The organism is Dermacoccus sp. Tok2021, assembly GCF_019895135.1.
Taxonomy (GTDB): Bacteria; Actinomycetota; Actinomycetes; order Actinomycetales; family Dermatophilaceae; genus Dermacoccus; species Dermacoccus abyssi.
Genome location: NZ_JAGTHU010000009.1, coordinates 1 through 110,557 on the forward strand (window position 1 = coordinate 1; position 110,557 = coordinate 110,557).

General features: G+C 69.3%; 96 protein-coding genes, 1 tRNA gene and 1 riboswitch. Of the genes, 75 read left to right on the forward strand and 22 right to left on the reverse strand.

What is annotated here, in order from left to right; translation table 11 throughout:
- Positions 1-249: 249 nt before the first annotated feature.
- The 25 genes from pyrR (at position 250) to K9D12_RS06855 (ending at position 26,549) form a co-directional block, all read left to right on the forward strand.
- On the forward strand, positions 250-885 hold the full coding sequence (gene pyrR, locus K9D12_RS06735; protein WP_082128920.1) for a bifunctional pyr operon transcriptional regulator/uracil phosphoribosyltransferase PyrR: 636 nt from the start codon (positions 250-252) through the stop codon (positions 883-885).
- On the forward strand, positions 882-1,817 hold the full coding sequence (locus K9D12_RS06740; protein WP_223059755.1) for an aspartate carbamoyltransferase catalytic subunit: 936 nt from the start codon (positions 882-884) through the stop codon (positions 1,815-1,817). The genes pyrR and K9D12_RS06740 overlap by 4 nt, the downstream gene beginning before the upstream one ends.
- Positions 1,817-3,121 (forward strand): dihydroorotase, encoded by a 1,305-nt coding sequence (locus tag K9D12_RS06745; RefSeq protein ID WP_223059756.1) that lies wholly within the window; start codon positions 1,817-1,819, stop codon positions 3,119-3,121. Before K9D12_RS06740 ends, K9D12_RS06745 begins: the two co-directional genes overlap by 1 nt.
- On the forward strand, positions 3,118-4,308 hold the full coding sequence (carA, locus tag K9D12_RS06750; RefSeq protein ID WP_223059757.1) for a glutamine-hydrolyzing carbamoyl-phosphate synthase small subunit: 1,191 nt from the start codon (positions 3,118-3,120) through the stop codon (positions 4,306-4,308). Before K9D12_RS06745 ends, carA begins: the two co-directional genes overlap by 4 nt.
- The gene (gene carB, locus K9D12_RS06755) at positions 4,308-7,613 is read left to right on the forward strand and encodes a carbamoyl-phosphate synthase large subunit (protein ID WP_223059758.1); all 3,306 of its coding nucleotides are present in this window, start codon (positions 4,308-4,310) and stop codon (positions 7,611-7,613) included. The genes carA and carB overlap by 1 nt, the downstream gene beginning before the upstream one ends.
- A gap of 176 nt (positions 7,614-7,789) precedes the next feature.
- Complete coding sequence (locus K9D12_RS06760; protein ID WP_231579608.1) at positions 7,790-8,503, forward strand: hypothetical protein; 714 nt, start codon at positions 7,790-7,792, stop codon at positions 8,501-8,503.
- Positions 8,500-9,489 carry a nitronate monooxygenase gene (locus K9D12_RS06765; protein ID WP_223059759.1) on the forward strand — a complete coding sequence of 330 codons (990 nt, stop codon included), beginning with the start codon at positions 8,500-8,502 and terminating at the stop codon, positions 9,487-9,489. The genes K9D12_RS06760 and K9D12_RS06765 overlap by 4 nt, the downstream gene beginning before the upstream one ends.
- 28 nt (positions 9,490-9,517) lie before the next feature.
- Positions 9,518-10,387 (forward strand): orotidine-5'-phosphate decarboxylase, encoded by an 870-nt coding sequence (pyrF, locus tag K9D12_RS06770; protein WP_047312696.1) that lies wholly within the window; start codon positions 9,518-9,520, stop codon positions 10,385-10,387.
- Positions 10,388-10,495: 108 nt separating this feature from the next.
- Positions 10,496-11,056, forward strand: a complete 561-nt coding sequence (gene gmk, locus K9D12_RS06775) for a guanylate kinase (protein WP_047312697.1) — start codon at positions 10,496-10,498, stop codon at positions 11,054-11,056.
- 17 nt (positions 11,057-11,073) lie between these two features.
- On the forward strand, positions 11,074-11,337 hold the full coding sequence (rpoZ, locus tag K9D12_RS06780) for a DNA-directed RNA polymerase subunit omega (RefSeq protein ID WP_047312698.1): 264 nt from the start codon (positions 11,074-11,076) through the stop codon (positions 11,335-11,337).
- Positions 11,338-11,347: 10 nt separating this feature from the next.
- A complete protein-coding gene (coaBC, locus tag K9D12_RS06785) occupies positions 11,348-12,622 on the forward strand; it encodes a bifunctional phosphopantothenoylcysteine decarboxylase/phosphopantothenate--cysteine ligase CoaBC (RefSeq protein WP_223059760.1) in 1,275 nt (424 codons plus the stop codon).
- 62 nt (positions 12,623-12,684) lie between these two features.
- Complete coding sequence (gene metK / locus K9D12_RS06790) at positions 12,685-13,902, forward strand: methionine adenosyltransferase (RefSeq protein WP_223059761.1); 1,218 nt, start codon at positions 12,685-12,687, stop codon at positions 13,900-13,902.
- A gap of 116 nt (positions 13,903-14,018) precedes the next feature.
- Entirely contained in the window at positions 14,019-16,286 is a 2,268-nt protein-coding gene (locus K9D12_RS06795) for a primosome assembly protein PriA (RefSeq protein ID WP_223059762.1), read from the forward strand.
- A 25-nt stretch (positions 16,287-16,311) separates the two neighbouring features.
- Positions 16,312-17,046, forward strand: a complete 735-nt coding sequence (locus K9D12_RS06800; protein WP_223059763.1) for an HAD-IA family hydrolase — start codon at positions 16,312-16,314, stop codon at positions 17,044-17,046.
- Positions 17,047-17,125: 79 nt separating this feature from the next.
- Entirely contained in the window at positions 17,126-18,064 is a 939-nt protein-coding gene (fmt, locus tag K9D12_RS06805; protein WP_187034865.1) for a methionyl-tRNA formyltransferase, read from the forward strand.
- Positions 18,057-19,706, forward strand: coding sequence for an RsmB/NOP family class I SAM-dependent RNA methyltransferase (locus K9D12_RS06810; RefSeq protein WP_370633468.1), 1,650 nt, complete (start codon positions 18,057-18,059; stop codon positions 19,704-19,706). Before fmt ends, K9D12_RS06810 begins: the two co-directional genes overlap by 8 nt.
- 48 nt (positions 19,707-19,754) lie before the next feature.
- On the forward strand, positions 19,755-20,411 hold the full coding sequence (rpe, locus tag K9D12_RS06815) for a ribulose-phosphate 3-epimerase (RefSeq protein WP_047312871.1): 657 nt from the start codon (positions 19,755-19,757) through the stop codon (positions 20,409-20,411).
- Positions 20,412-20,468: 57 nt separating this feature from the next.
- A riboswitch (FMN riboswitch) is annotated at positions 20,469-20,598 on the forward strand.
- Positions 20,599-20,736: 138 nt separating this feature from the next.
- Entirely contained in the window at positions 20,737-21,804 is a 1,068-nt protein-coding gene (gene ribD, locus K9D12_RS06820) for a bifunctional diaminohydroxyphosphoribosylaminopyrimidine deaminase/5-amino-6-(5-phosphoribosylamino)uracil reductase RibD (protein WP_223059764.1), read from the forward strand.
- A 5-nt stretch (positions 21,805-21,809) separates the two neighbouring features.
- A complete protein-coding gene (locus tag K9D12_RS06825; protein ID WP_223059765.1) occupies positions 21,810-22,442 on the forward strand; it encodes a riboflavin synthase in 633 nt (210 codons plus the stop codon).
- A complete protein-coding gene (locus K9D12_RS06830) occupies positions 22,439-23,131 on the forward strand; it encodes a nicotinamide mononucleotide transporter family protein (RefSeq protein ID WP_223059766.1) in 693 nt (230 codons plus the stop codon). Before K9D12_RS06825 ends, K9D12_RS06830 begins: the two co-directional genes overlap by 4 nt.
- Positions 23,131-24,384, forward strand: a complete 1,254-nt coding sequence (gene ribB, locus K9D12_RS06835; protein WP_223059767.1) for a 3,4-dihydroxy-2-butanone-4-phosphate synthase — start codon at positions 23,131-23,133, stop codon at positions 24,382-24,384. The genes K9D12_RS06830 and ribB overlap by 1 nt, the downstream gene beginning before the upstream one ends.
- Positions 24,381-24,857 (forward strand): 6,7-dimethyl-8-ribityllumazine synthase, encoded by a 477-nt coding sequence (ribH, locus tag K9D12_RS06840; RefSeq protein ID WP_047312705.1) that lies wholly within the window; start codon positions 24,381-24,383, stop codon positions 24,855-24,857. The genes ribB and ribH overlap by 4 nt, the downstream gene beginning before the upstream one ends.
- Positions 24,858-24,924: 67 nt before the next feature.
- Positions 24,925-25,188, forward strand: a complete 264-nt coding sequence (locus K9D12_RS06845) for a phosphoribosyl-ATP diphosphatase (RefSeq protein ID WP_047312873.1) — start codon at positions 24,925-24,927, stop codon at positions 25,186-25,188.
- Between the two features lie 14 nt (positions 25,189-25,202).
- On the forward strand, positions 25,203-26,048 hold the full coding sequence (gene hisG / locus K9D12_RS06850; protein ID WP_223059768.1) for an ATP phosphoribosyltransferase: 846 nt from the start codon (positions 25,203-25,205) through the stop codon (positions 26,046-26,048).
- A gap of 39 nt (positions 26,049-26,087) precedes the next feature.
- Positions 26,088-26,549: a PH domain-containing protein gene (locus tag K9D12_RS06855; RefSeq protein WP_047312707.1), complete on the forward strand. Its 462-nt coding sequence runs from the start codon at positions 26,088-26,090 to the stop codon at positions 26,547-26,549.
- A gap of 34 nt (positions 26,550-26,583) precedes the next feature.
- Here the strand turns inward: K9D12_RS06855 and K9D12_RS06860 are convergent, their stop codons facing one another.
- A complete protein-coding gene (locus K9D12_RS06860; protein ID WP_187034875.1) occupies positions 26,584-27,195 on the reverse strand; it encodes a hypothetical protein in 612 nt (203 codons plus the stop codon).
- A gap of 51 nt (positions 27,196-27,246) precedes the next feature.
- On the opposite strand from K9D12_RS06860, the gene hisF reads away from it, so the two are divergent.
- The gene (gene hisF, locus K9D12_RS06865) at positions 27,247-27,999 is read left to right on the forward strand and encodes an imidazole glycerol phosphate synthase subunit HisF (protein ID WP_223059769.1); all 753 of its coding nucleotides are present in this window, start codon (positions 27,247-27,249) and stop codon (positions 27,997-27,999) included.
- 80 nt (positions 28,000-28,079) lie between these two features.
- Here hisF and K9D12_RS06870 read toward each other — a convergent pair whose 3' ends face one another.
- Positions 28,080-28,724 carry a TIGR03085 family metal-binding protein gene (locus K9D12_RS06870; RefSeq protein WP_129663327.1) on the reverse strand — a complete coding sequence of 215 codons (645 nt, stop codon included), beginning with the start codon at positions 28,722-28,724 and terminating at the stop codon, positions 28,080-28,082.
- Positions 28,725-28,772: 48 nt separating this feature from the next.
- Between K9D12_RS06870 and K9D12_RS06875 the strand changes: the two genes are divergently transcribed.
- Both K9D12_RS06875 and K9D12_RS06880 read left to right on the forward strand, forming a co-directional pair.
- Positions 28,773-30,629, forward strand: coding sequence for an ABC transporter ATP-binding protein (locus tag K9D12_RS06875; RefSeq protein ID WP_223059770.1), 1,857 nt, complete (start codon positions 28,773-28,775; stop codon positions 30,627-30,629).
- Positions 30,626-32,401: an ABC transporter ATP-binding protein gene (locus K9D12_RS06880; protein WP_223059771.1), complete on the forward strand. Its 1,776-nt coding sequence runs from the start codon at positions 30,626-30,628 to the stop codon at positions 32,399-32,401. Before K9D12_RS06875 ends, K9D12_RS06880 begins: the two co-directional genes overlap by 4 nt.
- 4 nt (positions 32,402-32,405) lie before the next feature.
- Here K9D12_RS06880 and K9D12_RS06885 read toward each other — a convergent pair whose 3' ends face one another.
- The gene (locus tag K9D12_RS06885) at positions 32,406-33,017 is read right to left on the reverse strand and encodes a CoA pyrophosphatase (protein WP_223059772.1); all 612 of its coding nucleotides are present in this window, start codon (positions 33,015-33,017) and stop codon (positions 32,406-32,408) included.
- Between the two features lie 269 nt (positions 33,018-33,286).
- Here K9D12_RS06885 and K9D12_RS06890 point away from each other — a divergent pair, with 269 nt between their 5' ends.
- The 18 genes from K9D12_RS06890 (at position 33,287) to K9D12_RS06975 (ending at position 52,687) form a co-directional block, all read left to right on the forward strand.
- The gene (locus K9D12_RS06890) at positions 33,287-34,321 is read left to right on the forward strand and encodes an HNH endonuclease signature motif containing protein (RefSeq protein WP_223059773.1); all 1,035 of its coding nucleotides are present in this window, start codon (positions 33,287-33,289) and stop codon (positions 34,319-34,321) included.
- A gap of 175 nt (positions 34,322-34,496) precedes the next feature.
- Complete coding sequence (gene hisI / locus K9D12_RS06895) at positions 34,497-34,961, forward strand: phosphoribosyl-AMP cyclohydrolase (RefSeq protein WP_129663338.1); 465 nt, start codon at positions 34,497-34,499, stop codon at positions 34,959-34,961.
- Complete coding sequence (locus tag K9D12_RS06900) at positions 34,958-36,505, forward strand: anthranilate synthase component I (RefSeq protein WP_223059774.1); 1,548 nt, start codon at positions 34,958-34,960, stop codon at positions 36,503-36,505. The genes hisI and K9D12_RS06900 overlap by 4 nt, the downstream gene beginning before the upstream one ends.
- On the forward strand, positions 36,502-37,077 hold the full coding sequence (locus K9D12_RS06905; RefSeq protein WP_047312716.1) for a Trp biosynthesis-associated membrane protein: 576 nt from the start codon (positions 36,502-36,504) through the stop codon (positions 37,075-37,077). Before K9D12_RS06900 ends, K9D12_RS06905 begins: the two co-directional genes overlap by 4 nt.
- A 135-nt stretch (positions 37,078-37,212) precedes the next feature.
- Positions 37,213-37,437, forward strand: coding sequence for an HGxxPAAW family protein (locus tag K9D12_RS06910; RefSeq protein WP_047312717.1), 225 nt, complete (start codon positions 37,213-37,215; stop codon positions 37,435-37,437).
- A 55-nt stretch (positions 37,438-37,492) separates the two neighbouring features.
- Positions 37,493-38,302, forward strand: a complete 810-nt coding sequence (trpC, locus tag K9D12_RS06915; RefSeq protein WP_223059775.1) for an indole-3-glycerol phosphate synthase TrpC — start codon at positions 37,493-37,495, stop codon at positions 38,300-38,302.
- The gene (trpB, locus tag K9D12_RS06920; protein WP_223059776.1) at positions 38,299-39,570 is read left to right on the forward strand and encodes a tryptophan synthase subunit beta; all 1,272 of its coding nucleotides are present in this window, start codon (positions 38,299-38,301) and stop codon (positions 39,568-39,570) included. Before trpC ends, trpB begins: the two co-directional genes overlap by 4 nt.
- Complete coding sequence (gene trpA / locus K9D12_RS06925) at positions 39,567-40,358, forward strand: tryptophan synthase subunit alpha (protein WP_223059777.1); 792 nt, start codon at positions 39,567-39,569, stop codon at positions 40,356-40,358. The genes trpB and trpA overlap by 4 nt, the downstream gene beginning before the upstream one ends.
- 29 nt (positions 40,359-40,387) lie before the next feature.
- Positions 40,388-40,834 carry a MauE/DoxX family redox-associated membrane protein gene (locus K9D12_RS06930; protein ID WP_225911026.1) on the forward strand — a complete coding sequence of 149 codons (447 nt, stop codon included), beginning with the start codon at positions 40,388-40,390 and terminating at the stop codon, positions 40,832-40,834.
- Between the two features lie 37 nt (positions 40,835-40,871).
- Positions 40,872-41,630 carry a thioredoxin domain-containing protein gene (locus K9D12_RS06935; RefSeq protein ID WP_187034900.1) on the forward strand — a complete coding sequence of 253 codons (759 nt, stop codon included), beginning with the start codon at positions 40,872-40,874 and terminating at the stop codon, positions 41,628-41,630.
- Entirely contained in the window at positions 41,630-42,583 is a 954-nt protein-coding gene (gene lgt / locus K9D12_RS06940) for a prolipoprotein diacylglyceryl transferase (RefSeq protein WP_223059779.1), read from the forward strand. Before K9D12_RS06935 ends, lgt begins: the two co-directional genes overlap by 1 nt.
- Positions 42,584-42,782: 199 nt before the next feature.
- Positions 42,783-47,318, forward strand: coding sequence for a glutamate synthase large subunit (gene gltB / locus K9D12_RS06945; protein ID WP_223059780.1), 4,536 nt, complete (start codon positions 42,783-42,785; stop codon positions 47,316-47,318).
- Position 47,319: 1 nt separating this feature from the next.
- Positions 47,320-48,777, forward strand: a complete 1,458-nt coding sequence (locus K9D12_RS06950) for a glutamate synthase subunit beta (RefSeq protein WP_223059781.1) — start codon at positions 47,320-47,322, stop codon at positions 48,775-48,777.
- A gap of 144 nt (positions 48,778-48,921) precedes the next feature.
- On the forward strand, positions 48,922-50,379 hold the full coding sequence (gene pyk, locus K9D12_RS06955) for a pyruvate kinase (protein ID WP_223059782.1): 1,458 nt from the start codon (positions 48,922-48,924) through the stop codon (positions 50,377-50,379).
- Between the two features lie 135 nt (positions 50,380-50,514).
- Positions 50,515-50,595, forward strand: a tRNA-Leu gene (locus K9D12_RS06960).
- An 86-nt stretch (positions 50,596-50,681) separates the two neighbouring features.
- Positions 50,682-51,041, forward strand: a complete 360-nt coding sequence (locus K9D12_RS06965; protein WP_223059783.1) for a hypothetical protein — start codon at positions 50,682-50,684, stop codon at positions 51,039-51,041.
- 182 nt (positions 51,042-51,223) lie between these two features.
- Positions 51,224-52,036, forward strand: a complete 813-nt coding sequence (locus tag K9D12_RS06970) for a shikimate 5-dehydrogenase (protein WP_223059784.1) — start codon at positions 51,224-51,226, stop codon at positions 52,034-52,036.
- 48 nt (positions 52,037-52,084) lie between these two features.
- Positions 52,085-52,687 (forward strand): response regulator, encoded by a 603-nt coding sequence (locus K9D12_RS06975; RefSeq protein WP_322612261.1) that lies wholly within the window; start codon positions 52,085-52,087, stop codon positions 52,685-52,687.
- Positions 52,688-52,700: 13 nt separating this feature from the next.
- Here the strand turns inward: K9D12_RS06975 and K9D12_RS06980 are convergent, their stop codons facing one another.
- On the reverse strand, positions 52,701-53,150 hold the full coding sequence (locus K9D12_RS06980) for a PaaI family thioesterase (RefSeq protein WP_129663361.1): 450 nt from the start codon (positions 53,148-53,150) through the stop codon (positions 52,701-52,703).
- A gap of 47 nt (positions 53,151-53,197) precedes the next feature.
- Here K9D12_RS06980 and polA point away from each other — a divergent pair, with 47 nt between their 5' ends.
- On the forward strand, positions 53,198-55,867 hold the full coding sequence (gene polA, locus K9D12_RS06985; protein ID WP_223059786.1) for a DNA polymerase I: 2,670 nt from the start codon (positions 53,198-53,200) through the stop codon (positions 55,865-55,867).
- 30 nt (positions 55,868-55,897) lie between these two features.
- Here polA and K9D12_RS06990 read toward each other — a convergent pair whose 3' ends face one another.
- Together K9D12_RS06990 and K9D12_RS15250 are read right to left on the reverse strand one after the other, a co-directional pair.
- Positions 55,898-56,908, reverse strand: a complete 1,011-nt coding sequence (locus K9D12_RS06990) for an NDP-sugar synthase (RefSeq protein WP_223059787.1) — start codon at positions 56,906-56,908, stop codon at positions 55,898-55,900.
- A complete protein-coding gene (locus K9D12_RS15250) occupies positions 56,869-58,788 on the reverse strand; it encodes an acyltransferase (RefSeq protein WP_223059788.1) in 1,920 nt (639 codons plus the stop codon). Before K9D12_RS15250 ends, K9D12_RS06990 begins: the two co-directional genes overlap by 40 nt.
- 94 nt (positions 58,789-58,882) lie before the next feature.
- On the opposite strand from K9D12_RS15250, the gene K9D12_RS07000 reads away from it, so the two are divergent.
- The 4 genes from K9D12_RS07000 to K9D12_RS07015 all read left to right on the forward strand — a co-directional run bounded on the left by K9D12_RS07000 (position 58,883) and on the right by K9D12_RS07015 (position 64,494).
- Complete coding sequence (locus tag K9D12_RS07000; RefSeq protein WP_129663369.1) at positions 58,883-59,467, forward strand: hypothetical protein; 585 nt, start codon at positions 58,883-58,885, stop codon at positions 59,465-59,467.
- Positions 59,468-59,566: 99 nt separating this feature from the next.
- On the forward strand, positions 59,567-61,570 hold the full coding sequence (locus tag K9D12_RS07005) for an acyltransferase family protein (RefSeq protein ID WP_223059789.1): 2,004 nt from the start codon (positions 59,567-59,569) through the stop codon (positions 61,568-61,570).
- Complete coding sequence (locus K9D12_RS07010) at positions 61,567-63,555, forward strand: acyltransferase family protein (RefSeq protein ID WP_223059790.1); 1,989 nt, start codon at positions 61,567-61,569, stop codon at positions 63,553-63,555. Before K9D12_RS07005 ends, K9D12_RS07010 begins: the two co-directional genes overlap by 4 nt.
- Before the next feature lie 93 nt (positions 63,556-63,648).
- The gene (locus K9D12_RS07015) at positions 63,649-64,494 is read left to right on the forward strand and encodes a class I SAM-dependent methyltransferase (protein WP_223059791.1); all 846 of its coding nucleotides are present in this window, start codon (positions 63,649-63,651) and stop codon (positions 64,492-64,494) included.
- Positions 64,495-64,549: 55 nt separating this feature from the next.
- On the opposite strand, the gene K9D12_RS07020 is transcribed toward K9D12_RS07015, so the two are convergent.
- Complete coding sequence (locus K9D12_RS07020; RefSeq protein WP_223059792.1) at positions 64,550-65,836, reverse strand: lipopolysaccharide biosynthesis protein; 1,287 nt, start codon at positions 65,834-65,836, stop codon at positions 64,550-64,552.
- A gap of 147 nt (positions 65,837-65,983) precedes the next feature.
- Here K9D12_RS07020 and K9D12_RS07025 point away from each other — a divergent pair, with 147 nt between their 5' ends.
- The 5 genes from K9D12_RS07025 (at position 65,984) to K9D12_RS07045 (ending at position 74,305) form a co-directional block, all read left to right on the forward strand.
- Entirely contained in the window at positions 65,984-70,270 is a 4,287-nt protein-coding gene (locus K9D12_RS07025; protein WP_223059793.1) for an alpha-(1->3)-arabinofuranosyltransferase family protein, read from the forward strand.
- The gene (locus K9D12_RS07030; protein WP_223059794.1) at positions 70,263-71,150 is read left to right on the forward strand and encodes a glycosyltransferase family 2 protein; all 888 of its coding nucleotides are present in this window, start codon (positions 70,263-70,265) and stop codon (positions 71,148-71,150) included. Before K9D12_RS07025 ends, K9D12_RS07030 begins: the two co-directional genes overlap by 8 nt.
- Positions 71,147-72,238: a glycosyltransferase family 4 protein gene (locus tag K9D12_RS07035; RefSeq protein WP_047312735.1), complete on the forward strand. Its 1,092-nt coding sequence runs from the start codon at positions 71,147-71,149 to the stop codon at positions 72,236-72,238. Before K9D12_RS07030 ends, K9D12_RS07035 begins: the two co-directional genes overlap by 4 nt.
- Before the next feature lie 73 nt (positions 72,239-72,311).
- The gene (locus K9D12_RS07040) at positions 72,312-74,042 is read left to right on the forward strand and encodes a hypothetical protein (RefSeq protein ID WP_223059795.1); all 1,731 of its coding nucleotides are present in this window, start codon (positions 72,312-72,314) and stop codon (positions 74,040-74,042) included.
- A 110-nt stretch (positions 74,043-74,152) separates the two neighbouring features.
- The gene (locus K9D12_RS07045; RefSeq protein WP_165357853.1) at positions 74,153-74,305 is read left to right on the forward strand and encodes a hypothetical protein; all 153 of its coding nucleotides are present in this window, start codon (positions 74,153-74,155) and stop codon (positions 74,303-74,305) included.
- A gap of 120 nt (positions 74,306-74,425) precedes the next feature.
- On the opposite strand, the gene K9D12_RS07050 is transcribed toward K9D12_RS07045, so the two are convergent.
- Positions 74,426-75,673, reverse strand: coding sequence for a glycosyltransferase family 4 protein (locus tag K9D12_RS07050; protein ID WP_225911029.1), 1,248 nt, complete (start codon positions 75,671-75,673; stop codon positions 74,426-74,428).
- A gap of 121 nt (positions 75,674-75,794) precedes the next feature.
- Between K9D12_RS07050 and K9D12_RS07055 the strand changes: the two genes are divergently transcribed.
- From K9D12_RS07055 to K9D12_RS07065, 3 genes are read left to right on the forward strand one after another with little or no spacing between them, the layout of a single operon-like run.
- Positions 75,795-76,616, forward strand: a complete 822-nt coding sequence (locus tag K9D12_RS07055; protein WP_223059796.1) for a class I SAM-dependent methyltransferase — start codon at positions 75,795-75,797, stop codon at positions 76,614-76,616.
- The gene (locus tag K9D12_RS07060; RefSeq protein ID WP_047312738.1) at positions 76,613-77,329 is read left to right on the forward strand and encodes a class I SAM-dependent methyltransferase; all 717 of its coding nucleotides are present in this window, start codon (positions 76,613-76,615) and stop codon (positions 77,327-77,329) included. The genes K9D12_RS07055 and K9D12_RS07060 overlap by 4 nt, the downstream gene beginning before the upstream one ends.
- The gene (locus K9D12_RS07065) at positions 77,326-80,883 is read left to right on the forward strand and encodes an alpha-(1->3)-arabinofuranosyltransferase family protein (protein ID WP_223059797.1); all 3,558 of its coding nucleotides are present in this window, start codon (positions 77,326-77,328) and stop codon (positions 80,881-80,883) included. The genes K9D12_RS07060 and K9D12_RS07065 overlap by 4 nt, the downstream gene beginning before the upstream one ends.
- On the opposite strand, the gene K9D12_RS07070 is transcribed toward K9D12_RS07065, so the two are convergent.
- Complete coding sequence (locus tag K9D12_RS07070; RefSeq protein WP_223059798.1) at positions 80,792-81,871, reverse strand: acyltransferase; 1,080 nt, start codon at positions 81,869-81,871, stop codon at positions 80,792-80,794. The two genes, K9D12_RS07065 and K9D12_RS07070, sit on opposite strands and share 92 nt — an antisense overlap.
- Positions 81,872-81,944: 73 nt before the next feature.
- On the opposite strand from K9D12_RS07070, the gene K9D12_RS07075 reads away from it, so the two are divergent.
- The 5 genes from K9D12_RS07075 (at position 81,945) to K9D12_RS07095 (ending at position 86,355) form a co-directional block, all read left to right on the forward strand.
- On the forward strand, positions 81,945-83,048 hold the full coding sequence (locus tag K9D12_RS07075) for a GHMP kinase (RefSeq protein WP_223059799.1): 1,104 nt from the start codon (positions 81,945-81,947) through the stop codon (positions 83,046-83,048).
- The gene (locus tag K9D12_RS07080; protein WP_223059800.1) at positions 83,048-83,671 is read left to right on the forward strand and encodes an SIS domain-containing protein; all 624 of its coding nucleotides are present in this window, start codon (positions 83,048-83,050) and stop codon (positions 83,669-83,671) included. Before K9D12_RS07075 ends, K9D12_RS07080 begins: the two co-directional genes overlap by 1 nt.
- A gap of 2 nt (positions 83,672-83,673) precedes the next feature.
- Positions 83,674-84,252 carry an HAD-IIIA family hydrolase gene (locus K9D12_RS07085; RefSeq protein WP_223059801.1) on the forward strand — a complete coding sequence of 193 codons (579 nt, stop codon included), beginning with the start codon at positions 83,674-83,676 and terminating at the stop codon, positions 84,250-84,252.
- Positions 84,253-84,322: 70 nt separating this feature from the next.
- Positions 84,323-85,366, forward strand: coding sequence for a DUF3068 domain-containing protein (locus tag K9D12_RS07090; protein WP_223059802.1), 1,044 nt, complete (start codon positions 84,323-84,325; stop codon positions 85,364-85,366).
- Positions 85,367-85,368: 2 nt separating this feature from the next.
- The gene (locus K9D12_RS07095) at positions 85,369-86,355 is read left to right on the forward strand and encodes a UDP-glucuronic acid decarboxylase family protein (protein WP_047312742.1); all 987 of its coding nucleotides are present in this window, start codon (positions 85,369-85,371) and stop codon (positions 86,353-86,355) included.
- A 113-nt stretch (positions 86,356-86,468) separates the two neighbouring features.
- Here K9D12_RS07095 and K9D12_RS07100 read toward each other — a convergent pair whose 3' ends face one another.
- Positions 86,469-87,305 (reverse strand): class I SAM-dependent methyltransferase, encoded by an 837-nt coding sequence (locus K9D12_RS07100; protein ID WP_223059803.1) that lies wholly within the window; start codon positions 87,303-87,305, stop codon positions 86,469-86,471.
- A gap of 391 nt (positions 87,306-87,696) precedes the next feature.
- Between K9D12_RS07100 and rpsA the strand changes: the two genes are divergently transcribed.
- Both rpsA and K9D12_RS07110 read left to right on the forward strand, forming a co-directional pair.
- Positions 87,697-89,196: a 30S ribosomal protein S1 gene (rpsA, locus tag K9D12_RS07105; RefSeq protein ID WP_047312744.1), complete on the forward strand. Its 1,500-nt coding sequence runs from the start codon at positions 87,697-87,699 to the stop codon at positions 89,194-89,196.
- Positions 89,197-89,306: 110 nt separating this feature from the next.
- Positions 89,307-90,044, forward strand: a complete 738-nt coding sequence (locus tag K9D12_RS07110; protein WP_223059804.1) for a cobalt-precorrin-6A reductase — start codon at positions 89,307-89,309, stop codon at positions 90,042-90,044.
- 25 nt (positions 90,045-90,069) lie between these two features.
- On the opposite strand, the gene cbiB is transcribed toward K9D12_RS07110, so the two are convergent.
- The 7 genes from cbiB to K9D12_RS07145 are packed head-to-tail and all read right to left on the reverse strand — an operon-like array spanning position 90,070 to position 96,968.
- Entirely contained in the window at positions 90,070-91,008 is a 939-nt protein-coding gene (cbiB, locus tag K9D12_RS07115) for an adenosylcobinamide-phosphate synthase CbiB (RefSeq protein WP_223059805.1), read from the reverse strand.
- Positions 91,005-91,538, reverse strand: a complete 534-nt coding sequence (locus tag K9D12_RS07120) for a bifunctional adenosylcobinamide kinase/adenosylcobinamide-phosphate guanylyltransferase (RefSeq protein ID WP_223059818.1) — start codon at positions 91,536-91,538, stop codon at positions 91,005-91,007. The genes cbiB and K9D12_RS07120 overlap by 4 nt, the downstream gene beginning before the upstream one ends.
- Positions 91,535-92,299 (reverse strand): adenosylcobinamide-GDP ribazoletransferase, encoded by a 765-nt coding sequence (locus tag K9D12_RS07125; protein WP_225911030.1) that lies wholly within the window; start codon positions 92,297-92,299, stop codon positions 91,535-91,537. The genes K9D12_RS07120 and K9D12_RS07125 overlap by 4 nt, the downstream gene beginning before the upstream one ends.
- Entirely contained in the window at positions 92,292-93,281 is a 990-nt protein-coding gene (cobA, locus tag K9D12_RS07130; RefSeq protein WP_223059806.1) for a uroporphyrinogen-III C-methyltransferase, read from the reverse strand. Before cobA ends, K9D12_RS07125 begins: the two co-directional genes overlap by 8 nt.
- Entirely contained in the window at positions 93,278-95,740 is a 2,463-nt protein-coding gene (locus tag K9D12_RS07135) for a cobyrinate a,c-diamide synthase (RefSeq protein ID WP_370633470.1), read from the reverse strand. Before K9D12_RS07135 ends, cobA begins: the two co-directional genes overlap by 4 nt.
- A gap of 26 nt (positions 95,741-95,766) precedes the next feature.
- Complete coding sequence (gene cobO / locus K9D12_RS07140; protein ID WP_223059808.1) at positions 95,767-96,381, reverse strand: cob(I)yrinic acid a,c-diamide adenosyltransferase; 615 nt, start codon at positions 96,379-96,381, stop codon at positions 95,767-95,769.
- On the reverse strand, positions 96,381-96,968 hold the full coding sequence (locus K9D12_RS07145; protein WP_225911031.1) for a VWA domain-containing protein: 588 nt from the start codon (positions 96,966-96,968) through the stop codon (positions 96,381-96,383). The genes cobO and K9D12_RS07145 overlap by 1 nt, the downstream gene beginning before the upstream one ends.
- Before the next feature lie 9 nt (positions 96,969-96,977).
- On the opposite strand from K9D12_RS07145, the gene K9D12_RS14840 reads away from it, so the two are divergent.
- Positions 96,978-97,316, forward strand: a complete 339-nt coding sequence (locus K9D12_RS14840; RefSeq protein WP_225911032.1) for a hypothetical protein — start codon at positions 96,978-96,980, stop codon at positions 97,314-97,316.
- A 312-nt stretch (positions 97,317-97,628) separates the two neighbouring features.
- Here the strand turns inward: K9D12_RS14840 and K9D12_RS07150 are convergent, their stop codons facing one another.
- Positions 97,629-98,750, reverse strand: a complete 1,122-nt coding sequence (locus K9D12_RS07150) for a DMT family transporter (protein WP_223059809.1) — start codon at positions 98,748-98,750, stop codon at positions 97,629-97,631.
- An 81-nt stretch (positions 98,751-98,831) separates the two neighbouring features.
- Here K9D12_RS07150 and K9D12_RS07155 point away from each other — a divergent pair, with 81 nt between their 5' ends.
- Complete coding sequence (locus tag K9D12_RS07155) at positions 98,832-99,377, forward strand: CGNR zinc finger domain-containing protein (protein ID WP_223059810.1); 546 nt, start codon at positions 98,832-98,834, stop codon at positions 99,375-99,377.
- Positions 99,378-99,390: 13 nt separating this feature from the next.
- Here the strand turns inward: K9D12_RS07155 and K9D12_RS07160 are convergent, their stop codons facing one another.
- Positions 99,391-100,425, reverse strand: a complete 1,035-nt coding sequence (locus tag K9D12_RS07160; RefSeq protein WP_322613349.1) for an SAM-dependent methyltransferase — start codon at positions 100,423-100,425, stop codon at positions 99,391-99,393.
- Between the two features lie 78 nt (positions 100,426-100,503).
- Between K9D12_RS07160 and K9D12_RS07165 the strand changes: the two genes are divergently transcribed.
- The 5 genes from K9D12_RS07165 to K9D12_RS07185 all read left to right on the forward strand — a co-directional run bounded on the left by K9D12_RS07165 (position 100,504) and on the right by K9D12_RS07185 (position 103,709).
- Positions 100,504-101,067 (forward strand): AAA family ATPase, encoded by a 564-nt coding sequence (locus K9D12_RS07165; protein WP_223059812.1) that lies wholly within the window; start codon positions 100,504-100,506, stop codon positions 101,065-101,067.
- A gap of 88 nt (positions 101,068-101,155) precedes the next feature.
- Positions 101,156-102,094 (forward strand): Rossmann-like and DUF2520 domain-containing protein, encoded by a 939-nt coding sequence (locus K9D12_RS07170; protein WP_082128884.1) that lies wholly within the window; start codon positions 101,156-101,158, stop codon positions 102,092-102,094.
- Complete coding sequence (gene panC, locus K9D12_RS07175) at positions 102,091-102,945, forward strand: pantoate--beta-alanine ligase (protein WP_129664964.1); 855 nt, start codon at positions 102,091-102,093, stop codon at positions 102,943-102,945. Before K9D12_RS07170 ends, panC begins: the two co-directional genes overlap by 4 nt.
- An 83-nt stretch (positions 102,946-103,028) precedes the next feature.
- Positions 103,029-103,292 (forward strand): hypothetical protein, encoded by a 264-nt coding sequence (locus K9D12_RS07180; RefSeq protein ID WP_047312459.1) that lies wholly within the window; start codon positions 103,029-103,031, stop codon positions 103,290-103,292.
- Between the two features lie 96 nt (positions 103,293-103,388).
- Complete coding sequence (locus tag K9D12_RS07185) at positions 103,389-103,709, forward strand: Lsr2 family protein (protein WP_047312620.1); 321 nt, start codon at positions 103,389-103,391, stop codon at positions 103,707-103,709.
- A 65-nt stretch (positions 103,710-103,774) separates the two neighbouring features.
- On the opposite strand, the gene ligD (K9D12_RS07190) is transcribed toward K9D12_RS07185, so the two are convergent.
- Both ligD (K9D12_RS07190) and ligD (K9D12_RS07195) read right to left on the reverse strand, forming a co-directional pair.
- Positions 103,775-104,656: a non-homologous end-joining DNA ligase gene (ligD, locus tag K9D12_RS07190; protein ID WP_129664966.1), complete on the reverse strand. Its 882-nt coding sequence runs from the start codon at positions 104,654-104,656 to the stop codon at positions 103,775-103,777.
- A complete protein-coding gene (gene ligD / locus K9D12_RS07195) occupies positions 104,649-105,596 on the reverse strand; it encodes a non-homologous end-joining DNA ligase (protein WP_223059813.1) in 948 nt (315 codons plus the stop codon). The genes ligD (K9D12_RS07190) and ligD (K9D12_RS07195) overlap by 8 nt, the downstream gene beginning before the upstream one ends.
- 56 nt (positions 105,597-105,652) lie before the next feature.
- On the opposite strand from ligD (K9D12_RS07195), the gene K9D12_RS07200 reads away from it, so the two are divergent.
- A complete protein-coding gene (locus K9D12_RS07200) occupies positions 105,653-106,444 on the forward strand; it encodes a Ku protein (protein WP_223059814.1) in 792 nt (263 codons plus the stop codon).
- A gap of 27 nt (positions 106,445-106,471) precedes the next feature.
- Here K9D12_RS07200 and K9D12_RS07205 read toward each other — a convergent pair whose 3' ends face one another.
- Entirely contained in the window at positions 106,472-107,644 is a 1,173-nt protein-coding gene (locus K9D12_RS07205; protein ID WP_223059815.1) for a hypothetical protein, read from the reverse strand.
- A gap of 242 nt (positions 107,645-107,886) precedes the next feature.
- On the opposite strand from K9D12_RS07205, the gene K9D12_RS07210 reads away from it, so the two are divergent.
- Positions 107,887-110,508, forward strand: coding sequence for an ATP-dependent Clp protease ATP-binding subunit (locus K9D12_RS07210; RefSeq protein WP_047312456.1), 2,622 nt, complete (start codon positions 107,887-107,889; stop codon positions 110,506-110,508).
- Positions 110,509-110,557: the final 49 nt, after the last annotated feature.

Here is a 110,557-nt window from a genome sequence, read left to right on the forward strand (position 1 = left end):
GCAGCAGGGCGCGGTCGACGGCCGGCATGCGCTCGAGCGACCAGCCCTTGGAGGGGTTGCGGGCGCTTCGACGTCCGATCAGCTCGCGACCTGCTGGAGGAGGCGAGCGCCGCTACGTTCGAGCCTGCGGGCTGGGGTGTCGCTCGGGTCGGTCACGGGCGTCATCCTGCCAGAGGAAGGGCATGTAAACTCGGGCGCGGAATCATCCTTTAACGATCCGTCCCGCGAGGCGGCGAAGGAGGCCTGCGCATGACGCGCGACGACATGGGCGTACCCGGGAACGGGCACCCCGCCGACACCGAATCGGGCCGCGAGGCGGCCGGTTCACCGCCCGATGTGGGGAGGGTGGTGCTGTCGGCTCCCGAGATCGCGCGAGCTCTGCGCCGCATCTCCCACGAGATCCTCGAACGCAACAAGGGCGCCGACGATCTCGTCCTCCTCGGCATCCCGACGCGCGGAGCGCACCTCGCCCGCCGCCTCGGTGACGCCCTCAAGGCCGTCGAAGGCGTCGACATCCCCGTCGGGACGCTCGACGTCACGATGTACCGCGACGATCTGCGCAAGAACCCGGCTCGCGTAGCCCACCACAGCGACATCCCCGCCAGTGGCATCGACGAGCGCACCGTCGTCCTCGTCGACGACGTGCTCTTCTCCGGACGCACGGTCCGCGCCGCTCTCGACGCCCTCGGCGATCTGGGCCGTCCGAAGGCCGTGCGCCTCGCCGTCCTCGTCGACCGCGGGCACCGCGAACTTCCGATCCGTGCCGACCACGTGGGCAAGAACCTGCCGACCGCCACGAGCGAGCACGTGCGGGTTTCCATCACCGAGATCGACGGCGCCGACGAGGTTCGCATCTCGGGTTCCGCCGCAAGGAGCGACGCATGAAGCACCTTCTCTCGGCGGCCGACCTGAGCCGTGACATGGCCGGGCAGATCCTCGAGACCGCAGGTGCGATGCACGACGTGCAGAACCGCGAGGTCAAGAAGCTGCCCGCCCTGCGCGGACGCACCGTCGTCAATCTCTTCTTCGAGGACTCGACCCGCACCCGCAGTTCCTTCGAGATCGCGGGCAAGTGGCTCTCGGCCGACGTCATCAACGTCAGCGCCAAGGGCTCGAGCGTGAGCAAGGGCGAGTCGCTGCGCGACACCGTGCTCACGGTCGCCGCCATGGGCGTCGACGGTCTCGTCATCCGCCACATGCGCTCCGGCGCTTCGCTGCAGGTGAGCCAGTGGGTCGACTGCATGGTGGTCAACGCCGGTGACGGTACCCACGAGCACCCCACACAAGCCTTGCTCGACGCCTACACGATGCAGGCGCAGCTCGGCACGCTCCAGGGCAAGCACGTCGTCATCGTCGGCGATCTGACGCACAGCCGTGTCGTGCGTTCGAACCTCATCCTGCTCAAGACGCTCGGCGCGCACGTCACGCTCGTCGCGCCGCCGACGCTCATGCCCAGCGGTATCGCCGCGTGGGCTGGGGCCGACGGATTCGAGACGAGCTACGACCTCGACGCCGTGCTCCCGCACGCCGACGCCGTCATGATGCTGCGCGTGCAGCGTGAGCGGATGTCGGGCGGTTACTTCCCGACGCCCCGCGAGTACACGGTCGGCTACGGACTCACGCGCGACCGCCTCGGCCTCCTTCCGGCGCACGCCGTCATCTGCCATCCGGGGCCCATGAACCGCGGCCTCGAGATCAGCCCCGACGCCGCCGACGAAGCGCGTTCCAAGGTGCTCGACCAGGTCAGCGCCGGTGTCGCCGTGCGCATGAGCGTTCTCTACCACCTGCTCGCCTCGAACGAAGGAGCCGGCGCCTGATGGCCAGCACGACCGACTACCTCATCACCGGCGCCGACGTCGTCGGCAGCGGGGCCGTCGACATCCTCGTGCGCGACGGGCGTATCGCCGAGATCGGTAGGGGTCTCGATGTTCCGTCCGGCATCGAGCGCGTCGACGCCGACGGCCTCGTCGCTCTTCCCGGCCTCGTCGACCTGCACACGCACCTGCGGGAGCCGGGTCGTGAGGACGCCGAGACGATCCGCACCGGATCGGCCGCCGCCGCAGCCGGCGGCTTCACGGCCGTCTTCGCGATGGCCAACACGAACCCCGTCACCGACACCGCGGAGGCCGCCGAGCGGATCGCCGAACTGGGGGAGCGCGTCGGTCTCGTCGACGTCCACCCCGTCGGTGCCGTGACGAAGGGCCTCGCCGGTGAGGAGCTCGCCGAGCTCGGTCTCATGGCGCGCAGCCGCGCCCAGGTGCGCGTGTTCTCCGACGACGGCAAGTGCGTCCACGACGCCCGCCTCATGCGCCGCGCCCTCGAGTACGTCAAGGCGTTCGACGGCGTCGTCAGCCAGCACGCCCAGGATCCGTTGCTCGCCGACGGCTCCGCGTGCTGCCACGAGGGCGAGGTCTCCGGGCGCCTCGGGTTGCCCGGCTGGCCGGGTGTCGCCGAGGAAGTCATCGTCGCGCGCGACGTGATGCTGGCCCGTCACACGGGCAGCCGCGTGCACATCGCGCACGCCTCCACCGCGGGCACCGTCGAGGTGCTGCGCTGGGCCAAGTCGCTCGGTATCGACGTCACCGCGGAGGTCACGCCGCACCACCTCATGCTCGAGACCGACCTGCTCGCCGGGTACGACCCGGTGTTCAAGGTCAACCCGCCGCTGCGTCCCGCGGAGGACATCGAGGCCGTGCGCGAGGCGCTCGCCGACGGCACGATCGACGCCGTCGCCACCGACCACGCCCCGCACGCCCGCCACGACAAGGAGCATGCCTTCGCCGACGCCGCGTTCGGCATGCTCGGGCTCGAGCAGGCGCTCGCGGTGCTCCACACGACTATGGTCGAACCGGGCCGCATGACGTGGGCGCAGGTTGCCGAGGCCACCTCAGCGCGGCCGGCGCGCATCGCCCGCCTGACGTCGCAGGGCGGCGGCCTCGTGGCCGGTGCCCCCGCGAACATCACCCTCTTCGATCCCGCGGTGACGAACGTCGTCGACCGCGAGGAATCGAAGTCGCTTTCCCGCAACAACCCCTGGCACGGACACACGCTCAAGGGCGCCGTCGCCGCGACGTTCCTGCGCGGACGCCGCACCTTCGCCAACGGAGAGGTTCACCAGTGAACACGAACGATCAGACCGGCGTTCTCGCCCGGCGTTCCGACGCCGTGCTCGTCCTCGAGGACGGGCGCGTCTTCCGCGGTCGCAGCTACGGCGCCGAGGGTACGACGTTCGGTGAGGCCGTCTTCTCAACCGGGATGTCCGGCTACCAGGAGACGCTGACCGACCCGAGCTATCACAAGCAGGTCGTCGTCATGACGGCGCCGCACGTCGGCAACACCGGCATGAACAACGAGGACGAGGAGTCGCGCCGCATCTGGGTGGCCGGTTACGTCGTGCGCGACCCCGCCATCCGCCCGTCGAACTGGCGCAGCGTGCGCACGCTCGAGGACGACCTCGTCGAGCAGGGCATCGTCGGGATCTGCGAGATCGACACGCGCGCCCTCACGCGTCACCTGCGCGAGCGCGGCGCCATGCGTGTTGGCGTCTTCTCCGGCGCGGACGCGGACAAGCTGGACTCCGAACTCCTCGCGGCCGTGAAGAACGCGCCGACGATGGAGGGCAGCGAGCTCGCCTCCGAGGTCGCGACGAAGGAGACCTACGTCGTCCCGGCCCAGGGCGAGAAGAAGTTCACCGTGGCCGCGGTCGACCTCGGCATCAAGTCGAACACCCCGCGCATGATGAGCGAGCGCGGCATCGAGGTGCACGTCATGCCGGCCACGGCGACGCTCGAGGAGGTGCAGGCGATCAACCCCGACGGTGTGTTCTTCTCGAACGGCCCGGGCGACCCGGCCACCGCGCCTCAGGTCGGCCTCCTGCGTGACGTACTCGGCGCCGGCATTCCGTACTTCGGCATCTGCTTCGGCAACCAGCTGCTCGGACGCGCCCTCGGCTTCGGCACGTACAAGCTGAAGTACGGCCACCGCGGCATCAACGTGCCCGTGCTCGACAAGGAGAGCGGCACCGTCGAGATCACCGCCCAGAACCACGGCTTCGCCGTCGACGCACCCATCGAGGGGCACACCAACGCCCCTGCGGACGCCGAGCACGGCACGAACTTCGGGCGCGTCGAGGTCTCGCACGTGTGCCTCAACGACGACGTCGTCGAGGGGCTTCGCTGCCTCGACATCCCCGCCTTCTCGGTGCAGTACCACCCGGAGGCCGCAGCCGGGCCGCACGACGCGGCCTACCTGTTCGACCGCTTCGTCGCCATGATGAGCGACCACAACGACGCGAAGGTGAGCGCCTGATGCCCAAGAACACCGACATCAAGAGCGTCCTCGTCATCGGCTCCGGCCCGATCGTCATCGGCCAGGCCGCGGAGTTCGACTACTCGGGTACGCAGGCCTGCCGCGTGCTGCGAGAGGAGGGCCTTCGCGTCATCCTCGTCAACTCCAACCCGGCGACGATCATGACCGACCCGGAGACCGCAGACGTCACCTACGTCGAGCCGATCACGCCCGAGATCGTCGCCTCCATCATCGAGAAGGAGCGCCCGGACGCCGTCCTCGCCACCCTCGGTGGTCAGACGGCGCTCAACACGGCCATCGCGCTGCACAAGGACGGCGTGCTCGAGAAGTACGGCTGCCCGCTCATCGGCGCCAACGTCGAAGCCATCGAGCTCGGCGAGGACCGCGAGAAGTTCAAGGGCGTTGTCGAGCGCTGTGGCGCCGAGTCGGCCCGTTCCTACATCTGCCACTCCATGGACGACGTGCTCGCCGGCGCCGAGGAGCTCGGCTACCCGGTCGTCGTGCGTCCCTCGTTCACCATGGGCGGCCTCGGCTCCGGCTTCGCTTACGACGAGACCGACCTGCGCCGCATGGCCGGCGCGGGCCTGCAGGCCAGCCCGACCACCGAGGTGCTCCTCGAGGAGTCGATCCTCGGGTGGAAGGAGTACGAGCTCGAGGTGATGAGGGACAACGTCGACAATGTCGTTGTTGTCTGTTCCATCGAGAACTTCGACCCCATGGGTGTTCACACCGGTGACTCCATCACCGTGGCCCCGTCGCTGACGCTCACCGACCGCGAGTACCAGCGCATGCGTGACGTCGGCATCGCCGTCATCCGCGAGGTCGGCGTCGACACCGGCGGCTGCAACATCCAGTTCGCCATCAACCCGGCCGACGGCCGCATGATCGTCATCGAGATGAACCCGCGCGTCTCGCGTTCGTCGGCGCTCGCGTCGAAGGCCACCGGCTTCCCGATCGCCAAGATCGCGGCGAAGATGGCCATCGGCTACACCCTCGACGAGGTGCCGAACGACATCACGGGTGAGACGCCGGCGAGCTTCGAGCCGACGCTCGACTACATCGTCGTCAAGGTGCCGCGCTTCGCGTTCGAGAAGTTCCCGGCCGCCGACCCGACCCTCACGACGACGATGAAGTCGGTCGGCGAGGCCATGGCGCTGGGCCGCAACTTCACCGAGGCGCTGCAGAAGGCGCTGCGTTCCATCGAGCGCAAGGAGGCGCAGTTCCACTGGCGCGCCGACGACCTGCCGACGCCCGAGATGGCGCGCGAGCTGCTCGAGCAGGCCAAGCGCCCGACCGACGGCCGCATCCTGCTCGTCCAGCAGGCGCTGCGTGGCGGCCTCAGCGTCGAAGAGGTGCACGAGGCCACGAAGATCGACCCGTGGTTCCTCGACCAGCTGCAGCTCATCAACGAGGTGGCCGAGGAGATCTCGCGCGCACCCCAGCTGACGCCGGAACTGCTGCGCCTGGCGAAGAAGCACGGCTTCTCCGACGCCCAGCTCGCACAGCTGACGGACATGAAGGAGGACGTCGTGCGCGGCGTCCGCCACGCGCTCGGTGTGCGCCCGGTCTACAAGACGGTCGACACCTGTGCAGCCGAGTTCGCTGCTCAGACGCCGTACTACTACTCCTCCTACGACGAGGAGAGCGAGGTGCTGCCGCGCGAGAAGCCCGCCGTCATCATCCTCGGCTCGGGCCCCAACCGCATCGGTCAGGGCATCGAGTTCGACTACTCGTGCGTGCACGCCTCGTTCGCGCTGCGTGACGCCGGCTTCGACACCGTCATGGTCAACTGCAACCCCGAGACGGTCTCCACCGACTACGACACGAGCTCGCGCCTCTACTTCGAGCCGCTGACGCTCGAGGACGTGCTCGAGGTCGTCCACGCCGAGCGTGAGGCCGGTCCGCTCGCGGGCGTCATCGTCCAGCTCGGCGGCCAGACGCCGCTCGGCCTGGCGCGCGCCCTCAAGGCCGAGGGCGTGCCGATCGTCGGCACGTCTCCCGAGGCCATCGACCTGGCCGAGGACCGCGGAGCATTCGGCCGCGTGCTCGCCGAGGCGAACCTGCCCGCGCCGCGCCACGGCATCGCCTACTCGGCCGACGAGGCCGTCGAGGTGGCCCGTGAGATCGGCTTCCCGGTGCTCGTGCGCCCGAGCTACGTGCTCGGTGGCCGCGGCATGGAGATCGTCTACGACGACGACACGCTGCGTGGGTACGTCACGCGTGCGACGACGGCGTCGCCCGAGCACCCCGTGCTCGTCGACCGCTTCCTCGACGAAGCCATCGAGATCGACGTCGACTGCCTCTACGACGGCAAGGAGATGTACCTCGGCGGCATCATGGAGCACGTCGAGGAGGCCGGCATCCACTCCGGTGACTCGGCCTGCGTCCTGCCGCCGGCAACGCTCGGCACCGAGGAGCTCGACCGCGTTCGCGCCTCGACGCTCGCTCTCGCCGAGGGCATCGGTGTGCGCGGCCTCATGAACGTGCAGTTCGCGCTCGCTCAGGACGTGCTCTACGTTCTCGAGGCCAACCCGCGCGCTAGCCGTACGGTGCCGTTCGTCGCCAAGGCAACGTCCGTGCCGCTCGCCAAGGCCGCCGCCCGCGTCATGCTCGGCTCCTCGATCGCCGACCTGCGCGCCGAGGGCATGCTGCCGCCCACCGGGGACGGTTCGCACCTGCCCCTCGACGCTCCGGTCTCGGTCAAGGAGGCCGTGCTGCCGTTCCAGCGCTTTCGCACCGCCGAGGGAGAGGTCGTCGACTCACTCCTCGGCCCGGAGATGCGCTCCACCGGTGAGGTCATGGGCATCGACGCCGACTTCGCCACCTCGTTCGCCAAGGCGATGCTCGGTTCGGGCCAGGGGCTGCCGCGCTCGGGCAACATCTTCGTTTCGTGCGCCAACCGCGACAAGCGCGCCATGTTGTTCCCCGTCAAGCGCCTCGTCGACCTCGGCTTCACGGTGCTCGCGACGAGCGGAACGTCGGACGTGCTGCGCCGCAACGGCATCGCCTCGACCACGGTGCGCAAGCACTCGCAGGGTCAGGGCGAGGACGGCGAGAAGACAATCGTTCAGCGCATCCTCGACGGCGAGGTCGGCATGATCGTCAACACGCCGTCCGGCCAGGACGCGCGCGCCGACGGTTACGCGATCCGCGCGGCGGGAACGTCGATGAACGCGCCCGTCATCACGACGGTTCAGGAGCTCGCCGCAGCCGTGCAGGCCATCGAGGCCGGCATGCAGGGCGAGTTCTCGGTGAAGTCGCTGCAGGAGCACGCGGCCGACCTCAACCTGTTCGCGGCGCGCTGAGGCCCGCCCTGAACGCACGCACGACACCGGACGCGCAGGCGTCGCCGTCGAACGCCGACGGCGTCGTCTCCGTCACGGGTGAACTCATCGCGACGCGACGCGTCGGTGCCTTCGTCGCGCACACCTTCGTCGCGCCCGGCATCGCCGAGGCGGCGCGGCCGGGACAGCTCGTTTCGGTGGCGATCGGTGACGAGGCGTCGGCGATCATCACCCGACGCGCGCTGCCGCTGCGGGCCGTCACTCCCACGGGAACGTTCGGCGGCACCGTCGAGGTCGTCATCGACCCCGACGCCGACGAGGCCAGTGCCTGGCTCGCCGGGCGACGCCTCCACGACGAGGTGAGCATCCTCGGCCCGCTCGGGCGTGGCTTCCCGCTGCCGTCGCAGCCGGTGCGTGCGGTCGTCGCGGGCGTCGGTGCCAGCGCGGCGTCGCTCGTGTGGCTCATCACCGAACTGCGTCGAGCGGGGAGCCAGGTGCCGCGCGTCGTCATCGGCGGTCGCGACGACCGTCACCTGCTCGGTGTCATCGAAGCACGCCGTCTCGTGGGTGACGTCGTCACCGTGGTGCCGGAAGCGGGGGGCGTGACGTCGCTCGAATACCTCGTGCAGGTCGCGCTCGATGCCGCGCTCCGAGTAAGTGACGCACCGGTGGTGTACGCCGCCGGCGACGTGTCGGCTCTTGCGGCGATGACGGCGGCCTCCCAGGGTCGAGGGGCAGTGCTGCAGGGTGCGTTCGACGTGCCCATGCCGTGCGGCACCGGCCTGTGCGGTGCGTGCATCGTGCCGGTCGCCGGGGCGTCCGGCGACGTTCGCAGTGTTCGATGCTGCAGCGAGGGCCCGGTGCTGCCCGGTGACCGCGTCGTCTGGCACGACCTGTTGGAGCAGCGATGAGTCCGCAGACGCCGAAGGGCGCTGAGCCGCAGACGAACACGCCTCCCGAGGACATCGACGTGTCGGTCACGCTCGGCAACCACCGCCTCGCCTCGCCGCTTCTCGCGGCGTCCGGCTGTGGCGGGTTCGGGCACGAACTCGTGCGCTGGGGTGGACTCGGCGGGTTCGGGGCCCTCGTCACGCCGACGCTGACGAGTGAAGCCCGCGAGAGTAGCGAACGTCGCGTCATCGTCGAGACACCCTCGGGAGTCGTGCACCCACACGACGTGCCGAACATCGGTGCCAACGCCTTGAGCGCCACGCGGCTGCCGTGGGAGATCTGCGGCGAGACGCCGGTCGTCGCGTCGATCGCGGGGGACACGAGCGGCGACTTCGCCGAGGCTGCTGCGGCCGTGCGTCGTCGCACCGCAGCGCGCGGTCTGCTCGGTGTCGAGATGAACCTGTCCGTGCCGAACGAGGCGAACAGCGGGCGCCCCTTCGCGCGTGACGAGTACGCCGTGACGAAGGTCGTCGCCCGTGTGCGCGAACACCTCCCACGCAACCTGCTCCTCTTCGCCAAGCTCACGGTGGGCACGGATGTCGTCGAGTTGGCCCGCGCCGCACTGAAGTCGGGTGTCGACGTCATCGTCGTCGGTCACCCGCCGGCAGCGACGAGCATCGACCCGACGACGCTGAGACCCCGCACGCGCGGCGCGGCGACGATGGCCGGGCCGGCACTGCTGCCCATGACGCTCGGCGCCGTCTTCGAACTCAAGGCCGCGATGATCGCCGGCCGACTCCCGAGCGCGCCGATCGTGGCCGGGGGCGGCATCGCGCGGGCTGAGGACGTCGTCGCAGCCCTCGCAGCGGGAGCGAGCGCGGTGCAGATGGGAACCGCGCTCATCCGCGACCCACGCGCCGGCGTCACGACCCTCGACGCACTGCGCCGCCACTGCTCAGAGCTCTCCATGCCCCCGTCTGCCATGACCGCCGTCGCGCACCGCTGACGCCGACCGTTCGACCAGGAGAACCGCCATGACCACCACGTCACCCGAAGCCGGTTTCGGTGCTCGACTGAAGGCCGCGCACGAGCGCTTCGGCCCGGCCTGTGTCGGCATCGACCCCCACCGTGGCCTCGTCGAGGGGTGGGGGCTGCCCTACAGCTACGAGGGTGTCGAGCGGTTCGCGCTGACGTGCGTCGAGGCGTTCGGCGGACGCGTCGCCTCCGTCAAGCCGCAGTCAGCCTTCTTCGAGGTGTTCGGCTCGCGCGGTGTGGCACTGCTCGAGCGCGTGACGAAGGAACTGCGCGAAGCAGGCACGCTTGTCGTGCTCGACGTGAAGCGCGGCGACATCGGCACGACGATGACGGCCTACGGGGAGGCGTTTCTCGGCAAGGACGCGCCCGAGCCGGCCGACGCGATCACGCTCAGCCCGTACCTCGGGTACGAGTCGCTGCGCCCGGCGCTCGACCTCGCGCGGGACACCGGACGCGGCGTGTTCGTGCTCGCGCTCACCTCGAACGCGGAGGGCGCAGGCGTCCAGCACGCGAGTACGCCCGGCGGCAGCGTCGCGGGCGACATCGTCGCTGCGGCAACCCGCGACAACGCCGAGGCTGCCGGCCGGGGGGAGTGGGGCCACGTCGGCTTCGTCATGGGCGCCACGATCGGCTCGGCGCTCGACGACCTCGGCCTGCGCGACGCGCTCGCTGCGTCGAACGCGCCGGTCCTCGCGCCGGGCTTCGGCGCGCAGGGCGGCACGGTCGAGACGATCAAGGAAGTCTTCGGCGCCTCCGTCGAGCGCGTCATCCCGACGACGTCGCGCGACGTGCTCAAGGCCGGCCCGGACGTCAGCTCGCTCATCGAGGCTGTGGAGCGCACGCGCGAGAGTGTGGCTCGCTTGGCGTGAGTCGCTCGGCCTGAACAAGGGCCGGGCGGCCAACTGTCGGCCTGTGAAAGGATGAGCGACACGCCCTCGCGGGCGTCTCGCACCAGTTCGCCGTGGAAGGAATCCTCGATGAGTGGACGCCTCGTCGTCCTGGCCGGCCCCACCGCGGTCGGCAAGGGCACCGTCGCCGCCTACATCCGCGAGCACTACCCGGAGGTGTGGCTCTCGGTCTCCGCGACGACGCGCCCGCCACGCCCGGGTGAGATCGACGGAGTCCACTACCGCTTCCTCAGCGACGAGGAGTTCGCCCGGACGGCGCGCGAGGACGGCTTCCTCGAACACGCCATCGTCCACGGTCGTGCCTCGTACGGCACGCCGAAGGCCCCCGTCGAGGAGGCGATGGCCGAGGGCAAGCTGCCGCTGCTCGAGATCGACCTCCAGGGTGCGCGCCAGGTCAAGCAGAACGCGCCCGACGCGTTCTTCGTCTTCCTCGAGCCTCCGAGCTGGGACGAGCTGGTGCGCCGGCTCGTCGGGCGCGGCACCGAGACCGAGGAGGAACGCGAGCGACGCCTCCAGACCGCGAAGGTCGAACTGGCCGCGAAATCCGAGTTCGACCACGTCATCGTCAACGACGACGTTCGGCGTGCAGCCGAAGAACTCGTATCATTGATGAGAACCCCCGAAAACTGACGACGAAACGAGTGATTGTGTCCGGCACCAAGGCCGAGCCCATCGGCATCACGAACCCGCCCATCGACGACCTCCTCGAGATCGCGGACAGCAAGTACGCGCTCGTGACGTACGCCTCGAAGCGCGCGCGTCAGATCAACGGCTACTACAGCCAGCTCGCTGACGGCCTGCTCGACAACGTCGGTCCGCTCGTCGAGGCCCAGCCCAACGACAAGCCGCTGTCCATCGCGCTGCGCGAGATGAACGAGGGTCTGCTCTCGATCGAGAAGCTCGAAGCCTGAGTCTCGCCAGATGCGCATCGTTCTCGGTGTGACGGGGGGCATCGCCGGCTACAAAGCGGCGTTGCTCCTTCGTCTTTTCACGGAGAGTGGGCACGACGTCACGGTCGTGCCCACTTCTGCTGCACTCGAATTCGTCGGCGCTCCCACGTGGGAGGCGCTCTCGGGCAAGCCGGTGCAGACGGGTGTCTTCGAGAACGTGCACGCGGTGCCGCACGTCAAGCTCGGCCAGAGCGCCGATCTCGTCGTCGTGGCACCGGCAACGGCAGACCTGCTCGCCAAGGCCGCATGTGGCATGGCGAACGACCTGCTGACGAACACGCTGCTCACGGCGCGCTGCCCGGTTGTCATGGCTCCGGCCATGCACACCGAGATGTGGCTTCACCCGGCCACGCAGGCCAACGTCGCCACGCTGCGTGAGCGCGGCGTGACGATCGTCGAGCCCGCGTCGGGTCGACTCACGGGCGCCGACACCGGCCCCGGCCGTCTGCCCGACCCCGACGTCATCTACGAAGCCGCTTTGGCTGCGGCCGCGAGCGGTACACGCCGTGACGGTGCCGAGAAGGTTCCTGTCGCCCGCGAACAGGGGCCCTTGGCCGGGCGCACCGTGCTGGTCACCGCCGGCGGCACGCGTGAGGCCATCGACCCCGTGCGCTACCTCGGCAACCGCAGCAGCGGGAAGATGGGCTTCGCCATCGCAGCAGCTGCCGCCGACCTGGGCGCCAAGGTCACCCTCGTCACGACGGTCACGCCGCCCGCTGACGTTGCGTCCCGCGTCGACGTCGTCATGGTCGAGGGTGCCCGGGCCATGCGCGAGAAGGTGCTCGAGGCCGAGCCCGACCTGCTCGTCATGGCGGCCGCCGTGGCCGATTTCCGCCCGAGTGAGGTGGCCACGTCGAAGATCAAGAAGACGCACGGCGCGGGCGACGACTCGGCGCCCGTCATCACACTCGTGCGCAACCCCGACATCCTCGCCGAAGCCGTCGCGCAGCGTGACGCGAAGGCCGACTCGGAGGCGCGTCGTCGCGTCATCGTCGGGTTCGCCGCCGAGACGGGCGACGCCGACGGCGACGTCCTGTTCCACGCCCGCGCCAAGCTCGCTCGCAAGGGGTGCGACGTTCTCGTGGCCAACGAGGTCGGCGACGGCGTCACGTTCGGTCAGGACGAGTCGACCGCCCACCTGCTGCGTGCCGACTCCGACGAGGTCGTCACCGTCGGGCCCGCCCCAAAGTCTCACATCGCGGCAGCGGTCGTCGACCTCGCCGCGTCTATCTTCACTACTCAGTAACATGCTGTGACGGGGTGGTTCGCGCCCCAGTCAGCAGCCGCTGCCCACGTCAGGAGTCCGCTTTGACCCGTCTGTTCACCTCCGAGTCCGTCACCGAAGGTCACCCCGACAAGATCTGTGACCAGATCAGTGACGCGATCCTCGACGACATGCTCAAGAAGGACCCGAAGTCGCGCGTCGCGGTCGAGACGATGGTGACGACGGGCCTCGTGCACGTGGCGGGAGAGGTGCGCACCGAGGGCTACACCGACATCGCGACGCTCGTGCGCAACGTCATCACCGAGGTCGGCTACGACTCCTCGCTCAAGGGCTTCGACGGGCACAGCTGCGGCATTTCCGTCTCGATCGGCCAGCAGTCGGTCGACATCGCGCAGGGCGTCGACCAGGCGCACGAACACCGCGTCGACGGTGGCGTCGACCCGCTCGATCTGCAGGGCGCCGGCGACCAGGGCCTCATGTTCGGTTACGCCTGCGACGACACCCCCGAACTCATGCCGCTGCCGATCTTCCTCGCGCACCGCCTCTCCGAGCGCCTCACCCGCGTGCGCAAGGACGGCACGCTCGAGTACCTGCGCCCGGACGGCAAGACCCAGGTCACCATCGCGTACGACGGTGACAAGGCTGTCGGCCTCGAGACCGTCGTGCTCTCGACCCAGCACGACGAAGGCATCGACCTGGGCGGTCAGCTCGCGCCCGACATCGAGCGCCACGTCATCGACCCGGTCATCGCCGAACTCGCGGCCAGCGGCGTCGCGCTCGACACCACGAACGTGCGCCAGCTCATCAACCCCACGGGCAAGTTCGTCATCGGCGGCCCCATGGGTGACGCCGGCCTCACCGGGCGCAAGATCATCGTCGACACCTACGGCGGCATGGCCCGCCACGGCGGCGGCGCCTTCTCCGGCAAGGACCCGTCGAAGGTCGACCGCTCGGCCGCCTACGCCATGCGCTGGGTGGCCAAGAACGTCGTCGCCGCCGGCCTCGCGAAGCGCTGCGAGGTGCAGGTCGCGTACGCCATCGGCAAGGCACAGCCGGTCGGCCTTTACGTCGAGTGCTTCGGCACCGAGACCAAGCCGCTCGACGTCATCCAGAAGGCCATCGACACGACGTTCGACCTGCGCCCGGCCGCGCTCGTCGAGCAGCTCGATCTCCTGCGCCCGATCTACCAGCCCACCGCGGCCTACGGTCACTTCGGTCGCACCGAGGCGGCCGGTCTGGAGAACGGGTTCACGTGGGAGCGCACCAACCGCGTCGAGGAACTGCAGCGCGCTGCCGGCTGATCACCGACCTCACAGAGCGAAGGGCGCCGCCTGTCCACACCGGACGTGGCGGCGCCCTTCGGCGTCCACGCGGGGAGGTTCGACGGTTGTCGGAGGTGTGCCGTATACATGGGGCCATGAGCGAGCCGCACGCACCGACCAGCGAACAGCTGGCCCTGCTGCGTGAGGCCGCGCGTCCTCAGCGCAAGGAGCCGGGAGACGCCAGGGCGGACGCCGCCGACGCAGCGTCCGCATCGTCCGGGTCGAAACCCGACCTGGTCGCCGTCGTCTGGCCCATGCTCGAAGTGCCTCACCTCGACCGCGAGTTCGAGTACACGGTGCCCGAGGAGATGCGTGACGACATCGCAGTCGGTGTCGCCGTCAAGGTGAGGTTCAAGGCGCAACAGATCACCGGCTACGTCGTGGCTCTGCGCGAGCAGGCCGAGTTCTCGGGCACCCTGCGGCCCATCCAACGCGTCATCTCGTCCCAGGTCGTGCTCACGCCGCACGTGTGGGAGCTGGCTCGCGCCGTGGCCGCTCGTGACGCGGGGAACGTCAGCGACGTCCTGCGCCTGGCCATCCCGCCCCGGCACGCCCGCGCCGAGGCGGCGCTCGACGCTCGGGAGGAGAAGGCCGCGGCGTCAGAAAGGGTGGATGTCGACGCCGCCGGGGAGACCGCTGACGCATCGGACACGACGGCGGCGGACGGATCGCCGGGTGCGCCGAGCGACGGCGAGCGGGCCGAGAGCGAGCCGACCGAGCCTGCCGGGGTAGCGGTCGACGAAGCATCGAGCGCCTGGCGCTTCTACGGCGGCGGGTTGTCGCTCCTCAAGCACATCGCCGACGGCGAAGGGCCACGCGCGTCGTGGAACGTGGCACCCGGGCTGTTCGGTGACGACGCCTGGCCGGCGGCAGTCGCAGAGCTCGCCGACGCGGCTCGACGTTCGAAGCGGGGGAGCCTCGTCGTCGTGCCGGACGCGCGCGACGTCGAGCGCGTGCTCGAGGCGTGCACCGCACTGCTCGGGCGAGACAAGGTCGTGCGCCTCAGTGCCGATCAAGGGCCGCAGGCGCGCTACACCTCGTTCCTCAAGACGGTGCGCGGTGAGGCCGACGTCGTCGTCGGCACGAGGGCGGCGATGTTCGCCCCAGTGAAGGACCTGGGGCTCGTCGTGTGGTGGGACGACACGGACTCGCTGCACGTCGACCCCCACGCTCCCTACCCGCACGTGCGCGACGTCCTGCGCGAGCGAGCCCGCCTCAGTGGTGCGTCGCTCGTCTCAGCCGGACCCACGCGATCGGCGGCGGTCGAGGCCTGGGTGGAGAGCGGGGATCTCGTCGCCGTCGATGCCGTGGCTCGTACCGGGCCGGCCGTCGTCGTGACGGGTGATGACCGGGCGGTCGAACGTCACGGACCGGCCGCCCGCGCGCGTATTCCTGCTCAGGCCTGGCGCGGCGCGACAGATGCGCTCGCACACGGCCCCGTCCTCGTCCAAGTGCCGCGGCGCGGCTACGTTCCGGCGCTCGCCTGTGCGCGCTGCCGCACGAAGGCTGCGTGCCCCGTCTGCCACGGGCCCCTGGGGTTGGCCGATGAGGGGGCCACACCCACGTGCCGCTGGTGTGGTCACGCCGCCCACGTCATCACGTGCCCGGAATGCGGTGCGCACGAACTGAGGTCGCTCGTCGTTGGCGCCGGCCGAACCGCGGAGGAACTGGGGCGTGCCTTCCCCGGCGTGCCGGTGCGCCGATCGGGTGCACCGGACGTTCTGGCCACGGTGCCCGACACCCCCGCGCTCGTCATCGCAACGCCCGGTGCAGAGCCGGTCGCCGAAAACGGCTACAGCGCAGCCATCCTGCTCGACGCGTGGGCACTGCTCGATCGCGCCGGGCTCGACTCGTCCGAGCGGGCGCTCACGCATTGGTCGACCGCCGCGGGCCTCGTGCGGGGCGCCGCTGACGGGGGAGCGGTCTACCTGTGCGGCGTGCCGCGCCACGTGCCGTTCCCGAGCGTGGAGGCGCTCGTGCGTGCGGCGCCGCGGTGGTTCGCCGAGCGCGAGCTGGCCGAACGCGCCGAGGTCGGTCTACCCCCGGTCGTCCGGATGGCCGCGCTCGAGGGGCCGAGACGTGCGGCGCAGGACGTGGCCGACGAGGTCTCGCGCCGCGCGAACGACGACGGCGTGCCGCTCGACGTGCTCGGACCACTGCCGTTGGGACGACGCCACATGTTCGATCGCGCGACGGGCCGCTCGAACGACGACGACCCGAAGGTGCGCTACCTCGTGCGCTGGAACGACCCCGGTGCGCCCGAGCCCCCGAAGCTGCTGCGTGGCGTGCAGGCCGCCCGCTCGGCGGCACGCGAACCGGTCGTCACGCTGCGGCTCGACCCGATGCTCGACGGCCTGGCATGAGAACCATTCCGTTACGGTGGGCGCCATGACTTCGACGCCTGACCTGAGCAGACTCGACGACATCGACGGCCCCGATCTCGAGGAACTCGGGGGCTTCACGGACGACACGGCCCCCAACCCGGTCGACTTCGTCGTCTTCGACATCGGCAACGTGCTCATCCGCTGGGAGCCGTTGCTCGCCCTCGAACCCGTCGTCGGGCGCGAGCGCGCCGATGCCTTTCTCGCCGAGGCCGCCATCGACTTCCACGGGCGCAACTTGCGCGCGGACGGGGGCACGCCGTGGTCCGAGATCGTCGCCGAACTCACCGAACACGACGCAGCCGTCGGAGAGGTGGGCCAGGCCTACGTCGACCACTACGCCGACGCCATCCGCGAGCCCATCGACGGCACCGTCGCCATCCTGCGGGAACTACACGAAGCGCAGGTGCCGCTGTTCGCCGTGACGAACTTCTCGGCCGAGCTCTTCCCGATCGCCCGAGAACTGCACGACTTCCTCGAGCTGTTCGAGGAGATCATCGTCTCCGGCGAGGAGGGCGTGACGAAGCCCGATCCGGAGATGTGGGAGATCCTCGAGGAGGTGACCCGTCACATCGGGGGCCTCGAGGACGCGGTGTTCATCGACGACTCGAGCGCCAACGTCATGAGCGCCGAGCAGGCGGGGCTCGACGCGTTGCTGTTCACCGACCCGGACACGCTGCGCGACGAACTGCTCCTGAGGGGTCTGCCGTTGGCGCCGATCGTGCGTGACTGTCGGCGCTAGCGCGCCCACTAGACTTGGCCGGACGTCGGCCGAGGCCGATACCCCGACCCCGCTCCACTCGACGAAGGGACGTGCTCCCATGCGCGTTGTGTTCGCCGGCACTCCCGAGGCCGCGGTTCCCTCGCTGAGCGCACTGCTCGACTCGGCCCACGACGTCGTGGGTGTCATCACCCGCCCCGACGCCCGCTCTGGGCGCGGTCGCAAGACGTCCGCTTCGCCGGTGCGTCGCGTCGCCGAGGACGCCGGCGTCGAGGTACTCACGCCGACCAAGCCGTCCGACCCCGAGTTCGTCGCACGTCTGCGCGAACTGGCACCCGATGCCTGCCCCGTCGTCGCCTATGGCGCGCTCATCCCACGTGACGTCCTCGACGTGCCTCGTCTGGGCTGGATCAATCTGCACTTCTCGCTCCTGCCCGCGTGGCGTGGCGCTGCGCCCGTGCAGCACGCCCTCATGGCCGGCGACGATGTCACGGGTGCCTCGACCTTCCTCCTCGAGGAGGGCCTCGACACCGGGCCAGTCTTCGGCACGATGACAGAGGCCGTCCGCGCCACGGACACGGCCGGCGACCTGCTGGGACGCCTCGCCGAGGGCGGAGCGTCGCTGCTCGTCAAGACCCTCGATGCCCTTGAAGCGGGAGAGGTCACGCCCGTCGCCCAGTCGGGCGACGGTGTCTCCCTCGCGCCGAAGATCCTCGTCGAGGACGTGCAGATCGACTGGAAGTCGCCCGCCTTCGCTGTCGACCGCCGCATTCGCGGCGCGTCCCCGGCGCCAGGGGCCTGGACGACGTTCCGTGGTGAGCGCCTCAAGGTGCTGCGCAGCACCCTCGCGGTGACCGATGAGGCGAACCCGCCCCTGGCGGCCGGTGCGCTGCGCGCGACGAAGAAGCAGGTTTTCGTGGGCGCCGTCGGAGGCACCCTGGAATTGCTCGAGGTGCAGCCTCAGGGCAAGAAGAGCATGGTCGCGGCCGATTGGGCACGCGGCGTACGAATCGACGAAGGAGAACGCCTCGGTGGCTGACGCGCGCGAAGGATCGGGTGGCTACGGCCGCGGCTCGAACCCCCGACGGGACGACCGCGGTGACGGTCGCGGCTCTCGCGGTGGGCACGACGCCTCGCGTCGTGACGCCAAGGGCCGAGAGCGATCGGATGCCCGGCTGCGCAGTGCGGGCCACCGCAGCGCGGCCGCCCCGTCCGAGCGACGCCGCAGCGGCGACCCGGCGCGTACCGCGGCTCTTGCCGTTCTGCGCGCGGTAGACGACGGCGCGTACGCCAACCTCGAGATGCCCAAGGTGTTGCGTCGCCACGACCTCAGCGGTCGCGACGCGGCCTTCGCCACCGAACTGGCCCTCGGCACCATCCGGCGTCAGGGCCTCTACGACCGGGTCATCGAGGTCGGAGCAGGCCGCGCGCCGGCCGACATCGACCCGATCGTGCTCGACATCCTGCGCCTCGGGGTTCACCAACTGCTCTCGATGCGCGTGCCCACGCATGCGGCGACGTCCGAGACCGTCGCGCTCGCTCGTGAGCATGCGGGCGCCGGTGCGTCCGGCTTCGTCAACGCCGTTCTGCGCCGCGCTGGGGAACGTGACCGCGACACCTGGATCGCCGCCCTCACCCGTGGCGTCGAGGACGCCGACGACGTGCGCGCCATCGCGACGTCGCACCCGGCCTGGGTCGTCTCGGCCCTGCGTCAGGCACTGCGCGGTCACGAAGCGGCCGGCGGTGAAGGTCAGCCGAGCCTCGACGACGCGCTCGACGCGTTGCTCGCCGCGGACAACGAGGCACCCCGCGTCGCGCTCGTGGCACGTCCGGGCCTCGCGGACGTCGACGAACTCGTCGAGGCCGGTGCCGAACTCAGCGATCTGTCGCCCATCGCGGCTACCCTGCCGTTCGGCGACCCGGCGAACATCCCGGCCGTCCGCGAGACGCGCGCTGCTGTGCAGGACGAAGGCTCTCAGTTGCTCGCCATCGCCCTGGCCGAAGCGCCCGTCGAGCCTGCGAAGCCGATCGAGGCCGACAACGAGATGGCCGAGGCCTCGGCCCGCCCCAAGACCGGCGAGCAGTGGCTCGACATGTGCGCCGGCCCGGGTGGCAAGGCGGCGGTACTCGGTTCCATCGCGCACCTGCGCGGACACGTCCTGTTCTGCAACGAGTCGAGCGAGCACCGCACCGAGCTCGTTCGCCGCACGCTGCGCGCTCTGCTCGACGACGGCGCCGAGATCTACGTCGGCACCGGTGACGGCCGTGAGCTCGGCGCCGAGGAACCCGCGACGTACGAGCGCGTCCTGCTCGACGCTCCCTGCACCGGCCTCGGTGCGATGCGTCGCCGACCCGAGTCGCGCTGGCGCCGGCGTCCCTTCGACGTCGCAGAGCTCGCCGCCCTGCAGGTGGAACTGCTCAACTCCGCGCTCGACGCCACGCGTCCGGGCGGCATCGTCGGCTACGCGACGTGCTCGCCGCACCCGGCCGAGACGCTCGCTGTCGTCGGTGAGGTGCTCGGTGCGCGCGACGACGTCGTGCAGGAGGACGCTTGGCCGTACTTCCTCGACGCCTACGACGAGCCGCTCGAGCGCATCGGCACCCTGCCGTCGGTCCAGCTGTGGCCGCACCTTCACGGCACCGACGCCATGTTCTTCGCCCTCCTGCGCAAGACGCGCTGACCACCGGAAAGGCCCGAGATGACCGACACCACCCGCGTCGAACCCAGCATGCGCATCGCGCCGAGCATCCTCTCGGCCGACTTCGCCAACCTGCAGAGCGAACTCGACGCGATCAAGAATGCCGACTGGGCACACGTCGACGTCATGGACAACCACTTCGTGCCCAACCTGACGCTCGGGCTTCCCGTCGTCGAGTCGCTGCTCAAGGTGGCACCCATGCCGCTCGATGCGCACCTCATGATCGACGACCCCGACCGCTGGGCCCCGCAGTACGCGGAAGCGGGCTGCAAGAGCGTCACCTTCCACGTCGAGGCCGCCGCCGACCCGAAGAAGATCGCGCGTGACATCCGCGCTGCCGGTGCCCGCGCGTCGATGGCCATCAAGCCCGGCACCCCGTGGGAGCCGTACGAGGAACTGCTGCCAGAACTCGACATGGTGCTCGTCATGACGGTCGAGCCCGGATTCGGTGGGCAGTCCTTCATGGCCGAGCAGATGCCGAAGGTGCGCGCTGTGCGCGAGAGCGTGAAGAAGCACGGCGGTGACATTTGGATCCAGGTGGACGGCGGCGTCTCCGCGAAGACGATCGAGCAGTGCGCCGAAGCCGGTGCGGACACGTTCGTCGCCGGTTCCGCCGTGTACGGCGCGGCCTCGGCGGCCGACGCCGTCGAGGATCTGCGACGTCTCGCAGCCGGCCACGCTCACTGACGGACCGATCGTTGACACCCGGGGTCGCACGCGCGCACCCCGGGTGTACCATGAGCGGCGTGCTCCGGGGTAGGTGAAATTCCTAGCCGGCGGTTAAAGTCCGCGACCCGGCCCGCTTCGTCAGGGGTCGGTTGACTCGGTGAAATTCCGAGACCGACGGTTAAAGTCCGGATGGGAGGCAGCATGAGGGCGGTCGCGTGAGCGAGCGCCGGTGTTCGGCATCGCCCAAGATGCCGTGCACTGCTCGTCGTGTGACGAGCCTGCATTTCGTGCGATCTCGCGCCACCCCGGTGAACGGTGATGTTCCGAACCGGAGGTGACAACGATGAATCTCGACCGCTCAGGCGCTGAGCGTCGTGCCGTCGCGCTCGCGGCTCTTTCGCCGCTTCCGGACGCGAACCCGCGCGTCGGCTGCGTCATCGTCTCGACCGACGGCTCGGTGCTCGCCGAGGGCTACCACCGAGGCGCCGGAACGCCGCACGCCGAAGCGGCGGCCATCGCCCAGGCGAACGCCGATGGCGTTGACCTGCGTGGAGCCACCGCTTACGTCACCCTCGAACCCTGTGCCCACCAGGGCCGTACGCCGTCCTGCGCCCGCGCGCTCGTCGCAGCCGGTGTGGGCCGCGTGGTCTACGGCCAGAGCGACCCGAACGGCGCAGCCGCCGGGGGAGCGGGCATCCTCGCCGACGCGGGCATCGCCGTCGAGCAGGACGCCGAGCTTGCGCGCCAGGGGGGCGCACTCAACGAGGACTGGACGTTCTCCGTGACCCACGCTCGGCCCGTCGTCCGGTGGAAGTTCGCCGCCACGCTCGACGGATTCAGCGCCGCCGCCGACGGCACCTCCCGATGGATCACCGGTTCCACGGCCCGCGCGGACGTCCACCGGCTGCGTGCGCAGCACGGCGCCGTCGTCGTCGGCACGGGGACGGCGCTCGCCGACGACCCGCAGCTCACCGTCCGCGACACCGACGGCACGAACCTCCCGACGCAGCCCCTGCGCGTCGTCGTCGGTGACCGCGACCTGCCCGCCGACGCTCGCGTCCTCGACGACGCCGCCGAGACCCTCCAGCTGCGCACCCACGACGTCGACGCCGTTCTCGAGGTGCTGCACGAGCGCGGCATCCACGCGGTGTGGCTCGAGGGCGGGCCGACGCTCGCCGCCGCCTTCCTCGCGGCCGAGCGCGTCGACGAGGTACTCGCCTACGTCGCCCCCGCGATGCTCGGCGCCGGCAGGCCCGCAGCGGCAGACTTCGGCGCGGCGTCCATGACCGACCTGCGGCGTTTCGACCTCGTCGACGTGACGAGCCTCGTCACGCCCGCTGATGCCACCACCCCAGCGCAGACCGACCTGCGCCTGACCCTGCGCCCGCTTGCGACGCGTGAGGAGAGCTGAACACCGTGTTCACCGGAATCGTCGAAGCCAAAGGCCGGGTTGCCTCGATCGAGCACACCGCCGACGCCGTCGTCCTGGCCGTCGAAGGGGCCGAGGTGCTCACGGACGCGCACCACGGCGACAGCATCGCGGTCAACGGCGTCTGCCTCACGGTGACGACGTTCGACACCCTCACCTTCACGCTCGACGTCATGAAGGAAACCCTCGACCGCACGAGCCTCGGTGCTCTGCAGCCCGGATCGCCGGTCAACCTGGAACGCGCCATGCGGGCGGACGCCCGGTTCGGCGGCCACGTCGTGCAGGGTCACGTCGATGGCACGACGCGCATCGTCGCCATCGAGCCGGGGGAGCGCTGGAGCGTCGTGCGCTTCGACCTGCCGGTCGAGCTCGCGCCCTACGTGGTGGAGAAGGGTTCGATCACGCTCAACGGCGTCTCGCTCACGGTGGCCTCACGCGAGGCCGACACCTTCACCGTCAGCCTCATTCCGACGACGCTCGACCTCACGACGTTCGGTGACGCGAGCGTCGGCGACGCCGTCAACGTCGAGGTCGATGTGCTCGCCAAGTACGTCGAGCACCTCGTCGGCCCGCGCCTTGCGGCCCTCGAGGAACGCCTTGCGAAGGCGGAGAGCGCATGAGCGTCTGGGAGCAGATCTACACGGCGCACCTCACGATCGGCGGCTCGCAGATCACGTGGCGCGAGATCATCGGCAACGGCTTCGGCATGGCCTCGGCGATCGGCGGCATGCGCCGCAAGGTGTGGGCATGGCCTGTCGGCATCGTCGGTAACGTGCTGCTCTTCACCGTGTTCGCGGGCCTCGTCTTCGGCATGGACGACCGGGCGCCGATGCTCGGGCAGGCCGGGCGTCAGATCTTCTTCATCGTTACCTCGCTCTACGGCTGGTACGTGTGGCGCGAGAGCAAGAACAAGGGCAGCACCGGCGAGGCCGTCATCCCGCACTGGGCGAGCGCGAAACAGCGTCTCGGCTACGTCATCGCCTGGGGCGCGGGCGTCGTCGTCATGCACTGGGTGTTCGAGATCATCGGTGCCGGGTGGCCCGCCCCTTGGTGGTACTTCTGGTGCGACGCCTGGATCTTCGTCGGCTCGCTACTCGCGACGTACGCCATGGCCCGGGGCTGGAACGACTTCTGGCTCATGTGGCTGGCCGTCGACCTCGTCGGCGTGCCTGAACTCATCTATTCCAAGTACTACCCGAGTGCTGCGCTCTATGCGCTGTACGCCCTGCTCGTCGCCTACGGCTTCATCCAGTGGCTGCGTGCCTCACGCAGCCGGGACGTGGCGGCCCGTGAGATGGAGGCATCGTGATGACCACCCCGAACGCATCCGAGGAGGCACTGCGGCTGTCGAGCGTCGAGGACGCCCTCGCGCAGCTGCGTGCCGGACGCCCCGTGCTCGTTGCCGACGACGAGAACCGCGAGAACGAGGCCGACATCGTCATGGCCGGCGAGACGATGACCGCCGAATGGATGGCGTGGGCGATCCGTCACAGCTCGGGCGTCATCTGCTCACCGATGCCGGACGACGTGGCCGACCGGCTCCTCCTTCCGCCGATGGTCTCGCGCAACGAAGACCCGAAGGGCACCGCGTACACGATCTCCGTTGATGCGAAGGACGGCGTGCACACCGGCATCTCGGCCGCCGACCGCGCACTGACGCTGCGTCTGCTCGCCGACCCGACGACGCCTCCCGCGGCGCTGACGCGCCCCGGTCACGTCTTCCCGCTGCGCGCCCGACCGGGCGGCGTGCTCGAGCGTGACGGCCACACCGAGGCGTCGGTCGACCTGTGCCGACTCGCGGGCCTCTCCCCGGTCGCGATGATCGTCGAACTCGTCCACGACGACGGCGCGATGATGCGCCTGCCGGGTGCCGTGGAGCTCGCCGAGGCCGAGGGGCTCGCCGTGATCACGATCGAGCAGCTCATCGAGTGGCGCCGGCGCCACGACCGCGTCGAGCACATCGCCTCCGCCAACCTGCCGACGGAGTACGGCACGTTCACGGCGTGGGGTTTCGAGGACCGCGAGAGCGGCGCCGAGCACCTGGCGCTCGTGAGCGAGCTCGAGCCGGGGGAGGTACCGCTCGTGCGCCTGCACTCCGAGTGCCTCACCGGTGACGCACTCGGTTCGCTGCGCTGCGACTGCGGCCCGCAGCTGCGGGAGGCGCAGCGCCTCGTCTCGCGCGAGGGCGGCGTCGTGCTGTACCTGCGCGGCCAGGAGGGGCGCGGCGTCGGGCTGCTCAACAAGATGCGCGCGTACGGCCTGCAGGACGCGGGCTTCGACACCGTCGACGCTCAGGTCGAGCTCGGGCTGCCCATCGACGCACGCGAGTACGGTGCGGCGGCCGCCATGTTGCGCGCGCTCGGTCACACCCGCGTGCGGCTGCTGACGAACAACCCCGACAAGGCAGCGCAGCTCGCGCGCTTCGGCATCGAGGTCGTCGAGCGGGTTCCGCTCGTGGCCGGTATGGGCCCGGACAATGCGACGTACGTGCGCACCAAGATCGAACGTCTCGGTCACACCTTCGACCGTAGCGACGAACCTCAGGTAGGAGAAGCATCATGAGTGGACACGGTTCCCCCGATCTCAACGTCGACGGCTCGGGTCTGCGCGTCGCGATCGTCGCGGCCAGCTGGCACGACGTCGTGATGAACGGCCTCATCGACGGCGCTCGCCGCGGCCTGGCCGACGCCGGCGTCGCCGAGTCCGACGTCACGCTCGTGCGCGTGCCCGGCACCTTCGAACTGACAGCGGCCTGCGCGCGTCTTGCGCAGAAGTTCGACGTCCTCGTCGCGCTCGGCGTCGTCATCCGTGGCGGAACGCCGCACTTCGACTACGTCTGCAGCGCTGCCACGGACGGCCTCACCCAGATCGGCGTCACGACGGGCAAGGCCATCGGCTTCGGTGTGCTCACGTGCGACAACGACGAGCAGGCGCTCGACCGTGCAGGCCTGGAGAACTCCTCGGAGGACAAGGGCCACGAGGCCGCGACCGCGGCCGTCGCCACCGAGGTGACGCTGCGCGCGCTCGGTGCATGAACGTCGTCCGGCTTCCATGCCGGACGGCGCGCGGGCCGAGGGCGTGCGACCGGTAACCTTGCACCCTGTGAAGACGTTCGAAGAGCTGTGGGCCGAACTCAATGAGAAGGCGCAGACGCGCCCAGAGGGTTCCGGCACCGTCGCCGAACTCGACCGGGGCGTGCACTTCATCGGCAAGAAGATCGTCGAGGAGGCCGCCGAGGTGTGGATGGCCGCCGAGCACGAGGGCAACGCCGCCGCGGCCGAGGAGATCAGTCAACTCCTGTACCACCTGCAGGTGCTCATGATCGAGCGCGGTATCACGCTCGACGACGTCTACTCCCACCTCTGAGCCGGAAGGACACCATGCTGCGCGTCGCAGTCCCCAACAAGGGCGCCCTTTCCGAATCCGCCGCCTCGATGCTCAAGGAGGCCGGCTACCGCGGGCGCCGCGACTCCAAGGAACTCGTCGTCGTGGACGCCGACAACGAGGTCGAGTTCTTCTTCCTGCGCCCCAAGGACATCGCCGTCTACGTCGGCTCGGGAACCCTCGACCTGGGTATCACCGGGCGCGACCTCATGCTCGACTCCGGTTCGAAGGCCGTCGAGCACCTGCAGCTCGGCTTCGGGGCGTCCACGTTCCGCTACGCCGGGCGTCCGGGCGTCGCGTCGAGCGTTGCCGAACTCGAAGGTCGACGCATCGCGACGTCGTTCGCCGGCCTCGTCAGGGCCGACCTCGAGAAGAACGGTGTGAACGCTGAGGTCGTTCGCCTCGACGGTGCGGTCGAGACGGCTGTGACGCTCGGCGTCGCCGACGTCATCGCCGACGTCGTCGAGACCGGCACGACCCTGCGCAACGCCGGACTCGAGGTCTTCGGTGACCCGATCCTCACGAGCGAGGCCCTGCTCATCCGTCCCTCCGACCGCGAGCTGTCCGGTCAGGCCGCGACGCTCGTGCGCCGTCTCGAGGGCGTTCTGACCGCGCGCCACTACGTCATGATGGATTACGACATCGACGCCGCACTCGTCGAGGAGGCTGCCGCGCTCACGCCGGGCAGCGAGTCGCCCACCGTGTCGCCGCTTCACGACCCGAACCAGGTCGCCGTGCGCGTCATGGTGCACCGCCGTTCGCTCAACCGCGTCATGGACGAGTTGTACGACCTCGGGGCGCGCGCCATCCTCGTCACCGACATCGCCGCCTGCCGGCTCTGATCCACGCCTCGCGCCCGAGCACCCGAGAGGAGTCATCACATGGCCAAGAACGAGGACGCCTATCGTCCGTTCATTCCGCGTCGCGGCCGAGCGGTGGCCTTCGCAGCCGCCGTGGCGATGGTCGTGACCTTCGGTGTCGTTGCCTTCGTCGTCCTGCCCACCGGCGGGGCTACCGGTTGGACGATGCTCGACAAGTGGGCCGTGTTCTTCTTCGGCTGTTTCCTCAGCTGGGGTCTGAGCCGGTGGGGTCTCGTCAAGGCCGAGCCGTCGCCCGAGGGCATCACGGTGCGCAACCTGCTGACGAAGCGCTTCGTGCCGTGGGCCGAGATCGTCGGCGTGCAGTTCGGCGGCGGGCGCCCGTGGTGCCTGCTCGACCTGGCCGACACCGAGCAGCTCGCCGTCATGGCGATCCAGCGCGCGGACGGCCCGTCCGCCGAGGCGGAGGCCTCACGGCTGGCCGCTCTCGTCCACGTCAATCAGGGCGAGATCCCGAACGACTGAACGGTCACGTTCTGGTTGAGGCAGGTCGGCGGCCTCAGTGCGCAGCGGAGCGTTCTTCGTCCGTGAGGTCGCTCGCGTCGACGACGACGTCCGCCCGGGGCGGATGCGCGGTGAACCAGGACCGTTCCTGCGCCTCCCAGCTCACCCAGTACGGCGCGAACATCTCGCCGTCGCGACGCAGTGCACGGATGCGCCGCTGCTCGCGCGAGGCCTCCAGCCACGCCGAGCCCTCCGCGATGTTCTGTCCCACCCATCCGGCGCCGACGCCCTCGACGATGAGAGAGCGGGTGGCGTGGATGGGCTCGCGCTCGCGCGGTGGCATACCGGCCCACTGCGTCGGCTTGTAGCTCGGGGAGCGGCCGGCGCGCCAGTGTTCGACGAGCTGGCGGGCGCGCAACACGCCGCTGGGCAGGCTGTCCCAATCGCGGTAGAGGTCGTCGAGGTGAAGCACCTGGGCGTGCGGGTAGTGCTGAGCGAGGCGGTCCGAGAGCTGGGTCTTACCTGCTCCGGAGCGCCCGTCGAGGGTGAACAGCCAGCGCTCGTTCAGGGACGCGCGGGTGTCGAACCACGCGAGCACGGCGTCCGGTGACAACGTCGGCGCCGCGGCGAGACCGGGCGATCGGACGGCGATGGGCGGCGTGTTCACGGAGCAAACGTACCGGCCGGGCGCGCGGCCTGAGGGCTTAGGCTCGGTGCCATGTCGGTTGCGGTACGTGTCATTCCCTGTCTCGACGTCGACGCAGGACGCGTCGTTAAGGGCGTCAACTTCGAGAATCTTCGTGACGCGGGCGACCCCGTCGAACTTGCGGCACGCTACGAGCGTCAGGGCGCTGACGAACTCACCTTCCTCGACGTCACCGCGAGCTCGGCGGACCGATCGACGACGTACGACCTCGTCGCGCGCACGGCCGAGCAGGTCTTCATTCCCCTCACCGTCGGGGGAGGCGTGCGCACTGTCGGCGACGTCGACCGTCTGTTGCGTTCGGGCGCGGACAAGGTGGGTATCAACACCGGTGCCATCGCCCGCCCCGAGGTCATCGCCGAGATCGCCGACCGCTTCGGCGCCCAGGTTCTCGTGCTGTCCGCGGACGTGCGGCGCATCGACGGGCGCTACGAGGTGACGACGCACGGTGGCCGCGCGAGCTCCGGCCTGGAGGCCGTCGAGTGGTGTGCGCGCGCGGAGGAGTTGGGGGCAGGGGAGATCCTGCTCAACTCGATGGACGCCGACGGCACGAAGCGCGGATTCGACCTCGAACTCATCGAGGCAGTGCGCCGCGAGGTCACCGTGCCTCTCATCGCGAGTGGTGGCGCGGGCGCCGTCGAGCACTTCCCGGACGCGGTCGAAGCCGGCGCCGACGCCGTGCTCGCAGCCTCCGTCTTCCACTACGGCGAGATGACGATCGGCGACGTCAAGCAGGCCCTGGCAGCCACCGGTGCGCCGGTGCGCTGACCGCGCCACTCGATTTCGGGCCTCATCTTCAACTCGAAGGTGGGGCCCGAATTCGTTGAACTAGCAAGGAAGGACGCTGGTCAGATGCCCTTCGGCGCCGACGCGAAGCGGTTGATGTCGTCCGGCTCGCCCGCGAACTGAACGAAGCTCATGCGGCCCGCCAGGTGGAGGAGAACCTCGCTGGGCAGGCCCTCGATGACCACTTCACCGAGCGGCTCGTCGGGGCTGGTGAGGGCAACCGGCGTGCGTCCCGGGCAGAGGGCTGCAACGCGCATCCGCGAGTGGCGCAGCATCATCGTGCCGGCGGCCGGCAGGGCGGCGTAGAGCGAGTTCTGCAGGCGCTCACCGACGGTGCGCACCTGCGACTCGTCGGCGTAAGGCAGCTGCGCGCGCAGGATGTCCTCGTGGTGGATGAAGTACTCCTGCAGGTTCGCGCGCGCGTCGACCGCGGGGATGCGGAAGGGCGAGAACTCGTGCGGGCCGCGGCGCACCATGTCGACGAGGTCCTCGAAGGGACGCAGCGCGTAGCGCGCGCGGGTACGCTCGGCGAGGTCGCGTGCCTGGGGCAGAAGGATGCCGACGGCCTCCGGGCGACGCTCACGCATCGCGAGGTGGGCCAGGAGGTCCTTCACGGTCCAGCCGTCGCAGAGCGTCGGAGCGTCCGGTCCGATCCGTAGTGCGGTGTCGCAGAGAGCCTGGCGTTCGGCTTGGGCATAGTTCGGCATGTCGCAATGTTGTCACCCCCGCGACCGAGCGAGCAAAGGAACCCCCGCGTGAGTGCAGCCGACCTGGCCCCCGACGCGTCACCCGTTCGCGTCACCCTGGCAGGGTGCCGTGAGGAGTGGCGCTGGTTCGTCTTCTCCGTCCTCGGGGCGACCGGTTACGGCGTGCTCACCGTGCTCACCGCGTCCGTTATCGGCGGGCTCGTGGCGGACGTCGTCACGCCTGCCGTGCGCGAGGGCGAACTCACCGGCGCGATGGCCTGGCAGGTGGCCTGGCAACTCGGCGGCGTCGTGTTCCTCAACGTCATCGCCGTCATCGTGCGACGTATCGCCGCCGGCATCACGTACAACAACCTCATCGCCTCGACGCGGCGTCGGGTGACGCGCGCCTACCAGGACCTGCCGATGCGTTGGCACCAGGTACATCCCTCGGGACGTCTGCTCTCGCACGCGAACTCGGACGTCGAGACGATCTGGAACATCTTCCAGCCACTGCCCATGGCGCTCGGCGTCGCCATCATGCTGCTCTTCGGCTTCGTCTCGATCTTCCTCGTCGACGTCGTCCTGGGCTTCGTCGCGCTCGTCGTGTTCCCGCTGCTCATCGTCATCAACTACTGGTTCCAGATCGTCATGCGCCGTCGTGTCGAAGCATCGCAGGCGGCCCGCGCGCAGGTGAGCACCGTGGCCGACGAGAGCTTCGACGGCGCGCTCGTCGTCAAGGCGCTCGGTCGCGCCGACTCGGAGACCGCGCGACTCACGCGCTCGGCCGAGGAACTGCGTGATGCCAACATCCGTCTGGGACGGACCGAGGGCATCTTCGACCCGATGACGAATGCGTTGCCGACGCTCGGGTCGCTCGCCGTCGTCGTGGTCGGTGCCGAACGCGTGGCCTCGGGCTCGATCACGGCCGCTGACGTCGTTCAGGTCGCCTACCTCTTCAGCCTGCTCGCGTGGCCGGTGCGCGCCTTCGGTTGGATCCTGTTCAGCCTCCCACAGGTGGCCATCGGGTGGAAGCGCGTCAAGCCGATCCTCGACGACGCAGCCGATCTGCCGCCGCGCCGCCGGGAGGCGTCCCTGCCCGAAGGGCCGTTGGAGCTGCGGGCGCGCGGTGTCTCGTTCACGTACGAGGACGCCGACGCTCCCGCGCTCACCGGCGTCGACCTCGAGGTTCCCACCGGCGGCTCGCTCGCCGTCGTCGGTGCGACGGGCTCGGGCAAGAGCACGCTCGCTCAGGTGCTTGTCGGGCTCACCCCGCCGACGGCCGGCGTCGTCGAGGTGGGTGGTCACGACATCGGTGGCGTGGCGAACCGTGAGGAGCGGGTGGCGCTCGCGACGCAGGACGCGTTCGTGTTCAACGAGTCGAGCGAGGAGAACGTGGCGCTGGGGCGCTCGGATCTCGGTCGCGGCGAGGTCGATCACGCACTCGACGTCGCGCACGCGGCGACGTTCGTCGAGGCCCTGCCGCACGGTCGGGACGAGGCGCTCGGTGAGCGTGGTTCGCGCCTGTCGGGCGGTCAGCGTCAGCGCATCGCGCTCGCACGAGTGATCGCCGGTAAGCCCGGTCTCGTCGTGCTCGATGACTCGACGAGCGCGATCGACCCCGCCGTCGAAGGCGACATCCTCACGTCGCTGCGTTCTGCGACCGAGGGCAGCACCACCGTCATCGTCGCGCACCGCCGCTCAAGCATCCTGCTCGCGGACCGCGTCGTGTACCTCGAGAACGGACGGGTGGCCGCCAGCGGCCGTCACGACGAACTCATGGCCGGCCACCCCGGGTACGCGGCGCTGCTCAGCGCGTACGAGGTGGAGGAAGCCGAGGGTGCTGCCCCTGATGCCGCGGACGTCAATGACGGTGACGGGGACGATGCCGACGCATCCCACGCCGAGGTTGAAGGGGGCCGGGCATGAGCGCCGGTGCAACCAAGGTGACGAGCGACCGCGGCACCCTGCGGCGCGGGCTCTCGCTCGCTCCGGAGATGACGAAGGGCTTCGGCTGGACGCTGTTGCTCGCGCTCGTGGCCACGTCGAGCCAGGTCATCGTGCCGTTGACGCTGCAGCGCGCCATCGACCACGGCATCCTCGCGCCGGGCGGGGTCGATCTCGGCGTCGTGCGGTGGACGTGTGCCCTCGCGGCCCTCGGCGTCGTCGTGGCGGGTGTCTGCTCCTACGTCATGAACGTCAGGCTCTTCCGCGCCTCGGAGCGGGGGCTGGCGACGTTGCGCCGCAAGGCGTTCGCCCACGTGCACGCCCTGTCGACGCTGACGCTCAACGCGTCCCGCCGCGGTTCGATGGTTTCGCGCGTGACGAGCGACGTCGACCAGATCTCGATGTTCGTCCAGCGCGGCGGCATGATGCTCATTGTCTCCATCGGGCAACTGCTCGTCGCGACGATCCTCATGCTCTGGTACTCGTGGCCGCTCGCCATCTTCGTGTGGATCTGCTTCCTGCCGCTGTTCTTCCTCCTGCGCTACTTCCAGCGGCTCGTGGGGCGCGCGTACGCCGTCGTCCGCGAGCGGGTGGCCGACATGCTGAGCACGATCTCGGAGTCCGTGGCCGGGGCAGCGACCGTCCGCCTGTTCGGTATTCAGCCGCGCACCCAGGAGCGCATGGACGATGCGATCGAGGCGCAGCGCAAGGCCGCCATCGGGGCGCAGATCCGTGCCGTGGGTGCGTTCGTGTCGGGCCAGGGCGTCTCCGGCGCCGCGCTCATCCTCGTCATCATCGCGGGTGCGTGGATGGGCGCCAACGGACACATGACGATCGGTGAGATCACCGCCTTCGTGTTCCTCACCAACCTCTTCACGCAGCCCGTTCAGACGGCCACCGAGGTCCTCAACGACCTGCAGAACGCTCTCGCGGGCTGGCGGCGTGTCATCGAGTTGCTCGACACGCCCCTCGAGGTCGTGCCGCCGGCGAAACCGCAGTCGTTGAGTGCCGGCGCCAAGTCGGTGCAGCTCGACCACGTCGACTTCGCCTACTCACCCGACGCCGACCTTGTGCTGCGCGACGTCGACGCGACGATCGCGCCGGGTACGAGCGTCGCCGTCGTCGGTGAGACGGGCTCGGGCAAGAGCACGCTCGCGAAACTACTGACGCGCCTGGTTGACCCCACGTCGGGTGTCGTGCGCGTCGGTGGACTCGACTTGCGCGACGTCGATGATGCGTCGCTGCGCGAGGCCGTGGCGTACCTGCCGCAGGAGGGTTTCCTCTTCACCGGCACGATCGCCGACAACGTGCGCTTCGCGCGCCCGGACCTCGACGACGCGGGCGTCGAGCGCGCCTTCGTCGGGATCGGGTGTGAGGACTGGCTCGCTCGTCAGCCCGAGGGCGTGCGCACTGAGGTGGGAGCTCGTGGATCGCGGCTCAGCGCGGGGGAGCGGCAGATCGTCGCGCTCGCGCGCACGTACGTGACGGACCCGGACGTGCTCATCCTCGACGAGGCCACCTCGAGTGTCGACCCGTCGACCGATGTTGCCGTCGGCCGGGCACTCGACGAGCTAATGCGCGGCCGGACGAGCGTCGTCATCGCCCACCGCCTCGCGACGGCCGAGAAGGCCGACGAGATCTGGGTCATGGACGCCGGACGGCTCGTCCAGCGCGGCTCGCACGTTGAACTCGTCGGCGCTGACGGACCCTACCGGCGGCTGCACGAAGGCTGGGTGGCCTCCCACGCGGAGTAGCGCGCTACTTCCAGGCGAACTTGGGCTGCTCGAAGTGGGCCACGCGCGTGCTGCGGCCGTGGAGAACGACTTCCCGGAACTGATGGAGGATCGCCGCCGTCGGCGCGTGGATCCAGTAGTCCTCGAAGGGCCACTGGAACACCGGCTCGCCCAGCCCACGCTGCTCGACGAACCGCGGTTCCGCGTCCAGTTGGGGGAGCGTGATCTCGTGGAGCACCGCAACCTCGGCCGGGTTGAGCACCACGTCGTCGAGTACATCGCCGGCCCAGACGACGAACGGGCGGATGAGATAGCCCGAGCGGGTCGCGAAGTCGTCGAGCCTGCCCAAGACTGCGTCGGCCGAAGCCGCGATGCCGAGTTCCTCGTGCAGTTCGCGGAGGGCAGCTTCCTGGGGCGTTTCGCCCGCGTCGATCCGGCCGCCCGGTAGGGCGAACTGACCGGCGTGGGCGCGGAGGCTGGGTGCTCGCTTCTCCATGAGAACGACCGGCTCGTCCGCCCTGTGGGCGATGACGACGCAAACCGCGGCCTCGCGCAGGGGGTTACCGGTGGCTTCACGAGGCTCGAAGTGGGAGAGCTGCTGCGCAATGTGCTGACGCAGGTCGTCGTCACGGGGCATGCGGGCGGCTCCTCTTCGGGTGACTCTGCTGGGTTCGGGCAGAACCCATCGTGGCGCATCGGGCGCTGGTTCGGGGCGCGCCATCGCCAGTGCGTCAGACACGCGCTTGGCCACTCCGGGAAACCGTGCACTAGTCCGCGGAACAGCGAGGCTCTGCGGCTAAGGGATGGGCGCTTGCGGGCGGTGATCCTGTAGTCAGCGGCACGTGGGTCAGGGCATTGGGTGCGCACGGACCTGACATGATTCGAACAAGTGTGCGATAATAGAGCATGGATCTGAGGTCGGTGACCGGTCGAGCGCGCTTCGCGACGGCCACGGTCATCTCGGACGAACTCGACCACATCGTCGAACCGGAAGCCCTGGCCCGCGTCACTGACCTGGTGGAGAAGTTCGGTGCGCACCGCATGGGCGGCAGTGCCGCGCGGCGGCACGTGCGGAAGCTCCTGCGTGCCCTGGGGCTCGATCGGGAGGCTGACGAAGTGCTGGCCGACCGCGAGAAGGGTGTGTGGTTCGAACCGCACCTCGACATCGACTCACTCACCGAGATGCGTGTCGTCCTCGACACGGGCGACGCGCTGGCGCTGCACGCCGTCATCGAGGCCCGCGCCGAACACCTGCGCGCCGGCTGGGGCGGAGGAGGGCTGCCGCCGTCGCGGGGTCGCTGTCGTGTCGATGCGCTGGTCGACCTGATGGTCAAGAACAGTTCGGTGCATGCTGCTTTCACGCTGCAAGTGCCGTTGGCCGCTGACTCGCCGCCCACTCAGTCCCTCCGGCGCGAGCAGTGCTCCACCATGCGTTTCGTCAGAGCGCTGCGTTCCTCACCAGGGGAGAGCTCTGCCTTCGCTGACGTCGACGTGCCAGGAATGGGTGCCGTGACAGGTGAGGCGCTCGCTCGGCTAGCCGCATCGATCGGAACGACGTTCGCGGTTCGCCTCACCCGCGATCTGGCTAACGGTCGCGTCGTGACAACCGGCACGCTGTCGCAGACGTACCGACCGCACGCCACAATGGCGGCCCTCGTCACCGATCGCGACGAGGTGTGCCGCTTCCCGTACTGCACGCGGCCCGGGGCATCTGCAGACCTCGACCACGTCATCCCGTTCGCCGAGGGCGGCGCAACCAGCGGGTCGAACCTCCAGAGCCTGTGCCGTCATCACCACCGCGCCAAGACGTTCGGCGGATACGCGGTGAGCATGGATGCCGAAGCCACATGCGAGTGGGAGTCGCCCACCGGCCGCCGCTGGCTGACCCGCCCCGGCGGAGCCACGGTGCCGCTGGAACCGCGCGCGGGCCGCGTCGCCTGAGCGTCGCTGTGGCGCAGCTGACGCAGTTCGGTTCACCTGACGCGTTTTGCGCCTGCTCAGACTGCGTCACGTGAACTAAATCGCATCATCTGCCCGCGTCGGCGCGGCGCCCTCACGCCCGCCCGGTGCCGCCAAGCACAGACGGGTTCTCGCTCCGGCACGTGCGGTTGGCACAATGGCACCCATGACTTCGACGCCCCTGCCCACCGAGATCGCCAAGCGGCTCAAGCGCGACGACTCGGGTCTCGTGGCCGCCATCGTCCAGGATGAGGCGAGTGGCGAGGTGCTCATGCTGGGCTGGATGGACGACGAGGCGCTGCGGCGCACGCTGAACGACGGGCGCGTCACCTTCTGGTCGCGCAGCCGTGGTGAGTACTGGCGCAAGGGCGACACGTCGGGGCATGCGCAGTACGTGAAGTCCGTCGCGCTCGACTGCGACGGTGACGCACTCCTCGTCCGCGTGGAGCAGATCGGTGCCGCCTGCCACACCGGCGCGCGCACCTGCTTCTTCACCGATCTGGACGCCACCGTCGGAGCTCCGACACACGCCACTGGCCCCGCCGCGGGCGCGATGTCGGAGATCGACCAGCACGACCTCAAGCCGACCCACGAGCAGCACCCCACGGAGGATCCCGCATGACGACGACGCCCAGCCTGGCCGCCGACCTCACCTGGGGCGCCACGTGGCCGAGCGCCGACGTCTTCACTCACCTCGCAACGGAACGCCGCGTCATTCCCGTCGTCCGACGCCTGCTCGCCGACGCCGAAACCCCGATCGGCGTCTACCGCAAGCTCGCGCGCGACGAGCCCGGCACGTTCCTCCTCGAATCCGCCGAGCACGGCGGCGTGTGGTCGCGCTACTCGTTCATCGGCGCCGCCAGCCGCGCCACGCTCACCGAGCGTGACGGCGAAGTCGTCTGGCTCGGCGACGTGCCCACCGGCCTTCCGACGAGCGGCCTCGCCGTCGACGCCCTGCGCGAGAGCCTCGAACTGCTCCACACCGAACGCATCCCCGGCTTGCCGCCCCTGACGAGTGGCCTCGTGGGCGCCATCGGCTACGACGCCGTGCGCCGCTGGGAGAGAATCGGCGACGATGCCGAGGACGCGCTGGGCATCCCCGAGGTGACGATGCTGCTCGCCACCGACCTGGCCGTCATGGACCACCAGGACGGCTCGCTCCTGCTCATCGCCAACGCGGTCAACTTCGACGGCCTCGACACCGGCGTCGAGGGCGCCTACGCGGACGCCGTTGCGCGCCTCGACGCCATGCAGCAGCGCCTCGGCGGCTCGGCACCCTCCACGGTCGCCGTGCCGCACACGCCCGAGCAGGACGTGCGCAGCACGCACACGCGCGAGCAGTTCCACGACATGGTCGAGGCCTGCAAGGAGGACATCCGCGCCGGCGAGGCGTTCCAGATCGTCGTCTCCCAGCGCTTCAGCGTCGACACCGACGCCGACGCGCTCGACGTCTACCGCGCCCTGCGTGCGAGCAACCCCAGCCCATACATGTACCTGCTGCGCCTGCCCCTGCCCGACGGCGGCGTCTACGACGTCGTCGGCTCGTCGCCCGAGGCTCTCGTCAAGGTGACTGGCGAGCGGGTCATCACCCACCCCATCGCCGGCTCGCGCCCGCGCGGCAAGACGCCGGAACACGACCGGGAGCTGGGCGACGACCTGCTGAACGACCCGAAGGAACGCAGCGAGCACCTCATGCTCGTCGACCTCTCGCGCAACGACCTGCAACGCGTCTGCGGCGCCGGAACCGTGGAGACGGTCGAGTTCATGAACATCCGCAACTACAGCCACGTCATCCACCTCGAGTCCACCGTCGTCGGCACGAAGCGCGAGGACGCCAGCGCGTACGACGTGCTCGAGGCCACCTTCCCGGCCGGGACGCTCTCGGGTGCCCCGAAGCCGCGCGCCATGCAGATCATCGAGTCGCGCGAAGGCTCACGCCGCGGCGTGTACGGGGGAGTGATCGGCTACTTCGACTTCGCCGGTGACGCGGACGCGGCCATCGCCATCCGCACGGCGGTGCTCAAGGACGGCGTGGCCCACGTTCAGGCGGGAGCCGGCGTCGTGGCCGACTCGGTGCCCGAGAGCGAATACCAAGAGACGATCAACAAGGCGGCGGCCGCCCTGCGAGCAGTTGCGACCGCCACCGGGATGGAGCCCATCCGATGAGGGACATCTCCTCGAAGCGCAGCGTCATCCTCCTGTCGCTCATCGCGGGCGTCCTCGCGCTCATCGCCTCCGGACGCGCGTGGATCAACGGCACCCTTAACGACGGGGTCCTCTCGACGAACGCGGTCGACGTGACGGGCAACCAGGCGATCCCGGGGTACTTCGGAATCGCCCTCGTCGCGTGCGCGGGCCTGCTGGCCGCCGCGACCGCCGGTCGCATTGCGCGCTGGCCCGCCGGCGTCATCTCCTTGCTCGGTTCGATTGCCATGGTCGCTTTGACGCTGCGGACACTGCTCGACCCTGCCTCGGCCGTGAAGAGCCGCATGTCCTCCGTCACCGGCCACACCGGTGAAGCGGTGGCCCGCGGCGAATTCACCGTCTGGTTCTGGGTGGCCGTGTTCGCGGCGCTCCTCGCGCTGTTGTCCTCGGTGCTCGGCCTGCTCGGTCTGCGCCGCTGGCACGGTCTGTCGAGTCGTTACGAGGCGCCCGTCGACGGTGAGGCGCCCAAGCGCTCCGAGGAGAGCGACTGGGATCTCATGTCGCGCGGCGTCGACCCGACCGATCGCACCTGAGCGACACGCGCCACACCCCGGGCTCGCACGAGCCGTGTGAGCCTGACAGAATGACCTGGAACACCTCGCCGCGCCCGTCGGATCCGGTACGAATCGGAACGAATGTGCGCGCCCTCATCAAGGAGAAGCCTGACGATGTCCGGAGACAGCCCCTACCTCGACCACGGTCACAGCGTCGCCGCGTGGACGGGCGTCACCATCTGCCTGATCGCCTCGCTCATCATCGCGGCCGGCGTCTTTTTCGGTAACGACATGCTTGCCATCGTCGGTGGCATCGTCTTCATCGCCGGCGGCCTCGTCGGCTGGGCCATGGGCAAGGCGAACAAGGGCAAGAAGAAGGGCCAGGCGAGCCACGCCTGACCCGTCCCGTGGACAACCCGTGAGGCCGTGGGCCTCACGATGATTGGATAAGACAGTGACCACTGTTCTCGACTCGATCATCGCCGGGGTCCGCGAAGATCTCGCTGAGCGCGTCCGCGTCAGGTCCCTCGCCAGCGTCGAAGCCGACGCTCGTGCGCAGGCACCGGCACGTGACGCGCTCGCGGCCTTTCGCGCCTCCAGCGAGCAAGGCCGCATCGGCGTCATCTCCGAGGTGAAGCGCTCCAGCCCGAGCAAGGGCGCGCTCGCCGAGATCCCGGACCCGGCGCACCTCGCGAGCGCATACGCCGACGGTGGCGCGACGGCCATCTCCGTTCTCACCGAGCAGCGGCGCTTCGGTGGGAGCCTCGCCGACCTCGACGCCGTTCGTGCGGCGGTCGACATCCCGGTTCTGCGCAAGGACTTCATGGTCGAGCCGTACCAGTTCTTCGAGGCCCGGGCGCACGGCGCCGACCTCGTCCTGCTCATCGTGGCCGCGCTTGAAGACGCCCAGCTGCGCGACTTCCACGACATCACGCGCGAGCTCGGCATGACCGCCCTCGTCGAGGTCCACGACCCCGACGAGGCCGAGCGGGCTCTCGCGCTCGACGCGAAGCTCATCGGCGTCAACGCGCGCAACCTCAAGACGCTGGAGGTTCACCCCGAGGTCTTCGGCCCCATCGCGAAGACGCTGCCGTCGGACGTCGTCAAGGTCGCCGAATCCGGCATCTCCGGCCCGGACGACGCCCGTCGCTACGCCGAGGAGGGCGCCCAGGCGCTCCTCATCGGCGAGGCGCTCGTCAAGAACGGCACCCCGCGTGAGGGGCTGGCCGACATCATCCGCGCCTGCGAAGGAGCCCTGGCATGAGCGAGAAGCAGGTTCGCCCCTCCGGTGAAGGGCTGGTCCCGGCGGGCCTCGGCCGTTTCGGCGCCTACGGCGGCCGCTACGTTCCCGAAGCGCTCGTCGCGGCGCTCGAGGAACTCGACGAGCACCGCCTCGCCGCGATGCAGGACGAGGCGTTCACCGCCGAACTCGCCGAACTGCAGCGCAGCTACACGGGCCGTCCCAGCATCCTCACCGAGGTGCCGCGGTTCGCCGAGCACTGTGGCGGTGCGCGGATCTTCCTCAAGCGTGAGGACCTCAACCACACGGGCTCGCACAAGATCAACAACGTCCTCGGCCAGACGCTGCTCGCCAAGCGCATGGGCAAGACGCGCGTCATCGCCGAGACGGGGGCGGGCCAGCACGGCGTCGCGACGGCCACGGCCGCGGCTCTCATGGGGCTCGAGTGCGTCGTCTACATGGGCAAGGTCGACACGGAGCGCCAGGCGCTCAACGTCGCGCGCATGCAGTTGCTCGGCGCCAAGGTCGTGCCTGTCGAACACGGCAGTCAGACGCTCAAGGACGCCGTCAACGAGGCGTTCCGCGACTGGGTGGCGAACGTCGAGCACACCCACTACGTGCTCGGTACGGTGACGGGCCCGTACCCGTTCCCCGAGATGGTGCGTGACTTCCACAAGGTCATCGGCGAGGAAGCCCGTGAGCAGATCCTCGCGGAGACCGGACGCCTGCCCGACGCCATCTGCGCGTGCGTCGGCGGCGGCTCGAACGCCATGGGCATCTTCCACCGCTTCATCGGCGACGAGGACGTGCGCCTCATCGGCCTCGAGGGCGGCGGCGAGGGCGTCGAGACGGGCAAGCACGCCTCGCGTTTCACCGGCGAGGGGTCGCCCGGCGTGCTCCACGGCGCCTACACCTACGTCATCCAGGACGACGAGGGTCAGACCATCGAGACGTACTCGGTCTCGGCCGGTCTCGACTACCCGAGCGTCGGCCCGGAGCACAGCTACCTCAAGGATTCTGGCCGGGCGGAGTACCACCCCATCACCGACGCCGAGGCGATGGAGGCCTTCAAGCTCCTGTCGCAGACCGAGGGCATCCTCCCGGCCATCGAGTCGGCGCACGCCCTCGCCGGCGCGATGAAGGTCGGTCGCGAACTCGGCCCGGACGGGCTCGTGCTCGTCAGCCTGTCCGGGCGCGGTGACAAGGACGTCCACACCGCCGGACGCTGGTTCGGCCTCATCGACGAGGACGAGGTCGTCGTCGCGGGCGACGAAGAGGAGACGCAGGTATGACGAAGCTGGACGAGGTTCTCGCGGCGACGCGCAGCGAGGGCCGTGCGGCCCTCGTGGGGTACCTGCCCGCCGGATTCCCGTCGCGCGAGGGCTGCCTGCGGGCCGTGCGCACGATGGTCGAGGCGGGCTGCGACATCGTCGAGGTCGGCCTTCCCTACACCGACCCGCTCATGGACGGTCCGGTCATCCAGACGGCTGCCACGCAGGCGCTCGAGCAGGGCGTGCACGTGCCCGACGTCTTCGCCGCGGTGCGCGAGGTCTCGGACGCCGGGGGAGCGGCCGTCGTCATGACGTACTGGAACCCCGTGCTGCGTCACGGCGTGCGCGAGTTCGCCCAGGACCTCGCCGCCGCAGGCGGTAGCGGTCTCATCACGCCCGACCTCGTGCCCGACGAGGGCGCCGATTGGATCGAGGTCGCCGACGAACTCGGCCTGGCCAAGATCTTCCTCGTGGCGCCGAGTTCGACGCCCGCTCGCATCGCAGCGACGACGAACGTCACCTCCGGCTTCGTGTACGCCGCGTCCGTCATGGGTGTGACAGGTGCTCGCACGTCGGTGGGCGAGGCCGCCAAGGGCCTCGTCGAGAAGGTGCGCGCCACCACCGATCTGCCCGTGTGCGTCGGCCTCGGTGTCTCCAGCGGCGAGCAGGCCCGCGAGATCGGCCAGTACGCGGACGGCGTCATCGTCGGCTCGGCCCTCGTCAAGTGCCTGCTCGACGTCGACCTCGACGAAGGTCTCGAGCGACTTGCGGAGACAACGCGCGAACTCGCGGCGGGCGTCCGCGGATGACGGACAGGGCGCGTCTCGAGGGCACCCGCATGCCGTGGGTGTCGCTCGTGCTCCGCCTCGCACTGGCCGCGGTGTTCCTCTTCGCCGGTGTGCCGAAGCTGACGAACTTCCCCGCATCGCGCCGTTCGGTGCGCGCCTACGAACTGTTCTCCTACGACGTGTCGAACCTCATCGGCACCCTGTTGCCCATGGTGGAGGTCGCCCTCGGCGTGCTCCTGCTCGTGGGGCTCTTCACCCGCTTCTCGGCTCTTCTCGCAGCGCTTCTTCTCGTCGTCTTCATCGGCGGAATCGCCTCCGCGTGGGCCCGGGGACTCTCCATCGACTGCGGCTGCTTCAGCGAAGGTGGACCAGTCTCCGAGAACGCCACGAAGTATCCGCTCGAGATCGCCCGCGACCTCGTTTTCCTCGTTATGGCGGGGGCACTCAGCCTGCGCCCACGCAGCCGGTTTAGTGTGGATCAGGCCCTCTGGGGCTGAACGACACACTCAGGTCTTCTTCGAAAGGTTCGTGCGCATGCGTCCCGACGCTTCCGACAAGTTGGCCTCCGTCGGCCCCAGGAAGGGGCCGAGCAAGGCCGTCATCGCGTCGGTGGTGGGGCTCGTGGCCGTCCTCGCGATCGGCCTCGTCGCCTTCATGAGCCTTCGCAAGGACGAGACGCCCCAGGCGACAAGTGCCAAGTCGCTGCCACAGGGCGCCATGGCGGGCGGCAAGGGCATGCCGGTCTTCGCCGACAAGGCCAAGGACAGCGCGAAGACCGTGGACGTCTACCTCGACTTCCAGTGCCCGTTCTGCGGGAAGTTCGAAACGGCGCAGGGGGAGAAGCTCACCGAACTGGCCAAGTCCGGTGACATCAAGCTGAACTACCACGTCAAGACGTTCCTCGACGAGAACATCCCGGGTGACAACTCGGCCCGCGCCGCCAACGCCGCGTTCTGCTCGGCCAACGCCGGCAAATTCGCCGAGTTCACGCGCGAGACGTTCGAGAACCAGCCGGAGGAGGGCAAGGGCTACACGCAGGACGACCTGCTCGAGTTCGGCAAGAACGTGGGCATCAGCGACGGTGCCGAGTCCGCCTTCGCCTCCTGCGTGAAGAACAACACGTACGGCTCCTACGTCGAGCAGACCGAGGAGCAGACGAACAAGGACGGCGTGAACTCCACCCCTGTCGTCAAGATCAACGGCAAGGACGTCGAGAACGCCGACATGGCCGGAATGATGAACATCGAGGGTTCCACCCCGACGACGATCGACAAGGTTCTGGCGAAGTCCTGATGCTCGCAACGATCCCTTCGCCCACCGAGGGCGTCCTGTGGCTGGGGCCGATCCCGCTGCGCGGTTACGCCCTGTGCATCCTCGCGGGCGTCGTTGTGGCCACGATCATCGCCGGTCGTCGCCTCGAGGCCCGCGGGTACGCGCGTGACGCCGCCGTAGGCGTCGTGCTGTGGATCGTTCCGTTCGGCATCGTCGGCGGCAGGCTGTATCACGTCATCACGACACCGCAGCCGTACTTCGGCGAGAACGGCAACCCCGTAGACGCACTCAAGGTGTGGCAGGGCGGCCTCGGTATTTGGGGCGCGGTCGCCCTCGGTGCTTTGGGCGCGTGGATCGGCGCACGCCGTGAGGGCGTGCCCTTCGCCGTTCTGGCCGATGCCATCGCCCCCGGCCTGCCGCTCGCCCAGGCCATCGGCCGCGTCGGCAACTACTTTAACAACGAGCTCTACGGCCGCCGCACCGACGTGCCGTGGGCCCTGGAGATCCACCAGTGGGACAGTGGAGCCGGCAAGGCCGTCGTCGACTCCACGGGTCAGCCGGTCGTGCTCGGCACGTTCCACCCGACGTTCCTCTACGAGGCGCTGTGGTGCCTGCTCATCGCGTTCGTCATCTGGCGTATCTCGGACAGCGGACGTCTGCGTCGCGGACAGGCCTTCGGCCTCTACGTCATGCTCTACCCGATGGGCCGCATCATCGTGGAGCTCATGCGAAGCGACTTCGCCAACCGCATCCTCGGGCTGCGGGTGAACGTCTGGGTCTCGATCCTCGTCTTCATCCTGGGCCTGGGAGTCTTCCTGGCGCGCAGGAAGGCCGATCCGGATGTGCGGCTGGCACGGGCTGACGACGACAGCGACCGGGGCGCCGACGACGGCGTGTCCACTGCGTCGTCGGACACGTCCGAGACCGCCACCTCCGACGAGGCGACCTCCACGACGAAGGACTCCACGGACTGAGACGCCGTTCGCACGATGACGCCCTCATTTCATTCAGTGAGATGAGGGTGTCCGCTTTCTGAGCGAAAACGCCCGACAGGCGATAGTCTTCTCGGGCCCGCAGGCCAACGCCGTCCCGCGGTTTGTTCCGAACACTGCTCGACGCACGTGCCGTCTCACGACGATGCGTGCGTCCCGACGACGAACAGGACGGTGAGCCATGTCAGCGCATGCTTTCTCCGCCCAACCATCCGCCCAGGGGCTGTACGACCCCACCTTCGAGCACGACGCCTGCGGTGTCGCTCTCGTCGCGACGATGCGCGGCCACGGCGGCCACGACATCGTCGATGCAGCCCTTCTGGCCCTGACGAACCTCGACCACCGCGGCGCCACCGGCGCCGACCCGCTCGTCGGTGACGGCGCCGGCATCCTCACCCAGATTCCCGACGAGTTCCTGCGCGCCGTCGTCGACTTCGACCTGCCGGCCAAGGGCGAGTACGCCGTCGGTATCGCGTTCCTGCCGCAGGATGCGGACGGTCAGTGGGCCGTCGGCGAGAAGTTCGACGCCATCGCCGAGGAGGAGGGCCTCACGGTTCTCGGCTGGCGCGACGTTCCGGTCGACCCGAGCGTCGTCGGTGAGTCGGCCCGCGAGACGATGCCCGTCTTCCGCCAGGTCTTCCTCGCGGCTGCCGACGGGAGCGTCAGCGGCCTCGAACTCGATCGTCGTGCCTTCTGCGCCCGCAAGCGTGCCGAGCACGACCTCGACGTGTACTTCGCGTCCCTGTCGGCGCGCACCATGGTCTACAAGGGCATGCTCACCACCGCGCAGCTGGAGCAGTTCTACCCGGACCTGTCCGACGAGCGTTTCGCGACGGCCCTCGCCCTCGTGCACAGCCGCTTCTCGACGAACACATTCCCGAGCTGGCCGCTGGCGCACCCGTTCCGCTTCATCGCGCACAACGGTGAGATCAACACCGTCCGCGGTAACCGCAACTGGATGAGCGCGCGTGAGTCGCAGCTCGAGAGCGACGTCCTGCCGGGCGACATCTCGCGTCTGCTGCCGATCTGCACGCCGGACGCCTCCGACTCGGCCACGTTCGACGAGACGCTCGAACTGCTCCACCTGTCGGGCCGCAGCCTGCCGCACGCCGTGCTCATGATGATCCCCGAGGCGTGGGAGAACCACGCCGAGATGGACGCCGCTCGCCGCGCGTTCTACGAGTACCACGCAGCGTTCATGGAGCCGTGGGACGGCCCTGCGTGCGTCACGTTCACCGACGGCAGCCTCATCGGTGCCGTTCTCGACCGCAACGGCCTTCGCCCCGGCCGCTACTCGGTGACCAAGGACGGCCTCGTCGTCCTCGCCTCCGAGGCCGGCGTGCTCGACCTGCCGCCCGAGGACGTCGTCGAACGCGGCCGCTTGCAGCCGGGCCGCATGTTCCTCATCGACACCGAGGCCGGGCGCATCGTTCCCGACGACGAGATCAAGTCCCAGCTCGCCGCGGAGCGCCCGTACCAGCAGTGGCTCGACGAGGGCATCGTCAAGGTCGGCGACCTGCCGGATCGTGAGCACATCACCCACTCGCTCAGCTCGGTCACGCGCCGTCAGCAGACGTTCGGCTACACGAACGAGGAGCTGAAGATCCTGCTGACGCCGATGGCATCGACGGGCGCCGAGGCGCTCGGTTCGATGGGCACCGACACACCCGTCGCCGTCCTCAGCTCGCGCCCGCGCCTGCTGTTCGACTACTTCACGCAGCTGTTCGCGCAGGTGACGAACCCGCCGCTCGACGCGATCCGCGAGGAGCTCGTCACGAGCCTCGGCACGACGATGGGTCCGGAGGGCAACCTGCTCACCGACGGCCCCGAGCACGTCAAGCAGGTCGAGTTCGGCTTCCCCGTCATCGACAACGACGAGCTCGCCAAGATCGTCCACATCAACGCCGACGGCGACCGCGCCGGCTTCGCGGCGTACGTCATCCGCGGCACGTACCGCGTCGACGGTGGTGCGAGCGCGCTCAAGGCACGCCTGCAGGGCATCTTCGCCGAGGTCGACCAGGCGATCGCCGACGGTCACCGCTTCGTCGTCCTGTCCGATCGTGACTCGAACGCCGAGTTCGCGCCGATCCCGTCGCTGCTGCTGACGGCGGCGGTGCACCACCACCTCATCCGTCAGAAGACGCGTCTGCAGGTCGGGCTCGTCGTCGAGGCCGGCGACGTGCGCGAGGTCCACCACGTCGCGCTGCTCGTCGGCTACGGTGCGGCGCTCGTCAACCCGTACCTCGCGATGGAGTCCGTCGAGCAGCTCGCCCACGAGGGTGCGCTCGGTGACACGACGCCCGAGCAGGCCGTCAAGAACCTCATCAAGGCGCTCGGCAAGGGCCTGCTCAAGGTCATGTCGAAGATGGGCATCTCGACCGTCGCCTCCTACCGCGGCGCCCAGGTGTTCGAGGCGCTCGGCCTCAGCCAGGAGGTCATCGACGAGTACTTCACCGCGACGACGTCGCGTCTCGGCGGCATCGGTCTCGACGTCATCGCGGCTGAGGTCGCGGCGCGTCACGCGAAGGCCTACCCGAGCGACGGCCAGGGCCCCGCGCACCGCGAGCTCGAGGTCGGTGGCGAGTACAAGTGGCGCCGCGAGGGAGCACCGCACCTGTTCAACCCGACGACGGTGTTCCGCCTGCAGCACTCGACGCGCGCACGTCGTTACGACATCTTCAAGCAGTACACGCAGGCCGTCGACGACCAGTCGGCGGAGCTCATGACGCTGCGCGGGCTGTTCAAGTTCGCCTCCGACCGTCCGTCGATCTCGATAGACGAGGTGGAGCCGGCGAGCGCCATCGTCAAGCGCTTCTCGACGGGTGCGATGTCGTACGGCTCGATCTCGAAGGAGGCGCACGAGACGCTCGCGATCGCGATGAACCGTCTCGGCGCGAAGTCGAACACCGGAGAGGGCGGCGAGGACGTCGATCGCCTGCTCGACCCGAAGCGTCGTTCGGCGATCAAGCAGGTCGCCTCGGGTCGCTTCGGCGTGACGTCGCTGTACCTCACGGAGGCCGACGACATCCAGATCAAGATGGCGCAGGGCGCGAAGCCCGGCGAGGGCGGTCAGCTGCCCGGGCCGAAGGTGTACCCGTGGGTGGCGCGAACGCGTCATGCGACGCCCGGCGTGGGTCTCATCTCGCCGCCGCCGCACCACGACATCTACTCGATCGAGGATCTCGCGCAGCTCATCCACGACCTGAAGAACGCGAACCCGAGCGCGCGCATCCACGTCAAACTCGTCTCCGAGGTCGGCGTCGGCACCGTCGCCGCCGGTGTCTCGAAGGCCCACGCGGACGTCGTGCTCATCTCCGGCCACGACGGCGGCACGGGTGCCTCACCCCTGACGTCGCTCAAGCACGCCGGTGGGCCGTGGGAGCTCGGCCTCGCCGAAGCGCAGCAGACGCTGCTGCTCAACGGCCTGCGCGACCGCATCGTCGTGCAGACCGACGGCCAGCTCAAGACGGGCCGTGACGTCGTCATCGCCGCGCTGCTCGGCGCGGAGGAGTTCGGTTTCGCAACCGCGCCCCTCGTCGTCAGCGGCTGCATCATGATGCGCGTGTGTCACCTCGACACCTGCCCGGTCGGCATCGCGACGCAGAACCCGGAGCTGCGCGAGCGTTTCAGCGGCAAGCCGGAGTTCGTCGAGACGTTCTTCGAGTACATCGCCGAGGAGGTGCGCGAGATCCTCGCCGAGCTCGGTTTCCGTTCGATCGAGGAGGCCGTCGGGCACGTCGAGGCGCTCGACACCGACGAGGCCGTGGAGCACTGGAAGGCCAGTGGTCTCGACCTCGCGCCGATCTTCGCGAAGGCGGAGATGCCGTTCGGCGGTGAGCTGTTCAACACCCAGGGTCAGGATCACCACCTCGACGCTGCGCTCGACAACGAACTCATCGCGAAGGCGAAGGACGCCATCGAGCACAAGACGCCGGTCGCGTTCGAGACGAAGGTGTCGAACGTCAACCGCACCGTCGGCACGATGCTCGGCCACGAGTTGACCAAGCGCTACCTCGATGAATTGCTCCACGACGACTTCGTCGACATCACGCTGCGCGGTGCGGGCGGGCAGAGCTTCGGCGCCTTCATCCCGAAGGGCCTGACGCTGCGGCTCGTCGGCGAGGGCAACGACTACGTGGGCAAGGGCCTGTCGGGTGGGCGCATCATCATCCGTCCCGATACCGAGACGGCCCTCCTCGCCGAGGAGAACGCCATCGCGGGCAACGTCATCGGTTATGGCGCGACCAGCGGTGAGATCTTCCTGCGCGGCAAGGTCGGCGAACGCTTCTGCGTCCGCAACTCGGGAGCGACGGCCGTCGTCGAGGGCGTGGGCGACCACGGCTGCGAGTACATGACCGGTGGTCGCGTGCTCATCCTCGGCGCGACTGGACGAAACTTCGCGGCCGGCATGTCGGGCGGTGAGGCGTACGTCCTCGATCTCGACGCCGACCTCGTCAACCGCGAGCTCGTCGAGGTCACCGGTCTGCGCGCCGAGGACGAGGACGTCGTCAAGGAGCTGCTGACGAAGCACGCCGCCGAGACGGGTTCGTCCGTCGCCGAGTCGTTGCTGAACGACTGGCCTGCGAGCCTCGTCCGTTTCTCGCTCGTCACGCCGCGTGAGTACCAGCGCGTGCTGAGCATCCGCAAGGACGCCGAAGGCATGGGCGTCGACCCCGACAGCGCCCAGGTGTGGGACAAGATCATGGAGGTGAGTTGACGTGGCTGACCCCCGCGGATTCCTCAAGACCCGGGAGCGCGAGCTGCCCGAACGTCGCCCCGTTCCCGTTCGCATCCGCGACTGGAAGGAGGTGTACGAGGAGCAGCAGCTCGGCACCCTGCAGCGTCAGGCCGGCCGATGCATGGACTGCGGCATCCCGTTCTGTCACTCGGGCTGCCCCCTCGGCAACCTCATCCCCGAGTGGAACGACCTGTCGTGGAAGGGTGAGTGGGAGGAGGCCATCGAGCGCCTCCACGCCACGAACAACTTCCCCGAGTTCACCGGACGCCTGTGCCCCGCGCCGTGCGAGACGGCGTGCGTGCTCGGCATCAGCCAGCCCGCCGTCACGATCAAGCAGGTCGAGAAGACGGTCGTCGAGGAGGGCTTCGAGCGTGGTTACGTCACGCCGCAGGTGCCGACTCGCCTGACGGGCAAGACGGTCGCCGTCGTCGGTTCGGGGCCCGCGGGCCTCGCCGCCGCGCAGCAGCTGACGCGCGCCGGGCACACCGTCGCCGTGTTCGAGCGCGACGACGCCCCCGGTGGCCTGATGCGCTACGGCATCCCCGAGTTCAAGATGGAGAAGGGCATACTTGATCGTCGCATCGAGCAGATGAAGGCCGAGGGCACCCGTTTCCGCTGCAACACCGAGATCGGCGTGACGCTGACGGCGGAGCAGCTGCGCTCGCGCTACGACGCCGTCGTCCTCGCGATGGGCGCGACGGTGCGTCGCGACCTGCCGGTGCCGGGGCGTGAGCACACGGGCACGTACCAGGCGATGGAGTACCTGCCCCAGGCCAACCGCGTCGCACTCGGCGGCGAGGTCGAGGGTCAGATCCTCGCGACCGGCAAGGACGTCGTCGTCATCGGTGGTGGCGACACCGGAGCCGACTGCATCGGTACGGCGCTGCGTCAGGGCGCGAAGTCGGTGACGAGCCTCGAGATCATGCCGCAGCCCGGCGAGGAGCGTCCGGCCAACCAGCCGTGGCCGACCTACCCGATGATCTTCCGTGTCGCCTCGGCGCACGAGGAGGGCGGCGAGCGTGTCTACTCGGCGTCGACGAAGGAGATCATGGGCGACGCCGACGGCAACGTCACAGGCCTCAAAATCGTCGAGGTGACGTTCGAGAACGGAAAGTTCAACGAGGTCGAGGGCAGCGAGCGGGTCATCCCTGCGCAGCTGGTACTCCTCGCCATGGGCTTCCTCGGCCCGCAGGGCGAAGGTCTGCTCGAGCAGCTCGGCGTCGAGAAGGACGAGCGCAGCAACGTCAGCCGTGACGCGAACTTCATGTCGAGCGTGCCCGGCGTGTTCGTTGCAGGTGACTGCGGCCGAGGTCAGTCGCTCATTGTGTGGGCCATCGCCGAGGGCCGTTCGGCGGCCCACGGCGTGGACACCTGGCTCATGGGCGACTCGACGCTCCCGGCGCCGATCGCGCCCACGGATCGTCCGCTGACGGTCTGATCGCAGCCTCGAAGGCCCTCGTTCGCAGCACGCGGACGGGGGCCTTCGGCGTCCCCGAGCAGGTACTCACCAGTAGGGCAATTCCGGGGTCTCAGCGCGCGATACCGCGTGATGTGTGCCTTCGACGGGGGCTAGGGTTGAGGCATGCGTCGCGCAAAGATCGTAGGAACTCTAGGTCCCGCATCCGAAACCCCCGAACGTATCCGTGAACTCGTCGAGGCCGGCCTCGACGTGGCCCGCTTCAACCTTTCGCACGGCTCGTACGACGAGCACCAGACGCGACTCGACAACGTCCGCGCTGCCGCCGAGGCAACCGGTCGCGCTGTCGGCGTCCTGGCCGACCTGCAGGGCCCGAAGATCCGCACGGCTCGTTTCTCGGGTGGCCCGGTCGAACTCGCCAAGGGCGACCGCTTCACCATCACGATCGAGGACGTCGACGGCAACGCCGAGCGCGTCGGTACGACGTACAAGGGCCTGCCGGGTGACGTGAAGGTCGGCGACGACCTGCTCGTCGACGACGGCAAGGTCGCACTGCGTGCCGTCGAGGTGACCGACACCGACGTCATCACCGAGGTCGTCGTGCCAGGCACGGTGTCGAACAACAAGGGCATCAACCTGCCCGGCGTTGCAGTCAGCGTGCCGGCCCTGTCCGAGAAGGACGAGGCCGACCTGCGCTGGGCGCTCAAGGCCGGTGCGGACCTCATCGCCCTGTCGTTCGTTCGTGACGCCGCCGACATCGTGCGTTGCCACGAGATCATGGACGAGGAGGGCATTCGTCGTCCCGTCATCGCCAAGGTCGAGAAGCCGCAGGCCGTCGACAACCTCGAGGAGATCGTCGAGGCGTTCGACGGCATCATGGTGGCCCGCGGTGACCTCGGTGTGGAGCTCCCGCTCGAAGACGTCCCGCTCGTGCAGAAGCGGGCCGTCGAGCTCGCCCGTCGTGCGGCGAAACCCGTCATCGTCGCCACGCAGGTGCTCGAGTCGATGATCGAGAACCCGCGCCCGACGCGCGCCGAGGCCTCCGACTGCGCCAACGCGGTGCTCGACGGCGCCGACGCCGTCATGCTCTCCGGGGAGACCTCGGTCGGCGCGTGGCCGGTCGAGACGGTCCGCACGATGGCGCGCATCATCGCCTCCACCGAGGATCACGGTCTCGACCGCGTTCCGGTGCTCGGCACGAAGCCGAACACCAAGGGCGGCGTCGTGACGAAGGCAGCCGTCGTCGTGGCCACCGAGCTCGACTGCAAGTACCTCATCAACTTCACGACCACCGGTGACTCCGCGCAGCGCATGTCGCGTCTGCGCCCGAGCACGCCGATCGTCGCGTTCACGCCCGACCCGGTCGTGCGCGCCCAGTTGGCGCTCGTGTGGGGCATCGAGACGATCTGCCGCCCGAAGGTGCGTCACACCGACGAGATGGCGCAGCAGGTCGACGAGATCTTCCTCGGCGACGGTCGCGTGTCCGAGGGCGACCTCGTCGTCATCGTGGCCGGCTCTCCGCCCGGAATCCCCGGCTCGACGAATGCACTCCGCGTCCACAAGATGGGTGACGCGAAGAACCGGGTGGCTCCTGCGTACAACGCGGTGGGCACCGAGGCCTGATCGGCCGACCGGTCTCGAAACACCCCTGACAAGCCCACGTTTCCGTGCGCTGTCGGGGGTGTTTCGCGTCTGTGGCCATGGGCTGTCCCGATGACGGCGACGGGCCCGGCGTCGGCTAGCATGTCCGGGTCACGCGCCGACGTGGTGGAACGGCAGACACGGAGCACTCAAAATGCTTTGCCTTCGGGCGTGGGGGTTCGAATCCCCCCGTCGGCACACAGGAGGTCCGTCAGGAATGGCGGGCCCGCAAGGCCCTCGTCCGGCACCGGACGAGGGCCTTCGTCCTCTCACTGGAGAAATGAATGACCGAACTCGACTCGCACCTCGGTTTCCAGGACGTACCGCGCGAGTTGGAGGCGATCGCGTTCGCTCTCGGCTCCTCCGGGTGGACGGACTGCTCCCTCACGGCGAGCGACGGTTTCACGCTGACGGTTCGGGCGAGCTACGTCTCGGACGTGCTGGCCGACTTCCTCGATGCTGCCTGGACCCTGGCGACGGAGTCGTCGCGCGCTGCGAGCTTCGTTCTTCACCGCGAACCTGACGCGACGATCGTCGGATGCCTCGCTACCGAGAACCACATCCTGCTGTTGATCACCTCGAGCGACGACCGTCGTGCGTATCGCTTCACGTCGACGTCCGAGCTTGGCGCGGTTGATCTATGACGGCGTCGCAGCCGTCGATCGGGGCGCGTACCTTGACACCTGGTCGACGCATCCGTTCCCCGAAGAGCGGCTCAGCAACCTCGGTGAGCTCTTGGGCGCTCAGCAGGGTGTGTCGCCCAGTGGGCCGCGTACCCGTAGAGCGCCGGGGTGAAGCCCTCGCGGCGCCTCAGTAGGGTTGAGCCATGCTCTCGAAGGACACTCAGCTGTGCATCTCGATGTCGGGCAACCCGAGCAACATCGGCACGCGCTTCCACAACCGCCTCTACGACGAACTCGGGCTCGACTACGTCTACAAGGCGTTCTCGCCCACTGACCTCGAGCAGGCCGTGGCGGGCATCAGGGGCCTTCCGATCCGTGGCGCCGCGGTGAGCATGCCGTTCAAGGAGCAGGTCATCCCGATGCTCGACCGCCTCGACGAGTCGGCGAAGGCCATCGATTCGGTCAACACGATCGTCAACGACGTCGGAGTCCTCACCGGGTACAACACCGACTACTCGGCCGTCGCCTCACTCCTGGCGAGCCACGGCGTGCCGACCGACCTGACGATCGCCGTGCGGGGGAGCGGCGGCATGGGCAAGGCCGTCGTCGCAGCCTGTCGGGACACGGGATTCACCCACGGAACCGTCGTCGCGCGCAACGCGGACACGGGCCGTGCCCTCGCCGAACAGTACGGCTGGGAGCACTCGCGCGAGGTGCCGGAGGGAACTCGCGTCCTCGTCAACGTCACGCCGCTCGGCATGGCCGGGGGCGAAGGGGAGGGCCAACTCAGCTTCACCGAAGAGGAGATCGACGCTGCGGACTGGATCGTCGACGTCGTCGCCAAGCCGAGCGAGACCCCACTCATCGCGGCGGCGCGTGAGCGCGGCAAGAGCGTCATCACCGGGGCAGAGGTCATCGCACTCCAAGCCGCCGAGCAGTTCGTCCTCTACACGGGCGTGCGTCCCACCGACGAGCAGATTCGCGCGGCGTCGGAGTTCTCCCGCTCCAAAGCATGATTGGCTGCGTGATCGAGTCGTGTTCGACGCGGGCTTAGGATGCTCCGGGTGACGACGAACAGCCCTGAACCGACGAACACCCTTCCCCGCGTCGTGGTGGCCGAGGACGAGGCCCTCATCCGCCTCGACCTCGTCGAGATGCTAGAGGCGGGCGGCTACGACGTCGTCGCGGCGGTTTCCGACGGCGAGGCAGCACTCGCCGCCGTTCGCGAGCATCGCCCCGACCTGGCCGTGTTCGACGTCAAGATGCCGGCCAAGGACGGCATCAGCGCCGCAGAGGAGATCGGCCGCGAGCACCTCGCGCCCGTCGTGCTGCTCACCGCGTTCAGCGACAAGCACCTCGTCGACCGTGCCGGCGACGCGGGCGTCATGGGCTACGTCGTCAAGCCGTTCACCTGGAACGACCTCGGCCCGGCGCTCACCGTCGCGCTGCGTCGCTGGAGAGACACCCGGTCGCTCAGCGACGAACTCGAGGAGATGAAGACGCGCTTCGAGGCGCGCAAGTCGCTCGACCGTGCCAAGGGGCTGCTCACGACGAAGCTCGGCCTCGACGAGCAGGCCGCCTTCCGGTGGATCCAGAAGACGGCCATGGATCGGCGCCTGTCGATGCAGCAGGTCTGCGACGGTGTCATCGCCGAGTTCGGCGACTGACTCTGCGCTCAGTTCACTGGTCGCGCAGCATGCACGTGATGCGTGCCGTGCAGGTGCGTCGCCCTTGGTCGTCGGTGATGACGACGTCGTAGGCCGCGAGCGTGCGACCGAGCGACAAGGCGGTCGCCGTCGCCGTCACGATGCCCGAACGCGCCGAGCGGTGGTGCGTGGCGTTGATGTCGAGGCCGACCGCGTAGCGGCCCGGGCCCGCGGCTATTGCCGCACCGATCGAACCCACGCTTTCGGCGATGACGACGTTCGCGCCGCCGTGGAGGAGACCGTAGGGCTGGGTGTTTCCCTCCACCGGCATCGTCGCGACGACGCGCTCGGCGCTGGCCTCGACGATCTCGATGCCCATGCGCTCGTCGAGCGTTCCCCTGCTCATCTCGCGCAGCATCGCGAGTTCCTCGTCGGTGGCGGGGCGGTTCTCCGCGGCGGAGGAGGGGCGGGAAGCGTCGGTCATGTCGGTCGCCTTTCGGGTTGTCAGTGTCGGGACATAGGCTGCCATGTGTGAAGCGCTTGTTGTTGCTGGACGGTCATTCCCTCGCCTACCGGGCGTTCTTCGCGCTGCCCGCGGAGAACTTCTCCACCTCCACGGGGCAGCACACGAACGCCGTGTACGGCTTCACCTCGATGCTCATCAACGTCCTGCGCGACACCGAACCCACCCACCTCGGTGTGGCCTTCGACGTGTCGCGTCAGACGTTCCGCACCGAGGAGTACGCCGAGTACAAGGCGGGGCGCGCCACGACGCCGAACGAGTTCAAGGGGCAGGTCAGCCTCGTCAAGGAGGTGCTCGACGCCATGGGCGTCGCGCACATCGAACTCGACGGCTACGAGGCCGACGACATCCTCGCCACCCTGACCACGCAGGCCGTCGATCAGGGCTTCGACGAGGTGCTCCTGTGCTCCGGTGACCGAGACGCCCTGCAGCTCGTGGGGGACAAGGTCACCGTCCTGTACCCGGTCAAGGGCGTCTCCGAGCTCACGCGCATGACGCCGGCCGCCGTCGAGGAGAAGTACGGCGTTCCGCCCGAGCGCTACAGCGACCTCGCGGCCCTCGTCGGTGAGAAGTCCGACAACCTGCCCGGCGTGCCCGGCGTCGGCCCGAAGACGGCCGCCAAGTGGCTCACGACCTACGGCGACCTCACCGGTCTCGTCGCCTCCATCGACCAGATCAAGGGCAAGGCCGGCGAGTCCGTGCGTGCCCATCTCGACGGTGTGCTGCGCAACCGCCGCCTCAACCAGCTGCTCACCGACGTCCCGCTCGAGCTCGGACCGGACGACCTCGTGCGAGCGGACTGGAACCGTGACGAGGTGCACCGCGTCTTCGACGGTCTCGAGTTCAAGGTGCTGCGCGACCGCCTCTTCGCCACGCTCGGTACGAGCGAGCCGGAGGCCGAGGGCAACGTCGACGTCGACGGCGAGGTCGTTGCCGAGGGCGGCGCCGAGAAGGCCCTGGCCTCACTCACCGGACGCACCGGCGTCCACGTCCTCGGCACCTGGGCTCGCGGCACCGGTGACGCTGCCGGCATCGGTCTCGCAGGTGACGACGGTCGCGCGCTCTACATCGACCTCACCGCGCTCACACCGGACGACGAGAAGGCCCTCGCCGCCTGGCTCGCCGACGAGTCCAAGCCGAAGGCGCTGCACGACGCCAAGGGCCCGATGCACGCCCTCGACGCGCGCGGCCTCACGCTGCGCGGCCTGACGAGCGACACCGCGATCGCCGCCTACATCGTGCGACCCGACCAGCGCTCGTACGGCTTCGACGACCTCCTGTTGCGCTACTGCCACATCGAGCTCCCGCAGGCGGGTGACGCTGCCACCGGTCAGGGCATGCTCGACCTCGGCGGCACCGACACGGCCGAGACCGACGACGTCATGGCACGCGCAGCGGCCGTCGCCAAGCTCGCCACGGCGCTCGACGAGGCCGTCGCCGAGGTCGGGGGCACCGAGCTCATGGCCGACCTCGAAATGCCCGTCGTCGACGTCCTCGCCGGCATGGAGAAGGCGGGTATCGCCGTCGACCTCGACAAGCTGCAGAACCTCGAGAGCGACTACGACGCTCTCGTCGTCCAGGCTCAGCACGACGCGTGGGACGCGATCGGCGGCGAGCAGGTCAACCTCGGTTCGCCCAAGCAGCTGCAGACAGTGCTCTTCGAGACGCTCGGTATGCCGAAGACGAAGAAGACGAAGACCGGCTACACGACGGATGCCGAGGCTCTCGCCGACCTCTACGAGAAGGAGCCGCACCCCTTCCTCGAGGCGCTCCTGCGCCACCGCGACTCCTCGAAGCTGCGTTCGACCGTGGCCGGTCTCATCAAGTCGGTCGCCGACGACGGCCGGATCCACACCACGTACCAGCAGACGATCGCGGCCACGGGCCGCCTGAGCTCCACCGACCCGAACCTGCAGAACATCCCGATCCGCACCGAGTCGGGCCGCCGCATCCGACGCGTGTTTGTCGTGGGTGAGGGCTACGAGTGCCTCATGTCGGCCGACTACTCGCAGATCGAGATGCGCGTCATGGCGCACCTGTCCGGCGACGAGGGCCTCATCCACGCGTTCAACGAGGGCGAAGACCTGCACCGCTTCGTCGGCTCCCGCGTTTTCGGCGTCGAGCCCGACGGCGTCACGCCCGAGATGCGCGCCAAGGTCAAGGCCATGTCGTACGGCCTGGCCTACGGCCTGTCGGCCTTCGGCCTGAGCAAGCAGCTACGCATCTCCACCGCCGAGGCCCAGCGCCTCATGGACGGCTACTTCGAGCGCTTCGGCGGGGTGCGTGACTACCTGCGTCATGTCGTCGACGACGCGCGCGCCGTCGGTTACACCGAGACGATGATGGGCCGCCGCCGTTACCTGCCCGACCTCGCGAGCGACAACCGTCAGCGCCGCGACATGGCCGAGCGCATGGCGCTCAACGCGCCCATCCAGGGCAGCGCGGCCGACATCATGAAGAAGGCGATGCTCGGCGTCGACGAGGCATTGCGCGACGGCGAGTACGCCTCGCGCGTCCTGCTCCAGGTGCACGACGAACTCATCCTCGAGATCGCCGAGGGTGAACGCGAGGCCGTCGAGAAGCTCGTGCGTGAACAGATGGGATCGGCCGCCGATCTCGACGTTCCGCTCGACGTCAACGTCGGCACCGGCGCGAGCTGGCAGGACGCCGAGCACTGATATCGGGTCGCCCGGCTGAGTGAGACTCGTTCAGCGGCGCTCGTCGACCTCCAGTACGGCGTCGGCGAGTCGCAGCCCGGGGCTCACCCGAGCCCCGTCGCCCAGAACACAACCCTCGAGGCGCGTGCCGTCACCGATGACGCAGCCCGGCCCGAGCACGCTGTCGGTGAGCACCGCATCGGCGCCGATCTGGGCACCCGGCATGACGAGGCAGCGCTCGACGCGAGCCGTGGGGGCGACCTGGGCGCCGAGCAGAACACTCGTGGCGTTCGGGCGGTCGCTCGGGACGTGATCCCGGGCCCACGCCAGGTTTGCCGCGAGCAGCGCGGCGGGTGTTCCGATGTCGGCGAAGCGCGCGTCTTCGCGGTAGACCCGCACACCCTCGTCGAGCGCCACGGCTCGGGGGAACACGTCCCGCTCGAGCGAGACCACCTCGCCGGCCGGGATGAGATCGAGCAATGACGGGCTGACGACGTACGTGCCGGCGTTGACGAAACCGGCAGGTGCGCCGGCGGGCTTCTCTTCGAACCGGGTGATGCGGTCACCGTCGAGATGGAGCAGGCCGAAGGCACTCGCGTCATCGACCGGTCGCGCGTGGATCGTCGCCAGGGGTGCGCCGGCGTGGACATGCGCGCGCACGTGCGCGGCGAGGTCGTGGTCGCTCACGAGGTCGCCGTTGATGACGACGAGCGCGTCGTCCGGGTGAAGCGTGAGCCCGGCGCACGCGTGTTTCAGCGCGCCACCGGTGCCCCGCGGCTCGGGCTCACGGGTGTAGCGCAGGTGGAGCCCGAAGCGCTCACCGTGGCCGAGCGCCGGCAGGAAGGCCTCGGCGTGGTGGGCGGTCGCCAACGTCACGGAGTCCACTCCCGCGGCGGCGAGGCGACGAAGCTGGTGAGCGATGACGGGCTCGTCACCGATCGGGAGAAGATGCTTCGGCGTGCGTGTCGTCAGCGGCATCATCCGTGAGCCGTAGCCGCCCGCGAGGATGACGGCGTGAAGGCTCACTTCGCGGTGTCCTTGCGGATCTGCGGTGCGATCCACGACCACATGATGGGTCCTGAGACGGATGTGTAGTGCAGGGCGTCCTCGTAGAGCTCCTGGCCGTTGAGTTTGCCGTGGTACGTGCCGCCGGGGCACAGCCGGTCGAACTGCGACAGGAACTGCACCTTGTTCTGCGCAGCCCAATGCTTGGCGACCCCGTTGAGGTGACGCACCTTCGCGGTGTCGTTGAGGGACGGCGGATTCTGGCCGAACGTCGGCATCTCGTGGCAGGCGAGGTCGAGCAGCACCGGGCGCTTCACCCGGGATTCCTTGGACTTGGCGAGCATCGAGTCGAGCGAGGAACGGATGAAGGCGTCGTGCTCGGCGCTGCCCGCCTTCAGCCGTCGGCCGTCGACCTCGTAGTCGTCGAGCAGGTTCTGCGGCAGGAAGTACAGCATCGTGTCTGCCTCGAAGAGCCCGAGGTGCCAGTTGTTCCAGAACGTGCGGCAGGCCGCGGGGATGGGGGCAGGTTTGCCGTTGAGGATCTGCTGACCGGGGAAGGTGGTGCAGCCGAAGCTCGTCGACTCCGAGACGTCGAGGTCGGTGAACCGTGTGGACGGGAAGTTCACCATGAGGCTGTGCGGAATGGAGTTACCCACGACGACGACGCGCTGCGAGGCGCCCGGCTGGTACGACGGCACCGCGTACGTGAGTTCGCCGCCTCCCGCACCGGTCTCCTCGGTCGGGATACCGCTGGTGACCCTCGGGAGCGCAACCGTACCCACGGCGACGGCAGCACAGGCCGTCACCGCGACCAGGCGGGAGATCCTGGGCGAGCGGGGCACCAGACCGCGCAGTCCACCCGCCCGGATCGGCGCCTCGAGGTAGCGGTAGGTCAGCGTCGCGAAGACGATCGACAGCACGGCCTGCACGAGCGCGGCGGCAGCGGTGCTCATGCCCAGACGCTCAGGCGAGAGGAAGACGTGTACGGGCCAGTGCCACAGGTACAACGCGTAACTGATGAGGCCGATCTGCCGCAGCGGCTCGAACGAGAACGCCCGCTGAAAGGCGTTCGCGTGCGGTGACGCCGCGGCGAGGATCGCGGGCAGCGTCAGAAGACAGACGACGACGAGGCCGCCGCGGAAGACGAGCGGCGAATCCTCGGAGAGGGCGACGAACGCAACGAGCAGCGCCGCGAGGCTCGGCCAGGCGAGCTTCGAGATGGTCTCGACCCAGCGCGACGGGCGTTCGTGCCCCCATTGGCTCGGACCGACCCACGCGCCGATCGCAGCGCCGATGAGCAGTTCGAAGGCGCGGGTGTCGGTGCCGTAGTAGACGCGCGTCGGGTCGACGTCCGGCACGTAGAGGTAGGCCATCCAGGCAGCACTGGCGGCGGCAGCGACGGCGAAGACGAGCGCGAGCGTCCAGCGGCGGTGGACATACCGCGCGAGGAAGAGGAACAGCAGCGGGAAGAGGAGGTAGTACTGCTCCTCGATGGCCAGCGACCAGGCGTGGCGCAGCGGAGAGGGAACGCCGTTGGCGTCGAAGTAGGCCTCGTTGCTCGCGAGGAGGCGCCAGTTCTGGACGTAGAAGAGCGTCGCGAGAGTGTCGAGCGCCACCGAGCTGCGTCGTCCCGGGGGTGTCCAGAAAGCTGCCGCCGCCAGCACCGCGATGAGCACGGTGATGAGGCTGGGCAGCAGGCGTCGGGCGCGGGCAGTCCAGAAGCGGCGCAGGTCGACGCGGCCCGAACGGGCGTACTCGCGCACGAGCAGACTCGTGATGAGGTAACCCGACAGGACGAAGAAGAGGTCGACACCGAGCCAGCCGCCCTGAACCCCCGCCGGCCAGAGGTGAAAAACGAGAACGGCGAGGACGGCGACGCCACGAAGTCCGTCGAGCGCCGGGCGGTAACCCGACGAAGTGGGTGCGCGACGTGGCACGGGGTGGGCCTCTCGACGGGAACAGGACAACGGGCGCGAGTCTATTTGCCCAATGGCCGGGCCGCAGGCGGTTCCACTTCGCTAGCATGCGGGCATGTCGAACCAGTCAGACACTCGTACAGTGACGTCGCTGCGCCCCGGAACGAAGGTCGCGCTCATCGTCGCCACCGGATTCCTCGCGGTGGCCGCGTACTTCTTCCTCACGCCGACCAGCTTCATGGGCAAGGACGGCGGCCTCTTCCGTTGCGGTAGCCCGATGTCACCGAACACGAACGGTCTGGCCAAGGGCCAGTGCGGCATCATCGAGGACGTCGCACGCAACCAGAGCCTCCTCTTCCTCGCCCTCGCCATCATCACCGCCGCCCTCGGCTTCCTCCTCTTCGGCTCGGAGTCGGCAGCGCAGACGCGCGGCGCCCGCACCCGCCTCGAGGACGAGGCCGTGGAGGACGACGACGTCGACGACGCCGATCGCCGCCCGGGCCTCCTCGCCGGTCGCACGGAGCGCCAGAGCGAGCGCACCACGGAGCCGCGCCGTCGTTCCCGTTTGGGTGACGAGGACGACGCCCCTCGCAAGGTCCGCCGCACGCGCCTGGTCGACGACGAGGACGACGACGATGTGCGTCCGGCCCGCCGTCGCACGCGCTTCGACGACGACGAGCCCGACACGGTTCGCGACTGACTGCCGCTGACGGCAACGGGCTCACCCGCTCCGATTCGTCGGTGGGTGAGCCCGTCGCCGTGAGCGGAAGCTCGCACGCGTTTGATCGGAGAGGAACTCATGGCCGCACGGCTCTTCGCCCACCGTCCTGGCCTGGACGGCATCCGCGGCTACGGCATGGTCGTCTTCATGCTGTGGCACGTGGGGGCACTCACGGTTCTGCCGGGGCTGTGGGTGTTCATGAACGTCTTCTTCATCCTCTCCGCCTTCCTCATCACGCGTCTGCTCCTCGCCGAGCGGCGTAGCTACGGCGACATCAGCGTTCGCGATTTCTACGTCCGACGGGTGCGGCGCCTCGGCCCGGCACTGCTCGTCATGCTCGGCGCGGTGACGCTCGATGGGCTGTTCTTGGCACCCGATGAGGAGAAGGCGTACCTCAAGGGCGACATCCTCGCCACCCTCACCTACGTCATGAACTGGCGTCTCGTGGCCCGTGACGATCAGTACTTCGAGGCTTTCAGCCACCCGAGCATCACGCGGCACGCGTGGAGTCTGTCAGTCGAGGAGCAGTTCTATCTCGTCGTGCCGTGGCTCGTCGTGGCCGTACTGGCCCTGGGGCGTACGCGCCTGGCGAGGACCCTTCCGTTCGTGCTGCTCGCCGGACTCAGTGCCCTGTGGGCCACGCGGTTGGACCTCGTCGGGCTGGGTGGTCAGTCACACGCCTACTACGGCACGGACATCCGCGTTCAGGCCTTGGCGCTCGGCGTCGCGGCGGGCGTGTGGAGTGGGCACCGGTGGAGCGGCGGGGCGCTGCTCAAACCTCGCGACCCGCGTGATCCCCTCGACGGCGGCCGCCCGTGGATCGAGATCGTCGGGTGGCTCGGGCTGGCGGCCACGCTCGTCGCGTTCGTCACGATCGAGCCGCTCGCACCGTGGATGTTCTCGCGCGGCGGGATGCTGCTGACCTCCATCGCGGCGACGGCGTGGATCATCGGCTGTGCGCAGAGGCGCGCCACACCCCTCGTTCGCGTGTTCTCCCTGCCACCCGCGGTCTATACGGGCAAGATCTCGTACGGCCTCTACCTGTACCACTGGCCGATCTTCATCTGGCTCTCGCGCTACCTCACCGGCGTCAACGTCTGGGTTCTCGCGGTGCTGACGCTCGCCCTGTCCTACGCGGCGGCCGCCGTGAGCTACCGCTTCCTCGAACAGCCGATCATGAAGCACGGACTCGGCGCGTTCGGTCGCCGTCGGACGGGGGCCGCAGGCTTCGCAGGGCTGGCCGCGGTCGTCGTCGGCGCGCTCTTCGTCTCGGGAGGTACGGCGCAGGCCACCGCACCCGTGCGCGACGAGAGCGTCCCGCAGAAGGTGGCGAACATCCCCCAGCTCGTCGAGGGGCAGCCGACGTTCACGGCGCCGAAGCCGCCGACGAAGGTCGCGCTGTTCGGTGACTCGGTGCCGTTCCACCTCGTCTCCCGTTTCCCCAGCGGCAACTTCCCGGGCCTTGAGGTCGTCAACCTCGGCACACCCGGTTGCGACATCGTCGACGCCCCTGTGCAGTGGACACCGACGGTGGCGCTCGGCGCCGACGCCGCGTGCCGGCAGAACAAGGCGACCTACGAGGAGAAGGTGCGTACCTCGGGCGCCGAGACGTTCGTCATCATGCCCAGTCTCCAGCTCGCGCTGCGCCACCAACTCAGAGGGCGCACGGTGTGGCTCGACGACCCGGCGTACGTTGCTGCCGTGCGCTCGAAGCTCTCCGAACTCACGACGAAAGCCGAGGCGGCCGGGGCTCGTTCGGTGCAGATCACCACCGTTCCGTGCCGACGGATGAGCGAACTCAACCTTCCGCCCCAGTACCGTACGGAGCTGAGCCGCTCCCCCGAACTCGTGGCCGAGGCCCAGAACCCCAAGCGCCTCAACGCCCTCATCAGTACCTGGGCGAAGGAGGAGAACGTGCCTGTCGTCGACCTCGCCTCCGCCGTGTGCGGTGACGGTTACCAGCCGACGCTGCACGGCAAGAAGGTCTACGAGGACGGCATTCACTTCTCGCCCGAGGCAACCCCGATGATATGGGGCTGGCTCGCCCCGCAGGTTCTGAGCAAGGCAGGTGGACGTCCGTGACGGGCAGCACGCGCGCACAGCGACGCAACGGCAAGGGCGTGCGCACGCCGTCGCGCTATGCGGCGCTCGACGGTTACCGCGGCCTGTTCGTCGTTCTCGTCATCGCCTACCACTTCGGCGTGACGGCGCTCGTCGGCGGCTGGGTCGGCATCAACCACTTCTTCGTCTTCTCCGGCTTCCTCATCACGCGTCTGCTCCTCAAGGAGCGCCAGAAGACGGGGCGCATCGACGTCCGCCGCTTCTACGTCCGCCGGGCCCGCCGCGTTCTCCCCGCGATGTTCGTGCTCGTCGCCGCGGTGCTCGTTCACACGGCCTTCTTCGCCGACGCGGAGCAGCGCAAGGAGTACGCCGGCGACGCTTTCGCGACGCTCGGGTTCTTCCTCAACTGGCGCCTCATCAGCCGTGGCGACGCCTACTTCGACCAGTTCGTCGACCCGTCGCCGCTGCGTCACGCGTGGACGCTCTCGGTCGAGGAACAGTTCTACGTCATCGTCCCGTTCCTCGTGCTCGCCCTCGTCGCCCTCGCCCGTCGCCGGGGCGCGAAGGCCGGCATCGCTCTCGCTCTTGCGGCGGTGAGCGCCTGCTGGACGGCGCAGCTCGGCTTCGAGACGCCGCAGGACCAGACGCGCCTCTACTACGGCACCGACACCCGCGTGCAGGCTCTGCTCGTCGGTGTCGCGCTGGGCTGTCTGCTTGGACTCGGCAACGACAAACGGGGCCCGGTGCTCCCTCCACGCGCCGTGACGCAGGCGCTCGGCGTCATCGGCTTCGGCGTCTCGGTCTCGGCGGTCTTCCTCCTCGACCCGAGCACCACGTGGGTCTACGACCGCGGTGGCATCCTGCTCTTCGCCGTCGGCGCCGCCCTCATGGGGTGGTCGAGCGTCGACCCGCGCAACCTGCTCATCAACCGCATCTTCGGGTGGGAGCCCCTGGCGTTCCTGGGCCGCATCTCGTACGGGCTCTACCTCTACCACTGGCCCATCAACCTGTGGGTCGACGTGCCGGGCCTCCCCGACATCGCCGAGGCCGTGCTCAAGGGTGCGCTCACGTTCGCCGCTGCGTACCTCAGCTTCCGCTACATCGAAGTGCCCGTCCTGCAGAACGGCGTCAAGGGTCTGCTGCCGAAATCCACTTCCGGCACGCGGCAGTTCGTCGCCGTCGGTTCGGCACTGGCCCTCGTCCTCGGTTCAGGCCTCATGTGGACGATGACCCGAGTCAGCGGCCCGCCGCAGTACGTGGCGAACGTTGCCGACCTCGTGCCGGGGCAGAAGGCCTACCCCATGACCTCGAGCCGGACCACGGTGGCCATGGTGGGCGACTCGGTGCCCCTCAAGCTCGTCGAGAACTACCCGTCGCTCAACTTCCCGGGGCTCCACCCCGTGGCCCTGGCTGTGCCGGGCTGCGACATGCTCGACATCCCGATCGTCGATTCCAAGAGCAAGATCGTGCCCAACCCGAAGGACTGTGCCTCCCTCAAGCGCGACCTGACGTCGAAGGTTCGCGGCTCGGGTGCGGAGGCCGCCGTCCTCATGCCCGGCGTGCACCTCGCCTCGCGGCACATGCTCGACGGCCGAAAGGTGTGGATCGACGACGCCGCCTACCGCGACCTCGCGAAGAAGCGTCTCACCGAGACCGTCGGGAAGATCCGCGCCGGGGGAGCGCAGCGTGTCTACGTGACGACGGTGCCGTGCCGTCAGGCCGATCTGTCCGTCCTCCCGCCCGAGGACGCCGCCGCGATGCGCGCCGACGGCCCTGCGCTCGCCGAGTCGCAGCGACCCGACCAGGTCAACGCCCTGATCCGGGAGTGGGCGTCCGAGGAGCACGTGCCGCTGCTCGACCTCGCGAAGACGGTGTGCAGCAATCCCTTCCAGCCCGAGGTGAGCGGTAAGCGGCTGTACACCGACAGCGTCCACTTCTCCGAGGAGGCCACACCGATGATCTGGAAGTGGCTCGCGCCCCAGGTTCTGGCGACTGCCCAGCGCTGAGGCGCATGAGGTGGCATTCTTGTGCCGCCCGAGTTCGCCGACACCGTCCGTGGTCCGCCGTGTGCGTTCGGGCCTCACCCACGTAAGGAACCCATGAAAACGTCTGCCTTCTTCGAAGCCCTTCCGGCGCTGTTCACCCCCGACGTCCACAGCGGCGACCCGGTCGACGGTGCATGGAAGGACCTCACCGCCCAGGTGGCCGGCTACACGGCGGTCAACGAACTCGCGGTGCTCAACGAGGCCGCGCGTCACCTGCCCGAGGGCGAGGCCTACCTCGAGGTCGGCACGTTCAAGGGCCGCTCGATCTGCGCTGCGGTGCGGGGCAACGCCGGCAAGAAGTTCGTCGTCATGGAGAACTTCATGGAGTTCGGCATGGCCGGCGAGATGGCGCGCAAGGAGCTCATGACGAACCTCGCCGAGCACGCGAGTGACGCCGACGTCGAACTGCTCGAGGGCGACTGCTTCAAGCTCATGGTCGAGCCAGGCGCGCTCGATCGGCCGGTCGGCGTCTACTTCTACGACGGCGAGCACACGCTGCTGTCGCACTACCTCGCCCTGGCTGTCGTCGAGCCGTTGCTCGCGGACGAGGCGCTCGTGCTCATCGACGACGCGTCGTGGCCGGTCGTGCAGAAGGCCCACAAGCTCTTCCTCCAGCGGCACAAGGGCTGGGAGATCGTCGAGACGTGGGACGCGGCGCACGCCGACGACCCGCGCTGGGCCAACGGCCTGCACGCCCTCACATTCCGCCGTGTGCCCGGTACAGCCCGCAAACTCTCGGGCACGGACGAGGCCCTGCGCCGCTACCAGGTGACGGTGCAGGACCGCGTCAACGCCGTGATGTGGAAGGCCGTGGGCATCGTGCCCGGCCCGATCACCGCCGTGGCGAAGGTGCTGCTCGGACGCTCGCGCAAGATCGGTGACGACGACAGCGCGAAGTGACCCCCCGTTGCCTCGGGCCGAGCTGACCACGTGTGTCGGCTCGGCCCGATGCGTGTCACGTGCGGTCGGTGACGAGGAGGTCCTCCTCGGACTCGAGCTGCGTCACGGCGTGACGGCGGGTGCGAACCACGCCGACGAGGACGACGAGCGCCGCGCAGCCGGCGGCGAGTCCGATGACATGCTCGGCACTGTCGTGCCACCACAGCCACCCGACAACAAGTTCGACGGTGACGGCCACCCAGGCCACCTTGCCGAGAGTCGTGTCGTCGTCGGCCATCTGGGAGAAGAGCCACAGCTGCGCCAGGGCCCACAGCGTGCCGAGCGCGATGCAGGCCAGGACGAGCGTTCCGAAACCGTCGAAGGCCGTGCCGCCGATGAGCCGCACGAGGGCGTCGGCGTCAATCGCGACAACCGCGGCCGCGATCGCGCCGATTCCGACGACGAGCGCCGCCGCCCGCCAGATCATCGACGACCCCTGACGCGACAGGCGCGGCACGACGAGCAGCGCGATGAACTGGGTGCCCCAGCACATCGCCCGCCCGAAGGTCGACGCGAGCCCGTAGCCGCCGGAGGTGTGTTCGTCGAGGAAGTGGCGCACGAGGAGCACGTCGACGTTCGTCAGGGCGGTGAAGGCCGCGAGCGTCGAGTTGGATCGCGCCATCTCGGCCAGGAGCGAGGGGGAGTGGCGCCGCGTGGTGGCGGCCAGATCGCGACAGGCCCACCAGCCGTACGCCGCGGTGAGCCAGGCCACGATCGCCATGGCGACGAAGACCTGCGTGACGTTCGCATCGATCGCGAGGCACACGAACGCGCCGAGCAGACGGGTGGCCGCGGTGAGGACGTAGAGCGTCGACAGGCGCCCGAGGCGTTCGGCCCCCAGCAACATGCCCTGAAACGCGCCCGTGAGCGTCATCGGAAGGAGCATGAGCGACATCGCGACGGTGGCGGCCACACCGTCGAGGTGGAAGATATCGCCGATCGGTGCGGCGAGCAGGCACGTGAGCCCGGTGAGAGCGATGCCCGTCCCGGCCGCGGCGACGAGCCCGGACGTGCGTGCTTCCTCGTCCGCCCAGCGCCGCGCGATGATGACCTGGAAGGCGCCGGCCGGGATGACGAGCACGATGCCGAGCGTGATGAGCGCCGAGTAGGCGCCGAACCCCGCGGTACCGAGGGCGCGCGTCAGCACGAGGACGAAGACGTAGCTCAGGGCGTTGCCGACGCCCATGGCGACTCCGAGGAGGGCGCCCGAACCGATGCCCGCCGTGCGCTCGGTCCGGTTGCCAGGAGCCTCGGACGGTTCGTCGGCGGAGTCAGTGGAGACGTCGGTGCGTCCAGCGTTCAACGTCTCCACCTTCTCGGGTTGGTCCTCTTGTTGGTCCTCTTGGGGGTTACTTCCCAGTTATATTAGGCAGTCACCGCCGGGGCGCCGACGGGAAGCGCGCTCGGCGCGCGGTGCAGTGACGAAGTCGACGATCCGGAGGCCAACGACGTGAGACGCTTCGCCGCGCGGGTCAGCCCGTACGCGCTCACGACCGGCGGGCTCGTTCTCTTCCTCGCGATCATCGTCTTCGGCAACTCGCTCGGTCACTTCCACACCGACATCAAGCCAGAGGTCTACCTCGCGCCGTGGACGATGGTCGAGCGCTACCTCTCGTCGTGGACGAGCTCTCCCTACCTCGGGTCGGCCAACTTCAACGTCGGCCTCGTCCCCGTGCTGCTCCTGCTGTCGGCGCTGCGCGGGCTCGGTCTGTCACCGGAGTGGACCTTCAAGGTCTTCCACTTCGCTCTCTGGCTCGTCGCTGCGTGGGGAGCGAACCGTCTCGTGCGGGCAGCCACCGTCCGCGCGACGAAGTGGGTCGGCCTGTTCGCGGGCGTCTTCTACCTCGCCAACCCCTACACGATCGCCGCCGGAAACACGCTCGCAATCGCCCTGCCGATGGCGTTGTTGCCCTGGATGCTCCTGGCCTACTTGAGGGGTCTGCAGCAGCCGCGCAGCTGGGCCTGGCCGGCCGCGTTCGGCCTTGCGTTCTTCGCGATGAGCGGCATGAACGTGGCCGTCGTGCCGCTGTACCAGCTGCTCGCGCTCGTGCCGATCGCCGCCGTCGCGCTGTGGCACCGCCGCGCTACGTGGCGTCAGGTGCTCGCCGTGACAGCCAAGTGCGGCCTCTTCGTCGTCGCCGTCTCGGTCTACTGGCTCGTGCCCGCCATCGCAGCGCTTGGCACAGGCGCGCAGATCGTCGACATGTCCGAGACGCTCACCGGTATTCACAAGGTGTCGTCCTTCACCGAGGTGCTGCGCGGCCTCGGTCTGTGGCCGCTCTACGGCCACAGTGACACGGGTCCGTGGGTGCCTCAGAACGCCACCTACATCACGAGCCCGGTCGTCATCGTCCTCACCGCGCTGTGGCCGACGCTTGCGCTCAGCTCCCTCGCTTTTGCGCGAACTGCTCTTCGCCGCACTCTCGTGTTGCTCGCCGCCCTGGCTGCCGTCGTCATGGTCGGGCTGTTCCCGGGCGAGGGACGCGCCCAGAGCCCCGTCGGGTGGGTGCTGGAGAAGGTGCTCGGCCTCGGCCCGCTCGCCGCGTTCCGCACGACGAACAAGATCGGAGCGCTTCTCGCGCTGGCCTTCGCGCTGGCGCTGGCTTTCGGCGCGGTGCAACTCGTGCGCCTCGTCCAACGACGCAGCGCGCTCGCCCCCGTGGCCGGTTCGTTGGCCACGGTTCTCGTGGCCGGTTGGATCCTGCCGGCCCTGTCCAACGGGCTCTACATCTCCGAGATGGACGTGCCGAACTACTGGCGCGAGGCGGCCAAGACGGCCGACGGGGGAGACCCGAACGCGCGTACCCTCATGCTTCCCGGCCAGACCAGGCCGACCTATCGCTGGACCGTTCAACGGCCGGACGACCTCACGAACTCGCTTCTCAAGCGCGAGGCCGTGCTGCCCGAGACGACGCCGAACGCGAGTGCACCCGGCGCCAACCTCCTCGCGGCCATGGACGACACGGTGCAGTCGGATCGCTCGAACGGCGACATCGCCTCGACGTTCGCGCGTTACCTCGGGGCCGACAACGTGCTCGTGCGTCACGACACCGTCTGGGAGAACGACGGCGGTGCGCGGCCAGCGGCCATGTCGCGCCTCATCGACGGCGACAGCGGTCTGTACGGCGTCGCGAACTTCGGACGTCCCGGTCAGAACGTCCTGTCGCCCACGAACCAGCCCGAGAGCATGGACGAGGCCCTGCTCACGCCGGTTCAGCTCTACGGGGTCAAGGACTCCCGACGTGCGGTCCGGGCCCAGAGCCTCGCGGGTCAGATGATCGTCGCCGGCGACGGCTGGGCGTTCCCCCAGCTCGCCTCCGCCGGCCTGCTTCGCTCGAGCCCCACCGTGCGCTACGCGCAGGACCTCGACGAGACGAGCCTCAAGGCCGCGCTCAAGGACGGCGCACGCCTCGCGCAAACCGACACGAACGCCCGCCGCAACACCATCCCTCAGCGCCTCACCGCCGGCCAGGGCTCGCTCCTTGCCGCGAACGAGGCGCTGAAGAACAGCCGCACACTGGGCACCGATCCGAAGAACCAGACCGTCCTGGAGCGTTCCGGGGCGCACGTCACCGCGAGCTCGGCCGGTGGAACGTTCTTCGACCTGCCCTTCGCCGCCGCCGAGAACGCTTTCGACGGTGACGATGCGACGTCGTGGCGGTTCGGTGACTTCCAGCGAGCCGCAGGCCAGAGCCTGAACGTGAAGCTCGACAAGCCCGCCCGCCTCGGTGACGTGTCGGTCGCTCAGGCCGATCTCGGTCCCGTCAAGATCGATCGCGCCACCCTCATCGCAGGCGGCAAGTCTGTCTCCGTGCGCGTGCCAGACACCGGCCGTGCCACGTTCCGCATGGGCGGCGTGAACGCCGAGTCCGTCCGCCTGCGGATCGACTCGACCCGCGGCGACGGCTACAACCTCGTCGGTGTTTCCGAAGTGGGGCTACCCGGGGCGAAGGCAGAGCGTGCGGCGCGCACGCCGTCGACTCTGAAGGATTTGTACGACAGCCTCGACGCCGAGGGCCGCACGGCCTTCGAGAAGGCACCGCTCGACATCCTCTTCCAGCGCGTGCAGAACTCGTCCTCCCCGAACGACGACTCCGAGACCTCGCTCAACCGCATCTTCACGATGCCCGACGCCCGTCGCTACGACGCCTCCGCCACGGTGCGCCTCGCGAAGGCCGACCAGGAGCGCTTCTACGACCGCAGCGCGGGCTACAGCGATGCCGTCACGGCGTCGTCGTCGGAGTTCTGGTTCAACCGCCCCGAGTACCGTGCGTCCCAGGCGGCCGACGACAACGACAAGACGGCCTGGGTTCCCGGTGGCGCAAGCCCGAAGGGTGCCTGGTGGCAGATGCGCGGGCCCGAGCGCGAGATCAGCTCTGTCTCCGTCACCCAGGCCCCCGGTGAGGGCGGTGCATCACGCACCCAATGGGCGACGCGGGCCACGGTCAGCGTCGACGGCCGCGTCGTCGGCTCCGGAGCTCTCAAGCCGAACGGCACGGCGTCGATCGACATCACGGCGACGCGGGGCAAGGTCGTGCGGGTGCAGCTCGACGCCTCGAGCGGCCCGCGTAACGGCGCCCCGGCGAAGTTCACGTCGATCGACACGAAACAAGCGCTGCGCAAGGCTCCTCTCGGTGCGTTCGACGAGCCTGGTAAGAACCGGTGCTTCGCCGTCTCGACGATCAACGGTACGGCGCTGCCGATGCGTCTGTCGGGCGACCGTGTGGCCGGGCCCAAGGACGCCGGCACCCGCTGGACGGCGTGCAACCCGGTTGTCCTCAAGGCCCGCGAACAGCACGTCGAGCCGGTGCGCGACTTCGTCGTCGACTCGCTCGTGCTGCGCGACACCGTGTCGGAGAAGGCGGGGGCCGGCGTCTCGCCTGCCCCGGTCGACTTCGCCGTGACGAAGAACTCGCCGAGCGTGAAGTCCGTGCGCGTGGCGAAGAGCTCCACGCCGAAGGCCGTCGTGCTGGGTCAGAGCTATGACGAGCGCTGGAGCGCCACGCTGGGCGACAAGGATCTGGGACGCCCCGTCCTGCTCGACGGCTACTCCTCCGGGTGGGTTCTGCCGGCCGGCGCCGAGGGCACCGTCGAGATGCGCTTCACGCCTCAGCGTTACGCCAACTGGGCCATCCTCTTCTCGCTTGCGGCACTGTTGCTCGCGGCAGCGCTCGTGGTGCGTGCGTGGCTGACGGGTGCGCTTGTCGGTGGTCGAGACGAGAGCGCCGACGAGGACCTGCCGGCTCATCGCGCGCACCGGTCCGCGACACAGGAGCGGATGACCGGTGGCGGCGGGTCCCCGGGTCGCTCGGGTCGTCAGGTCCTGCTCCAAGCCGGCTTCGTCGTGGCCGCCGCGCTCGCTGTGGGGCTTGCGGGACTCGTGGCGGGTCTCGCCGTCGTGGCGGGCCTGCGCTGGGGACGCGTGACATCACGGGCACTCGTCGTCACCGGCGCTGCCCTGGTGTTCGTGGCGATTCTCCTGTTCCTCGTCCTCAGCCCCGACCTCGGCGAGGTGAGCGCGGATGCGATCTCGGCGAGCCTGTGGCCGCATCGCGTTGCCGGCGCCGGTTTCGTCGTCGCCATCGCAGGCCTCCTGCGCCGTGAAGGCCTGGCCGGGGGATCCCGCGGTGCCGCAACGGCCGAGCCGGCCGCTGACGCCACCGACTCCGCCGACCGCACCGAGGACGAGGGACGCACGCGCGACAGCGACAGCGACGGAGGATCCGAGGATGAGTGACAGCCACGTGAGCGCAGGGACGCCTGCCGGGCGCGATGTGGAGGGCGGTGTTGCGCGCGCGGTGAGCGTCATCGTGCCGACGCGCAACAACGAGCGCACGATCGAGGCGACGCTCGCGTCCGTCGTTGCGCAGACCGAGCCGAACGTGACGCTCATCGTCGTCGACAACGCGAGTAACGACGCGACGCCCGAGATCGCCCAGCGGTACGCCGACGTCTACCTCGAGGCGGGCCCCGAGCGTTCCGCCCAGCGCAACCGCGGCATCCAGGCTGCCGAGACGCCGTGGATCGTGTGGCTCGACAGCGACATGATCCTGCCGCCGCGTGCTCTCGAAGTCGCCCTCGACACGGCCGAGCAAACAGGCGCGGCCGGCGTCGCCCTGCCCGAGCGCACGATCGGCACGGGGTTCTGGACAGCCTGCCGGGCCCTCGAGCGTGAGTGCTACCTCGACCAGCCGTGGCTGCACAACCCACGCCTGCTGCGCCGCGAGTTCATGGTCGGCGACGGCGAGTTCCACCTCGCGATGTCCGGACCGGAGGACGCCGACCTTCGCATGAAAATGCGCCGTGCGGGACACCGCATCGAACTCGCTCCCATCGTCATCGACCACGACGAGGGTCACCTCACCCTGCGCGACGTCTTCGACAAGCGGCGCTACTACGGCCGAAGCATCCCGGCCCTCGAAGCCGAGCACGACGGCGCCGTCAGCGACCAAGGGCGTGCGGTGCTCGGCGCGTACTGGAGCCACCGCGGCGACCTGGCCCGACGCCCCGTGCACGCCGCCGGCATGGTCGCGATGCGTGCCATAGAGGCGGTCGGCTACGGCTACGGCGCCTGGAGCGCGCGCCGTGAGGCGGCCTCCGGAGGAAAAACGCCGTGACCCACGGTGACGCGTCGCGCCGGCGTGAGCTCCTGTGGCTCTCCCTGCCCGATCAGCGTCCCCGCCGTGAGCTCTACTGGATGTCGCGCATGCCCGACACCCACGTCACAGCGCTGGCCGCCGACGAGCCGGTGGGGGAGATGAGCTGGGTCCCGACGACCTACCGCCGCCCGGTGAAGCGCTTCATCGAGGCCGGCGCTTTCGCTTGGGCCGAGAACCTCGACGACGAACTCGCGCGCGTTCGCCCCGACTGGGCGGTCAGCCTCGAGCTGTGTTCGCTCGTCACCGGGCAACTTTCCCGGCGCCGCCGATCCGGAGGCTTCAAGCAGGCCGTCGTGACGTGGGAGAACATGCCGCGTCAGCCCCTGTACGCCCTGCCGCCGTACCGCCAGGCCGTCGAATCCGCACGCAGCGCCGACCTCGTGCTCTGCATGGTCGACGCCGCCCTCGATCACCTCGACCTCAACGGCTTCGACCTCGAGCGGGCGCGCGTCGTCAAGCCCGGTGTCGACACGGAACTGTTCTCCCCGGCAGCCGAACTCACCGACCGCCCGCGCGTTGTCTTCACTTCGCCGCTGGCACCGAACAAGGGCATTGACACCGTGCTCGACGCGATGGCTCACGTGCGCCGACACCTGCCGGAGGCGCAGCTCGTCGTGGCCGGACGCGGCCCGTGGCTTCCGCTCGTCGAGGAAGCCGCCCGTCGCATGCCGGATTCGGTCGTCCTCGCGGGCTCGCTCGATGCGTCGGGGGTGGCCGACCTCCTGCGCTCGGCTCGGGTGTTCACGACGGCACCCCGCCCGACGTGGAAGTGGACCGAGCAACTCGGTCTTGCCTACCTCGAGGCGCAGGCGTGCGGCCTTCCCGTCGTCACGACAGCCTGTGGTACGAACGACGAGGCGGTGCGGCCGCCGAACCTCGTCGTCGAGGATGACGCCGCAGCACTGGCCGACGGGCTCCTGCACTTTCTCGAGAACGACGCGGCAGCCCGCGAGACGGGCCGAGCCAACCGCGAACGGATGGTCGCGGAGCACGACATCGTCACGCAGACCCGTCGCCTCGGCGAGGCGTTCGCCGAGTTCGAGTGAGGCCCGCGTGAGCGTCAGGGGCGAGGGGGAGCGGTCGAGCGCTGTCTCATGGCCCACACGGCATGCAGGCCTGTTGACGGCGACTGCCGTCGCGCTCGTCGTGCTGTCCCCGGCGCTGTGGCGTCCCGGCTTCCTGCTCCACTACGACATGGTGTTCGTGCCCGACCTCCCGCTTTCGGCGGGCACGCTCGGGATGGACGGCGGGGTTCCCCGCGCCGTGCCGAACGACACCGTCGTCGCACTGCTCGACCTCGTGCTGCCCGGCTGGATCACGCAACGGCTCGTCCTCGTCGGGGCGTTCTTCGCCATCGGCGCCGGTCTCGACCGCTGGCGACGCGGCGTCGTCACCACCGTTGTTGCAACCGTCGCCGCGACGTGGAGCCCGTGGATGGCCGAGCGTCTCGCCATCGGTCACTGGGGCTACCTCTGGGGGTACGCAGCGCTCGTGTGGGCCGTCGTCGGTGCACTCGAACTGCGCGCAGCGCGGAGCGACGGCGATGACACGCGCCATCACCGGGCCGTGACGAGCACCGCGGTGGGCCTGGGCATGAGCGCCCTGTCGGGCTCGACGGGCGCCGTGCTCGTCGCCATCGCGTTGGTCGTCATCCTCCTTGCGCCCGGCGCGGGTCGGCCCCGCGCGGGAAGCATCGCCTTCGGAGCAGCCGCGTGGCTCCTGCTCAACGCCGCGTGGTGGTTCCCCTTCCTCACGAGCTCGTCATCGTCCGCGGCCGACGCCACCGGCGTTCGGGCCTTTGCCGCCGGAGCCGACACGCCGCTGGGCGTTCTCGGGTCACTCGTCGGGGGCGGCGGAATCTGGCACGAGCCGTCGTGGTTCCCCGAGCGCCACGCCGTGGTCTTCGCTCTTCTCGCCGCTGCGCTCGTCGTCGTCGGCTTCGTGACGCTCCTGAGGCACCTGCCGGCGCTGCGCTGGGGGATCGGGGCGCTCGGAATCCTCGCGCTCGTCCTGTCGAGCCTCGGAAGCTTCGCCGTCACGGCGCCACTGCTTGTGTGGTTCGTCGAGACCGTTCCCGGCGGCGGGCTGCTGCGCGACGGACAGAAGTTCGTCGCGTTGCTCGTCGTGCCCGCAGCGCTCGGGTGGGGCGTGCTCGCGGCACGTGTCGTGTCACGCGCTCGAGGAACCGCGCTCGCCCCGGTCGCGCTCGTCGCGGCCGCCGTGCTGCCGGTCGTTCTTCTGCCGGGGCTTGCGTTCGCCCGCGGTGGCCAATGGATCTCGTCGAGCTATCCGAACGAGTACGGAGCCGTCGCGCAGCGGTTGTCTGCGTCGTCGGACGCGGCCGCCGTCCTGCCGTGGCGCCTGTACCGGCAGTACGGCTGGAACGGCGACATCACCGTGCTCGACCCGTGGCAGCGCCTGTCGTCCTCTCCGGTGCTCGTCAACGACGACCTGCCACTGCGTGACAGCACGGTACGAGGTGAGAGTGCGGCCGCCGACCGGGTGTCGAGGGCCCTCGCGAGCGGGGACGCGGCGCAGGTCAAGGCTGCGCTGAGCAGGGCCGGCGTGCGCTACGTCGTCGTCGAGAAGTCCCAACCCGGGGCCGACGACGACATTCGGACGCTCACCCCGATCGGCTCCGTCGTGCACTCGGGACGAGACCTGACGCTCTACGACATCGGCCGTCCCAGCGGCCACGACGGCCCGCAGAGCCTGGGGAACGCGCCCTGGTGGGGCGCGACGGGCCTGGCTCTCGCGGGGGTCACCCTGGCTGCGGGTACGGCGTGGCTCGTGCGGCGCAGGCAGTTCGAACGCGGCGCGGAAGGACACGCTTCGGGTACCAGTCAGTAGTTCGCCTGCGCAGAACGTCACATTCGGGCTACACTCGATGAAAATGCGTCGTACGGGCGACGCGTCTCACCCGCGAAGTGAGAGCTGGACACAGCGAAAGGCGGTTCACCATGAGCGCGTCCACGAACAAGGCGGCGTACAACGTCGGCGGTGCCATCGTCGGCATCCTTCTCGCCCTTCTGGCGATCTTCGGTCTCATCCAGACCCAGGGCAACCAGGAGCAGTCGCAGAAGTACCAGTCCAAGATCAGCTACGACGGCTGATCCGTTCGGCCGCACGGCCGAACATGCGCGAGGGCGAGGCATCGAAATGCCTCGCCCTCGCGCTGTTGTGTGTGGCCCGCACCGGCTGCCGTCGACGACCGGGGCACCGTGTGCCTGAGATCAGGAGACGCTGACGACGTGCGGCCGCTCGTCCGAAGCGAACGCGTCGCGCTCGACGAGGGCACGCAGGCGCTCGACGTGCAGGGGAGTGTCCGGCGGCTGGGGCGCACGCGGCGCGCGCCCCAGGACGTTCTCGAGCGTGTGGTGCAAGTTCCGGCCGGCGCTGCTCCAGCTGAACGAGCGGGCGTAGCGGCGCGCATTGCGTCCGAGTTCCTCCCGGACATCCGCTCGTTCGAGGAGGACGCGCACGTCGTCGATGAGTTCGTCGGTCGTCGAGGCCAGAGCGCCGGTGCTCGCGTGCTGGATGGACTCACTGGGGCCACCGGCCTGGATGAACGCCAGCGAGGGGGTGCCGTGCAGCCCGGCCTCCACGATCGTCAAGCCCCAGCCCTCCTTGTACGAGGGCATCATGACGAGCCACGACGAGGCGAGCAGCGTGTGCTTGGTCTCCTCGTCGACGAATCCGTGGAAACGGACGGCGTCCTCTACTCCGAGATCGCGGGCGTGCTGGGCGATGTTCTCCTGCCAGTACCCGGAACCGACGACGTTGAGCACGAGCCCGGGGAACTGGGGGCGCAGTCGTGCCACGGTGTCCACAGCGATCTCCACCTGTTTGTGCGGCACGAGGCGGCCCAGCACGGTGATGGACGGCTCGGACGTGCGAGGCACGTCCGCGTAGGAGTCGAGATCGCGCGGGTGGTCGTTGCCGCTGTAGACGAGGTCGATGCGTTCGGCGTCGACGCCGAGTTCCACGAGTTCGGCCCGCGTTGCCTTCGAGACGGTGACGTAGCGGCTCTTGCGGTAGACGAACGGCGCGGCCTTCGACTCGAGGAACCAGCCGAACCTCGCGAGGCGCTCACCGAAGATGCTCGACCACTGGTCGCGGTGCACGTGGTGGACGACGGCGACGACGGGGACGCGGGAGACGATGGGTGACCAGAACGGCACACCGTTCTGCACGTCGATGACGACGTCGTAATCGCGGGAGTGGCGCAGCAGGTGCCACAGCCCCGCCGCGTAGCAGGTGAAGCGGTTGCCGGCGCGCAGGACGCGGACATCACCGTGCATCGTGCGTCGGGCTGCGCCCGGGAAGCGGGCGGTGTGGACCGTCACCTCGTCCCCGAGAGCGCTCATCACCTCGCTCGTGCGCTCGACGAACACCTCGGAGCCGCCGGCTTCGGGGTTCTCGCGGTCGCGCCACGACAGGTACAGCACCCGCATCGGGGCACCTGCGTGCTCGCCGTTCATCCCTGCTCGTCTCCTCGTGCCATTCGTCCGCGACCGTTTCGGGTCGCCCGTTAGAGTAACCGGGAGCCGAACAGGAGGTGTCCCGATTCCCAGGTCTCGATGCGAGGCGTGCGGCCATGCCGTGCAGCCTTGGACGCTCGGCTCATCCGTGCTCGGGCGGTGCACTCGCTGCGGGCACCTCGTGCGCTCCCTCCACGACGCGCCCGCGCGTCACCGTGAGCACGCTTACGGCGGTGACCCGACGCTCGACTCGGCGCGTCTCGCCCTGACCTACCGCACGCTCGTCGCGGACGGCGTACCCGAGTCGGTGTTCGAGATCGGCTTCGGCACCGGTGCTCTGCTGCGTCGCTTCCTCGACGGCGGAGCCAGTGTCGCGGGAGCCGATCCCGACCAGCTCGAACTCGCCGTCGATGACCGTGTGGCCCGCGAGGGATCGCTGCACGCCTGCGGCATCGAGGACGTCACGCCCGACGCCCTGCCCGCCGGCGCCGTCGACATGGCCTACGGCATCCACGTGCTCGAGCACGTCGTCGATCCAGCCCTGACGTTGCAACGCACCCGCGACCTGTTGCGCCCCGGCGGCAGCGCGCACTTCCTCACGCCGGCCGGTGACTGGGCGGGTCTCGGCCTCGTCAAGGACGGCTGGTGGATGCTCGAGGATCCGACACACATCCGCTTCTTCACGGCGAAGTCTCTGAGCACGATGGCGCGGGACGCCGGCTTCGACTCGGTGGAGATCCGCCGCCCCGTCCTCGACTCGCTCGTCCACGGCGCCGCGAGCACGGTTCGCGTGGTGCGCCCGACCGATCGCCCGCGTGGCGTGCTCGCGCAACGCTCGACGATGGCGCTGGCCGCACTCGGTCTGCCCGGGACACTTGCAGCGCGCGCCGCTGTGCCGCGCCTGCGTCCCACGCTCCACCTCGTCGCCAGGGTTGCCTCATGAGCCGCGACCTTCGCCGCAGCGTTCACCTGTTCCGCGCCTTCCTCGTGGAACAGAGCGACCCGGCGCACTTCTACGGTGAGCTGGCTCGAGACTCCGTCGCAGGCATCGCCGAGCACCTCGACCTGGACGGCGCTCACGTCCTCGACGTCGGCGCCGGACCGGCCGAGTTCGCCGAGGCCTTCCGCGAGTCCGGTGCCACTTACGTTCCCCTCGACGCCGACCCCGACGTCGACTCGGTTCGCCACGGTGGCGTCGTCGGGGACGCTGGGCACCTGCCGTTCGCGGACGGCTCGTTCGACGTCGTCTTCAGCTCGAACCTGTGGGAACACGTGCGCACACCGGAGGCCGTCGCCGACGAGATGCTGCGCGTCGTCGCACCCGGCGGGTTGCTCTACATCGCATACACGAACTGGCTCAGCCCGTGGGGAGGCCACGAGACGTCGCCCTGGCACTGGCTCGGCGGAGAGCGTGCCGCTCGGCGGTACGAGCGCAAGCACGGACACCGGCCGAAGAACCTCATCGACGACAGCCTGTTCCGGGTGAGCGTCCGGCAGGGACTCGACTGGGCCGAGGCCGCCCGTGAATCCCGCCGGGCCGATGTTCTCGCCCTGCGTCCGCGCTACTGGCCCGATTGGGCCCGCCCGATCCTGCGGGTGCCGGGCCTTCGGGAGATCGTGACGTGGAACCTGCTCGTCCTCGTGCGCAAGCGGTGAGCGACTCCGCCGTCACGCCCGCCCAGGGAGGACGCCTGCGCCGTTTCCTCGCCGACCCGCTGACGAGCGTCATCGCGGCACTCGGAGTGTTGCCGTGGTTGGTGCAGCCCGGCGTCATCCAACCGGACACGAAGATCGACCTCGTTGCCGCACCGGCCCGCTACCTCGCCCGCTCGCTCGACGCCTGGTCCGGGCATTCGGGGTTCGGCGAACTCCAGAACCAGGCGTACGGCTACCTGTTTCCCATGGGGGCGTTCTTCGCCCTCGCGGACGCGGTGAGCCTGCCCGGGTGGGCTGCGCAACGAGCCTGGTGGACGCTCATGCTCATCGTCGGTGCCTCCGGGGCCGCCCTCTTCGCGCGTCGCGTGCTGGGTGTCGGGACGGCGGCTGCGGCGCTCGCGGGAGTGCTGTACGCGCTGAGTCCGCGGGTACTCAGTCTGCTCGCTCAACTGTCCGTCGAGACGTGGCCCGGGATGGTGATGCCTTGGCTGCTGCTTGCCGTTCACGCCCGCCGTCGTTCCGGCGGACTCTCGTGGCGCCTCTACGTCGGTGTCGTCGGCATGCTGTCCGCCGCCCTCGGCGGGGTCAACGCGACGGCGTCGCTCGTCGCCGTGCTCGGTGCGTTCGTGCTCGCCCTGGTCGTCGGTGGGGAGCGGTTGCGTGAGGATCGGAGCGTCGGTCGTCGCGATCTCGTCGGCGGACTCGCCCTGGGCGCCTTTCTCGGCTGCGCCTGGTGGCTCGGCCCGCTCGTCGTGCTCGGCCGCTACGCCTACCCGTTCCTCGATTACATCGAGACCTCTCGCATCACGACGGCCGTGACGTCCGTGCCGGGCATCCTGCGCGGCGCTTCGGACTGGGTGGCCTACATCATCGACGCCGAAGGCCACCCGGTCTGGCAGAGCGGCTGGGTCGTGGCGCAGGGCACCGCGTCGATCGTCGCGGGCTGCCTGCTCGCCGGGGTCGGCCTTGCAGGGTTGCTCACCGCACGCACCGGAGCGGGTACTCACCGACCGGTCGTGCCCCGAGGTCTCGGTGCCATGGTGCTCGTCGGTGTCGTCGGCATGGGGGTTGCCTACGTCGGCGCCGTGCACGGCCCGTTCGCGTCCACGGCGCGCGACCTCCTCGACGGTCCACTCGCCGCTGCACGCAACGTGCACAAGCTCGACCCTCTCGTGCGACTGCCGCTCGTCATGGGCATCGCCGTCGTGGCCGAGCGGCTGCTCGCGCGCCTGCGGGACCGGGGGGCCTCCGTCACCGACGGTGTCGGGGGAGCCGCGCTGCCGACGCCCGCGGTTCGTTGGGGCGCCACAGCCCTCGCGGTGGCCGTGCTCGCCTCGATGGCACCGTTCTGGCAGGGACGTCTCGGGCACGAACCCGGCGTCACGGCATGGCCGGCCTCGCTGCGCGCCGCGGCGAAGGACATCGACGCCGCGGCCGCGCGCGACGGCGGGTCGACGCTCGTCCTGCCGAGCGCGCGCGCCGCGACCTACGCGTGGGGCACGAGTTCCGACGAACCGCTCGTCGCATTCGCTCAGAGCCCGGTGGCTGTGCGTGCCTCCGCACCGCTCGTTCACCCCGGTGCCCAACGGCTCATGGACGCCGTCGATGCTCGTGTGGCGTCGGGCGACACGGCCGGCGTCGCGAAGGCCCTGCGGCGTGCTGGCGTTGCGCGGATCGTCGTGCGCCACGGCGTCACGCCGGCGCAGCAAACAACCTCGGCGGCCCGATACGTCACGGCCCTGCAGGGATCGCCGGACTTCACCGGCCACCGGGTTCACGGATCGGGGGAAACTCGCTTCGATGTGTTCGACATCGACGCGTCAACCTCGAGCGAGCGGGGCACAAAGGCCATCTCCGTCCTCGGTGGCCCCGAGTCGACTCTCTCGTTGGCCGCCGCGGGTGTCCTGCCCTCGTCGCCGCTCGTGACGGGACGCGGGGGTGGGTGGATCACCGACGACGTCCGCAAGCGCGTTTACAACAACGGTCGCCCGCCGGCGCTCGCCTTCGGGCCGACGTTGACGGCCGGCTCGACCAGAGACGCGCGTCTCGGCAGCAGAGACCTCGACTTCGAGGGGCGAACGGCTTCCCTCATGACGTTGGCTCTCGACGGCGTCACCGCCGTCGAGTCCGAAGATGACGCCTCCGACCCGTTCGGCGACGTGTACCTCGGCCCGGGCACAGGGCCCGCATCAGCACTCGATGCCTCGGACGCCACGGCATGGCTCACGCCCGCCCACGAGGCGACACCGCTCGTTCTGCGGTGGGCGCGCGGCACCTCCGGTGGCACCGTCACCGTGCACGGCACGAGTACCGGCAAGGCCACACTGCGCGGCTTCGAGGTCGTTGCGAACGGCCGCGCCGTCGAAGCCCGGGCGGCGGGCGAACGGGCCTGGAACGTGCCCGTGCCGCGCGGCACGACACAACTCGAACTGCGCCCGAAGGCGTCGGCGCGCGACGAGTCATCGGCCGTCGGCATCAGTTCGATCGATTCCGGAGGAGCAGGGTGGCGGGCCGTCCAGGCTCTGCCGGGACAGGTCGACACGGAGCGCAACGGCGTCCTTCTCACACGTACCCAGCCCTTCGCCGAAGGCAGAGCTCTGCGCTCCGAAGATGACGGCCAGTGGACCCGTCGGCTCACCGTGGCACGTGCTGGAACCATGGGGGTCAACCTGACCTTGAGTGATGGCGGCCATCGCGACGCCGGGAACGTCCTCTCCGTGCGTCAGCGCGACGGCAGTTGGAAGGCCGCCTCGCTCAACGGTTCGTCGGGCTCATTAGCCCTGCCGAAGGGGAAGGTCGACCTCAAGCTTTCACCTGACGTCGAGAGTTTGCGCCTGACGCCCACCGGCGGCGACGCGCGCGCGGCGCTCGGGCTGAGGGACACCGGCGGCAGCAGCACGACTCCGCCTGCGACGACGCACGAGTCCTCCGTGGTGACTCTCGCCTCGACCCAGGGCGCGAACGCGGGATGGAGCTGCGTGGGCGAGGGGACGAGCCCCCTGACCCTCGACGGCTGGCGTCAGGGGTGTGCGGTGTCGTCGACGCCGTCCGCTGCGCAGGCGCCCGAGCTCGCGTTCGCCCCTCAGATGTGGCACCGTGGTGCCCTCCTCGTCGGGGGTTTGGGTGTCCTGATTGCGGCCGTGCTCGCCGGCTGGCCGCGCCGCAACCGTCCCGCTCCTGAGAACACCGAACCGGACGCCGTTGCGATGACCACCGCGGCGGCAGGCCGTACCCGCCTCGGCGTTGCGGCCGGTTGTCTCGTCGTCGGAGCGCTCGCCGTGGCTCTCGCGGGTTGGTGGGCCGTGCCCGCTCTCCTTCTGGCCTTCGGTCTGCCCCGCAGGTGGCGGCCGACAACCGTCGTCGTCGCGCTCGCGTTGACAGGGCCGGTCATGGCGACCCTCGGCGTCGTCGACCGCGCGTCGTCCGGAGCACTCGTCGGTCAGGTGCTCGGTGTGACAGCGCTCAGCGTGTTCGCCGCGGAGCTCCTCGGTGCCCCCAGCGGATGGCGGGCCGTTCGACGAAGCGGCGACTCGCGTCAGCAAGGAACCACGTGACGACGAGCGTCACCGTGAGAACGAGGACGAACGGGGCGTGGAAGATCCGCAGGCCCAGCGAGGCGAAGAGCACCTGGAGCACGACGAGGTGCCAGAGGAAGACGCCGTAGCTCGTCTCGCCGGACGCGAGTGCGAGGCCGGTTGACGAGCGGCGCTGCACCTCGCGAGGCGCGTTCGTCGCCGCCACGAGCCAGGCGCCGGCGACAATCCCGTACAGAATCTCCTTGGCCGCAGCCGCGAAAACCGTCGGTGTCTCCAGACCGATCGGCCCACCGAGCGGGGTGGCGGCCAACAAGTATGCCAGCACGGCGACGAGCAGCGCGTGGCCTGCGGTGAGGCGCGAGGCAATCCCTGGTCGCTGTTCGAGCATCCAAGCCCACCCGATGCCGACGCAGAACCACGCAGCGTGGCCGAGGGCGCTCGTGCCGAGCCACCCCCACGTCGGCGAGCCCTGCGAACTGGCGAACGCCTGGACGAGAACCCCGAAGGCCGCCAAGAGCACCAACACGACCGGGACGGTGCGCCCTGCAGCGCGACGAGGCAGGAGCCACGCGCCGATCACCGGAACGAGGACATAGAAGGTCACCTCGGTCGTCAGGCTCCACGTCTGGGTGAACGCCCGGTAGCTTTCATGGGTGAAACCCTGCAGCAGGAACACGTGCGTGAGCACCTGACGAAGCGAGCCGACCGTGCCGTCGATGACGACGGCAGCGCCGAGAACGGCCACCAGGGCGAGCCAGTACGCGGGCACGATGCGCGCGACGCGGCGCCGGGCGTAGTCCGGGGGAGTCGCACGTCCGGCGCAGTAACCGCGGGTGAGCAGGAAGGCGGAGATCGCGAAGAACACGGCGACGCCGCTGTCGCCTCGCGCCAGCAGGCGCCCAGCACCGTCCACGTTCGCCGCGCCGGTCCAGAAGGCGACGTGGGAGAGCAGGACGAGCAGCGCCGCGACGGCCCGCAGTGGGCCGATGGCGGGAATGCGGCGCATGTCGATCTCCCTCGCACTTACCATCGGGTAACGTGCGGCGCGCACGCATCGGTCGAATGGAGGCTAGCCGCAGATGAAGGCTCATGAGGGGGCAACCCCCACAGGCGACGCCGCACCGGCCGGTCGTGACTGTCTCGATTACCGCAAACCCGTTCTGCGGGCGCGTGCTCCGCTGCGGGTGAGTTTCGCCGGCGGCGGCACGGACGTCGCGCCGTTCCCCGAGCGTGAGGGCGGCTGCGTCCTGTCGGGCACCATCAGCCAGTTCGCCTATTCGACGCTGCGCCCGCGCACCGACGGCCGGATCACTGTCCAGTCGCTCGACTTCGGGTACTCGATCGGATTCGGCGTCGACGACCCCGTGGAGTACAACGGTCAGCTCGACCTGCCCAAGGCCGCCATCGCGCGCATCCGGACGATTCCGGGCGCCCACGCCGTCACGGGCTTCGACCTGTTCCTCCACACCGCAGCGCCGCCCGGGTCGGGTCTCGGCAGCTCGAGCGCCGTCATGGTCTCCGTCATCGGTCTCGTCGCGCAGCACTGCGGCCTCGACCTCACCGAGTACGAGATCGCCGAACTCGCCTACCGCCTCGAGCGTGAGGACCTCGGCATCCCCGGTGGTTCGCAGGACCAGTACGCCGCAGCGTTCGGCGGCTTCAACTTCATCGAGTTCGCCGGCGACCAGGTCGTCGTCAATCCGTTGCGCGTGCGCGAATCGACGGTGCACGAGCTCGAGCACAACATGCTGCTCGCCTTCACAGGTCAGACGCGCGTGAGCGACCACATCATCGAGGACCAGCGCAGCCGGTACGAGACGGGCAACGCGACCGCGCTCGAAGGCCTGCGGGCTCAGAAGGAACTCGCGGCGCAGATGAAGATCGCGCTCGTGCGCGGTGAGGTCGACACGATCGGCCACCTCCTCGGCGAAGCGTGGCGTGAGAAGCAGAAGATGTCGGAGCGCATCACGACGCCGCTCATCGACGAGGCGATGAAGCGTGCCCTCGCGAGCGGTGCCCTCGGAGGCAAGGTCACCGGCGCCGGCGGAGGCGGCCACATGGTCTTCGTCTGCGAGTTCGAGCGTCGCCACCTCGTCGCCCAGGAACTCATCGACCTCGGCCTCACCGTCTCCGAGCCGATCTTCAGCCGCGACGGCGTCACGACCTGGAGAGGAGAGAACTGATGGCTCACCCGATCGAGGACGTCGCGCCCGACGCCATTGGCGCCGCGACGACCGCGCAGCTCGACGCCGGCATCGACGCCTGGCTGCACCTCGCCGAGGCGCTGCGGGAGCCCGAACTCTCGGCCCAAGTTCGCGCCGCCGGCGAGGCCCTCGTCAGTTCGCTCGCCGCAGGCGGCAAAGTGCTCGTCGCCGGCAACGGAGGGTCTGCAGCGATCGCGTCCCACGTCGCGGCCGAGTTCATCGGCAAGTGCATCCACGACCGGGCGCCGCTTCCTGCGGTCAACCTGGCCGAGAGCCTGTCGTCGATCACTGCCATCGGCAACGACTACGGCTACGAGCACGTCTTCGACCGCGGTGTTCGCGCGCTCGCGCGCCCCGGTGACGTCTACCTCGCGATGTCGACGAGCGGTCGCAGCGCCAACATCGTGCAGTCCGTCGCGACGGCGCGGGAGATGGGCGTGACGACGATCGCGATGACCGGGGTGGGCGGTGAGCACCTGCGGGACGCCGTCGACCACCTCCTCGTCGTGCCGAGCGTGGAGACGCCCCGCATCCAGGAGGTCCACATGCTGTGGGCCCACGCCTGGTGCGAGGCTGTCGACGTCCTCAGCCAGCGCTCCTGACCGTGACGCCGACGCGGGAGTGGCTCTGCGGCCTCGCCCACGAGCCGTTGCCTCCACCACCCGTCACCGGGGGTCTCGACGCCGTGCTGCTCGACCGTGACGGCACGCTCAACGTTCTGGGGCCCGGCTATCGCACACTCGGCGACTTCGAGTTGCTCCCCGGCGCTGCCGAGTCCGTGGCACGGCTCAACACCCTCGGGGTGCCGGTGGTCCTCGTGACGAACCAGCGCGGGATCTCGACAGGCGCGCTCACCTGGGACGCACTGACAACCGTCCACGCGCACCTCGTCGAGCAGTTGGCAGCCGAGGGCGCGCACCTCGACGACATCCGCCTGTGCCCGCATGCCTCGGGGGAGTGCACCTGCCGTAAGCCGTCGCCCGGCCTCATCGACGCCGTGGTGGCCGAGAACCGCTGGATCGGGCGGAAGCGAACCCTCTTCATCGGCGATGCGGAGTCCGACGAAGAGGCTGCGAAAGCCGCCGGTGTCCACTTTCTCGGCGTGGCGAGTGACGTGGGTCTCATCGACGTGGTGGACTCTGTTCTGACGCTGTGGGAACGTCCGAGGTCATCTACTTCGTGAATCGGGTCACACGAGGGGCTCCGAAGGTGTTACCGTCGCGTAAGTTTTTTCGTTCCCCTAGGAGGATCCAGTGCGCAAGGCTGCTGTGATGATCGGATTCGGGGCGTTCTTCCTCACGATGGCGCTCCTCATGCGGTTCTACGCCTACCCCAAACTCGCGGTCGTTCCGCTCAACCAGAACACACAGCAGACCGTGGCTGACGACAACGCGAAGTACTTCGACGCCGACAAGGTGAAGGCCGGCAGCGGCAAGATCGTCACCAAGGCAACCGTCGTGGCAGACAAGGCCGCGAGCGAGAAGGTCTCGAAGGAGCTCGGTCGCGACGTCGTCGTCATCGACCAGTGGCAGTCCACCGACAACTTCGACGACAAGGGCCAGATGAAGGCCCCGCCGATGAGTGCCACGACGCAGCGGGTCGCCATCGACCGCTCCACGGGCGAAGCCGTCAAGTGGGACGGTAACGAGCTCAACGGCAAGCCGGTCGACATCAAGGGCCAGACGATCAAGTTCCCCTTCCAGGTCGACAAGGACGCCAAGTACGAGTACTGGGACACGACGCTTGCCAAGGCCATCCCCGTGAAGTTCGCGGGCGAGGACAAGATCAACGGCATGAAGACGTACAAGTTCACGCAGTCGGTCCCGAAGACGACGTTCACCAAGATGGACGTCCCCGGCGAGATCTTCGGTCTCGAAAAGGGCAAGCAGGCGGCCGACCGTACGTACGCCAACGAGCGCACCCTCTGGGTCGACCCGGTGACCGGCGTCATGATGAAGCTTCAGGAGAAGCAGAAGCAGACGCTCGAGCTGGAGGGCCAGGAGCCCGTCAACGCGATGGACACGACCTCCACGATGACGCCGGAGACGGTGGCCAAGAACGTCGACGAGTACAAGTCGAAGGGCAGCCAGCTCAACATTCTGCGTAACTGGGCGCCGCTCGTGCTCGGCCTGCTGGGTCTGCTCGCGCTGGTCCTGGGTCTCATCGTGTCGATGCGTTCGCGCCGCTCGGTCGGTGCCCACGCCGAGGAGCGTCGCGACGACTACCGTGACGGCAACGGGAACGACAACGCCAACATGGTGTTCGGTGACCGCCGCGACGACGGGGTTCAGTACTGACCATGCGCGTCGTCATCACCGGCGGGGCAGGGTTTCTCGGCTCACACCTGGGCGAGACCCTGCTCCGCCGGGGTCATTCAGTGGTGGCCGTCGACAACTTCGTCACCGGCCGCGCCACCAACGTCGCCCACCTCGTGGGTGATCGCTTCACTCTTGTCGAGCACGACGTGACGGAACCGTTCGACATCGACGGCGACGTCGACGGCGTCCTGCACTTCGCCTCGCCCGCCTCTCCGGTCGACTATCTCAAGATGCCGATCGAGACGCTGCGCGTCGGGTCGATGGGTACGCAGAACGCGCTCGAGCTGGCTCAACGCAAGGGCGCGAGGCTCGTTCTCGCGTCGACGTCCGAGGTCTACGGTGACCCGCAGGTTCACCCGCAGCCCGAGACGTACTGGGGGCACGTCAACCCGGTGGGTCCGCGCGGCGTCTACGACGAGGCCAAGCGGTACGCCGAGGCTCTCGTTCTCGCTTACCGCGACAACCGTGGGGTCGATGCGTCGATCGTTCGCATCTTCAACACGTTCGGTCCGCGCATGCGCCCCAACGACGGTCGAGCCATCCCGAACTTCGTGCGTCAGGCGCTGGCCGGTGAACCGGTGACGGTGAGCGGCGACGGTAGCCAGACCCGTTCGATCTGCTACGTGGACGACCTCGTCGACGGCATCCTTGCGATGCTGCTCGAGACGCACGACCCGGGCCCGGTCAACATCGGCAACCCGCACGAGATCTCGATGCGTGACCTCGCGCAGTGGATCATCGACCTCACGGGTACCTCGTCCGAGATTCAGTACATCGCCCGCCCGACGGACGACCCGACGGTGCGCCGTCCGGACACGACGAAGGCGCAGGCGCTCCTCGGCTGGTCGCCGAAGGTGAGCGTCGAGACGGGCCTGGAGCGCACCATCGCCTGGTTCCGCGAGCACCCCGAGGCCGACGAAGGGCACGTCCTCACGGCGGGGGAGACCGAGCACATCCTCAACCGCTGAGAACACGAACGAGAGGGCCGATCACGTGAGCACGTGGTCGGCCCTCTCGTTATCCGTCGGCCTTGCGGACGTCTCCAGGGGCCTGTGGCCGCCCTTGTTCGAGGCGAGCATCTTCAGGTGCGGGGCTTTCGCCCGGTGAGGACGAGCGTGCCGGGCACGAGATTTCCTCGGAGGGGGCTCCAGCCGCCCCACGTCTGGTTGTTCGCCTCCTTCCACGGCAACTCGCGCAGCTGTTCGAGGACGAGCCCGGCGCCGAGCAGCTCCGCCACGCGGGCTTCGAGGGTGCGGTGGTGCTCGGCGTACAGCACTCGCTCGCCGCGCGCCTCGGCGTAGGGCGTCGTGTCGAAGTAGGAGTACGTGACGAGAAGGCCGCTCTCGTCGGGCACGTCGGGAAGCGTCCAGCGGAGAGGGTGCGTCGTGGAAAAGGCGACGAGGCCGCCGGGCTTCGTCACGCGGGCGAGTTCGCGCATGAGGGCAGCCGTGTCGGCGATGAACGGAACGGCGCCGAAGGCGGAGAACACGACGTCGAACGCGTCGTCGGCGAAGGGCAGGCACGACGCGTCACACTGCGCGAGAGCCGGCCCGGTGTGGTTCGGCACGGACGCCGCTCGCCGGGTGTCATCGATGTGTGCGCCCTGGCGCAGCATGCCCAGGGACAGGTCGGTGGCGACGACCCGCGCTCCCTGGCCGGCGCACCAACGTCCGGCCTGTGCTGCTCCCGAGCCGAACTCGAGCACGTCACGTCCGTCGAGGCAGCCCTCCGGGCCCAGAATGCGCAGCTCCGCCTCGGTCCACCCCTCCGGACCCCAGACGAGCTCGGCGTCACCGAGGAAAGCGCCGTGCTCGGCCAGGTACTCGTCGGCCTCGCCGTCCCACCAGGCGCGATTGGCCCGGGTGCTCTCTTGCCCCGATACGGTGAAGCGACCGGCGCGGTCGGGCGTCTCGTTCATGGTCCCGACGCTACCGGGAGGGGCACCCCGTCCGTCGTCACGGCCCCGCGGAATGACGCGGCGATGAGCATCCAGCGCGTTCCCAGGCCCGGTTTGGGTGACGGTGCGCCGTTCGATAGGATGGAGGCGCGTATCGCTGTGGTTTCGTGCCCGATCACGTTGGATCCGACCCGATCTGCGCTCACAAGGCTGTCACAGGCCGAAGGACCGCGCAGTGGGAACGACCAGGCGACCGAAGGCGAGACGCTCGAGAATCACAACGCGCGGATGCTTCCTACGGCCGTGCACCGTGAGTTTCGAGTGCGATACCTAGCTTGTCCTGTCCGCTCAGGGCGTGCGCCTTCCGGCTGTGCGTCCTCCCGAATTGCCCACCGAAAGTTACTTCTTACACATGACTTCCACTACGACCTCCCAGATCGCTGTCAACGACATCGGTTCGGAGGAAGAGCTGCTCGCCGCCATCGACGCGACGATCAAGCACTTCAACGACGGTGACATCGTCGAAGGTGTCATCGTCAAGGTTGACCGCGACGAGGTTCTCCTCGACATCGGTTACAAGACCGAGGGTGTCATCCCCTCGCGCGAGCTCTCGATCAAGCACGACGTCGACCCCGGTGAGGTCGTCAACGTCGGTGACGAGGTCGAAGCCCTCGTTCTCCAGAAGGAGGACAAGGAAGGCCGCCTCATCCTGTCCAAGAAGCGTGCGCAGTACGAGCGCGCCTGGGGCACGATCGAGAAGATCAAGGAAGACGACGGCGTCGTCACCGGTACGGTCATCGAGGTCGTCAAGGGTGGTCTCATCCTCGACATCGGCCTGCGCGGCTTCCTCCCGGCTTCGCTCGTGGAGATGCGTCGCGTCCGCGACCTCCAGCCGTACGTCGGCAAGGAGATCGAGGCCAAGATCATCGAGCTCGACAAGAACCGCAACAACGTCGTTCTGTCGCGTCGCGCGTGGCTCGAGCAGACCCAGTCCGAGGTCCGCACCACGTTCCTCAAGGAGCTGCAGAAGGGCCAGGTGCGCTCCGGCGTCGTCTCGTCCATCGTCAACTTCGGTGCGTTCGTCGACCTCGGTGGCGTCGACGGTCTCGTTCACGTCTCCGAGCTGTCCTGGAAGCACATCGACCACCCGTCCGAGGTCGTCGAGGTCGGCCAGGAAGTCACCGTCGAGGTTCTCGACGTCGACATGGACCGCGAGCGCGTCTCCCTCTCGCTCAAGGCGACGCAGGAAGACCCGTGGCAGCACTTCGCTCGCACGCACGCCATCGGCCAGGTCGTGCCGGGCAAGGTCACGAAGCTCGTTCCGTTCGGTGCGTTCGTTCGCGTCGAGGACGGCATCGAGGGCCTCGTCCACATCTCCGAGCTCGCTGAGCGTCACGTGGAGCTGCCGGAGCAGGTCGTCACGGTCGGTTCCGACATCTTCGTCAAGGTGATCGACATCGACCTCGAGCGTCGTCGCATCTCGCTGTCCCTCAAGCAGGCCAACGAGGACGGCGCGGCGGCTGCCGAGTTCGACCCGACGCTGTACGGCATGGCTGCCGAGTACGACGAGCAGGGTAACTACAAGTACCCCGAGGGCTTCGACCCGGAGACCAACGAGTGGCTCGAGGGCTACGAGGCTCAGCGCGAGAAGTGGGAGAAGCAGTACGCGGACGCCCACGCTCGCTGGGAGGCTCACCAGGCTCAGATCGAGCAGGCGCGCAAGGACGACGCCGAGGCTGCTGCCTCCGGTGAGACGGCCCCGACGTCCTACAGCTCGAGCGCTTCCTCCTCGTCCTCGACGTCTTCGTCGTCCTCCTCGTCCAGCTCGTCCTCGAGCTCGACGCCGGCCGAGGGCACACTGGCTTCCGACGAGGCTCTCGCCGCTCTGCGCGAGAAGCTCACGGGCAACTGATCCCACCGGTGACGCGCAGTCGCGTCACCACGGATCATCCGAGAAGGCCCCGTTCGACCTCACGGTCGGGCGGGGCCTTCCGCATGCCCGCGGGGTCGTAGGGTTGCGGGGTGAACGAACCGAAGGTGCTCGTGCTCGGGGGCACGGCCGAAGCGCGCGACCTGGCTTCCTCGCTCACCGGGGCTGGTGTGGGCGTGCTCTCCTCGCTGGCTGGCCGCGTGTCACGGCCACGGTTGCCCGTGGGCCCGGTGCGGATCGGCGGTTTCGGTGGAGCTGACGGGCTGGCGGCGTACCTGCATGACGGCGGTTTCACCCACCTGGTCGTGGCCACACATCCGTTCGCAACACGGTTGGCGGAGAACGCTCGCGAGGCTGCCGCTTCGGTCGCGGTGCCCGTTGTCAGGCTCGCCCGACCGGGGTGGGAGGGGCACCCTGATGCCGGAACGTGGACGTGGGCGGACGGCTACGACGCCGCCCGCACCGCAGCAGAAGGCCTGGGCGAACGCCCGTTCCTTACAACGGGGCGTCAGACGCTCACTCACTTCGTGCCATGGGCGAATCGCGACGTCCTCGTGCGGGTTGTCGAACCGCTCGAGGCGCCCCCGAGTCGGTGGACGGTCGTGCTCGACCGTGGTCCGTACGACGTCGAGGGCGAACGCGTGCTCATGCGCGAGCACGGCATCGACGTCCTGCTGACGAAGGATTCGGGCGGCCGGTACACCGAGGCCAAGCTCACGGCCGCGCGGGAGCTGGGCGTTCGGGTCGTCGTCGTCAGGCGACCCGCATCACCGGCCGGGATGCGCGAACTCGACGACGCAGCAGCGGTCGTGCGGTGGGTGAACGACTAGGGCTAGCTTGCTCGTGCCCGAGGTTCTACCGGCGTCGAAGCCGTCCACCCATGGCGGTCGCGGTCACTGCGGCCCCGAGGACGACGAGGCCGACCTGTCGCGTCAGCGTTGCCGCGCGCCGGATGTCACGGACGGACACGGGACGACCGTCGCCCAGCTGACCGCGGTCTTCCACGCGGTCGCCATAGGTGGTGAGCCCCCCGAGCTGCACACCGAGGGCGTACGCCGCAGCCGCTTCCACGGGGCCGGCGTTGGGGCTGGGGTGCCGCGCGCCGTCGCGGGACGCGCCGGTGAGCACGCGCCGCGCGGCACTCGTCCCGTCGGTTGCACCTACGACGGCAGCCGTCGCGAGCAAGCTGACCCGCGCCGGCAGCCAGTTGAGGACGTCGTCGAGGCGGGCGGCGGCCCAGCCGAAGTCCGCGTAGCGCTCGGACCGGTGTCCGACCATGGCGTCGAGCGTGTTGACGCAGCGGTGGAGCACGATTCCGGGAGCGCCCGCGAGAGCACCCCAGACGAGCGTGGCTGCCACGGCGTCCGACTGGTTCTCGGCAAGCGATTCGACGACGGCGCGGGCGAGGTCGGGGGCCTCCAGCGCACTCGTGTCCCGGCCCACGAGTGACCGGATCCGCTGGCGGGCGCCTTCGAGTTCGCCTTCGAAGAGCAACTCGTGCACGGCGAGCGCCTCGCGTTCGAGACTGCGGCCTCCGAGGGCGGCCCATGTGAACCCGGCGGTGACGAGCGTGCGCGAGGCGGGCAGGTGGGTCGCGAGCACCGCCAGCCCCACCCACGGGGCCGTCGTCACGACGACGAAGCAGGTGCCGCGCGTCCGGCTGGGTGCGTAGAGCTGCCGCTCACACGCCAGAGCCCACGTCCCGAAGCCCGCCACAGGGTGGCCACGCTGTGGGTCGCCGAGCAGGCGGTCGGCACCGTAACCGAGGAGAAGTCCGAGCGCGCGTGCGTTCATCGGTGTGCGTCCTTGATGACGAGGGGGCAGCCCGCGACCACGAGGACGACCTCGTCACAGGCAGTGGCGATGCGTTGGTTGAGCCGGCCGAGTTCGTCGGCGAACAGTCGGCCGGAGGCGTACGGAGAGACGAGGCCGAAGCCGACTTCGTTCGTCACGATGACGAGATCGTCCTCGTAGTTCGCGATGGCGTCGACGAGAGACTCACTCGCGCCGCGGTACGCCGTCTGCCATCCGCGCCGCGGTGTCTCGTCGTTCCAGGCGTCGAGGGCGTCGAGCGTGCGCGAGAGCCAGTTGCCGACGTCATCGAGCAGGATCGGGCCGGTTGTCGCGACGAGGGCCGACGGAACATCAAGAGTTTCGAGCGTCCGCCACGAAGCCGGTCGTCGCTCCTGGTGGAGCCGTACCCGCTCCTGCCAGTCGGCGTCGTCGCGGGGTGCGCCGGTGGCCAGGTACGTTGCGTCGGCGAGGAGGCCCTCGGCGTAGGTCGACTTGCCCGAGCGAACGCCTCCCGTGATGAGCGTCTTCATCGCCACGCTCCGGAGGCGAGCACGACGAGGAGGGCCGCGGTGGCGAGTTCGACGGCCGCGCCGAACACGTCGCCGGTGATACCGCCGAAACTGCGACGACACAGAATGACCAGAGCGTTCACCACGACGACGGCAACGGCGGCTGCGACGCACGCTCCGATCGGCTGCAGGCCGGAGAGAGCCGCGACCCCGGCCAGCGCGAGAGCGACGAGCGCGACGGCGAGGGCAGCGACGGCGGGGGAAACGGTGCGCGTCATGAGGGCGCCCATTCCTCCGGTTGTCGCGGGCGACGGGCCCGCGGCGAGGGCCGTACACGCGGCCCTCCCGGCGCACCACGCGGCGCCGATGACAACGGGATGATCGACGAGCGCCGCCACACTGGCGGCCTCCAGACCCAGCACCACGACGAGGGCGACCGCGCCCATGGGGCCCACGTCGCCTCGCTTCATGACGGCGAGCGCCCGCTCGCGATCCCATCCGGCGCCGAGACCGTCGGCAGTGTCGGCGAGTCCGTCGAGGTGCATGCAGCGGGTGAGCAAAGCGGAGACAGCCACAGCGAGGAACCCGACGACGAGCGGACTGAGTTGCGCGAGATCGGCGGCCCACACCGTGAGGCCGACGCCCACCGCCACCGGGAGAGCCGCCACCGGTGCGAGCGTCATGGCGACGCGTGCCGTGGGACGGGAGATGTCGACCTCTCCGACGGGAACGACGCTCAGGGTGCCCATGGCCAGTCGCAAACCCGCGAGGAGGTTAGCCATCAGCGCCTCCCAAAGCCGTGACGACATCGCCGATCACCGTGATGGCCGGCGGCTCGAGCCCGCCTCGCGCCACGGCGTCGGCAAGATCGGCGAGCGGTGTGACGACGTGTCGTTGCGTCGGTGTCGCACCGTCGGCGATGCAGGCCGCCGGCGTGGTTGGTGCCAGGCCGTGGCGTTGGAGCTCGCCGGCGATCGCCCGCAGGTTGGCCACGCCCATGAGCACGACGATCGTCAGCCCGCCGGTGGCGAGTGAGCGCCAGTCGACGGTGCAGCGCGGGTCGCCGGGCGGCACGTGGCCGCTGACGACGCTGAAGCCCTGCGTGAGGCTGCGATGGGTGAGCGGGATGCCTGCGAGCGCCGGAACCGCGACCGCGGAGGTCACGCCGGGGACGAGCATCACCGGGACGCCGGCGTCGGCGCAGGCGAGCCACTCCTCGCCGCCGCGGCCGAAGACGAAGTTGTCGCCGCCCTTGAGGCGGACGACCTGCTTGCCTTCGCGGGCGCGCTCCACGAGGAGGGCGTTGATCGTCTCCTGCGGCGTGAATTCCCCGCGCGGGATCTTGCCGACGTTGACGAGTTCGGCGTCCGGCCGGGCGTGCGCAAGTGAGGCCAAGGGCGCGAGCCGGTCGTAGACGACGACATCGGCCTGCTTGACGGCCTCGAGCCCAGCCACGGTGAGCAGCCCGGGATCGCCTGGCCCGCCCCCGACGAGGACCACCGCCCCCGTTGCGTTCCGAGCGGAACTGCCCGAACTTCGGGCGTCGGGCGCAACACCCTTCAGGTGCGCGGACGCGTCGACGACGAGGGCATACGCGAAGGGGTCCGGCTCCTCGACATGGGTGAGCTGGCCCCGCGCAGCCAGATCCTCCGTGACGGCGGACCGTTCCTGCGTGGGAACGTCGACCCGAAAGCCCCGTTCTGCGAGGTCGGCGACGACAACCCCGACGCGCTCGTCGGTGCGATGGACAAGAGCTTGCTTCATGACCTGGGCTCCCTCGGGTCCGCCTCGCCGGTTCGCTGGAGGACTCGCCCGAGGGCGGCGAGGAGGGCGTCCGTCGTCAGCGGGTCACGCACAGCGAGTCGGATCCATTCGGGCCCGAGGCCGGGAAAGGTCTCGCAACGCCGTGTGGCGAAACCCTCCTCTCGCAGTCGTGCGTGGACGCCCGTTCCCACCTCGACCGTGACGAACGGTGCGCGGGACGGCAAGGGGTCCAGACCGAGCGCGCGTAGTCCGTCGACGAGGTGTTCGCGCCACTGCTCGGTCTCGACAGCCCACTCAGCCACCTGGCGCAGGGCGCTTGGTGACGTCGTGAAGATCGCGGCCTCGGCCGCGAGCGTGTTGACCGACCAGTGCGGTTGGGCGTGAGAACACAGGGCGACGAGCTCGGTGTCGCCGACGAGGTAGCCGGCGCGCAGGCCGGCGATCGACCAGGTCTTCGTCAGCGAGCGGACGACAAGCAGGCCCTCGACGTCGTCGACGGGTCCGTTGAGGAGCGAGGCGTGCTCGCCGGGCACGAGATCCATGAACGCCTCGTCGACGACGAGGATCCGGCCCGGTCGGCGCAGGGCGAGAAGCTCGGCCCGGGAGTGAAGCGCACCCGTGGGGTTCGTCGGGTTCCCGACGACGACGAGGTCGGCGTCATCCGGAACGCTGTCGAGGCTCTCGCCGAGCCACGTTCGCACGATGTGAGGTCTCGGCCGATGGCCTGCGCGCTTCAGGGCGGCGTCGGGCTCGCTGAACTGGGGGTGAACCACGAGGGGCGTGTCGAACTCGAGACCGCGCGAGATGAGGGTGAAGGCCTCCGCCGCACCGTTCGTCAGCAGCACCTGATGCGGCGCGACCCCGTGACGCGCTGCGACGGCGTCCCGGGCGGCGTCGGCACGGGGGTACGCCGCGAGGCCGGAGAGATTGGAGGCGAGGTGCCGCGTGAGGTCGGCGGGTGGCTGCGCGGCGCGGACGTTGACGGCGAAGTCGATCAGTGCCTCGTCCAGCTCGTCGTCGCCGTGGAAGAGCGTGGGGTTGCCGACCGGCGTTTCCCCGGAGAAGAAGCTTCGTCCGTGGGCGCCGGGCGCAGACGGAGCCTGCGGGCCGGCGTGAACGGCGTCCGCGAACGTGACGGCCCGCTCCGGCGCTCCGGCCCAGTGCGTGTGGAGGTAGGACGCGTGAACGGTGGGGTGCCCGGCGCCCGCGGGGTCGAGCGCGAATCCCTCGGCAGCACCGTCGAACTCCCAGGCGGGCTGCCCGCCCGTACGGGGCTCGGTGACGGTGCGGTGGAACTCGTGGCCGCGCACGGGCGGGTTGTCCGGGAAGGCTGGGTCGATCGCCTCGCGGTAGCCGAGGGTGAGGCGCGGGCTCATCGTCGCGCGCGCCTCGATGACGTCGGCGAAGCGGTGTCCGTCGACCTCGGCGAGGAGGTAGAGCATGCCCGCGCACTCAGCGACGGTCGGTACCCCCGCGCGGACAGCCGCGGCAACGTGATTGAGCAGCGATCGGTTCTTCGCGAGCGCCGCAGCGTGTACTTCCGGGAAGCCGCCGCCGAGGTAGAGGCCACGCGTGCCCTCGGGGAGGGCCTCGTCCGTCACGGGATCGAAGACGACGGGTTCGAGGCCCTGGGCGCGCAGCAGCTCGTCGGTCTCGGCGTAGCGGAATGTGAAGGCGCGGCCGCCGGCGACGGCCACCCTGGGCCGTTCGTCACCGGGCGTGAGCTGACGCGCGGGTGGCGTCCACGGTATCGCCTCGAGCGGCGCCGCGGCGCGGGCCACCTCGAGCAGCGCATCGAGGTCGATGTGCTCTGCGGTGGCACGCGTGAGGTGGTCGAGCGTGGCGCGGGCGTCCGCGCTCTCCGCGGCGGGCACGAGTCCGAGATGGCGGGACGGAACGCTGACGCCTGCGTCGCGCGGCATGGAACCGAGCACACGGATGTCGGCCTCGGCGCAGGCCCGGCGCACTTCGTCGGCGTGCCGCGGCGACCCGGCCTTGTTGAGGATGACGCCCGCGACGTCGAGGCGCGGGTCGAACGAGCGCAGCCCGTGAACGACAGCCGCAACGCTCCGGCTCGCCGAGGAGATGTCGACGACGAGGACGACAGGCGACTGTGTGAGCCGAGCGACGTGAGCCGTCGAGGCGAAACCGTCCGTGCCGAGTCGACCGTCGAAAAGGCCCATGACACCTTCGATGACGGCAACGTCCGCAGGGTCCTGCTGGTGGGCCCCGGCGAGCAGAAGCGGCGCGATGCGTTCCTCACCCTGCATCCACGGATCGAGGTTGCGCCCGACGCGCCCCGTGGCGAGCGCGTGGTAGCCGGGGTCGATGAAGTCCGGGCCGACCTTGGCCGGCGCCACGTTCAACCCGCGCGCGGCCAGCGCGGCCATGACACCGACGCTGACCGTCGTCTTGCCCTGCCCCGACGAGGGCGCAGCGAGGACGACGCGAGGGAGCACGTGTGAGTCGCGCGCCCCTGATCCACTCACCATTCGATGCCCCGCTGGCCCTTCTGGCCGGAATCGAACGGGTGCTTCACCTTCGTCATCTCCGTCACGAGATCGGCGACCTCGATGAGCGTGGGGTGCGGGTCACGTCCGGTGATGACGACGTGCTGGTGGCCGGGGCGCGAGGACAGGGTCTCGGCCACCTCGTGCGGGTCGATCCAACCCCACTTGATGGGGTAGGTGAATTCGTCGAGGACGTAGAAGCCGTGTGTCTCGGCGGCCAGTCGTCGCTGGATCTCGCGCCACCCCTCGAGCGCATCGGCAGCGTGGTCCTCCTCGCAGCCGGCGCGGCGCGACCACGACCAGCCGGAGCCCATCTTGTGCCACTCGACTGGGCCACCCTGGCCCGTGCTCGTGTGGACTTCACCGAGCGCTTCGAGCGCGGCCTGCTCACCGATGCGCCACTTGGCGGACTTCACGAACTGGAAGACGCCGATCGACCAGCCCTGGTTCCAGGCGCGCAGCGCGAGCCCGAAGGCGGCCGTCGACTTGCCCTTGCCCGCGCCGTGGTGGACGACGACGAGGGGGCGGTTGCGGCGCTGACGGGTCGTGAGGCCGTCGTCCGGAGTGCTGGGGGTCTGTCCCTGGGGCATCAGGCTGCCTTCCCGTTCGAGGTGCGCGGCGTCGCCGCGGGAGCGATGGCGTCGATGAGGCCGGTGGCCGAAACCTGTTCCAGCGGCACGTGACGGGCGAGCATCCGCTGGGCGAGCTGCCCCGCGAGGCCGAGTCGGAAGCGTCCCGATTCGCAGTCGACGACGATCGTCTCGACGTCGAGGGAGTGCCACCTATCGGCCACGTCGAAGGCTCGCTCGAGGGCGCGCTCGCCGCTCGTCGCGCGGCCGTCGGTGACGAGCACGAGCAGGGGACGTCGGTTCGGGTCGCGCAGCCGCTCGATGCGCAGCACGTCCGCCGCTTCGAGCAGGCCCTCCTCGACAGGGGTGCGCCCGCCGTGCGGAACGTCGGCGAGCAGGGTCGCGGCTCGGTCGACGGAGGAGGTCGGCGGCAGGACGAGGCGGGCACCGTCGCCGGCGAACGTCACGAGGCCAACCTTGTCGCGACGCTCGTAGGCGTCGAGCAAGAGCGAGAGCACGGCGGTCTTGACCTCGCTCATCCGCTTGCGTGCGGCCATCGAGCCCGAGGCATCCACGCAGAAGAGGACGAGGTTGGATTCGCGACCCATGATCCGCGCATGGCGCAGGTCTGCCGGTTCGACGAGGAGCCCCGAGCCGGGCTCGGCCTTCCGTGCTGCTTGCCGCACGGCTGCCTCGCGGACCGTCGCGAGGAGGTGGACCTTGCCCTCACGATCGGGGTGTACACCGACGACGCGGCCCGTCGTCGTTTCGGCTCGGCTGCGTCGTCCGGCCTCACCTCGGCCGATGCTCGACAGTTCGAAGCGCTGTGGGCGGTAGGGGGCGCCGACCGATGCCGTCGCGACGGGTGCGGCCGCGTTCTGCGGTTCGTCCTGTGTATCGGCAGGGCTCTGATCCGCCTCTGTCTCGGCGTGCGTGTCGTGCGAGGACGTGGATGACTGCTCGTCACGCGGGCTGTCGTCCTGGGCAGGCGGCGATTGAGGAGAATCGGCGCTTGGCCCGTCAGTCGCTTCGCTCCCGTCGGCGGCCTCGGAGTTGGACGGCTCCTCGTCGTCGGGCTCGTGCGGCTCGTCGCCGGGATCGTCGGCCCCCCCCGGGCGGGGGGGGGGGGGGGCGGGGGGGGGGGGGGGGGGGGTGTGTTGGGGGGGGGGGGGGGGGGGGGGGGCCGCCCCCTGGGGGGGGTGGGGGGGGCCCGCCCCGCCCCTGGGGCCCCCCGGGGGCGCCCCCCGGGGGCCCCACCTTCGAGCCGATCAGGAGCGGGCGGCCTCGCGCAGAGCGGTGGCGCCGCCGGCGTGCTCGTCATCGACGACGGGCGCCTGGGCTTCGTCGAGCCAGCGCGTCACCTCTTCGTCGTGCTCGGCGGCGACGACCGGTCCGAAGGCCTCGGCGTGACGCGACTCGTCGACGCGCACGAGCACCACGCCGCCGACGATGAACAGTCCGCCGACGGCCTGCACGAGCGTCGGCACCTCGCCGACGATCATCCACGCGAACGCGACGGCGAACAGCACCTCGAGCAGCGAGATGAACGACGCGACCGTGGAACCGAGCACGCGCGCGGCGTAGATGCCGGTCGCGTAGGCGAGCGCCGCCGCGATGACGGCGAGGCCGAGCACCGGAACCCAGAACGGCACATGGCTGCCGGCGAAGGCGACGTCCTGCGTGCTCACCGCGGTAGGCAGTGCCTGCACGGCGCAGATTGCGAGCAGGATGAGGGCGCCGACGACCATGCCGCCACCGGCGAGCGCGATCGAGGGGAGGCTCGACTGGTCGTCACTGGCGATGATGAAGTACACGACGAGGCACAGCGCCGCGCCGAGCGCCCACGCGACGCCGACGAGGTCGACGGTGAACCCGTTGAACACGTCGAGGACGAAGAGCAATCCGACGACCGCCGCGAGCGTGCCCGCCACCGTGAGGCGACGTGGGGCGCGACCGTAGCGGGCCCACGCCCAGCCGACGAGCAGCACCGGCGCGAGGTACTCGATGAGCAGCGCCACGCCGACGCTGACGTGGGTCACGGCGTTGAAGTAGAAGAGCTGGCAGCCCGCGACGCCGAAGATGCCGTAGAGGACGATCGGCTTCCAGTTCTCCGCCACCGTTTGCCAACGACCGCGCAGGGCGAGCGCCGTCGGAACGGCGAGCACGAACGCTGCGATGGTGATGCGGGCGGCGACTGCCGTCACCGGCGTCCAGCCGGAACCGAGCAGCGCCTTGGCGAAGGAACCCGACGTTCCGAACGCCGCACACGAGACAATGGCGACGATGAGTCCCATGCTCGTATGTGACATCGCACCTTCGCGTCGGCCGAACCGCTTGCGGGTCGGAACGGGAACGGGGTGGATGTCGTGCGCGACCTGGGTGGGAGCCATGGGAACACCTCCAACTCTCGTGTAAGTGGTAAAAAGTAAGTTGAGTGGTTACGTTAAGTCGTCACAAGGTCAGGAGTCAAAATGGCGTTTGGTCATGACACGGAGGATTCGCTGCTCTCCGCGGCGGCCCTCGTCAACACGTTGACTCCGGAGGACTCGCTCGAAGACGTCGGGGATCTCGACGAATTCGTGCGCAGCTGGGCCTACACGGGTGCTCACACGCACACCCGAGCGGAGCTCGACGAGGTGCGTGCGCTGCGTCCCCGCTTCCTCGAAGCGTGGTCGATGTCACGTGACGACCTCGTCACGTTCGTCAACGACGTGCTCCTCCAGAACGAGGCCCTGCCGCAGCTCGTGCGCCACGACGGGTGGGATTATCACCTCCACGCGACGCCGTCCGACGCGCCGCTCGCGAGCCGCATCGCGGTGGAATCGGTCATGGCGTTCATCGACGTCATCCGCGCCGACGAACTCGAACGACTCAAGATGTGCGCCGGCGACTGCGGGGGAGTGCTCGTGGATCTGTCGAAGAACCGCTCACGCCGATACTGCGATCGCGGCTGCGGCAACAGGGCCAACGTCGCGGCCTACCGTGCGCGCAAGGCTGCGGCGGCCGAAACCGACTGAAGCCTGCCGAAGGTCAGCGGATCTCGCGCACCCACCAGAAGAACGCGCCCAAACCGTCGGGGCTGACGGCGGCCGCCAGCGCCGAACGTACCGCCAGCCGTTGCAGGTAGGCCGGGGGGGCGGTGTGCGCCAGATCGAGCGGCACCGGCTCGAGGGGCTCCTCGCCGAACAGATCGAGCATGACGGCGCGCTGCGTCGTCACGTGATCGGCGTCGAGGGAATCGACGGCCACGTGGGCCGTGACGTCGCACGAACCGTCCGGGATCGGAGTGCACTCGGCGCCTTCGCGGAACCCGGTGAGTGTGCCGAGCGGTGGCCGCGTCGCTCTCGTGTGGCCGTAGTCCACACCGACGAGAACGCTGCCCGGCGTGGCGTGGCGTGACACGTTCTCGATCAGGTACGACCACGCGCGGTCACGGGTGAGGCCGACCTCGACGCGCTCGCCGGGAAGGTGGGTCTCGGCAGCGTCGGGGCCGGGAGACGACGTGGCGTCCGAAGTATCGTGCTGCGGCCGCCACCAGCGTCGGACCCAGTCGAGCTCGGGCTCGGTGAGCGGCTCGCCGACTGACTCAGTGCCGTCGTGTGCGACGAGAACGCTGCGCAGGACGCCGTCGTCGTCTGCTTCGGCGACCGTGCACGGCACGACGTCGAGCCACTCGTGAGCGACGACGAGCGCGCGGCGTCCGTCGAGGAAATCGAAGTCGGGAACGGCGGCCGCACCCGGTGACTGCACCCACGCGATGCGGTCGCTCACGGCGTCCGGCCGAGCGACGACATCGACGCCGACGAGCTCGAGCGACGGGTCAGCGAACCGTGCGAGAGCCTCGAGGAGTTCACCGCGCCCGCATGCGAAGTCCACGACGACCTCGGCGTCGCAGCGCTCGGCGTAGGCGAGCACCGCCTGAGCCAGCACATCGGCGACGCCGGGAATGCCCTGCGCCGAGGTGGCGAAGTGGCCCGCCGGCCCCTCGTCGCGTCGATAGAAACCGGCTTCGCCGTAGAGCGCATCGTGCCAGGCGTCGAACCAGGGTCGGGGGTGGGTGCTCACGCTCCCATTGTCGCGATGTTTCCTCAAGAACGCGGCACCCGTGCCGCGGCGCCCGCTCATCATCGGGAGAATGGGCGGATGCCGATCATCGATGTTGACGAGTTCGTGAGCCGCACATCGCGCGAACCGGCCCGCCGCGTTCTCGTCGCGGGCACTTCCGGCTCCGGGAAGACAACCCTCGCCGCCCGCATCGGCGACGCGCTCGGCATCGAACACGTCGAGATCGACGCTCTCTTCCACGGCCCGAACTGGACCCCGCGCGCCACCTTCCTCGACGACGTCGAGCGCTTCAGCGCAGGCGCGGCCTGGGTCACCGAATGGCAGTACAGCCAGGTGCGCCCGCTCCTCGCGCAGCGCGCCGACCTCATCGTCTGGCTCGACCTGCCGCGCCACGGCGTCATGCGACAGGTCGTCGCGCGCACGGTGCGACGGCGTCGGCACCGCGAGGAGCTGTGGAACGGCAACGTCGAAGGCCCCCTGCATGAGGTTTTCACCGACCCCGAGCACATCGTCCGGTGGGCCTGGGCGACGTACGACCGCAACCGCAGCCTCGTCCAGGAGATGGCGAGAGCGCGCCCCGGCCTCCCGATCGTCAGGGTGCAGAACCGCACGGACGCCGCCCGCCTCGTCGACGCGTTGTGATGTTGCCTGCGTAACGAGGCGCCGGTGCCGCGGCGCCCGGTCAACATCGGGGATGCGGATCGCAGGTAGCGTGGGGCGAGTGAGTGAAATGGGGCCGCCGAGCCTTCGCGTCGGCGTCATCGGTGCCGGACGCGTCGGTGCCGTCCTCGCTGCCGCGTTGCGCAAGGCCGGGCACGAGGTCGTCGCGGCGTCCGGCGTCAGCGACGCGAGCCGTGAGCGCGCCGAGGCGCTGCTGCCCGGCGTGCCGCTCCTCCAGCCACAGGAGGTCGCCCAGCGTGCCGACCTGCTCCTGCTCACCGTCCCCGACGACGAACTGGCACCGCTCGTCGCGGGACTCGACTTCCCGGGCGCCCTCGGCGCCCGCATCGTCGTTCACACGAGCGGTGCGCAGGGCCTGGCCGTGCTCTCCCCGGTCGTCGAGGCCGGCGGCGTGCCCCTCGCCATCCACCCGGCGATGACGTTCAGCGGCACCGACGCCGACCTGCCGCGCCTCTCCGGATGCCCCTTCGCCGTCACGGCGATGCCCGACCACCGCATGGTCGCGGACGCCCTCGTCCTCGACATCGGCGGGGAGCCGTTCACCCTCGACGAGGCCGACCGCACGCAGTACCACGCAGCGCTCGCACACGGCTCGAACCACCTCGTCACCCTCGTCGCGCAGGCCGCCGAACTGTTGCGCCGCATCGACGTCGACGACCCCGGACGCCTCCTGCGGCCGCTACTCGAAGCCGCCCTCGACAACGCCCTCGAGCGTGGCGACAAGGCCCTCACCGGCCCCGTCGCCCGTGGCGATGCGGGCACGCTGACGCGTCACCTCGCGATGCTCGATGCCCTCGCAGCCGACGGTGTCGCCGGCGACATCCCGCCCACCTACCGCGCCCTCGCGCTCGCCACGGCCCGCCGTGCGGGATCGCGCGGGGCGCTCACCCCGATCCAGATCGACGCCGTCCTCGGCGTCCTCGACCCGCCCGGTGTCGCGGGCCCCTCCGACACCACCGAACCGCCAGCACCAGGAGAACCCCGATGAGCGCACCCGTCGTCGCCCACACCCGAGCCGAGTTCACCGACGCCCGAGCGAAGCTCGACGGCAGCGTCGCCGTCGTCATGACGATGGGCGCCCTCCACGAGGGCCACGCCACCCTCATCCGTGAAGCACGCGCCGCCAACGACAACGTCATCGTGACGATCTTCCTCAACCCGCTGCAGTTCGCCGCTGGTGAGGACCTGTCTCGTTACCCGCGCACGCTCACGAGCGACCTCGAGATCTGCGAGCGAGAGGGCGCTGACCTCGTGTTCGCCCCCAGCCCCGACGTCGTCTACCCCGACGGCGAGCCCGGCGTCCGCATCTCCGCCGGCCCGCTCGGCACCGTTCTTGAGGGCGCATCGCGCCCCGGTCACTTCGACGGCATGCTCACCGTCGTCAACAAGTTGCTCAACATCGTCGGCCCGACCCGCGCCTACTACGGGCAGAAGGACGCGCAGCAGCTCCTGCTCATCAAGCGCATGGCGCGCGACCTCGACATGCCCGTCGAGATCGTCGGCGTCCCGACGGTGCGCGAGCACGACGGCCTCGCCCTCTCCAGCCGCAACGTCTACCTCAGTGAGCACGACCGCGAGGTGGCCCTGTGCCTGTCGAAGGCACTCAAGGCCGGGGAAGCTGCACGCAACTCCGGCCCGGCCGCCGTTCGGCGTGCGGCCCGTGAGGTGCTCGTGCATGAGCCGCTCGCGCTCGTCGACTATCTCGTGCTCGTCGACCCGGTGACGCTCGAACAGGTGCCCGAGTACTTCCGCGGAGAGGCACTGCTCGCCGTGGCCGCGAAGGTGGGGACGACGCGCCTCATCGACAACATCCCGCTGGTCATCGGCGGCGATCGCTGACGTGGGCGCCCGCCTCGGAGCGGGCATCCGTAGAATGAAGGCTCCGAGCGCCGCGCTCGGATTCGACGAAAGGACGTGAAGTCGTGGACACCCTGTGGCCGGCCATTCAGACGCTCGTGCCGTCCATCGGCATCCTCGGTCTCTTCTACGTCATCATGCGCCACATCATGGAGGGCGACCGCCGCGAGCGCATCGCCCAGCAGCAGTGGGAACGTGATCACGACCTTGCCAAGGGCACCGTCGCGCCGAAGGAAGCAGACGCAGTTCTGCAGAATGCGCACCTTCCCAAGTCGGCACCTGGAACGATGGATAGCCGAATTGATCGCTCGGTCGATCGTGATAATTAGATTTTCGTTTTTCTTAACCCTTTCGTTAGGCTTGCCTTGTTGAAGTGACCGAGCGCAGTGCTCGGCTCAATGAAATGGCCTGAAGGGGTGCACAACATGGCGCAGCGTGTACACGTGACGCTTGAGGACGACATCGACGGTTCAGAGGCCGCGGAGACCATTCAATTCGGTCTCGACGGCGTCAGCTACGAGATCGACCTCTCTGACGCGAACGCCGCGCAGTTGCGCGACTCGCTCTCGAAGTGGGTCGGGCACGCGCGTCGTGTCGGTGGCCGCAAGCAGCAGGCTCGCACGACGTCAGCTCGTAACGATCTGAACGAGATTCGCGAGTGGGGTCGTGCGAACGGTTACAAGGTCAGCGACCGTGGTCGCGTTTCGGCCGACGTTCTCAAGGCGTTCGACGCCGCCAAGGGCTGAACTGAACTCGGTGAACAAACCAAAGGGCTCGTCATTTCATCCAATGACGGACCATTTGGTTTGTTTTATCCTCTTTTCAGGATGTTCATAGGATCTTCCGAGTGCATTCTGTGATCGAGCACCTCGTCGAGATCGATCTGTTCCAGAGTTCCGGGGCTGTCCGCCGCGTTGCTGATCTCGTCCCACGTGCGCGGCAGCGCAACGAAGGGCCGGTTCCTTCCGCGCAGTGACCACGGCGTGATGGTCGTCTTCGCCGCCACGTTCTGCGACCAATCGATGAATACCTTTCCCGGGCGTAGGGATTTGGTCATCTTGGCCGTCACGAGATCAGGTTCGAGCTCGGTGAGTTTCTCCGCGACGACGCGGGCGAACTCGCGGGCCTCGTCGCTCGAGCGTTTCCCGTCGAGGGCCGCGTAGACCTGCATCCCCTTGCTGCCCGAGGTGACGGGTACGCAGGCCCACCCGAGGGAATCGAGCAGGTCCTTCATGACGAGGGCCACGCGCGCGCACTCGTCGAGGCCCGCGGGTGCGCCGGGGTCGAGGTCGAGCACGAGGCGATCGGGAGCCCGGCGCTCGCCGTTCTCCCAGCGCCACTGCGGCGTGTGGAACTCGAGCGACGCGAGATTGGCGAAGTAGGTGAGCGCCGCCGTCGAGTCGACGAAGGGGTAGCGCACGCCGTCGATGTCGTGCGCCGTCAGCCACGAGGGCGCTCCGCCGGGCACGTTCTTCTCGAAGAAGTTGAGGTCGCCCACGCCGTGGGGGAAGCGGACGCGCGTCACGGGGCGCCCGGCCATCTGCGGCAACAGGCGCGGTGCGACAGCCGCGTAGTAGTGGAGCACCTCGCCCTTCGTCGTCTCGGTGGCGGGGTAGAGGAGCTTGTCGAGATTCGTCAGCTTCAGGCGCCGCCCGTCGACCTCGGCGACGGTGACCGTCGGTTCGTCAGCCACGCGCACCCCCGATGTCGAGGCGCAGACCCTTGTAGGACGGCTGACGCAGGCGCCCGCCGGCGCTGCGGCCGAGGTGGGTGACGTCGACCGTGATCTCCGGGCGCACCCAGTGCGTGCCCTCGAGGTCCTCGGGCGGCAGGTCGTCGGCGGTGAAGGGGCACTGTGGCATCGGCGTGAGCCACTCGAGCAACGCCCGACCGCTGGAGGCGGAGAAGCCGGTCCCCACGCGGCCGCGGTAGCGCAGGCCGTTGTCGGTCACCTCGCCGACGAGGATCGCACCCACCTGCGCGAGCGAACCCGCGACCGGCCGCCAGCCTCCGACGACGAAGGTGTCCGCCTGGCGATGGACGCTCTTGAGCCACTCCTCGCTGCGCACGCCGGGTCGGTACGGAGCGTCGACGCGCTTGCTCACGATGCCTTCCACGCCCTGTTCGAGCGTCGCGGCGAAAAGGGCCGCGCCGTCCTCGTACGCCTCCGGCACCTCGACGGCGACGCCGTCAGCCACGCCCGCCCCCTCGAGCAGGGCGCGCCGGGCGCTCCACGGCATCGTGACGACGTCGTGGCCGGCGGCGCGCAGGACGTCGAAGGCCATGAACCGCACGGGGGTTCGGGCCATGCGCCGGGCGTCCTCGGGCGAGGTTGCCGACATTCGCGAGCGGCTTCCTCCGGGAGCGAGCCGGTGCATCACCGTGCGGAAGTCGGGTGCTCCGTCGACGAGGGCGACGATCTCGCCGTCGAGCACGATGTCGTCGAAGTCGGCGAGGTGCGAGCCGGTGATCTCGGGGAAGCGAGCCGTGGCGTCGGCGCCGGACCGGGTGGCGGTGCTCACCTCGCCGCCGCTCACCGTGACGATGGCGCGAATGCCGTCCCACTTCACCTCGTGGCGCCACGACGGCCCCGTCGGCGGCGCTGCTGCGGGTGAGGCGAGCATGGGGCGCATAGGCTCACCCTAGACGCGGTGTGCGGGCCACACGCAGCCCGCGAGGAAAGGACGCCATGCGAGCCATCTGGAAGGGCGCGGTCAGCTTCGGCCTCGTCAACGTGCCGGTGCGGTTGTACTCCGCCACCGAGAACCACGACGTTCCGTTCCGTCAGGTCCACGCCGAGGACGGCGGGCGCATCAAGTACCAGCGGGTGTGCAGTCTCGACGGCGAGAAGGTGGCCTACAGCGACATCGCGAAGGGCTACGAGACCGACGAGGGTCAGATGGTCGTGCTCACCGACGCCGACCTCGCCGAGCTGCCCCTGTCGACGAGCAAGGAGATCGCAGTCGACCGCTTCGTGCCGGCCGAGCAGATCAGCCCGCTCGTGCTCGACAAGGTCTACTACCTCGAACCCGACAAGGCCGCGATCAAGCCGTACGCCCTTCTGCGCAGCGCGCTCGAGGAGAGCGGTCGCGTCGCCGTCGTGACGGTGGCCATCCGCACGCGCGTGACCGTGGCGGTGTTGCGCGTTCACGAGGACACCCTCGTGCTGCAGACGCTGTTGTGGCCCGACGAGGTGCGCGAGCCCGACTTCGCGGTGCTCGCCGAGAAGAGCGAGGTCACCGACGCCGAGCAGGCGATGGCCGCGATGCTGGTCGAATCGCTCTCGGGTGACTTCGACCCGAGCGCCTACGAGGACGAGTACGAGCAGGCCGTCAAGCAGCTCGTCGAGGCCAAGCTCGCCGGGGGAGAGGTCCACGAGCCCGAGGCCGAGAAGGAGGAGAGCGCCGAGGTCGTCGATCTTCTCGCGGCTCTGCAGGCCAGCGTCGACCGGGCGAAGAAGGCGCGCGGCGAAGCGGTCTGACGCTGCGGCTCGCCGGTCGCGACTCCGCTACTCGACCGGGCGCAACACCCCGTCGGCGAGCATCTGGACGAGGGTCTCCTGCACGAGGGCCGTGGCGTCCGGGTGGTCGCCGAGCTCCGCGACGCACTGCGCTGTGAGCTGCTCGAGGTCGCGCGGCTCGGCGCTCGCGTCCCACACGAGTGTCGCGAGCCCCGACATCCGCACCGGCGCCGCGCCGAGCAGAACGATGGCCTCCATGACCTCGTCGTCGACGAGGGCGTCGACGAAACGTGCGCGTTCGACCTCGAGGCCCTCCGCCACTCGATCGGGGTCGACGGGAAACTGCTCCGGCGGAAGGTAGGGCGAGGTGTCACCCCACGCGCCGGGCACGTGGCGCCAGAACGGCTCCAGCGGTTCGAGCGCGAGGGCCCTCCGCAGGAGGTGCTCGGTCTCGGCGATTTCCCGGTAGTGCATCTCGTGGATGCCCCCACCCCCCTGGGCGAGCCGCGCGAGGACGTCGAGCGAACCGGGAATCTCCGGCATGGCCGACGACTGAGGGAGAACCTGAGCGAGGCCGTCGAAGAGATGAGTGTGCTCCAGGCGGGCGACGTCGCCCGACGCCTCCTCGCCACGCTCGCGGACGAGAACGACGAGCGGTCCGAGCGTCAGCGGCCCGGCCGGAGGGAACGCGAGCCCCACCTCGCCAGGGTCGTGCTGTGTCTTCTCGTACGGCTTGCTGGGGTCGATGACGACCGACAGCGGCTTCGGGTAGGGCATGACCGTGCGGGCCTCGCCGATGATGAGCGACTCGTCGCTGACGTAGCCGTAGCCGCGGGAGCAGAAGTGGCGGGTGGCCGTCGTCTTACCCGTACCTGATGCGGCGACGAACCCTGCGACTCGGCCGGTCTCCGGCTCCGCGACGCCGCCGGCGTGCAGCATGACGAACTGGGCTGCGCGGCGTCCGATTGCCTCGCGGGTGATGCTCGTCGTGAGGTTGTAGTCGGCGATGTGGTCGTCCGATTCGCCGTCGGCGCCGCGCGTGACGGTGAGGGGCTCGTCGTTGAGCTCGGGCGCGCCCGGCAGCGGCGCGATGTCGCGCTGGGCAGGCGAATCGGGCAGACACCACGCCCACTGCGAACGGATCGACTCCGCTCGCTCCGCGGGCACGTCGACATCGACGTCGAGGCCGAAGACACGGAGGCGGAGCGTGACGGTTTGCACGTCGGCCAGCGTAGCGACGAGGCGAGCCGTGACCCGGTTGGTTTCACGCATCAAACCCACGCAGGACATCGGGCTCGGTTCCGCCCACGGCGAACGCGTGCCACTTCCGGCGTCGATGCGGAACAGGATGACGGATCGAGGCGTTGGCAACGTCGAAGCCCGGCGAGCCTCGAACGCGCGAAACGTGCGATCTCGGCGCTCCCGGCTAGCATCGAGTGAGATCTCGGCATCGAGGAGATGACATGTTCGAACGGTTTACCGACCGTGCCCGCCGTGTGGTGGTGCTCGCGCAGGAGGAAGCGCGCATGCTCAACCACAACTACATCGGCACGGAGCACATCCTCCTGGGCCTCATCCACGAAGGCGAAGGCGTTGCCGCCAAGGCGCTCGAGTCGCTCGGCATCTCCTTGGACGCCGTGCGTGAACAGGTTCAGGAGATCATCGGCCAGGGGCAGCAGACGCAGTCCGGCCACATTCCCTTCACGCCCCGCGCGAAGAAGGTTCTCGAGCTCTCCCTGCGTGAGGGGCTGCAGCTCGGCCACAGCTACATCGGCACCGAGCACATCCTGCTCGGCCTCATCCGCGAGGGTGAGGGCGTTGCCGCGCAGGTCCTCGTCAAGCTCGGCGCAGACCTGTCGACGGTGCGCACCACCGTCATCCAGCTCCTTTCGGGCTACCAGGGCAAGGGTGAGCCGGCCGGTGCCGGCGTCGGCGCGTCGTCGTCCGGCCCCGCCGAGGGCACGCCCGCGGGTTCGACGGTGCTCGACCAGTTCGGTCGCAACCTGACGCAGGCCGCCCGCGAGGGCAAGCTCGACCCGGTCATCGGGCGCGAGAAGGAAATCGAGCGCGTCATGCAGGTGCTGTCGCGTCGTACGAAGAACAACCCGGTGCTCATCGGTGAGCCCGGTGTCGGTAAGACGGCCGTCGTCGAGGGCCTGTCCGCCGCGATCGTCGCGGGCGACGTGCCCGAGACGCTCAAGGACAAGCACGTCTACTCGCTCGACCTCGGCTCGCTCGTCGCCGGTTCCCGCTACCGCGGTGACTTCGAGGAGCGCCTCAAGAAGGTGCTCAAGGAGATCCGCACGCGCGGCGACATCATCCTGTTCATCGACGAGATCCACTCCCTCGTCGGCGCAGGTGCCGCCGAGGGTGCGATCGACGCCGCGTCGATCCTCAAGCCGATGCTCGCCCGCGGTGAGCTTCAGACGGTCGGTGCGACGACGCTCGACGAGTACCGCAAGCACATCGAGAAGGACGCGGCGCTCGAGCGTCGTTTCCAGCCGATCCAGGTCAACGAGCCGTCGATCCCGCACGCGATCGAGATCCTCAAGGGTCTGCGTGACCGCTACGAGGCACACCACCGCGTGACGATCACCGACTCCGCGCTCGTCGGCGCCGTCAACATGGCCGACCGCTACATCACCGACCGGTACCTGCCGGACAAGGCGATCGACCTCATCGACGAAGCCGGCGCTCGCCTGCGCATCCGTCGCATGACGGCTCCGCCGGAGCTGCGCGAGTTCGACGAGAAGATCGCGCACGTGCGTCGCGAGAAGGAATCGGCCATCGACGGCCAGGACTTCGAGAAGGCCGCCTCCCTGCGTGACGACGAGCGCAAGCTCGTCGAGGAGAAGGAAGCCAAGGAGAAGGCCTGGAAGGCCGGCGACCAGGACGTCGCGGCCGTGCTCGACGAGGAGCTCGTCGCCGAGGTTCTCGCCGCGTCCACCGGCATCCCGGTGTTCAAGCTGACCGAGGAGGAGTCCTCGCGACTGCTGCGCATGGAGGACGAGCTGCACAAGCGCGTCATCGGCAACGACGACGCCATCAAGGCGCTGTCGCAGGCCATCCGTCGTACGCGTGCGGGGCTCAAGGACCCGCGTCGTCCCGGTGGTTCGTTCATCTTCGCCGGCCCGACCGGTGTGGGTAAGACCGAGCTCGCCAAGTCGCTCGCCGAGTTCCTCTTCGGTGACGAGGACGCGCTCATCACGCTCGACATGTCCGAGTACGCGGAGAAGCACACCGTCTCGCGTCTGTTCGGTTCGCCCCCCGGCTACGTCGGGTACGAAGAGGGCGGCCAGCTGACGGAGAAGGTGCGTCGCAAGCCGTTCTCGGTCGTCCTGTTCGACGAGGTGGAGAAGGCTCACGCCGACATCTTCAACTCGCTGCTGCAGATCCTGGAGGACGGTCGCCTGACCGACAGCCAGGGCCGTGTCGTGGACTTCAAGAACACCGTCATCATCATGACGACGAACCTGGGCACTCGCGACATCGCGAAGGGCGTCACGCTCGGCTTCGCAGCCGGCAACGACCAGCGCAGCAACTACGACCGGATGAAGGCGAAGGTCTCGGAGGAGCTCAAGCAGCACTTCCGCCCCGAGTTCCTCAACCGCGTGGACGACACGATCGTGTTCCCGCAGCTGTCGCAGGAGGAGATCGTGCAGATCGTCGACCTCATGGTCGCGAAGCTGGACGAGCGCCTCAAGGACCAGGACATGGCGATCGAGCTCACGCAGACCGCCAAGAACCTGCTCGCCAAGCGCGGCTACGACCCGGCTCTCGGTGCTCGTCCGCTGCGTCGCACGATCCAGCGCGAGATCGAGGACCAGCTGTCGGAGAAGATCCTCTTCGGCGAGCTGTCCAAGGGCGACCTCGTGCTCGTGGACGCCGACGGTGAGGGCAAGGACGCGAAGTTCACGTTCTCCGGCACGCCGAAGGCGCTCTCGGAGCACACGCGAGCATCCGACCAGGTCGACACCGACATGAAGGGCGCTGTCCCGTCGTCGGACGACCTGTCCGGTCCGATGGACTTCGGCGGCCCGGTCGGTGGCAACACCGGCGGCGGCGAGGGCACGGCCACGGCCTGACGCTCTCGCTGAGCTGACAACGAAGCGGGGGGGGGGGGGGCGGGGGGGG

Excerpts from the sequence above, each read along its gene's own strand:
- pyrR (WP_082128920.1), top strand. The coding sequence starts at position 250 with ATGACGCGCGACGACATGGGCGTACCCGGGAACGGGCACCCCGCCGAC.
- K9D12_RS06740 (WP_223059755.1), top strand. The coding sequence starts at position 882 with ATGAAGCACCTTCTCTCGGCGGCCGACCTGAGCCGTGACATGGCCGGG.
- K9D12_RS06745 (WP_223059756.1), top strand. The coding sequence starts at position 1,817 with ATGGCCAGCACGACCGACTACCTCATCACCGGCGCCGACGTCGTCGGC.
- carB (WP_223059758.1), top strand. The coding sequence starts at position 4,308 with ATGCCCAAGAACACCGACATCAAGAGCGTCCTCGTCATCGGCTCCGGC.
- K9D12_RS06765 (WP_223059759.1), top strand. The coding sequence starts at position 8,500 with ATGAGTCCGCAGACGCCGAAGGGCGCTGAGCCGCAGACGAACACGCCT.
- pyrF (WP_047312696.1), top strand. The coding sequence starts at position 9,518 with ATGACCACCACGTCACCCGAAGCCGGTTTCGGTGCTCGACTGAAGGCC.
- gmk (WP_047312697.1), top strand. The coding sequence starts at position 10,496 with ATGAGTGGACGCCTCGTCGTCCTGGCCGGCCCCACCGCGGTCGGCAAG.
- coaBC (WP_223059760.1), top strand. The coding sequence starts at position 11,348 with ATGCGCATCGTTCTCGGTGTGACGGGGGGCATCGCCGGCTACAAAGCG.
- K9D12_RS06795 (WP_223059762.1), top strand. The coding sequence starts at position 14,019 with ATGAGCGAGCCGCACGCACCGACCAGCGAACAGCTGGCCCTGCTGCGT.
- K9D12_RS06800 (WP_223059763.1), top strand. The coding sequence starts at position 16,312 with ATGACTTCGACGCCTGACCTGAGCAGACTCGACGACATCGACGGCCCC.
- fmt (WP_187034865.1), top strand. The coding sequence starts at position 17,126 with ATGCGCGTTGTGTTCGCCGGCACTCCCGAGGCCGCGGTTCCCTCGCTG.
- rpe (WP_047312871.1), top strand. The coding sequence starts at position 19,755 with ATGCGCATCGCGCCGAGCATCCTCTCGGCCGACTTCGCCAACCTGCAG.
- ribD (WP_223059764.1), top strand. The coding sequence starts at position 20,737 with ATGAATCTCGACCGCTCAGGCGCTGAGCGTCGTGCCGTCGCGCTCGCG.
- K9D12_RS06830 (WP_223059766.1), top strand. The coding sequence starts at position 22,439 with ATGAGCGTCTGGGAGCAGATCTACACGGCGCACCTCACGATCGGCGGC.
- ribB (WP_223059767.1), top strand. The coding sequence starts at position 23,131 with ATGACCACCCCGAACGCATCCGAGGAGGCACTGCGGCTGTCGAGCGTC.
- ribH (WP_047312705.1), top strand. The coding sequence starts at position 24,381 with ATGAGTGGACACGGTTCCCCCGATCTCAACGTCGACGGCTCGGGTCTG.
- hisG (WP_223059768.1), top strand. The coding sequence starts at position 25,203 with ATGCTGCGCGTCGCAGTCCCCAACAAGGGCGCCCTTTCCGAATCCGCC.
- K9D12_RS06855 (WP_047312707.1), top strand. The coding sequence starts at position 26,088 with ATGGCCAAGAACGAGGACGCCTATCGTCCGTTCATTCCGCGTCGCGGC.
- hisF (WP_223059769.1), top strand. The coding sequence starts at position 27,247 with ATGTCGGTTGCGGTACGTGTCATTCCCTGTCTCGACGTCGACGCAGGA.
- K9D12_RS06870 (WP_129663327.1), bottom strand. The coding sequence starts at position 28,724 with ATGCCGAACTATGCCCAAGCCGAACGCCAGGCTCTCTGCGACACCGCA.
- K9D12_RS06880 (WP_223059771.1), top strand. The coding sequence starts at position 30,626 with ATGAGCGCCGGTGCAACCAAGGTGACGAGCGACCGCGGCACCCTGCGG.
- K9D12_RS06885 (WP_223059772.1), bottom strand. The coding sequence starts at position 33,017 with ATGCCCCGTGACGACGACCTGCGTCAGCACATTGCGCAGCAGCTCTCC.
- K9D12_RS06890 (WP_223059773.1), top strand. The coding sequence starts at position 33,287 with ATGGATCTGAGGTCGGTGACCGGTCGAGCGCGCTTCGCGACGGCCACG.
- hisI (WP_129663338.1), top strand. The coding sequence starts at position 34,497 with ATGGCACCCATGACTTCGACGCCCCTGCCCACCGAGATCGCCAAGCGG.
- K9D12_RS06900 (WP_223059774.1), top strand. The coding sequence starts at position 34,958 with ATGACGACGACGCCCAGCCTGGCCGCCGACCTCACCTGGGGCGCCACG.
- K9D12_RS06905 (WP_047312716.1), top strand. The coding sequence starts at position 36,502 with ATGAGGGACATCTCCTCGAAGCGCAGCGTCATCCTCCTGTCGCTCATC.
- K9D12_RS06910 (WP_047312717.1), top strand. The coding sequence starts at position 37,213 with ATGTCCGGAGACAGCCCCTACCTCGACCACGGTCACAGCGTCGCCGCG.
- trpB (WP_223059776.1), top strand. The coding sequence starts at position 38,299 with ATGAGCGAGAAGCAGGTTCGCCCCTCCGGTGAAGGGCTGGTCCCGGCG.
- trpA (WP_223059777.1), top strand. The coding sequence starts at position 39,567 with ATGACGAAGCTGGACGAGGTTCTCGCGGCGACGCGCAGCGAGGGCCGT.
- K9D12_RS06930 (WP_225911026.1), top strand. The coding sequence starts at position 40,388 with ATGCCGTGGGTGTCGCTCGTGCTCCGCCTCGCACTGGCCGCGGTGTTC.
- K9D12_RS06935 (WP_187034900.1), top strand. The coding sequence starts at position 40,872 with ATGCGTCCCGACGCTTCCGACAAGTTGGCCTCCGTCGGCCCCAGGAAG.
- lgt (WP_223059779.1), top strand. The coding sequence starts at position 41,630 with ATGCTCGCAACGATCCCTTCGCCCACCGAGGGCGTCCTGTGGCTGGGG.
- gltB (WP_223059780.1), top strand. The coding sequence starts at position 42,783 with ATGTCAGCGCATGCTTTCTCCGCCCAACCATCCGCCCAGGGGCTGTAC.
- pyk (WP_223059782.1), top strand. The coding sequence starts at position 48,922 with ATGCGTCGCGCAAAGATCGTAGGAACTCTAGGTCCCGCATCCGAAACC.
- K9D12_RS06965 (WP_223059783.1), top strand. The coding sequence starts at position 50,682 with ATGACCGAACTCGACTCGCACCTCGGTTTCCAGGACGTACCGCGCGAG.
- K9D12_RS06970 (WP_223059784.1), top strand. The coding sequence starts at position 51,224 with ATGCTCTCGAAGGACACTCAGCTGTGCATCTCGATGTCGGGCAACCCG.
- K9D12_RS06980 (WP_129663361.1), bottom strand. The coding sequence starts at position 53,150 with ATGACCGACGCTTCCCGCCCCTCCTCCGCCGCGGAGAACCGCCCCGCC.
- K9D12_RS07000 (WP_129663369.1), top strand. The coding sequence starts at position 58,883 with ATGTCGAACCAGTCAGACACTCGTACAGTGACGTCGCTGCGCCCCGGA.
- K9D12_RS07005 (WP_223059789.1), top strand. The coding sequence starts at position 59,567 with ATGGCCGCACGGCTCTTCGCCCACCGTCCTGGCCTGGACGGCATCCGC.
- K9D12_RS07015 (WP_223059791.1), top strand. The coding sequence starts at position 63,649 with ATGAAAACGTCTGCCTTCTTCGAAGCCCTTCCGGCGCTGTTCACCCCC.
- K9D12_RS07030 (WP_223059794.1), top strand. The coding sequence starts at position 70,263 with ATGAGTGACAGCCACGTGAGCGCAGGGACGCCTGCCGGGCGCGATGTG.
- K9D12_RS07045 (WP_165357853.1), top strand. The coding sequence starts at position 74,153 with ATGAGCGCGTCCACGAACAAGGCGGCGTACAACGTCGGCGGTGCCATC.
- K9D12_RS07050 (WP_225911029.1), bottom strand. The coding sequence starts at position 75,673 with ATGAACGGCGAGCACGCAGGTGCCCCGATGCGGGTGCTGTACCTGTCG.
- K9D12_RS07060 (WP_047312738.1), top strand. The coding sequence starts at position 76,613 with ATGAGCCGCGACCTTCGCCGCAGCGTTCACCTGTTCCGCGCCTTCCTC.
- K9D12_RS07070 (WP_223059798.1), bottom strand. The coding sequence starts at position 81,871 with ATGCGCCGCATTCCCGCCATCGGCCCACTGCGGGCCGTCGCGGCGCTG.
- K9D12_RS07075 (WP_223059799.1), top strand. The coding sequence starts at position 81,945 with ATGAAGGCTCATGAGGGGGCAACCCCCACAGGCGACGCCGCACCGGCC.
- K9D12_RS07080 (WP_223059800.1), top strand. The coding sequence starts at position 83,048 with ATGGCTCACCCGATCGAGGACGTCGCGCCCGACGCCATTGGCGCCGCG.
- K9D12_RS07095 (WP_047312742.1), top strand. The coding sequence starts at position 85,369 with ATGCGCGTCGTCATCACCGGCGGGGCAGGGTTTCTCGGCTCACACCTG.
- K9D12_RS07100 (WP_223059803.1), bottom strand. The coding sequence starts at position 87,305 with ATGAACGAGACGCCCGACCGCGCCGGTCGCTTCACCGTATCGGGGCAA.
- rpsA (WP_047312744.1), top strand. The coding sequence starts at position 87,697 with ATGACTTCCACTACGACCTCCCAGATCGCTGTCAACGACATCGGTTCG.
- cbiB (WP_223059805.1), bottom strand. The coding sequence starts at position 91,008 with ATGAACGCACGCGCGCTCGGACTTCTCCTCGGTTACGGTGCCGACCGC.
- K9D12_RS07120 (WP_223059818.1), bottom strand. The coding sequence starts at position 91,538 with ATGAAGACGCTCATCACGGGAGGCGTTCGCTCGGGCAAGTCGACCTAC.
- K9D12_RS07125 (WP_225911030.1), bottom strand. The coding sequence starts at position 92,299 with ATGGCTAACCTCCTCGCGGGTTTGCGACTGGCCATGGGCACCCTGAGC.
- cobA (WP_223059806.1), bottom strand. The coding sequence starts at position 93,281 with ATGAAGCAAGCTCTTGTCCATCGCACCGACGAGCGCGTCGGGGTTGTC.
- cobO (WP_223059808.1), bottom strand. The coding sequence starts at position 96,381 with ATGCCCCAGGGACAGACCCCCAGCACTCCGGACGACGGCCTCACGACC.
- K9D12_RS07145 (WP_225911031.1), bottom strand. The coding sequence starts at position 96,968 with ATGGGTCGCGAATCCAACCTCGTCCTCTTCTGCGTGGATGCCTCGGGC.
- K9D12_RS14840 (WP_225911032.1), top strand. The coding sequence starts at position 96,978 with ATGGCGCAGGTCTGCCGGTTCGACGAGGAGCCCCGAGCCGGGCTCGGC.
- K9D12_RS07150 (WP_223059809.1), bottom strand. The coding sequence starts at position 98,750 with ATGGCTCCCACCCAGGTCGCGCACGACATCCACCCCGTTCCCGTTCCG.
- K9D12_RS07155 (WP_223059810.1), top strand. The coding sequence starts at position 98,832 with ATGGCGTTTGGTCATGACACGGAGGATTCGCTGCTCTCCGCGGCGGCC.
- K9D12_RS07165 (WP_223059812.1), top strand. The coding sequence starts at position 100,504 with ATGCCGATCATCGATGTTGACGAGTTCGTGAGCCGCACATCGCGCGAA.
- K9D12_RS07170 (WP_082128884.1), top strand. The coding sequence starts at position 101,156 with ATGGGGCCGCCGAGCCTTCGCGTCGGCGTCATCGGTGCCGGACGCGTC.
- panC (WP_129664964.1), top strand. The coding sequence starts at position 102,091 with ATGAGCGCACCCGTCGTCGCCCACACCCGAGCCGAGTTCACCGACGCC.
- K9D12_RS07185 (WP_047312620.1), top strand. The coding sequence starts at position 103,389 with ATGGCGCAGCGTGTACACGTGACGCTTGAGGACGACATCGACGGTTCA.
- ligD (WP_223059813.1), bottom strand. The coding sequence starts at position 105,596 with ATGCGCCCCATGCTCGCCTCACCCGCAGCAGCGCCGCCGACGGGGCCG.
- K9D12_RS07200 (WP_223059814.1), top strand. The coding sequence starts at position 105,653 with ATGCGAGCCATCTGGAAGGGCGCGGTCAGCTTCGGCCTCGTCAACGTG.
- K9D12_RS07210 (WP_047312456.1), top strand. The coding sequence starts at position 107,887 with ATGTTCGAACGGTTTACCGACCGTGCCCGCCGTGTGGTGGTGCTCGCG.